General features: G+C 55.9%; 104 protein-coding genes, 2 tRNA genes and 3 rRNA genes (2 of these 109 cut by a window edge). 60 read left to right on the top strand and 49 right to left on the bottom strand.

Annotated features, from left to right (window positions below):
- The 5 genes from ubiB to tatD form a co-directional block, all read left to right on the top strand.
- Positions 1-394, top strand: the 3' portion of a protein-coding gene (gene ubiB, locus ACMGG3_RS17365) for a ubiquinone biosynthesis regulatory protein kinase UbiB (RefSeq protein WP_014172113.1). 1,247 nt of this gene lie to the left of the window's left edge; 394 of the gene's 1,641 nt are visible here — the last part of the coding sequence; its start codon lies off the left edge, out of view; the stop codon is at positions 392-394.
- Positions 395-470: 76 nt separating this feature from the next.
- On the top strand, positions 471-725 hold the full coding sequence (tatA, locus tag ACMGG3_RS17360; RefSeq protein ID WP_020882874.1) for a Sec-independent protein translocase subunit TatA: 255 nt from the start codon (positions 471-473) through the stop codon (positions 723-725).
- 3 nt (positions 726-728) lie between these two features.
- Positions 729-1,271 carry a Sec-independent protein translocase protein TatB gene (gene tatB / locus ACMGG3_RS17355; protein ID WP_020882873.1) on the top strand — a complete coding sequence of 181 codons (543 nt, stop codon included), beginning with the start codon at positions 729-731 and terminating at the stop codon, positions 1,269-1,271.
- A 2-nt stretch (positions 1,272-1,273) separates the two neighbouring features.
- Complete coding sequence (gene tatC / locus ACMGG3_RS17350) at positions 1,274-2,044, top strand: Sec-independent protein translocase subunit TatC (protein ID WP_014172110.1); 771 nt, start codon at positions 1,274-1,276, stop codon at positions 2,042-2,044.
- A 41-nt stretch (positions 2,045-2,085) separates the two neighbouring features.
- Positions 2,086-2,868 (top strand): 3'-5' ssDNA/RNA exonuclease TatD, encoded by a 783-nt coding sequence (tatD, locus tag ACMGG3_RS17345; protein WP_041162905.1) that lies wholly within the window; start codon positions 2,086-2,088, stop codon positions 2,866-2,868.
- Here tatD and rfaH read toward each other — a convergent pair.
- Positions 2,865-3,356, bottom strand: a complete 492-nt coding sequence (gene rfaH, locus ACMGG3_RS17340) for a transcription/translation regulatory transformer protein RfaH (protein WP_020882871.1) — start codon at positions 3,354-3,356, stop codon at positions 2,865-2,867. The genes tatD and rfaH overlap by 4 nt on opposite strands.
- Before the next feature lie 170 nt (positions 3,357-3,526).
- Here rfaH and ubiD point away from each other — a divergent pair, with 170 nt between their 5' ends.
- The gene (gene ubiD, locus ACMGG3_RS17335) at positions 3,527-5,032 is read left to right on the top strand and encodes a 4-hydroxy-3-polyprenylbenzoate decarboxylase (RefSeq protein ID WP_414149335.1); all 1,506 of its coding nucleotides are present in this window, start codon (positions 3,527-3,529) and stop codon (positions 5,030-5,032) included.
- Between the two features lie 30 nt (positions 5,033-5,062).
- Positions 5,063-5,764 (top strand): NAD(P)H-flavin reductase, encoded by a 702-nt coding sequence (gene fre, locus ACMGG3_RS17330; RefSeq protein ID WP_014172106.1) that lies wholly within the window; start codon positions 5,063-5,065, stop codon positions 5,762-5,764.
- 182 nt (positions 5,765-5,946) lie between these two features.
- Here the strand turns inward: fre and fadA are convergent, their stop codons facing one another.
- Positions 5,947-7,110: an acetyl-CoA C-acyltransferase FadA gene (gene fadA, locus ACMGG3_RS17325; RefSeq protein ID WP_014172105.1), complete on the bottom strand. Its 1,164-nt coding sequence runs from the start codon at positions 7,108-7,110 to the stop codon at positions 5,947-5,949.
- 9 nt (positions 7,111-7,119) lie between these two features.
- The gene (gene fadB / locus ACMGG3_RS17320) at positions 7,120-9,309 is read right to left on the bottom strand and encodes a fatty acid oxidation complex subunit alpha FadB (protein ID WP_040019225.1); all 2,190 of its coding nucleotides are present in this window, start codon (positions 9,307-9,309) and stop codon (positions 7,120-7,122) included.
- A 190-nt stretch (positions 9,310-9,499) separates the two neighbouring features.
- Here fadB and pepQ point away from each other — a divergent pair, with 190 nt between their 5' ends.
- From pepQ to ACMGG3_RS17260, 12 genes are all read left to right on the top strand, one after another.
- Complete coding sequence (pepQ, locus tag ACMGG3_RS17315) at positions 9,500-10,831, top strand: Xaa-Pro dipeptidase (protein ID WP_020882869.1); 1,332 nt, start codon at positions 9,500-9,502, stop codon at positions 10,829-10,831.
- Positions 10,831-11,445, top strand: coding sequence for an IMPACT family protein (locus tag ACMGG3_RS17310; RefSeq protein WP_182268688.1), 615 nt, complete (start codon positions 10,831-10,833; stop codon positions 11,443-11,445). Before pepQ ends, ACMGG3_RS17310 begins: the two co-directional genes overlap by 1 nt.
- Positions 11,446-11,486: 41 nt before the next feature.
- Positions 11,487-12,938, top strand: coding sequence for a Trk system potassium transporter TrkH (trkH, locus tag ACMGG3_RS17305; RefSeq protein ID WP_025202793.1), 1,452 nt, complete (start codon positions 11,487-11,489; stop codon positions 12,936-12,938).
- A gap of 10 nt (positions 12,939-12,948) precedes the next feature.
- The gene (gene hemG, locus ACMGG3_RS17300) at positions 12,949-13,494 is read left to right on the top strand and encodes a menaquinone-dependent protoporphyrinogen IX dehydrogenase (RefSeq protein ID WP_020882866.1); all 546 of its coding nucleotides are present in this window, start codon (positions 12,949-12,951) and stop codon (positions 13,492-13,494) included.
- A gap of 353 nt (positions 13,495-13,847) precedes the next feature.
- Positions 13,848-15,387, top strand: a 16S ribosomal RNA gene (locus tag ACMGG3_RS17295).
- A gap of 70 nt (positions 15,388-15,457) precedes the next feature.
- Positions 15,458-15,534, top strand: a tRNA-Ile gene (locus ACMGG3_RS17290).
- Between the two features lie 38 nt (positions 15,535-15,572).
- Positions 15,573-15,648 (top strand) — tRNA-Ala (locus ACMGG3_RS17285).
- Between the two features lie 180 nt (positions 15,649-15,828).
- Positions 15,829-18,735, top strand: a 23S ribosomal RNA gene (locus ACMGG3_RS17280).
- Between the two features lie 63 nt (positions 18,736-18,798).
- Positions 18,799-18,914: ribosomal RNA gene (gene rrf / locus ACMGG3_RS17275) — 5S ribosomal RNA — on the top strand.
- The 16S, 23S and 5S rRNA genes sit together here with 2 tRNA genes alongside, the layout of an rRNA operon.
- 134 nt (positions 18,915-19,048) lie before the next feature.
- Positions 19,049-20,077, top strand: coding sequence for a UDP-N-acetylmuramate dehydrogenase (gene murB, locus ACMGG3_RS17270; RefSeq protein ID WP_059306907.1), 1,029 nt, complete (start codon positions 19,049-19,051; stop codon positions 20,075-20,077).
- Positions 20,074-21,036, top strand: a complete 963-nt coding sequence (gene birA, locus ACMGG3_RS17265; protein ID WP_032680102.1) for a bifunctional biotin--[acetyl-CoA-carboxylase] ligase/biotin operon repressor BirA — start codon at positions 20,074-20,076, stop codon at positions 21,034-21,036. The genes murB and birA overlap by 4 nt, the downstream gene beginning before the upstream one ends.
- A 6-nt stretch (positions 21,037-21,042) precedes the next feature.
- The gene (locus tag ACMGG3_RS17260; RefSeq protein ID WP_148576914.1) at positions 21,043-22,038 is read left to right on the top strand and encodes a glycosyl hydrolase family 8; all 996 of its coding nucleotides are present in this window, start codon (positions 21,043-21,045) and stop codon (positions 22,036-22,038) included.
- Positions 22,039-22,083: 45 nt separating this feature from the next.
- Here ACMGG3_RS17260 and bcsG read toward each other — a convergent pair whose 3' ends face one another.
- Genes bcsG through bcsE form a run of 3 tightly spaced genes read right to left on the bottom strand, consistent with a single transcriptional unit; the run spans position 22,084 to position 25,509 of the window.
- Positions 22,084-23,763: a cellulose biosynthesis protein BcsG gene (bcsG, locus tag ACMGG3_RS17255; RefSeq protein WP_020884479.1), complete on the bottom strand. Its 1,680-nt coding sequence runs from the start codon at positions 23,761-23,763 to the stop codon at positions 22,084-22,086.
- A complete protein-coding gene (gene bcsF / locus ACMGG3_RS17250; RefSeq protein ID WP_025202797.1) occupies positions 23,756-23,953 on the bottom strand; it encodes a cellulose biosynthesis protein BcsF in 198 nt (65 codons plus the stop codon). The genes bcsG and bcsF overlap by 8 nt, the downstream gene beginning before the upstream one ends.
- On the bottom strand, positions 23,947-25,509 hold the full coding sequence (bcsE, locus tag ACMGG3_RS17245) for a cellulose biosynthesis c-di-GMP-binding protein BcsE (protein WP_020884480.1): 1,563 nt from the start codon (positions 25,507-25,509) through the stop codon (positions 23,947-23,949). Before bcsE ends, bcsF begins: the two co-directional genes overlap by 7 nt.
- Positions 25,510-25,682: 173 nt before the next feature.
- On the opposite strand from bcsE, the gene bcsR reads away from it, so the two are divergent.
- From bcsR to ACMGG3_RS17200, 9 genes are all read left to right on the top strand, one after another.
- Positions 25,683-25,871 carry a cellulose biosynthesis protein BcsR gene (bcsR, locus tag ACMGG3_RS17240; RefSeq protein ID WP_020884481.1) on the top strand — a complete coding sequence of 63 codons (189 nt, stop codon included), beginning with the start codon at positions 25,683-25,685 and terminating at the stop codon, positions 25,869-25,871.
- 11 nt (positions 25,872-25,882) lie between these two features.
- Positions 25,883-26,635 carry a cellulose biosynthesis protein BcsQ gene (gene bcsQ / locus ACMGG3_RS17235; RefSeq protein ID WP_025202798.1) on the top strand — a complete coding sequence of 251 codons (753 nt, stop codon included), beginning with the start codon at positions 25,883-25,885 and terminating at the stop codon, positions 26,633-26,635.
- Entirely contained in the window at positions 26,632-29,247 is a 2,616-nt protein-coding gene (gene bcsA, locus ACMGG3_RS17230) for a UDP-forming cellulose synthase catalytic subunit (RefSeq protein ID WP_025202799.1), read from the top strand. Before bcsQ ends, bcsA begins: the two co-directional genes overlap by 4 nt.
- A gap of 10 nt (positions 29,248-29,257) precedes the next feature.
- Complete coding sequence (bcsB, locus tag ACMGG3_RS17225) at positions 29,258-31,678, top strand: cellulose biosynthesis cyclic di-GMP-binding regulatory protein BcsB (RefSeq protein WP_041162902.1); 2,421 nt, start codon at positions 29,258-29,260, stop codon at positions 31,676-31,678.
- Between the two features lie 6 nt (positions 31,679-31,684).
- Complete coding sequence (bcsZ, locus tag ACMGG3_RS17220) at positions 31,685-32,791, top strand: cellulose synthase complex periplasmic endoglucanase BcsZ (RefSeq protein ID WP_394246716.1); 1,107 nt, start codon at positions 31,685-31,687, stop codon at positions 32,789-32,791.
- Positions 32,773-36,255 carry a cellulose synthase complex outer membrane protein BcsC gene (bcsC, locus tag ACMGG3_RS17215; RefSeq protein WP_270293048.1) on the top strand — a complete coding sequence of 1,161 codons (3,483 nt, stop codon included), beginning with the start codon at positions 32,773-32,775 and terminating at the stop codon, positions 36,253-36,255. Before bcsZ ends, bcsC begins: the two co-directional genes overlap by 19 nt.
- A gap of 119 nt (positions 36,256-36,374) precedes the next feature.
- Positions 36,375-38,381: a biofilm formation regulator HmsP gene (gene hmsP, locus ACMGG3_RS17210; RefSeq protein WP_414149334.1), complete on the top strand. Its 2,007-nt coding sequence runs from the start codon at positions 36,375-36,377 to the stop codon at positions 38,379-38,381.
- 159 nt (positions 38,382-38,540) lie between these two features.
- Entirely contained in the window at positions 38,541-39,827 is a 1,287-nt protein-coding gene (locus ACMGG3_RS17205; RefSeq protein WP_014172087.1) for a dicarboxylate/amino acid:cation symporter, read from the top strand.
- A 226-nt stretch (positions 39,828-40,053) separates the two neighbouring features.
- A complete protein-coding gene (locus ACMGG3_RS17200; RefSeq protein ID WP_014172086.1) occupies positions 40,054-41,547 on the top strand; it encodes a M16 family metallopeptidase in 1,494 nt (497 codons plus the stop codon).
- 43 nt (positions 41,548-41,590) lie between these two features.
- Here the strand turns inward: ACMGG3_RS17200 and ACMGG3_RS17195 are convergent, their stop codons facing one another.
- Positions 41,591-42,520: a sugar kinase gene (locus ACMGG3_RS17195; RefSeq protein ID WP_020884489.1), complete on the bottom strand. Its 930-nt coding sequence runs from the start codon at positions 42,518-42,520 to the stop codon at positions 41,591-41,593.
- 228 nt (positions 42,521-42,748) lie between these two features.
- Between ACMGG3_RS17195 and pdeH the strand changes: the two genes are divergently transcribed.
- Both pdeH and ACMGG3_RS17185 read left to right on the top strand, forming a co-directional pair.
- Positions 42,749-43,522, top strand: coding sequence for a cyclic-guanylate-specific phosphodiesterase (gene pdeH, locus ACMGG3_RS17190; RefSeq protein ID WP_020884490.1), 774 nt, complete (start codon positions 42,749-42,751; stop codon positions 43,520-43,522).
- 65 nt (positions 43,523-43,587) lie between these two features.
- Positions 43,588-45,630: an AsmA family protein gene (locus tag ACMGG3_RS17185; RefSeq protein ID WP_414149333.1), complete on the top strand. Its 2,043-nt coding sequence runs from the start codon at positions 43,588-43,590 to the stop codon at positions 45,628-45,630.
- Between the two features lie 59 nt (positions 45,631-45,689).
- On the opposite strand, the gene ACMGG3_RS17180 is transcribed toward ACMGG3_RS17185, so the two are convergent.
- From ACMGG3_RS17180 to ACMGG3_RS17170, 3 genes are all read right to left on the bottom strand, one after another.
- On the bottom strand, positions 45,690-47,012 hold the full coding sequence (locus ACMGG3_RS17180; RefSeq protein ID WP_014172082.1) for an MFS transporter: 1,323 nt from the start codon (positions 47,010-47,012) through the stop codon (positions 45,690-45,692).
- Between the two features lie 261 nt (positions 47,013-47,273).
- Positions 47,274-48,299: an inner membrane protein YhjD gene (gene yhjD, locus ACMGG3_RS17175; RefSeq protein WP_020884492.1), complete on the bottom strand. Its 1,026-nt coding sequence runs from the start codon at positions 48,297-48,299 to the stop codon at positions 47,274-47,276.
- Positions 48,300-48,349: 50 nt separating this feature from the next.
- Positions 48,350-49,249, bottom strand: coding sequence for a LysR family transcriptional regulator (locus ACMGG3_RS17170; protein ID WP_414149332.1), 900 nt, complete (start codon positions 49,247-49,249; stop codon positions 48,350-48,352).
- Positions 49,250-49,368: 119 nt separating this feature from the next.
- Here ACMGG3_RS17170 and ACMGG3_RS17165 point away from each other — a divergent pair, with 119 nt between their 5' ends.
- Both ACMGG3_RS17165 and ACMGG3_RS17160 read left to right on the top strand, forming a co-directional pair.
- Positions 49,369-50,127 carry an SDR family NAD(P)-dependent oxidoreductase gene (locus ACMGG3_RS17165; RefSeq protein WP_121340489.1) on the top strand — a complete coding sequence of 253 codons (759 nt, stop codon included), beginning with the start codon at positions 49,369-49,371 and terminating at the stop codon, positions 50,125-50,127.
- A 173-nt stretch (positions 50,128-50,300) separates the two neighbouring features.
- A complete protein-coding gene (locus tag ACMGG3_RS17160) occupies positions 50,301-50,903 on the top strand; it encodes a response regulator transcription factor (RefSeq protein ID WP_079231591.1) in 603 nt (200 codons plus the stop codon).
- On the opposite strand, the gene ACMGG3_RS17155 is transcribed toward ACMGG3_RS17160, so the two are convergent.
- Positions 50,882-51,220, bottom strand: a complete 339-nt coding sequence (locus ACMGG3_RS17155) for a lysozyme (RefSeq protein WP_014172077.1) — start codon at positions 51,218-51,220, stop codon at positions 50,882-50,884. The two genes, ACMGG3_RS17160 and ACMGG3_RS17155, sit on opposite strands and share 22 nt — an antisense overlap.
- Positions 51,221-51,291: 71 nt before the next feature.
- On the bottom strand, positions 51,292-51,831 hold the full coding sequence (locus ACMGG3_RS17150; RefSeq protein WP_414149331.1) for a GNAT family N-acetyltransferase: 540 nt from the start codon (positions 51,829-51,831) through the stop codon (positions 51,292-51,294).
- Positions 51,832-51,979: 148 nt separating this feature from the next.
- On the opposite strand from ACMGG3_RS17150, the gene ACMGG3_RS17145 reads away from it, so the two are divergent.
- The gene (locus ACMGG3_RS17145; protein ID WP_032679187.1) at positions 51,980-53,569 is read left to right on the top strand and encodes an STY4199 family HEPN domain-containing protein; all 1,590 of its coding nucleotides are present in this window, start codon (positions 51,980-51,982) and stop codon (positions 53,567-53,569) included.
- 60 nt (positions 53,570-53,629) lie between these two features.
- Here the strand turns inward: ACMGG3_RS17145 and ACMGG3_RS17140 are convergent, their stop codons facing one another.
- The 3 genes from ACMGG3_RS17140 to ACMGG3_RS17130 form a co-directional block, all read right to left on the bottom strand.
- Positions 53,630-55,279 carry an alpha,alpha-trehalase gene (locus ACMGG3_RS17140; protein WP_414149330.1) on the bottom strand — a complete coding sequence of 550 codons (1,650 nt, stop codon included), beginning with the start codon at positions 55,277-55,279 and terminating at the stop codon, positions 53,630-53,632.
- 271 nt (positions 55,280-55,550) lie between these two features.
- Positions 55,551-56,903: a glutathione-disulfide reductase gene (gene gorA / locus ACMGG3_RS17135; RefSeq protein ID WP_014172073.1), complete on the bottom strand. Its 1,353-nt coding sequence runs from the start codon at positions 56,901-56,903 to the stop codon at positions 55,551-55,553.
- A gap of 71 nt (positions 56,904-56,974) precedes the next feature.
- Positions 56,975-57,817, bottom strand: coding sequence for a 23S rRNA (adenine(2030)-N(6))-methyltransferase RlmJ (locus ACMGG3_RS17130; RefSeq protein WP_020884500.1), 843 nt, complete (start codon positions 57,815-57,817; stop codon positions 56,975-56,977).
- A gap of 214 nt (positions 57,818-58,031) precedes the next feature.
- Here ACMGG3_RS17130 and prlC point away from each other — a divergent pair, with 214 nt between their 5' ends.
- Positions 58,032-60,074, top strand: coding sequence for an oligopeptidase A (gene prlC, locus ACMGG3_RS17125; RefSeq protein WP_032680115.1), 2,043 nt, complete (start codon positions 58,032-58,034; stop codon positions 60,072-60,074).
- Between the two features lie 7 nt (positions 60,075-60,081).
- Positions 60,082-60,843, top strand: a complete 762-nt coding sequence (gene rsmJ / locus ACMGG3_RS17120; RefSeq protein WP_040018266.1) for a 16S rRNA (guanine(1516)-N(2))-methyltransferase RsmJ — start codon at positions 60,082-60,084, stop codon at positions 60,841-60,843.
- An 86-nt stretch (positions 60,844-60,929) separates the two neighbouring features.
- On the opposite strand, the gene uspA is transcribed toward rsmJ, so the two are convergent.
- Complete coding sequence (gene uspA, locus ACMGG3_RS17115) at positions 60,930-61,367, bottom strand: universal stress protein UspA (protein WP_003861223.1); 438 nt, start codon at positions 61,365-61,367, stop codon at positions 60,930-60,932.
- 283 nt (positions 61,368-61,650) lie between these two features.
- On the opposite strand from uspA, the gene uspB reads away from it, so the two are divergent.
- A complete protein-coding gene (uspB, locus tag ACMGG3_RS17110) occupies positions 61,651-61,986 on the top strand; it encodes a universal stress protein UspB (RefSeq protein ID WP_003861224.1) in 336 nt (111 codons plus the stop codon).
- A 54-nt stretch (positions 61,987-62,040) separates the two neighbouring features.
- Here uspB and pitA read toward each other — a convergent pair whose 3' ends face one another.
- Complete coding sequence (gene pitA, locus ACMGG3_RS17105; RefSeq protein ID WP_014172068.1) at positions 62,041-63,540, bottom strand: inorganic phosphate transporter PitA; 1,500 nt, start codon at positions 63,538-63,540, stop codon at positions 62,041-62,043.
- 229 nt (positions 63,541-63,769) lie between these two features.
- Between pitA and ACMGG3_RS17100 the strand changes: the two genes are divergently transcribed.
- Positions 63,770-64,966, top strand: coding sequence for an NAD(P)/FAD-dependent oxidoreductase (locus tag ACMGG3_RS17100; protein WP_079232025.1), 1,197 nt, complete (start codon positions 63,770-63,772; stop codon positions 64,964-64,966).
- Positions 64,967-64,998: 32 nt separating this feature from the next.
- Here ACMGG3_RS17100 and ACMGG3_RS17095 read toward each other — a convergent pair whose 3' ends face one another.
- Positions 64,999-65,937 carry an NAD(P)-dependent oxidoreductase gene (locus ACMGG3_RS17095; RefSeq protein WP_020884505.1) on the bottom strand — a complete coding sequence of 313 codons (939 nt, stop codon included), beginning with the start codon at positions 65,935-65,937 and terminating at the stop codon, positions 64,999-65,001.
- Positions 65,937-66,629, bottom strand: a complete 693-nt coding sequence (locus tag ACMGG3_RS17090; protein WP_025202818.1) for an RraA family protein — start codon at positions 66,627-66,629, stop codon at positions 65,937-65,939. The genes ACMGG3_RS17095 and ACMGG3_RS17090 overlap by 1 nt, the downstream gene beginning before the upstream one ends.
- Positions 66,630-66,798: 169 nt before the next feature.
- Here ACMGG3_RS17090 and ACMGG3_RS17085 point away from each other — a divergent pair, with 169 nt between their 5' ends.
- The gene (locus tag ACMGG3_RS17085; protein ID WP_044858534.1) at positions 66,799-67,536 is read left to right on the top strand and encodes an IclR family transcriptional regulator; all 738 of its coding nucleotides are present in this window, start codon (positions 66,799-66,801) and stop codon (positions 67,534-67,536) included.
- A gap of 37 nt (positions 67,537-67,573) precedes the next feature.
- On the opposite strand, the gene ACMGG3_RS17080 is transcribed toward ACMGG3_RS17085, so the two are convergent.
- Complete coding sequence (locus ACMGG3_RS17080) at positions 67,574-68,908, bottom strand: MFS transporter (RefSeq protein ID WP_414149329.1); 1,335 nt, start codon at positions 68,906-68,908, stop codon at positions 67,574-67,576.
- 334 nt (positions 68,909-69,242) lie between these two features.
- On the opposite strand from ACMGG3_RS17080, the gene ACMGG3_RS17075 reads away from it, so the two are divergent.
- On the top strand, positions 69,243-69,641 hold the full coding sequence (locus ACMGG3_RS17075; protein WP_020884509.1) for a potassium channel family protein: 399 nt from the start codon (positions 69,243-69,245) through the stop codon (positions 69,639-69,641).
- A 165-nt stretch (positions 69,642-69,806) separates the two neighbouring features.
- Complete coding sequence (locus ACMGG3_RS17070; protein WP_020884510.1) at positions 69,807-70,835, top strand: TerC/Alx family metal homeostasis membrane protein; 1,029 nt, start codon at positions 69,807-69,809, stop codon at positions 70,833-70,835.
- A 45-nt stretch (positions 70,836-70,880) separates the two neighbouring features.
- Here the strand turns inward: ACMGG3_RS17070 and ACMGG3_RS17065 are convergent, their stop codons facing one another.
- Complete coding sequence (locus ACMGG3_RS17065) at positions 70,881-71,543, bottom strand: HAD family hydrolase (RefSeq protein WP_014172059.1); 663 nt, start codon at positions 71,541-71,543, stop codon at positions 70,881-70,883.
- A gap of 240 nt (positions 71,544-71,783) precedes the next feature.
- Between ACMGG3_RS17065 and ACMGG3_RS17060 the strand changes: the two genes are divergently transcribed.
- A complete protein-coding gene (locus ACMGG3_RS17060) occupies positions 71,784-72,311 on the top strand; it encodes an NlpC/P60 family protein (RefSeq protein ID WP_307374167.1) in 528 nt (175 codons plus the stop codon).
- A 4-nt stretch (positions 72,312-72,315) separates the two neighbouring features.
- Here ACMGG3_RS17060 and ACMGG3_RS17055 read toward each other — a convergent pair whose 3' ends face one another.
- Both ACMGG3_RS17055 and ACMGG3_RS17050 read right to left on the bottom strand, forming a co-directional pair.
- Complete coding sequence (locus ACMGG3_RS17055; RefSeq protein ID WP_025202822.1) at positions 72,316-73,110, bottom strand: SDR family NAD(P)-dependent oxidoreductase; 795 nt, start codon at positions 73,108-73,110, stop codon at positions 72,316-72,318.
- 33 nt (positions 73,111-73,143) lie between these two features.
- Positions 73,144-74,025 (bottom strand): LysR family transcriptional regulator, encoded by an 882-nt coding sequence (locus tag ACMGG3_RS17050; RefSeq protein ID WP_020884513.1) that lies wholly within the window; start codon positions 74,023-74,025, stop codon positions 73,144-73,146.
- Positions 74,026-74,124: 99 nt separating this feature from the next.
- Between ACMGG3_RS17050 and ACMGG3_RS17045 the strand changes: the two genes are divergently transcribed.
- The 8 genes from ACMGG3_RS17045 to arnF all read left to right on the top strand — a co-directional run bounded on the left by ACMGG3_RS17045 (position 74,125) and on the right by arnF (position 82,449).
- On the top strand, positions 74,125-74,631 hold the full coding sequence (locus tag ACMGG3_RS17045; protein WP_059305859.1) for a phenolic acid decarboxylase: 507 nt from the start codon (positions 74,125-74,127) through the stop codon (positions 74,629-74,631).
- 427 nt (positions 74,632-75,058) lie between these two features.
- Positions 75,059-76,198 carry a UDP-4-amino-4-deoxy-L-arabinose aminotransferase gene (gene arnB, locus ACMGG3_RS17040; protein WP_041162895.1) on the top strand — a complete coding sequence of 380 codons (1,140 nt, stop codon included), beginning with the start codon at positions 75,059-75,061 and terminating at the stop codon, positions 76,196-76,198.
- Position 76,199: 1 nt separating this feature from the next.
- Positions 76,200-77,183, top strand: a complete 984-nt coding sequence (gene arnC / locus ACMGG3_RS17035) for an undecaprenyl-phosphate 4-deoxy-4-formamido-L-arabinose transferase (RefSeq protein WP_020884516.1) — start codon at positions 76,200-76,202, stop codon at positions 77,181-77,183.
- Positions 77,180-79,162, top strand: a complete 1,983-nt coding sequence (gene arnA, locus ACMGG3_RS17030; RefSeq protein WP_414149328.1) for a bifunctional UDP-4-amino-4-deoxy-L-arabinose formyltransferase/UDP-glucuronic acid oxidase ArnA — start codon at positions 77,180-77,182, stop codon at positions 79,160-79,162. Before arnC ends, arnA begins: the two co-directional genes overlap by 4 nt.
- Positions 79,159-80,061 carry a 4-deoxy-4-formamido-L-arabinose-phosphoundecaprenol deformylase gene (gene arnD / locus ACMGG3_RS17025; RefSeq protein WP_020884517.1) on the top strand — a complete coding sequence of 301 codons (903 nt, stop codon included), beginning with the start codon at positions 79,159-79,161 and terminating at the stop codon, positions 80,059-80,061. The genes arnA and arnD overlap by 4 nt, the downstream gene beginning before the upstream one ends.
- Positions 80,058-81,713 carry a lipid IV(A) 4-amino-4-deoxy-L-arabinosyltransferase gene (arnT, locus tag ACMGG3_RS17020; RefSeq protein ID WP_063435118.1) on the top strand — a complete coding sequence of 552 codons (1,656 nt, stop codon included), beginning with the start codon at positions 80,058-80,060 and terminating at the stop codon, positions 81,711-81,713. Before arnD ends, arnT begins: the two co-directional genes overlap by 4 nt.
- The gene (gene arnE, locus ACMGG3_RS17015; protein WP_014172049.1) at positions 81,710-82,048 is read left to right on the top strand and encodes a 4-amino-4-deoxy-L-arabinose-phosphoundecaprenol flippase subunit ArnE; all 339 of its coding nucleotides are present in this window, start codon (positions 81,710-81,712) and stop codon (positions 82,046-82,048) included. The genes arnT and arnE overlap by 4 nt, the downstream gene beginning before the upstream one ends.
- Complete coding sequence (gene arnF / locus ACMGG3_RS17010) at positions 82,045-82,449, top strand: 4-amino-4-deoxy-L-arabinose-phosphoundecaprenol flippase subunit ArnF (RefSeq protein WP_049021795.1); 405 nt, start codon at positions 82,045-82,047, stop codon at positions 82,447-82,449. Before arnE ends, arnF begins: the two co-directional genes overlap by 4 nt.
- On the opposite strand, the gene acpT is transcribed toward arnF, so the two are convergent.
- The 20 genes from acpT to ACMGG3_RS16910 all read right to left on the bottom strand — a co-directional run bounded on the left by acpT (position 82,406) and on the right by ACMGG3_RS16910 (position 99,459).
- Positions 82,406-82,999, bottom strand: coding sequence for a 4'-phosphopantetheinyl transferase AcpT (acpT, locus tag ACMGG3_RS17005; RefSeq protein WP_014172047.1), 594 nt, complete (start codon positions 82,997-82,999; stop codon positions 82,406-82,408). The genes arnF and acpT overlap by 44 nt on opposite strands.
- Before the next feature lie 2 nt (positions 83,000-83,001).
- A complete protein-coding gene (locus ACMGG3_RS17000) occupies positions 83,002-84,231 on the bottom strand; it encodes a beta-ketoacyl-ACP synthase (protein WP_014172046.1) in 1,230 nt (409 codons plus the stop codon).
- Positions 84,228-84,959: a 3-ketoacyl-ACP reductase FabG2 gene (locus ACMGG3_RS16995; RefSeq protein WP_020884521.1), complete on the bottom strand. Its 732-nt coding sequence runs from the start codon at positions 84,957-84,959 to the stop codon at positions 84,228-84,230. The genes ACMGG3_RS17000 and ACMGG3_RS16995 overlap by 4 nt, the downstream gene beginning before the upstream one ends.
- On the bottom strand, positions 84,956-85,429 hold the full coding sequence (locus ACMGG3_RS16990; protein ID WP_025202828.1) for a 3-hydroxy-fatty acyl-ACP dehydratase: 474 nt from the start codon (positions 85,427-85,429) through the stop codon (positions 84,956-84,958). The genes ACMGG3_RS16995 and ACMGG3_RS16990 overlap by 4 nt, the downstream gene beginning before the upstream one ends.
- Entirely contained in the window at positions 85,426-86,595 is a 1,170-nt protein-coding gene (locus ACMGG3_RS16985; protein WP_414149327.1) for a beta-ketoacyl-[acyl-carrier-protein] synthase family protein, read from the bottom strand. The genes ACMGG3_RS16990 and ACMGG3_RS16985 overlap by 4 nt, the downstream gene beginning before the upstream one ends.
- Position 86,596: 1 nt before the next feature.
- Positions 86,597-87,175, bottom strand: a complete 579-nt coding sequence (locus tag ACMGG3_RS16980; protein WP_106503550.1) for a DUF3261 domain-containing protein — start codon at positions 87,173-87,175, stop codon at positions 86,597-86,599.
- Positions 87,172-89,496 (bottom strand): MMPL family transporter, encoded by a 2,325-nt coding sequence (locus ACMGG3_RS16975; RefSeq protein WP_284962957.1) that lies wholly within the window; start codon positions 89,494-89,496, stop codon positions 87,172-87,174. Before ACMGG3_RS16975 ends, ACMGG3_RS16980 begins: the two co-directional genes overlap by 4 nt.
- Entirely contained in the window at positions 89,465-90,070 is a 606-nt protein-coding gene (locus ACMGG3_RS16970; RefSeq protein WP_032679154.1) for an outer membrane lipoprotein carrier protein LolA, read from the bottom strand. Before ACMGG3_RS16970 ends, ACMGG3_RS16975 begins: the two co-directional genes overlap by 32 nt.
- Positions 90,067-90,489: an acyl-CoA thioesterase gene (locus ACMGG3_RS16965; protein WP_014172038.1), complete on the bottom strand. Its 423-nt coding sequence runs from the start codon at positions 90,487-90,489 to the stop codon at positions 90,067-90,069. Before ACMGG3_RS16965 ends, ACMGG3_RS16970 begins: the two co-directional genes overlap by 4 nt.
- Before the next feature lie 3 nt (positions 90,490-90,492).
- The gene (locus ACMGG3_RS16960) at positions 90,493-92,184 is read right to left on the bottom strand and encodes a glycosyltransferase family 2 protein (protein ID WP_086532986.1); all 1,692 of its coding nucleotides are present in this window, start codon (positions 92,182-92,184) and stop codon (positions 90,493-90,495) included.
- Positions 92,175-92,528 (bottom strand): beta-hydroxyacyl-ACP dehydratase, encoded by a 354-nt coding sequence (locus ACMGG3_RS16955; RefSeq protein WP_020884527.1) that lies wholly within the window; start codon positions 92,526-92,528, stop codon positions 92,175-92,177. The genes ACMGG3_RS16960 and ACMGG3_RS16955 overlap by 10 nt, the downstream gene beginning before the upstream one ends.
- Positions 92,515-93,876 carry an AMP-dependent synthetase gene (locus ACMGG3_RS16950; protein ID WP_414149326.1) on the bottom strand — a complete coding sequence of 454 codons (1,362 nt, stop codon included), beginning with the start codon at positions 93,874-93,876 and terminating at the stop codon, positions 92,515-92,517. The genes ACMGG3_RS16955 and ACMGG3_RS16950 overlap by 14 nt, the downstream gene beginning before the upstream one ends.
- Positions 93,869-94,456 (bottom strand): hypothetical protein, encoded by a 588-nt coding sequence (locus ACMGG3_RS16945; protein ID WP_014172034.1) that lies wholly within the window; start codon positions 94,454-94,456, stop codon positions 93,869-93,871. Before ACMGG3_RS16945 ends, ACMGG3_RS16950 begins: the two co-directional genes overlap by 8 nt.
- Positions 94,457-94,462: 6 nt before the next feature.
- Positions 94,463-94,714 carry an acyl carrier protein gene (locus ACMGG3_RS16940; RefSeq protein WP_014172033.1) on the bottom strand — a complete coding sequence of 84 codons (252 nt, stop codon included), beginning with the start codon at positions 94,712-94,714 and terminating at the stop codon, positions 94,463-94,465.
- 13 nt (positions 94,715-94,727) lie between these two features.
- Entirely contained in the window at positions 94,728-94,985 is a 258-nt protein-coding gene (locus tag ACMGG3_RS16935) for a phosphopantetheine-binding protein (RefSeq protein WP_150343846.1), read from the bottom strand.
- Entirely contained in the window at positions 94,966-95,781 is an 816-nt protein-coding gene (locus ACMGG3_RS16930; RefSeq protein WP_414149325.1) for a lysophospholipid acyltransferase family protein, read from the bottom strand. Before ACMGG3_RS16930 ends, ACMGG3_RS16935 begins: the two co-directional genes overlap by 20 nt.
- A complete protein-coding gene (locus tag ACMGG3_RS16925; protein WP_040018231.1) occupies positions 95,778-96,500 on the bottom strand; it encodes a beta-ketoacyl synthase chain length factor in 723 nt (240 codons plus the stop codon). Before ACMGG3_RS16925 ends, ACMGG3_RS16930 begins: the two co-directional genes overlap by 4 nt.
- A 64-nt stretch (positions 96,501-96,564) precedes the next feature.
- Positions 96,565-97,629 carry a methyltransferase gene (locus ACMGG3_RS16920; protein ID WP_414149324.1) on the bottom strand — a complete coding sequence of 355 codons (1,065 nt, stop codon included), beginning with the start codon at positions 97,627-97,629 and terminating at the stop codon, positions 96,565-96,567.
- 67 nt (positions 97,630-97,696) lie between these two features.
- On the bottom strand, positions 97,697-98,086 hold the full coding sequence (locus ACMGG3_RS16915; RefSeq protein WP_020884534.1) for a hypothetical protein: 390 nt from the start codon (positions 98,084-98,086) through the stop codon (positions 97,697-97,699).
- 323 nt (positions 98,087-98,409) lie between these two features.
- The gene (locus ACMGG3_RS16910; RefSeq protein WP_014172027.1) at positions 98,410-99,459 is read right to left on the bottom strand and encodes an AI-2E family transporter; all 1,050 of its coding nucleotides are present in this window, start codon (positions 99,457-99,459) and stop codon (positions 98,410-98,412) included.
- A gap of 144 nt (positions 99,460-99,603) precedes the next feature.
- Here ACMGG3_RS16910 and ACMGG3_RS16905 point away from each other — a divergent pair, with 144 nt between their 5' ends.
- Positions 99,604-100,821 (top strand): MFS transporter, encoded by a 1,218-nt coding sequence (locus ACMGG3_RS16905; RefSeq protein ID WP_020884535.1) that lies wholly within the window; start codon positions 99,604-99,606, stop codon positions 100,819-100,821.
- Positions 100,822-100,825: 4 nt separating this feature from the next.
- On the opposite strand, the gene ACMGG3_RS16900 is transcribed toward ACMGG3_RS16905, so the two are convergent.
- A complete protein-coding gene (locus ACMGG3_RS16900; protein ID WP_014172025.1) occupies positions 100,826-101,383 on the bottom strand; it encodes a DcrB family lipoprotein in 558 nt (185 codons plus the stop codon).
- Positions 101,384-101,455: 72 nt separating this feature from the next.
- Positions 101,456-102,121 carry a 7-cyano-7-deazaguanine/7-aminomethyl-7-deazaguanine transporter gene (locus ACMGG3_RS16895; RefSeq protein ID WP_020884536.1) on the bottom strand — a complete coding sequence of 222 codons (666 nt, stop codon included), beginning with the start codon at positions 102,119-102,121 and terminating at the stop codon, positions 101,456-101,458.
- A 166-nt stretch (positions 102,122-102,287) separates the two neighbouring features.
- Here ACMGG3_RS16895 and tusA point away from each other — a divergent pair, with 166 nt between their 5' ends.
- The 4 genes from tusA (at position 102,288) to ACMGG3_RS16875 (ending at position 105,511) form a co-directional block, all read left to right on the top strand.
- Positions 102,288-102,530 carry a sulfurtransferase TusA gene (gene tusA, locus ACMGG3_RS16890; protein ID WP_020884537.1) on the top strand — a complete coding sequence of 81 codons (243 nt, stop codon included), beginning with the start codon at positions 102,288-102,290 and terminating at the stop codon, positions 102,528-102,530.
- A gap of 191 nt (positions 102,531-102,721) precedes the next feature.
- Positions 102,722-103,693: a TRAP transporter substrate-binding protein gene (locus tag ACMGG3_RS16885; RefSeq protein WP_014172022.1), complete on the top strand. Its 972-nt coding sequence runs from the start codon at positions 102,722-102,724 to the stop codon at positions 103,691-103,693.
- Positions 103,694-103,704: 11 nt separating this feature from the next.
- The gene (locus ACMGG3_RS16880; protein ID WP_014172021.1) at positions 103,705-104,214 is read left to right on the top strand and encodes a TRAP transporter small permease; all 510 of its coding nucleotides are present in this window, start codon (positions 103,705-103,707) and stop codon (positions 104,212-104,214) included.
- A 10-nt stretch (positions 104,215-104,224) separates the two neighbouring features.
- Positions 104,225-105,511: a TRAP transporter large permease gene (locus tag ACMGG3_RS16875; RefSeq protein ID WP_014172020.1), complete on the top strand. Its 1,287-nt coding sequence runs from the start codon at positions 104,225-104,227 to the stop codon at positions 105,509-105,511.
- Positions 105,512-105,553: 42 nt separating this feature from the next.
- On the opposite strand, the gene zntA is transcribed toward ACMGG3_RS16875, so the two are convergent.
- Together zntA and ACMGG3_RS16865 are read right to left on the bottom strand one after the other, a co-directional pair.
- Complete coding sequence (gene zntA / locus ACMGG3_RS16870) at positions 105,554-107,740, bottom strand: Zn(II)/Cd(II)/Pb(II) translocating P-type ATPase ZntA (protein ID WP_414149323.1); 2,187 nt, start codon at positions 107,738-107,740, stop codon at positions 105,554-105,556.
- Positions 107,741-107,816: 76 nt separating this feature from the next.
- Complete coding sequence (locus tag ACMGG3_RS16865; RefSeq protein WP_014172018.1) at positions 107,817-108,443, bottom strand: lysoplasmalogenase; 627 nt, start codon at positions 108,441-108,443, stop codon at positions 107,817-107,819.
- Between the two features lie 129 nt (positions 108,444-108,572).
- On the opposite strand from ACMGG3_RS16865, the gene ACMGG3_RS16860 reads away from it, so the two are divergent.
- Positions 108,573-108,932 carry a DUF2500 domain-containing protein gene (locus tag ACMGG3_RS16860; protein WP_014172017.1) on the top strand — a complete coding sequence of 120 codons (360 nt, stop codon included), beginning with the start codon at positions 108,573-108,575 and terminating at the stop codon, positions 108,930-108,932.
- A 47-nt stretch (positions 108,933-108,979) separates the two neighbouring features.
- On the opposite strand, the gene ACMGG3_RS16855 is transcribed toward ACMGG3_RS16860, so the two are convergent.
- Positions 108,980-109,261, bottom strand: a complete 282-nt coding sequence (locus ACMGG3_RS16855; RefSeq protein ID WP_014172016.1) for a DUF1145 family protein — start codon at positions 109,259-109,261, stop codon at positions 108,980-108,982.
- On the bottom strand, positions 109,245-109,847 hold the full coding sequence (gene rsmD / locus ACMGG3_RS16850; protein WP_414149322.1) for a 16S rRNA (guanine(966)-N(2))-methyltransferase: 603 nt from the start codon (positions 109,845-109,847) through the stop codon (positions 109,245-109,247). The genes ACMGG3_RS16855 and rsmD overlap by 17 nt, the downstream gene beginning before the upstream one ends.
- Before the next feature lie 127 nt (positions 109,848-109,974).
- Between rsmD and ftsY the strand changes: the two genes are divergently transcribed.
- The 5 genes from ftsY to ACMGG3_RS16825 all read left to right on the top strand — a co-directional run.
- Complete coding sequence (gene ftsY, locus ACMGG3_RS16845; protein ID WP_410396855.1) at positions 109,975-111,441, top strand: signal recognition particle-docking protein FtsY; 1,467 nt, start codon at positions 109,975-109,977, stop codon at positions 111,439-111,441.
- A 2-nt stretch (positions 111,442-111,443) separates the two neighbouring features.
- Positions 111,444-112,109: a cell division ATP-binding protein FtsE gene (gene ftsE / locus ACMGG3_RS16840; protein WP_014172013.1), complete on the top strand. Its 666-nt coding sequence runs from the start codon at positions 111,444-111,446 to the stop codon at positions 112,107-112,109.
- The gene (gene ftsX, locus ACMGG3_RS16835) at positions 112,102-113,157 is read left to right on the top strand and encodes a permease-like cell division protein FtsX (RefSeq protein ID WP_014172012.1); all 1,056 of its coding nucleotides are present in this window, start codon (positions 112,102-112,104) and stop codon (positions 113,155-113,157) included. Before ftsE ends, ftsX begins: the two co-directional genes overlap by 8 nt.
- 251 nt (positions 113,158-113,408) lie before the next feature.
- On the top strand, positions 113,409-114,266 hold the full coding sequence (gene rpoH / locus ACMGG3_RS16830; protein WP_014172011.1) for an RNA polymerase sigma factor RpoH: 858 nt from the start codon (positions 113,409-113,411) through the stop codon (positions 114,264-114,266).
- 135 nt (positions 114,267-114,401) lie between these two features.
- Positions 114,402-114,428 carry the 5' end (the start) of a 4-aminobutyrate--2-oxoglutarate transaminase gene (locus ACMGG3_RS16825; RefSeq protein ID WP_150343830.1) on the top strand. It continues 1,239 nt past the right edge of the window, so 27 of the gene's 1,266 nt are visible here — the first part of the coding sequence; it begins with the start codon at positions 114,402-114,404; its stop codon lies off the right edge, out of view.

Here is a 114,428-nt window from a genome sequence, read left to right as displayed (position 1 = left end):
TCGACAGCTCTATCCTCAGTTAGACTTATGGAAGACTGCGAAACCTTTCCTTGAATCCTGGATTAAGGATCAGGTGGGCATTCCGGCGCTGGTGCGCTCTATTAAAGAGAAAGGCCCGTTCTGGATAGAAAAAATGCCTGATATTCCGGAACTGATTTACGACAGTTTGCGTCAGAGCAAGAACCTTCAGCACAGCATGGATAAAATCGCCCGCGAGCTGCAGTCCAGCCGTGTTCGACAGGGGCAGTCGCGCTATCTCTTTGGCATTGGAGCAACGCTGCTGCTGAGTGGTACGCTGTTGCTGATTACTCGCCCTGACTGGCAGATGATGCCCGCCTGGCTGATGGCTGGCGGTGTTGTGGTCTGGCTCGCCGGCTGGAGAAAAACGCGCTGATTTTGCGTCGCTATCGACGGGTCGCCTACGTATAATGCGACCTGACTCATTAATCATCTATCCCTGAGGTACATGTATGGGTGGTATCAGTATCTGGCAATTGTTGATCATTGCCGTCATCGTCGTGCTGCTGTTTGGCACGAAAAAGCTCGGTTCTATCGGCTCCGATCTGGGCGCGTCTATCAAAGGCTTCAAGAAAGCGATGAGCGATGATGAGAGCAAGCAGGATAAAACCAGCCAGGATGCTGACTTTACTGCTAAATCCATCTCCGACAAGCAGGAAGAGGCGAAAAAAGAAGACGCTAAACGCCACGATAAAGAGCAGGTGTAATTCGTGTTCGACATTGGTTTTAGTGAGCTGCTGCTGGTCTTTGTGATTGGCCTGATAGTGTTAGGACCCCAGCGTCTGCCGGTGGCGGTGAAAACCGTTGTGGGCTGGGTACGCGCGCTGAGATCGCTGGCTTCGACCGTACAAAATGAGCTGGCGCAGGAACTTAAGCTGCAGGAGTTTCAGGAAAGCCTGAAAAAGGTGGAAAAGGCGAGCATGGATAACCTGACGCCTGAACTGAAAGCCTCAATGGATGAACTGCGTGAAGCGGCAGAATCCATGAAGCGCTCCTACAGCGTCAACGATCCTGAAAAGGCGAGCGATGAAGCCAACACCATCCACAACCCGGTGGTGAAGGACAGCGAAGCGCAGCGCGAGGGCGTTACGCCTGCCAGCGCGGAGCATCAGGCTACCGCGCCTGAACAAACGCCGCAGGAATCTGAACCGAAAAAACAGGCGCAGCCGGAAGCACCGGTAGTAAAAGCGGCTGACGTTAAGCCTGCCGCGCCTGTTTCCGAATCATCCCCCTCGTCGAGTGATAAAGCGTAAACATGGCAGTAGATGATACCCAACCGCTGATTACGCACCTCATAGAGCTGCGTAAGCGCCTGTTAAACTGCATTATCGCGGTTTTCCTCATTTTCTTATGCCTGGTCTATTTCGCCAACGATATCTACCAGGTTGTCTCTGCGCCGCTGATCAAGCAGATGCCGCTGGGGGCAACGATGATCGCAACCGACGTTGCATCACCGTTCTTTACCCCTATTAAGCTCACCTTCTGGGTATCGCTGATTGCCTCTGCGCCGGTCATTCTTTATCAGGTGTGGGCGTTTGTGGCGCCAGCGCTGTACAAGCATGAACGCAAGCTGGTGATCCCGCTGCTGGTATCCAGCTCGCTGCTGTTCTATATCGGCATGGCGTTCGCCTACTTTGTTGTCTTCCCGCTGGCCTTTGGCTTCCTGACGCATACCGCGCCGGAAGGGGTTCAGGTGTCGACGGATATCGCCAGCTACCTCAGCTTTGTGATGGCGCTGTTTATGGCGTTCGGCGTGGCATTCGAAGTGCCGGTAGCCATTGTGCTGCTTTGCTGGGTAGGGGTGACTACCCCTGATGACCTGCGTAAGAAGCGCCCGTATATCCTGGTTGGCGCGTTTGTGGTTGGCATGCTGCTCACACCACCTGACGTCTTCTCACAAACACTGCTGGCAATACCGATGTATTGTCTGTTTGAAGTCGGCGTATTCTTCTCGCGTTTCTACGTGGGAAAAGGGCGTCGGTCGGATGACGAAGACGATACGTCGGAAAAGACCACTGAAGAGTAAAACCAGCCGCCCGTCAGGGCGGTTGTGCTATGGGGAATCGCATGTTTGATATCGGACTCAACCTGACCAGCTCGCAGTTTGCGAAAGACTGCGATGAGGTCGTCGCGCGTGCTTTTGCCGCCGGGGTGAAAGGGCTGCTCCTGACGGGAACCAACCTGCATGAAAGCGAGCAGGCGCAGCAGCTTGCTCAACGCTATGATCGCTGCTGGTCAACCGCTGGCGTGCATCCTCATGACAGCAGCCAGTGGACGCCGCAGAGCGCTGAAATCATACACAGGCTGGCGAAAACCCCTGAAGTCGTGGCCATTGGCGAATGTGGTCTCGATTTCAACCGTAACTTTTCCACACCAGCCGAACAGGAAAACGCCTTCACCGCCCAGCTCGCCCTGGCAGCGGAGCTTGGAATGCCTGTGTTTATGCACTGCCGTGACGCGCATGAGCGCTTCCTCGCCTTACTGGAACCCTGGCTCGATAAACTGCCCGGTGCGGTACTGCACTGCTTTACCGGTTCACGGCAGGAAGCGCTGGATTGTCTGGAACGCGGGTTATATCTGGGCATTACCGGCTGGGTTTGCGATGAACGTCGTGGGCTTGAGCTTCGCGAGCTGTTGCCGGTGATCCCGGCGGACCGCTTGCTTGTTGAAACCGACGCACCTTATCTGCTGCCGCGAGATATGCAACCCAAACCGGCTTCTCGACGTAACGAACCGGCCTATCTGGGGCATATTCTTGAGAGCGTAGCGCGCTGGCGCGGAGAAGACCCGCACTGGCTGTGCGCACAGACGGATGACAACGTGCGTCGCCTGTTCGGGATAGACGTTTAAACTTTGCGGAAGTCGGTGTTTTTCACGCTCTGCAATACTTGCTTATTCAGCAGGTTGAGCAACAGCATGGAGCGTGCTTCACCGTCAGGCTCGGCGAAAATCGCCTGTAAGCCCTCGAAAGCCCCTTCAGTGATGACGACGCTGTCGCCTGCGTAGGGGGTTTCCGGATCGGTGATGCCTTCAGGTTGCTGGTACACCGAAAGCTGATGAATCACCGTTGACGGGACCGTGGCCGGGTGAGCGCCAAAACGCACAAAGTGGCTGACACCGCGTGTGGCGCTGATGGTCGTGGTGTGAATCACTTCCGGGTCGAACTCAACGAACAGATAGTTCGGGAATAATGGCTCACTGACGGTCGTGCGCTTCCCGCGCTGCATTTTTTCAAGCGTGATCACGGGTGTCAGGCAATTCACAGACTGACGTTCAAGATGTTCCTGCGCGCGCTGAAGTTGCCCGCGTTTGCAATACAGTAAATACCAGGCCTGCATAATCACTCTTTCCCTTAGTTCGGGGCGCAAGCATATCAAAACCCTGGCGGGATCGCTAAGTTGATTATAATGGGGGAAAAGGGAACAGAATGCATAAGTTCACGCTAATTTAACAAAATTACAGCATCAAGCAGGCTTACGCCGTATAATGAAGCGCTTACAGAGAGGCCATGACTAACTGCATGAAATACCACGATCTCCGCGACTTCCTGACGCTGCTGGAAAAGCAGGGCGAACTCAAACGCATTACACTTCCTGTTGATCCTTATCTGGAAATGACAGAAATTGCTGACCGCACCCTGCGTGCCGGTGGCCCCGCTTTACTGTTTGAAAACCCAAAAGGGTATTCGATGCCGGTGCTGTGCAACCTGTTTGGCACACCGCGCCGTGTGGCGTTGGGGATGGGACAGGAGGACGTCACGGCGCTGCGCGAAGTGGGTAAACTGCTGGCGTTTCTGAAAGAGCCAGAGCCACCGAAAGGTTTCCGCGATCTGTTCGATAAACTGCCGCAGTTTAAGCATGTGCTTAACATGCCAACCAAACGTCTGCGCGGCGCACCGTGTCAGCAGAAAGTGCTGGAAGGCGATGCGGTGGATCTGACAAAAATTCCTGTCATGCAATGCTGGCCTGAAGATGCTGCGCCGCTTATCACCTGGGGGCTCACCGTCACGCGTGGTCCGCACAAAGAGCGACAAAATCTGGGTATTTACCGCCAGCAGCTGATTGGCAAGAATAAGCTCATCATGCGCTGGTTGTCACATCGTGGCGGCGCCCTGGATTTCCAGGAGTGGTGTGCTGAACACCCGGGCGAGCGTTTCCCGGTTTCCGTTGCGTTAGGCGCCGATCCGGCCACGATTCTGGGGGCGGTAACGCCAGTGCCGGATACGCTGTCCGAATATGCCTTTGCAGGCCTGCTGCGCGGAACCAAAACCGAAGTCGTGAAGTGTATTTCTAATGACCTTGAAGTTCCTGCCAGCGCGGAGATCGTTCTGGAAGGTTACCTTGAGCAGGGCGAAATGGCACCGGAAGGGCCATACGGTGACCACACCGGCTATTACAACGAAGTTGATAACTTCCCGGTGTTTACCGTCACGCACATCACCCAGCGTGAAGATGCGATTTACCACTCCACCTATACCGGACGTCCTCCGGATGAACCGGCGGTACTGGGAGTGGCGCTGAACGAAGTGTTTGTGCCGATCCTGCAAAAGCAGTTCCCGGAAATTGTTGATTTTTACCTGCCGCCGGAAGGGTGTTCGTATCGCCTTGCGGTGGTGACGATGAAGAAGCAATATCCTGGTCACGCTAAACGCGTGATGATGGGCGTATGGTCTTTCCTGCGCCAGTTTATGTATACCAAATTTGTTATTGTCTGCGATGATGATGTTAACGCCCGCGACTGGAATGACGTTATCTGGGCCATTACTACGCGAATGGATCCGGCGCGGGATACGGTGTTAGTCGAAAACACGCCGATAGATTATCTGGATTTTGCCTCGCCGGTCTCCGGCCTTGGCTCAAAAATGGGACTGGATGCCACAAACAAATGGCCCGGCGAAACCGAGCGTGAATGGGGTCGACCGATCAAAAAAGATCCTGCCGTGACCGCGCGCATTGACGCGATCTGGGATGAACTGGCCATAATGAATAACGGTAAACCTGAAACAGGCCGTTAAGCCCTATAGACTTCACGACAGAGAGAGCGAATGACAACCTTAAGCTGTAAAGTGACCTCGGTAGATGCTATCACCGACACCGTATATCGCGTCCGTTTAGTACCTGAAGCGGCATTCTCTTTCCGCGCCGGTCAGTACTTGATGGTCGTGATGGATGAGCGTGATAAGCGTCCCTTCTCTATGGCTTCTACGCCAGCAGAGCAGGAATTTATTGAGCTTCATATTGGTGCGTCTGAGCTTAACCTGTATGCGATGGCCGTCATGGACCGCATTCTAAAAGAACGTGAAATCGTGGTGGATATTCCTCACGGTGATGCCTGGCTGCGTGAAGATGAAGACCGTCCGCTGATCCTGATTGCGGGGGGAACGGGTTTCTCTTACGTGCGCTCTATCCTGCTGACGGCCCTGGCGCGTAACCCGGATCGCGATATCACCATCTACTGGGGCGGCCGCGAAGAGAAACATCTCTACGACCTGTCTGAACTGGAAGCATTAAGCGTCAATCATCCACACCTGCGCATTGAGCCGGTGGTGGAGCAGCCTGAAGAGGGCTGGCGTGGGCGCAGCGGTACGGTGCTGACGGCGGTGCTGCAGGATCACGGCACGCTGGCGGGACATGATATCTATATTGCTGGCCGTTTTGAGATGGCGAAAATTGCCCGTGACCTGTTCTGCAACGAACGTGACGCGCGTGAAGACCGTCTCTTCGGCGATGCGTTCGCGTTCATTTAAATAAAAAACCCGCCCCTGACAGGCGGGAAGAACGGCAACTAAACTTTATCTCTTCGCCACTGGCGCCATAACTGCGATGGCTGCGCGTGCTCACCCGAATCCCTTACTTCCGTAAGCGCATCGGGCGCCGCTCGCGTGCCGCCGTGTTCTGGCGACACTGGCTGTAAGAACCCCTCGAAGAGTTACACTCGCTCAAATACCGTCGCGATACCCTGACCCAGCCCGATACACATCGTCGCCAGACCAAACTGAGCGTCTTTGCGTTCCATCAGGTTAATCAGCGTGGTGCTGATGCGTGCCCCGGAACAACCCAGCGGGTGACCGAGGGCGATCGCGCCGCCATTGAGGTTAATCTTGTCGTCTATCTGATCCATCAGGCCCAGATCTTTGATGCACGGCAGGATCTGCGCGGCAAAGGCTTCGTTCATCTCAAACAAATCGATATCACTGGTGGTTAAGCCTGCTTTTTTCAGCGCCAGCTTCGAGGCCGGCACCGGACCGTAACCCATAATGGACGGATCGCAACCCACCACCGCCATCGAACGCACCCGGGCGCGAGGCGTCAGGCCTAACTCGCGGGCACGACTTTCACTCATCACCAGCATCGCGGCGGCCCCGTCAGATAGGGCAGACGAGGTGCCTGCCGTTACCGTACCGGTGACCGGGTCAAACGCCGGGCGCAGCGTAGAAAGGGTTTCTACAGTGGTTTCCGGGCGAATCACTTCATCGTAGCTGAACTGCTTCAAAACGCCGTCAGCATCGTGACCACCGGTTGGGATGATCTCATGCTTAAATGCGCCGGATTGCGTTGCGGCCCAGGCGCGTGCGTGGGAGCGCGCAGCAAAGGTATCCTGCATTTCGCGGCTGATGCCGTGGAGGCGGGAAAGCATCTCAGCGGTCAGGCCCATCATTCCCGCCGCTTTCGCCACGTTACGGCTCATACCCGGGTGGAAATCAACCCCGTGGCTCATCGGCACGTGGCCCATGTGCTCCACGCCGCCGACCAGACAGGCCTGTGCATCACCGGTCATGATCATGCGAGCCGCGTCGTGCAGCGCCTGCATTGACGAACCACACAGACGGTTAACGGTCACCGCCGGAACTGAATGCGGGATCTCCGCCAGCAGCGAAGCGTTACGAGCGATGTTAAAGCCCTGTTCGAGGGTTTGCTGTACACAGCCCCAGTAAATATCGTCGAGCGCAGCGGGATCCAGTGCCGGGTTACGCGCCAGTAGGCTACGCATCAGGTGCGCGGAGAGGTCTTCCGCGCGCACATTACGGAATGCACCGCCTTTTGAACGGCCCATCGGGGTGCGAATCGCATCAACAATGACAACCTTTTCCATTGTGACTCCTTAAGCCGTTTTCAGCTCGCCAACCGGACGGGCTGGCTCAACTGCTGGGTAATAGGGTTCGTTATGGCGCGCTTTGTTACGCAGACCTTCCGGCACGTCATACAGCGGGCCGAGGTGCTGGTACTGCTGAGCCATATCGAGATAACGGGCGCTGCCGAGCGTATCCAGCCAGCGGAACGCGCCGCCGTGGAACGGAGGGAAGCCGAGGCCGTACACCAGTGCCATATCCGCTTCTGCCGGGCTGGCGATAATGCCTTCTTCCAGACAACGCACCACTTCGTTGATCATTGGAATCATCATTCGGGCGATGATTTCATCGTCGGTGAAGTCACGTTTCGGCTGGCTGACGTCGGCCAGCAGGCCATCCACCGCCGCGTCTTCTTCTTTCTTCGGTTTACCTTTGCTGTCTTCTTTATAGCGCCAGAAGCCCAGGCCGTTTTTCTGACCAAAGCGGCTGGCGTCAAACAGGGCGTCAATCGCGTCGCGGTAATCTTTCTGCATGCGCTGCGGGAAGCCTGCCGCCATCACCGCCTGGGCGTGGTGTGCGGTGTCAATGCCGACCACATCCAGCAGATACGCCGGACCCATCGGCCAGCCGAACTGTTTTTCCATCACTTTGTCGACTTTGCGGAAATCCGCACCGTCGCGCAGGAGCTGGCTGAAACCGGCGAAGTACGGGAACAGCACGCGGTTGACGAAGAAGCCCGGACAATCGTTGACCACGATCGGGGTTTTGCCCATTTTGCTGGCCCATGCCACGACTTTGGCGATCGTTTCGTCAGAGGTTTTTTCCCCACGGATCACTTCGACAAGCGGCATACGGTGCACCGGGTTAAAGAAGTGCATACCGCAGAAGTTTTCCGGGCGCTTCAGAACGCCTGCCAGTTCGCTAATCGGGATGGTGGAGGTGTTTGAGGCCAGTACGGTATCAGGACGAACCTTCTCTTCGGTTTCCGCCAGCACCGCTTTTTTGACTTTCGGGTTCTCAACGACCGCTTCAACGACCACATCCACACGGTCGAAACCGCTATAGTCCAGGGTCGGGTGGATTGTCGAGATCACCCCTGAGAGTTTCAGACCGTCAATTTTGCCGCGTTCCAGCTGTTTATTCAGCAGCTTGGCCGCTTCGGTCATGCCCAGCGTCAGGGATTTCTCGCTGATGTCTTTCATCACCACAGGCACGCCTTTCCAGGCCGACTGATAAGCGATGCCGCCGCCCATAATGCCTGCACCGAGTACCGCCGCATGTTTTGGCGTCTCAACATTTTTGGTCAGCTGTTTCGCCTTACCTTTCACGAATTGATCGTTCAGGAAGATGCCCACCAGTGCGCGAGCTTCATTAGTGTGCGCCAGCGGAACAAAGCTTTGGTTTTCCAGTTTCAGCGCTTCATCACGGCCAAAGCGGGCTGCGGCTTCAATCGTTTTAACGGCGGTAATGGGCGCGGGGTAGTGTTTGCCTGCCGTCTGCATCACCATCCCTTTGGCGATGGTGAAGCTCATGGCGGCTTCAATTTTGCTGAGTTTCAACGGTTCCAGCTTCGGCTGACGTTTGGCTTTCCAGTCGAGGTCGCCATTAATGGCCTGATGCAGAATGGCGAGGGAGCCTTCAATCAGTTTTTCTGGTTTAACAACACCGTCCACCAGGCCTATTTTCTGCGCCTGTTCCGCCCCGACATCTTTACCGGCGGCGATGATCTCCAGGGCGCTATCGGCACCCAGCATGCGTGGCATACGTACGGAACCGCCAAAGCCTGGCATGATGCCCAGTTTTGTTTCCGGCAGGCCGATGCGCAGGTCTGGCGTGGCCAGACGATAGTCGGTTGCCAGCACGCACTCGCAGCCGCCGCCCAGCGCGTAGCCGTTAACGGCGGAGACTGTCGGAACAGGCAGATCTTCCAGACGATTAAAGACGCTGTTGGCAAAGTGCAGCCACTGGCTCAGCTGTTCTTCCGGGACCTGGAACAGTGAAAGGAATTCGGTGATATCTGCACCGACAATAAAAGCCGCTTTGTTTGAGCGCAGCAGCAGTCCTTTTAATTCAGATTGTTTTTCAAGCACATCCAGCGCCTGGCCAAGACTGGCCACCGTCGCGGTATCAAGCTTGTTGACTGAGCCGGGGGCATCGAACACCAGTTCGGCAATGCCATCTTCCAGCCAGTTGAGGTACAGGGTGTCGCCTTTGTAGAGCATGTCAGTCTCCTGAATCCAGCAAGTGGATCTGGTCATACCAGATGAGACGGAGTGTGGGATTTATGTTAATAAAATGCAAATTTCTCATTAAGAAATTGCTGCATTGATCACGGTCGGTGGAAATCACGCAGTCGGAGTCAGGTGTGCTAAGATGCGATGACTTGAGCTCAGAAAAATGAAAGGAAGAAAGATGGACTCACTGGCTTCGCTTTATAAAAATCATATCGTTACCCTACAGGAACGTACCCGTGATGTACTGGCGCGCTTTAAGCTGGATGCGCTGTTAATCCACTCCGGAGAGCTGATTAACACCTTCCTGGATGACCATGCGTATCCGTTTAAGGTCAACCCGCAGTTCAAAGCCTGGGTGCCGGTCACGCAGGTCCCAAATTGCTGGTTGCTGGTGGACGGGGTGAACAAGCCGAAACTGTGGTTCTATCTGCCTGTCGATTACTGGCACAACGTTGAGCCGCTGCCGACCAGCTTCTGGACGGAAGAAGTGGACGTTATCGCTTTACCAAAAGCCGATGGCATTGGCAGCCTCCTGCCAGCCGGGCGCGGCAATATTGCTTATATTGGCCCGGTTCCTGAGCGTGCGCTCGGTCTGGATATTCCGGCGGATAAACTCAATCCGAAAGGGGTTCTGGATTATCTGCACTACTATCGCGCTTATAAGACCGACTACGAACTTTACTGCATGCGTGAAGCGCAAAAAACGGCGGTAAATGGTCACCGTGCTGCGCATGAAGCGTTCCAGTCTGGCATGAGCGAGTTCGATATTAACCAGGCGTATCTGACCGCCACCGGCCACCGTGACACTGATGTCCCTTACAGCAACATCGTCGCGCTGAATGAGCATGCGTCCGTTCTGCACTACACCAGGCTCGATCACCAGGTGCCATCCGAGATGCGCAGCTTCCTGTTGGACGCCGGGGCAGAGTACAACGGCTATGCGGCCGACCTGACCCGCACCTGGGCGGCAAATGCGGATACCGATTTTGCACAACTGATTAAAGACGTTAACGATGAGCAACTGGCGCTTATTGGCACCATGAAAGCGGGAACCAGCTATGTGGATTACCACATCCAGTTCCATCAGCGCATCGCTAAACTGCTGCGTAAGCACCAGATCGTGAAAGACATGAGCGAAGAGGCGATGGTGGAAAACGATCTGACCGGCCCGTTCATGCCGCACGGTATTGGTCACCCGCTGGGCCTGCAGGTTCATGATGTTGCCGGTTTTATGCAGGACGATACCGGTACGCACCTGGCCGCGCCGTCTAAATATCCTTACCTGCGCTGCACGCGTATTCTTGAGCCGCGTATGGTGCTGACCATCGAGCCGGGTATCTACTTTATCGAATCGCTGTTAGCGCCATGGCGTGAAGGCCCGTTCAGCAAGCACTTCAACTGGGACAAAATTGAAGCGCTGAAACCGTTTGGCGGTATTCGTATCGAAGATAACGTGGTGATCCACGAAAACGGTATTGAGAATATGACGCGAGACCTGAAGCTGGCCTGATGGATAGCTGGCTGATACCGGCTGAACCGGTCACCTTTGTTGAGGAAATTAAGAAGAGTCGATTCATTACGCTGCTGGCACATACCGACGGCGTTGAGGCGGCAAAAGCGTTTGTTGAGTCCGTTCGCGCGCAGCACCCTGACGCACGTCACCATTGCGTGGCATGGGTGGCAGGGCCGCCGAACGATTCACAACAGCTGGGGTTTTCCGATGACGGTGAACCGGCAGGCACAGCCGGTAAACCCATGCTCTCCCAGTTGATGGGCAGCGGCGTGGGTGAAATCACCGCCGTGGTCGTTCGCTACTATGGCGGTATCTTATTAGGCACGGGTGGACTGGTTAAAGCGTATGGCGGTGGGGTTCAGCAGGCACTGAATATGCTGATTACCACCCGCAAAACGCCGCTCACCGAATATACTTTATTGTGCGATTACGGCCAGTTATCCGGCATTGAGGCATTGCTAAAGCAGTTTAACGGCGTCATCGCGCACCGTGACTATCAGGCAATGGTGCAACTGCGCGTGGCGCTTCCGCAGGCGGAACTGGCTGCTTTTTCAGCAAAGCTGGCGGATTTTAGTCGCGGTTCGTTGCAATTGCTGCCGATTGAAGAATAATCCCCACCTCACTTTTTTGAATACCAAAGGAAGCGGCAGAGATGCATTTTCGTGCCATTACCCGAATCGTTGGACTGCTGGTCATACTTTTTTCCGGGACGATGATTCTCCCAGGACTGGTAGCGCTTATCTACCGGGACGGCGCGGGGCGGGCATTTACCCAGACCTTCTTTGTCGCGCTGGCGATTGGCTCACTGCTTTGGTGGCCAAACCGTCGTCAAAAGGGTGAGCTGAAATCTCGCGAAGGGTTTTTGATTGTTGTTCTGTTCTGGACAGTGCTGGGAAGCGTGGGTGCGCTACCCTTTATCTTCTCTGAGCAGCCTAATCTGACCGTCACGGATGCGTTTTTTGAATCGTTCTCGGGTTTAACGACGACCGGGGCGACCACGCTGGTCGGGCTGGATTCCTTACCTCATGCCATTCTCTTTTATCGCCAGATGCTGCAATGGTTCGGGGGGATGGGGATCATCGTCCTGGCCGTGGCCATCCTGCCTATTCTCGGCGTCGGGGGGATGCAGCTTTACCGTGCGGAAATGCCGGGCCCACTGAAAGATAACAAGATGCGCCCGCGCATAGCCGAGACGGCGAAAACCCTGTGGCTTATCTATGTCTTACTGACGGTCGCCTGTGCGTTAGCGTTATGGTTTGCCGGGATGCCTGCATTCGACGCTATCGGGCACAGCTTTGCGACGATCGCCATCGGCGGGTTCTCGACCCACGATGCCAGCGTGGGTTACTTCGACAGCCCCACCATTAACACGATCATTGCCATCTTCCTGCTGATTTCCGGCTGTAACTACGGTCTGCACTTCTCCTTACTCAGCGGGCGTAGCCTGAAGGTATACTGGCGTGACCCGGAGTTTCGCATGTTCATTGGTGTCCAGCTTACGCTGGTCATCATCTGTACCGTGGTGTTGTGGTTCCACGATGTCTATAACTCCGCGTTGACCACGTTAAATCAGGCGTTCTTCCAGGTGGTGTCGATGGCAACCACCGCCGGTTTTACAACGGACAGTATTGCACGCTGGCCGCTGTTCCTGCCGGTACTGCTGCTGTGTTCTGCGTTCATCGGGGGTTGTGCGGGGTCGACGGGCGGTGGCCTGAAGGTGATTCGTATTCTGCTGTTGTTTAAGCAGGGGAACCGTGAACTTAAACGTCTGGTCCACCCGAACGCGGTTTACAGCATCAAACTGGGTAACCGTGCCCTGCCGGAACGTATTCTTGAAGCGGTTTGGGGGTTCTTCTCGGCCTATGCGCTGGTCTTCATCGTCAGTATGCTGGCGATTATCGCGACGGGGGTGGATGATTTCTCTGCCTTTGCTTCCGTCGTAGCAACGTTGAATAACCTCGGGCCTGGCCTGGGAGTAGTGGCGGATAACTTTGCCAGTATGAACCCGGTCGCGAAATGGATCCTCATCGCCAACATGCTGTTTGGTCGTCTGGAGGTCTTTACGCTGCTGGTGCTGTTCACCCCAACATTCTGGCGCGAGTAAGGAGTCGTCGGTGAAAACACTTATTCTTTTCTCTACGCGGGATGGGCAAACGCGTGAGATTGCCTCATATCTGGCTTCAGAATTAAAAGAGCTGGGGATTTACTCTGATGTGGTGAACCTGAATCGCACGGAGCAGATAGCCTGGCAGGATTACGACCGTGTGGTTATTGGCGCGTCTATTCGTTACGGGCATTTCCATCCGGCGCTGGATCGTTTTGTGAAAAAGCATACGGCAGTGCTCAATAAACTGCCCGGGGCTTTTTACTCGGTCAATCTGGTGGCGCGTAAACCTGAGAAACGTACGCCGCAGACCAACAGCTATACGCGCAAGTTTCTGTTGAGCTCTCCGTGGCAGCCGGACATCAGCGCCGTCTTTGCCGGCGCGCTGCGTTATCCGCGCTATCGCTGGTATGACCGCTTTATGATTCGCCTCATTATGAAGATGACCGGTGGCGAAACCGATACGCGCAAAGAGGTGGTGTATACCGACTGGTCGCAGGTCGCCAGTTTTGCGCGGGAGATCGCACATTTATCAGGCGATTCGCGGCTTAAATAGGCGTGAAGTTTGAAAAGTGAGCGAACGAAAAGTTTTTTGTATTTTGTGCTTGTCACTTCAGAATAACTCCCTATAATGCGCCTCCACTGACACGGAACAACGGCACACACGCCGCCGGGTCAGCAGAGATAAGCGAAAATAAATGCTTGACTCTGAAGCGGGAAAGCGTAATATGCACACCCCGCGCCGCAGCGAAAACGAAGCGGCACTGCTCTTTAACAATTTATCAGACAATCTGTGTGGGCACTCAAAGTGACATGGATTCTTAATGTCTTCGGACAAAAAATGAATACCAAGTCTCTGAGTGAACATACGTAATTCATTACGAAGTTTAATTCACGAGCATCAAACTTAAATTGAAGAGTTTGATCATGGCTCAGATTGAACGCTGGCGGCAGGCCTAACACATGCAAGTCGAACGGTAGCACAGAGAGCTTGCTCTCGGGTGACGAGTGGCGGACGGGTGAGTAATGTCTGGGAAACTGCCTGATGGAGGGGGATAACTACTGGAAACGGTAGCTAATACCGCATAACGTCGCAAGACCAAAGAGGGGGACCTTCGGGCCTCTTGCCATCAGATGTGCCCAGATGGGATTAGCTAGTAGGTGGGGTAACGGCTCACCTAGGCGACGATCCCTAGCTGGTCTGAGAGGATGACCAGCCACACTGGAACTGAGACACGGTCCAGACTCCTACGGGAGGCAGCAGTGGGGAATATTGCACAATGGGCGCAAGCCTGATGCAGCCATGCCGCGTGTATGAAGAAGGCCTTCGGGTTGTAAAGTACTTTCAGCGGGGAGGAAGGTGTTGTGGTTAATAACCACAGCAATTGACGTTACCCGCAGAAGAAGCACCGGCTAACTCCGTGCCAGCAGCCGCGGTAATACGGAGGGTGCAAGCGTTAATCGGAATTACTGGGCGTAAAGCGCACGCAGGCGGTCTGTCAAGTCGGATGTGAAATCCCCGGGCTCAACCTGGGAACTGCATTCGAAACTGGCAGGCTAGAGTCTTGTAGAGGGGGGTAGAATTCCAGGTGTAGCGGTGAAATGCGTAGAGATCTGGAGGAATACCGGTGGCGAAGGCGGCCCCCTGGACAAAGACTGACGCTCAGGTGCGAAAGCGTGGGGAGCAAACAGGATTAGATACCCTGGTAGTCCACGCCGTAAACGATGTCGACTTGGAGGTTGTGCCCTTGAGGCGTGGCTTCCGGAGCTAACGCGTTAAGTCGACCGCCTGGGGAGTACGGCCGCAAGGTTAAAACTCAAATGAATTGACGGGGGCCCGCACAAGCGGTGGAGCATGTGGTTTAATTCGATGCAACGCGAAGAACCTTACCTACTCTTGACATCCAGAGAACTTAGCAGAGATGCTTTGGTGCCTTCGGGAACTCTGAGACAGGTGCTGCATGGCTGTCGTCAGCTCGTGTTGTGAAATGTTGGGTTAAGTCCCGCAACGAGCGCAACCCTTATCCTTTGTTGCCAGCGGTCCGGCCGGGAACTCAAAGGAGACTGCCAGTGATAAACTGGAGGAAGGTGGGGATGACGTCAAGTCATCATGGCCCTTACGAGTAGGGCTACACACGTGCTACAATGGCGCATACAAAGAGAAGCAAACTCGCGAGAGCAAGCGGACCTCATAAAGTGCGTCGTAGTCCGGATTGGAGTCTGCAACTCGACTCCATGAAGTCGGAATCGCTAGTAATCGTAGATCAGAATGCTACGGTGAATACGTTCCCGGGCCTTGTACACACCGCCCGTCACACCATGGGAGTGGGTTGCAAAAGAAGTAGGTAGCTTAACCTTCGGGAGGGCGCTTACCACTTTGTGATTCATGACTGGGGTGAAGTCGTAACAAGGTAACCGTAGGGGAACCTGCGGTTGGATCACCTCCTTACCTTAAAGAACCTGCCTTTGTAGTGTCCACACAGATTGTCTGATGAAAAACAGCAGTAAAAAACCTCTACAGGCTTGTAGCTCAGGTGGTTAGAGCGCACCCCTGATAAGGGTGAGGTCGGTGGTTCAAGTCCACTCAGGCCTACCAAATCTGTCATGCAGATTTGAAGAGGTTGGTCATACGATGGGGCTATAGCTCAGCTGGGAGAGCGCCTGCTTTGCACGCAGGAGGTCTGCGGTTCGATCCCGCATAGCTCCACCATCTTTTACTGCGAAAACAAGAAAACTTCAGAGTGAACCTGAAAAGGTGCACTGCGAAGTTTTGCTCTTTAAAAATCTGGATCAAGCTGAAAATTGAAACGACACACATGTTATGTGTGTTCGAGTCTCTCAAATTTTCGCAAGCCGGTGATGAATCGAAAGAAACATCTTCGGGTTGTGAGGTTAAGCGACTAAGCGTACACGGTGGATGCCCTGGCAGTCAGAGGCGATGAAGGACGTGCTAATCTGCGAAAAGCGCCGGCGAGGTGATATGAACCTTTGACCCGGCGATGTCCGAATGGGGAAACCCAGTGTGATCCGTCACACTATCGTTAACTGAATACATAGGTTAACGAGGCGAACCGGGGGAACTGAAACATCTAAGTACCCCGAGGAAAAGAAATCAACCGAGATTCCCCCAGTAGCGGCGAGCGAACGGGGAGCAGCCCAGAGTCTGAATCAGCTTGTGTGTTAGTGGAAGCGTCTGGAAAGTCGCACGGTACAGGGTGAAAGTCCCGTACACGAAAGCACACAGGTTGTGAACTCGAAGAGTAGGGCGGGACACGTGGTATCCTGTCTGAATATGGGGGGACCATCCTCCAAGGCTAAATACTCCTGACTGACCGATAGTGAACCAGTACCGTGAGGGAAAGGCGAAAAGAACCCCGGCGAGGGGAGTGAAAAAGAACCTGAAACCGTGTACGTACAAGCAGTGGGAGCCTCTTTTATGGGGTGACTGCGTACCTTTTGTATAATGGGTCAGCGACTTATATTCTGTAGCAAGGTTAACCGTATAGGGGAGCCGAAGGGAAACCGAGTCTTAACTGGGCGTTAAGTTGCAGGGTATAGACCCGAAACCCGGTGATCTAGCCATGGGCAGGTTGAAGGTTGGGTAACACTAACTGGAGGACCGAACCGACTAATGTTGAAAAATTAGCGGATGACTTGTGGCTGGGGGTGAAAGGCCAATCAAACCGGGAGATAGCTGGTTCTCCCCGAAAGCTATTTAGGTAGCGCCTCGTGAACTCATCTTCGGGGGTAGAGCACTGTTTCGGCTAGGGGGCCATCCCGGCTTACCAACCCGATGCAAACTACGAATACCGAAGAATGTTATCACGGGAGACACACGGCGGGTGCTAACGTCCGTCGTGAAGAGGGAAACAACCCAGACCGCCAGCTAAGGTCCCAAAGTCATGGTTAAGTGGGAAACGATGTGGGAAGGCACAGACAGCCAGGATGTTGGCTTAGAAGCAGCCATCATTTAAAGAAAGCGTAATAGCTCACTGGTCGAGTCGGCCTGCGCGGAAGATGTAACGGGGCTAAACCATGCACCGAAGCTGCGGCAGCGACGCTTATGCGTTGTTGGGTAGGGGAGCGTTCTGTAAGCCGTTGAAGGTGTCCTGTGAGGGGTGCTGGAGGTATCAGAAGTGCGAATGCTGACATAAGTAACGATAAAGCGGGTGAAAAGCCCGCTCGCCGGAAGACCAAGGGTTCCTGTCCAACGTTAATCGGGGCAGGGTGAGTCGACCCCTAAGGCGAGGCCGAAAGGCGTAGTCGATGGGAAACAGGTTAATATTCCTGTACTTGGTGTTACTGCGAAGGGGGGACGGAGAAGGCTATGTTAGCCGGGCGACGGTTGTCCCGGTTTAAGCATGTAGGCGGAACGATTAGGTAAATCCGGTCGTTTATTAACGCTGAGGTGTGATGACGAGGCACTACGGTGCTGAAGTAACAAATGCCCTGCTTCCAGGAAAAGCCTCTAAGCATCAGGTAACATCAAATCGTACCCCAAACCGACACAGGTGGTCAGGTAGAGAATACCAAGGCGCTTGAGAGAACTCGGGTGAAGGAACTAGGCAAAATGGTGCCGTAACTTCGGGAGAAGGCACGCTGATATGTAGGTGAAGCCCCTGCGGGTGGAGCTGAAATCAGTCGAAGATACCAGCTGGCTGCAACTGTTTATTAAAAACACAGCACTGTGCAAACACGAAAGTGGACGTATACGGTGTGACGCCTGCCCGGTGCCGGAAGGTTAATTGATGGGGTTAGCGGTAACGCGAAGCTCTTGATCGAAGCCCCGGTAAACGGCGGCCGTAACTATAACGGTCCTAAGGTAGCGAAATTCCTTGTCGGGTAAGTTCCGACCTGCACGAATGGCGTAATGATGGCCAGGCTGTCTCCACCCGAGACTCAGTGAAATTGAACTCGCTGTGAAGATGCAGTGTACCCGCGGCAAGACGGAAAGACCCCGTGAACCTTTACTATAGCTTGACACTGAACACTGGTCCTTGATGTGTAGGATAGGTGGGAGGCTTTGAAGCGTGGACGCCAGTCTGCGTGGAGCCAACCTTGAAATACCACCCTTTAATGGCTGGTGTTCTAACGTAGACCCGTAATCCGGGTTGCGGACAGTGTCTGGTGGGTAGTTTGACTGGGGCGGTCTCCTCCCAAAGAGTAACGGAGGAGCACGAAGGTTAGCTAATCCTGGTCGGACATCAGGAGGTTAGTGCAATGGCATAAGCTAGCTTGACTGCGAGAGTGACGGCTCGAGCAGGTGCGAAAGCAGGTCATAGTGATCCGGTGGTTCTGAATGGAAGGGCCATCGCTCAACGGATAAAAGGTACTCCGGGGATAACAGGCTGATACCGCCCAAGAGTTCATATCGACGGCGGTGTTTGGCACCTCGATGTCGGCTCATCACATCCTGGGGCTGAAGTAGGTCCCAAGGGTATGGCTGTTCGCCATTTAAAGTGGTACGCGAGCTGGGTTTAGAACGTCGTGAGACAGTTCGGTCCCTATCTGCCGTGGGCGCTGGAGAATTGAGGGGGGCTGCTCCTAGTACGAGAGGACCGGAGTGGACGCATCACTGGTGTTCGGGTTGTCATGCCAATGGCACTGCCCGGTAGCTAAATGCGGAAGAGATAAGTGCTGAAAGCATCTAAGCACGAAACTTGCCCCGAGATGAGTTCTCCCTGAGACTTTAAGTCTCCTGAAGGAACGTTGAAGACTACGACGTTGATAGGTCGGGTGTGTAAGCGCAGCGATGCGTTGAGCTAACCGATACTAATGAACCGTGAGGCTTAACCTTACAACGCCGAAGGTGTTTTGGCGATGAGAGACGATTTTCAGCTGATACAGATTACAGAATTTGCCTGGCGGCTTTAGCGCGGTGGTCCCACCTGACCCCATGCCGAACTCAGAAGTGAAACGCCGTAGCGCCGATGGTAGTGTGGGGTCTCCCCATGTGAGAGTAGGGAACTGCCAGGCATCAAATAAGTGAAGAGGCCATCCGAAAGGATGGCCTTTTTGCGTTTTTATCCCTTCCTCGTTTCTCTAAACTAATCACCTATCCCCCCGTATATACGGTAAACTATCCCGGTTTTTGTCTCAGGATAGCGTCTATGAATCACTCCCTTAAGCCCTGGAATACCTTTGGCATTCAACGTAATGCTAATAAAATTGTACGTGCCGATACTGCACAGCAACTGCTGGATGCCTGGCAAAGCGCAACAGAACAAGACGAACCTGTACTGATTCTGGGCGAAGGAAGTAATGTCCTGTTTCTCGATGATTTTGCGGGAACGGTGATCGTTAACCGCATCATGGGAATTGATGTGGAAGAGCGCGCCGATAGCTGGCATCTGCACGTTGGCGCCGGTGAAAACTGGCATCATCTGGTGCAATACACCCTGGACAAAGGGATGCCTGGACTGGAAAACCTTGCCCTTATCCCTGGCTGCGCCGGATCATCCCCCATTCAAAATATCGGTGCCTATGGCATCGAACTGAAACACGTTTGTGAATACGTAGATTGTATTGAGCTGGCGACCGGCGCGGCTCAGCGTTTAACCGCTGAACAGTGCCGTTTTGGCTACCGTGACAGTATTTTCAAGCATGAATATCAGGATCGCTACGTGATTGTCGCCGTAGGCCTGCGTCTGTCAAAAAACTGGCAGCCGGTGCTGACCTACGGTGATTTAACGCGTCTCGATCCCGAAACGGCGACTGCCCGTGATGTTTTTGACTCGGTGTGCCATATGCGCACGACCAAACTTCCTGATCCTAAAGTGAATGGAAATGCGGGAAGTTTCTTCAAAAACCCGGTTATCAGCAGCGAAAACGCCCAAGCGTTACTTGCAGGTTGGCCTGCCGCACCCCATTACCCACAGGCGGATGGTAGCGTGAAGCTGGCCGCGGGCTGGCTTATCGATCAATGCCAGTTAAAAGGCGCCTCCGTGGGCGGTGCGGCCGTTCATCGCCAGCAGGCCCTGGTGCTGATTAATCAAAACGATGCGACCAGCGAGGATGTTGTCCGGTTGGCCCATCACGTCCGTCAGCAAGTGGGCGAAAAATTTAACGTCTGGCTGGAGCCAGAGGTCCGCTTCATTGGCCGTACGGGCGAAGTGAATGCCGTGGAGGTTATCGCGTGAAGGACAATACTATCCCTTTAACCCTGATAAGCATTCTTGCCGACGGTGAATTCCATTCCGGCGAGCAGCTGGGTGAACACCTGGGCATGAGCCGTGCCGCCATTAATAAGCATATCCAGACCCTCCGCGACTGGGGTGTCGATGTCTTTACGGTACCCGGAAAAGGCTACAGCCTGCCGGAGCCGATTCAGCTGCTGAATGAAGAGCTGATCCGCAGCCAGGTAGAGCATGGCAATGTTGCGGTCTTGCCGGTGATCGATTCGACCAACCAGTACCTTATGGATCGACTCAGCGAATTATCCTCCGGGGATGCCTGTGTAGCCGAGTACCAGCAGGCCGGGCGTGGCCGTCGAGGCCGCAAGTGGTTTTCGCCATTTGGTGCCAACCTCTATCTCTCCATGTACTGGCGTCTGGAGCAGGGTCCCGCTGCTGCTGTTGGCCTGAGTCTGGTCATCGGGATTGTGATGGCGGAAGTGCTGCACGATCTGGGTGCTGATAAGGTGCGGGTGAAATGGCCAAACGATCTTTATCTGAACGATCGTAAACTTGCCGGTATTCTCGTTGAATTAACGGGTAAAACAGGCGACGCGGCGCAAATTGTCATTGGTGCAGGCCTCAATATGGTGATGCGCAATGTACAAAATGACGTGGTGAATCAGGCGTGGACCAACCTGCAGGAAGCGGGGATCACCATTGATCGCAACACCCTTGCCGTGCGTATGATTAAAGAATTACGCAGTTCGCTTTCGCTCTTTGAACAAGAGGGGCTGGCATCCTTCCTGTCCCGTTGGGAAAAGCTGGATAACTTTATTAACCGTCCGGTGAAATTGCTGATTGGTGATAAAGAGATCTACGGTATTTCCCGCGGCATCGACGCACAGGGCGCGTTGCTCCTGGAGCAGGATGGCGTGATCAAACCCTGGGTGGGCGGTGAGATTTCACTGCGCAGCGCGGAATAACCCATTATGCGAAAACCCGCATGCGCCGCTCTGGCCGTCATGATGAGTTTACTGTTCTCCCCCCTCTCTCAGGCGGGTCAGGCCTGGGAGAGTTACAAAGCACGCTTCTTTACGCCGGAAGGGCGGATTGTCGATACCGGCAACGGCAATGTTTCGCATACTGAAGGCCAGGGCTTCGCCATGCTGATGGCGGTGGCTAACGACGATAAAGCAACGTTTGATAAGCTGTGGAAATGGACTGACAGTACGCTAAAGAACAAAGAAAATGGTCTGTTTTACTGGCGTTATAATCCTGCCGAGTCCAACCCGATTGCTGACAAAAATAACGCCGCCGATGGCGATGTCCTGATTGCCTGGGCGCTGTTGAAAGCGGATACGCGCTGGCATGACAAACAGTACAGCGCCGCATCGGATGCGATAACGAAAGCACTCATTAGCCACACCGTGACCCGTTATGCGGGTTACCGCGTGATGCTGCCCGGCGTCCAGGGGTTTACCCTCGACGGTGAGATCGTGCTTAACCCCTCTTATTTCGTCTTCCCGGCCTGGCAGGCCTTTGCCAGCCGCAGCCATTCGCCGGTCTGGGGCAAGTTGATTCAGGATGGCCATCGCTTGCTGGCAAAAATGGGATCGGGTAAAGCCAGACTTCCCACGGACTGGGTCTCACTGGGCTCTACGGGCACGCTGTCCCCGGCCAAAGCCTGGCCGCCACGGATGAGCTACGACGCGATCCGCATTCCACTTTACCTGGCCTGGTCTGATAAGAAGAGCCCGCTGTTAACGCCGTGGCGAGCCTGGTTCGGTCAGTTCCCCCGCGAACAAACTCCCGCATGGGTAAACGTGACGACCAATGAATATGCGCCTTACATGATGGAAGGGGGGCTGCTGGCGGTACGTGATTTAACGATGGGACAGCCATCCGGAGAACCCGAGATCACTGCAAAGGATGATTACTACTCCGCAAGCCTGAAAATGCTTGTATGGCTTGCTGAGCAGCCATAACGGAACGGGTGAGCCCTCTCCCCTGGGGGGAGAGGGAAATGCGGTTTACTGCGGATAAGGTACCCAGTCTCCACCGTTCAGGCGAACGTACGGTTTGTTCTGATACTGAATCACAACCGCGTTCGCGTTCTCAGAGACTTCGGCAGTTTGCGGCAGGTTACTGGTGAGCTGATCCCAGTTCACGCTGTCTTCCACAAACAGTTTGCCGTCAACCGCGCGGGCAACCAGTTCTGAAATGGCCAGATAGCTGGTTGGCTGAGCGATCTCAATCGGTGCGCCCTGATGAGGTGCCTTCATACCAAAGAATTTAATGCCTGCCGGTACGTTGGTAATAGACGGGCTAGGGATATCACGCAGACCTGACACCTGCATTCTGTCGCCTTTCAGCGCGGCGCCGTGTTCAGGTACCACAACCACCATCACTTTACGGCCCGATTTATCCAGCTCCGTAAAGAATGCGTCCAGTTCATCAAAGAATTTCTGCGCACGAACTTTATAATCGGCCGTTTTGCTCACGCCAGGGAAGTGGTTACCATCGTGAAGCGGCAGCGTGTTGTAGAACGTTGCACTGCGCGGATTACTGTCTTTTTCGATGGTCTTCAGCCAGCGTTGCAGCACGGCGGTATCGTCATAAACAGGTGAACCGTCAAAGCCCAGCAGAGTGACCGGCAGTCCGGTTTGATCCATCAGCTGTGCCTGCATACCACCCTGTTCGCGCACCTCTTTCAGGAAGTTACCGAACTGGCCGTTATGTCCCAGCATCAGATGCTGCGTGAAGCCCAGTTTTGAGAGGTTATCGAACAGATAACACTGGTTGCCGGCGGGTTGATACAGGTTCTTATGCGATGTCTGACCGCAGCTTGCACGAAGCAGGCGAATTGCCGCCGGGCCGCTGTACGAGGTGGCAGAGTTAAAGTCTTTAAACTGGATATCGAAATGGGACCACAGCGGGTGAGACATCAAACCCGCGGCATCGACGTCAGCCCAGGAGAGTGAACAGATGTTGATCACCAGCAGCTCAAACGGCTGAGCATCCGCCGGCAGGGCTTCCGGGAATTTGGTCTGACGTTTATCTTCCGCGGTATAGAAGCTGGAGAGCCAGGCGTTCAGGTTAGTGGACGTCGGCGGTGCGGTCTGCGTCGGGATATCGCCGACCACAGGCGTATCACCTGCCGTCGTGACGGTTGCCGCTGCACTTCCCCCGGTAGTGGTCACCGTGGTCGTGGGTTGACCCGCGGGCCACAGGGAGAAGTCTGGACCTGCAAGCGTCAGCACGTTCAGCCAGATCATAATGGCGACGACAAATACCGTGACGCGGATCCATTGTGACAGGAACAGCCAGGCTACCAGCAGCACAAAGACGGCACCTATCATTTGCCAGTTAATAAAGCGCTCGGTCAGGTCAAGGACATAGCTGGCGCTAAACCCTGCCACCTGCGAACCCTGACTCATAATGCTGTCCGGTCCCGGCAGCCAGGTGTCATGCCAGAACAGAGCAAAGCCGACAGGGATAGCAATCCAGTGACGCAAGCGATGCAGCCTGATATTGGGCAAAGGCATCAGCAGGAAAGCCATAAACACCAGGTTGAGCAGGGGATGGAAATTCAGATAGCCTGCCCACAGCAGACCAAACTTCACCAGAAAGTAGAAGTTCCAGCCGGAAAGGCCGCGCCAGTATTGCCAGAGCGGCGATGGTGACGAAGCGGTATAGGTAGAATTAGTCATGTTTTCGGTCTGCCTTGACGTGTGATGCCCGTGTCAGTGTTCCGGCTGGTTTTACATAGCGAGGTTTTACAAACAGCACTCTGGCCGTATCGCGGATACGGCGTATGGAATGGCGTGCATAGTAGCCAAGCGGGAAAAAGATCAGCGCACAGAATACGACCAGTTGAATGATATCGCTGATATTCATGATGGTGCGTTCTCCCCATTCTCAGTTAACAGGCGAAGGGGTTCCGGTATTCGCCGCCAGACGTGTCCGTCATGTCGGGCGTTGAGAATCGGTTTGGCATCGCTCTTCACGGTGAGCGGTTTCGCCCATTGTTCAGGCTCGAGGGCGCGCATCTGCACCAGCTCTGCACTGATAGAATTATCTTCGAACCAGATCATACGGTTCGAGAAAATATCCCCGGTTGGCAGCGGGAAGATATGGTTAAGGGCGGTATCAAGATCGTTTATCCGGCAGAAGGACAAGAACAGCACCAGGCGGTTGTCGCCGATGGTCATGATGTCTCCTGTGCGGTTCGGACGGCATAACGTGAGCGCCTGTTCAACGCGGATACCCGGTACCGGGCGCAGGGCAACCATCACCCCTTTCCCGTCTGCAGGAAGCAGCGTGTTGCTCATCATGTTGCCGACGGCGTCGCAGAAGGTATCCCATTTCTGGTATCCGCGCAGCTTCATCGGCTGCGTCATGGAGAGCAGGGTGGAGATATCTTCCGGTACGTGACGGTTGAACTGCTGACCCTGAACGCTTTCGAGAAGCGTCAGGCAGCGTGATAACGGCGCATTCCACGGAATCACCATATTGGCACCGCAGCCCAGAAGCAGGCGCTCATCCGTGGCGCGAAGGCTGGTGTTATTTTCGCGCACCACTATTTTTAAGGCGCTTCCGCGCTGGCGACGTAAGGTGTGGATCTGTCGCGCCAGCGTTTCAATCTGGTTATTTTGCATGAGCGAAAAAACAATGGTTGCTGCCTGGGTTGTGCGAGCTTCATTAAAAAGCGCTTCGTTAGAATCAAACAACGACCAATTTTCCGAGAGCGCAGGCGCCCCCTCTAAAACGGCAATATGGCTCAGGATTCGTTTTTCATCGCTGCGCGGTTGCACCACGGTTTCTTCCTGCTGCGCCAGGTGCCATTCGCCCTCAATATGTTTAAGGGTGAGCTGTTGTCTGGCGCTTACGCCTTTTTCATTACACCAGAACGCAATATCGTAGAGATAGCTGTCTGCCTGGTTCCGAAGACTCGCCAGACCAAACAGGGAGCGATATTCGCCCATTAAAAGGGAAAACAGTTTGTCGTTATTACTGCCAGGATTGACTATCAATAGCGTGCAATTTTGAAATTTTGCCCATTTATTGATTTTTTCCAGCCAGGGCAGTAGTTTTTCAGCAGGGATATTTTGCAGGGCGTTATTTGAGCATTTCAGAATCACCAGATAGTGATCGGGATCAATAGAGCACTGAATGTCGCGGGACAAAAAGTATAGACTATCGGCCTCCGCAGGCATGGAAAATAATCGCACCGTCTGCGGACCGCGATCGTTTTCAAGGGTGATAATTTTCTTTGGCTCTTCGCCCATGCTCACGACGGCCACGCGGGAATCCTTGCCCTGAGCGGCAATTGTCTTGTTTACCAGACTGATAGCATCTTCATTACGATCCGTATTAATCCACCAGACTCCTCCGACTGGCATGTGGCTCAATTCGTCCCATAATGACTGGATGCCAATAGAAAATATGGAGTCCACGGTGTCCCTCTTTTCGTTTAATTTCTCTGTATCTCAGTTTACTAGCGAAAGCGTAGAAATAAACCTAACATTGAAATTAAAGAACATCAGATTTAGCATGTAAATGAAATTTGATAGGGCAGGAAGCCTCGCTACTTCTGATTGTGCGATTTTACTCAAAGGGATGGAATAGAATGGATAATAACGAACCCGGCACCCCAGTCGACTCAACCCTGGGTTACACATTCCAGAACGACTTTCTGGCGCTGACGCAGGCGTTTTCATTACCTGAAATAGATTACACCGACATTTCCCAGCGGGAACAGTTGGCCGCGGCTATTAAACGTTGGCCGCTATTAGCTGAATTTGCCCAACAACAATAAGGGAGCCATTGATGGCCATACTAGGATTACAGGGCGTCCGTGGTGGAGTAGGTACAACATCCGTTACCGCGGCGCTGGCGTGGTCATTACAGCTTTTAGGTGAATCGGTATTGGTGATTGACGCCTGTGCCGATAATTTGCTGCGCATGTCGTTTAATGTCGACTTTACGCGTACAGAGGGTTGGGCTCGCGCGCTGCTTGATGATAAAGACTGGCGCGATGCGGGTATGCGTTATACCTCGCAGCTTGATGTACTGCCCTTTGGCCAATTGACCACTACCGAGCGTGAAAATGAAGCTGCCTATCAGCGTCTGTTTTCCCAGTTCACCGTCGCGCTGCAGGAGCTGAAAGAAAAAGGCCATTATAAGTGGATCCTTCTGGATCTGCCGCACGGCGCCGGCACGCTGACCCGACAGCTTATGGCGCAGTGCGATCGCGTGCTGTCGATTGTGAACGTCGACGCGAATTGCCATATCCGTCTGCATCAGCAAGGGTTGCCTGAAAATGGTCATATCCTGATTAACGATTTACGCATTGGCAGCCAGATCCAGGACGATCTGTATCAGGTTTGGCTGCAAAGCCAGCGCCGTCTGCTGCCGATTGTTATCCATCGTGATGAAGGCATGGCGGAATGCCTTGCCTCCAAACAGCCACTCGGTGAATACCGCAGCGATTCCCTGGCGGCAGAAGAGATCCTGACGCTGGCGAACTGGTGTCTGCTGCACTTTGCCAAAGGGGCAGAGCCTGCAGGGAGTTCTGTATGAGCCGTCTCGCCAGCTGGTTACTCATCCCGCCGGTCAGTTCGCGTCTGAGCGAACATTACCGGCATTTTCGCCGGCACGGAGCTTCGGCATTCAGCGCCGCGCTCGGCTGCTTCTGGATGATTCTGGCCTGGACGTTCATTCCCCTCGAACACCCGCGCTGGCAGCGCATTCGTGCGCAGCACAGTGAGTTATATCCGCATATTCATCCCGACCGCCCGCGACCGTTGGATCCGGCGCGTTATATCATTCAGGCTGTCTGGCTGGTGGCCACGTCGTCCCGCTCAGAAAACAAAGCGCCGCGCTGGCGCAGCTTCTCCCGCGTGCAACATTTACGTGAGCGCTATCACCAGTGGCTGGACAGTTTGCCTGACCGTGTGGGTGACAAGACCAGCCATCTGGATAACCATAAAGAGCTCGGGCATCTGCACCCGGGCTTGCGGCGTTTTATACTCGGCGTAATCGTCGTTTTCTCGCTCATTCTGGCCCTGGTCTGTATTACGCAGCCCTTTAACCCTCTGGCGCAGTTCACCTTCCTGATCCTGCTGTGGGGCGTGGCATTGCTGGTGCGCCGTATCCCGGGACGCTTCTCCGCCCTGATGCTGATTGTGCTGTCACTGACCGTCTCCTGTCGCTACATCTGGTGGCGTTACACCTCAACGCTCAACTGGGATGACCCGGTCAGCCTGGTGTGCGGTCTGGTTCTGCTGTTTGCGGAAACGTACGCCTGGGTTGTACTGGTGCTGGGGTATTTCCAGGTCATCTGGCCGCTCAACCGTCAGCCGGTTCCGCTGCCAAAAGACACGTCACAATGGCCGTCTGTCGATCTCTTCGTGCCGACCTACAACGAAGACCTGAGCGTGGTAAAAAACACGATTTACGCCGCGCTGGGTATCGACTGGCCGAAAGATAAACTCAAAATCTGGGTCCTGGATGACGGCGGCCGCCCGGCGTTCCGCCAGTTCGCGGAAGAGGTGGGTGTCGAGTACATCGCCCGTACCACGCATGAACACGCAAAGGCCGGGAACATCAACAACGCCCTCAAGTATGCCAAAGGTGAGTTTGTCTCAATCTTTGACTGCGACCACGTGCCGACGCGCTCGTTCCTGCAGATGACGATGGGCTGGTTCCTGAAGGAGAAAGAGCTGGCGATGATGCAGACGCCGCACCACTTCTTCTCGCCAGATCCATTTGAACGTAACCTTGGCCGTTTCCGTAAAACCCCTAACGAAGGCACGCTGTTCTATGGCCTGGTGCAGGACGGGAACGACATGTGGGATGCGACCTTCTTCTGCGGTTCCTGTGCGGTTATTCGTCGTAAACCGCTGGATGAGATCGGTGGCATTGCCGTCGAAACGGTCACCGAAGATGCGCATACCTCGCTGCGCCTGCACCGTCGGGGCTACACCTCCGCGTATATGCGTATTCCGCAGGCCGCGGGTCTGGCAACGGAATCTCTCTCGGCGCACATCGGCCAGCGTATTCGCTGGGCGCGCGGCATGGTGCAGATTTTCCGTCTCGATAACCCCCTGATTGGGAAAGGGCTGAAACTCGCGCAGCGTCTGTGCTACGTCAACGCCATGTTCCACTTCCTGTCCGGTATCCCGCGCCTCATCTTCCTGACCGCGCCGCTGGCATTCCTGCTTCTTCACGCCTATATCATCTACGCGCCTGCGCTGATGATTGCGCTGTTTGTTCTGCCGCACATGATCCACGCGAGCCTGACGAACTCGAAGATTCAGGGTAAATACCGCCATTCGTTCTGGAGTGAAATCTACGAAACGGTGCTGGCCTGGTACATTGCGCCGCCGACGATGGTGGCACTGATCAACCCGCACAAAGGTAAATTCAACGTCACCGCGAAGGGCGGTCTGGTGGAAGAGGAGTATGTCGACTGGGTCATCTCCCGGCCGTACATCTTCCTGGTGTTGCTGAATATCGTGGGCGTGATTGCCGGTATCTGGCGCTACTTCTACGGCCCGGAAAACGAGATCCTGACCGTGTTCGTGAGTATGGCATGGGTGTTCTACAACCTGATTATCCTCGGCGGCGCGGTTGCGGTGTCGGTGGAGAGCAAACAGGTCCGCCGTGCGCATCGCGTGGAAATCTGCATGCCTGCGGCAATCGCCCGTGAAGATGGTCACCTCTTCTCCTGTACCGTGCACGACTTCTCAGACGGTGGTCTGGGGATAAAAATCAACGGTCAGGCGAAGGTGCTGGAAGGGCAGAAGGTTAACCTGCTGCTGAAGCGCGGCCAGCAGGAGTACGTCTTCCCGACGCAGGTGGTGCGTGTAGCCGGTAATGAAGTCGGTCTGCAGCTGATGCCGCTGACGAAAAAACAACATATTGATTTTGTGCAGTGTACGTTTGCCCGCGCGGACACGTGGGCTCTCTGGCAGGACAGCTTCCCGGAAGATAAACCTCTGGAAAGCCTGCTGGATATTCTGAAGCTGGGGTTCCGTGGCTATCGTCACCTTGCAGAATTTGCCCCGTCGTCGGTGAAATTAATTTTCCGGTCCCTTACTTCGCTGGTTTCCTGGATCGTATCGTTCGTTCCTCGTCGTCCCGAGCGGGATGAGGCGAAGCAGGCGGACCCGGTTATGGCTCAACAATGATGATAACGCGATGAAAACTAAACTTTCCTGGTTATGTGCAGTGGCAATGGGGGTAAGTGCGCTCCCCACAACGATGGCTAACGCAGCACCCGATAACGCAGCGGCAACGCCTGCTCCGACGGTACCTGTGGTCGCCCAGGCGACCGATCCGGTTATCACCGCGGCACCCGGTCAAACGGAAAACGTCATTCCGAACCAGCCTACGGACGGCAACACCCTGCCGGCAGACAGCAATGTCGTCGGTCAGGTGATGCCGGGCGTACAGGGAGCAAACGCGCCTATTGTCGCGGAAGATGCCCCGTCACGGGACGTGAAGCTGAGCTTTGCGCAGATTGCGCCGCCGCCGGGCAGCATGGTGCTGCGCGGTATTAACCCTAACGGCGGCATTGAGTTCGGTATGCGCAGCGATGAGGTTGTCTCTCACGCCATGCTGAACCTTGAATACACGCCATCACCGTCGCTGTTGCCGGTACAGTCTCAGTTGAAGGTTTACCTGAATGATGAGCTGATGGACGTCCTGCCGGTCACAAAAGAGCAACTGGGTAAGAAAACACAGGCCCAGGTGCCGATTAACCCTCTTTTCATCACCGACTTTAACCGCATACGTCTGGAGTTTGTCGGTCACTACCGTGACGTCTGCGAGAACCCTGCCAGCAATACGCTGTGGGTAGACGTAGGACGCAACTCTTCGCTGCAGATGACCTACCAGTCGCTGGCGCTGAAAAACGACCTCTCGTCGTTCCCGGTTCCGTTCTTTGATCCGCGTGATAATCGTCAGTTAGTGCTGCCAATGGTGTTTGCGGCGTCTCCGGACGTCACTGAGCAGCTGGCGGCCACCATTGTGGCATCGTGGTTTGGTTCACGTTCCGGCTGGCGCGGGCAGAACTTCCCGGTGATGTACGACAAAATGCCGGACAGAAACGCGATCGTGTTTGCGACCAACGCGAAACGTCCTGCCTTCCTGCGCGATCACCCGGACGTAAAAGCGCCGACCATTGAGATGATGAGCCACCCGGATAACCCGTACGTGAAGCTGCTGGTGGTCTTCGGGCGTGATGATAAAGACCTCGTGCAGGCGGCCAAGGGCATTGCCCAGGGTAACGTTCTGTTCCGTGGAAACAGCGTGGTGGTGGATGAGGTTAAACCGCTGCTGCCGCGTAAACCTTATGATGCACCAAACTGGGTGCGTACTGACCGTGCCGTCACGTTTGGCGAACTGAAAACGTATGAAGAACAGCTTCAGGCGACGGGGCTTGAGCCAGCCCCGATTAGTCTGTCACTGAATCTGCCGCCAGACCTGTACCTGCTGCGCACCAACGGTATTGATATCAATCTGAGCTACCGTTACACCGCGCCGGCAACCAAAGACAGTTCACGCATGGATATCAGCCTGAACAACCAGTTCCTGCAATCTTTCAGTCTGACAAGCACGCAGGATACTAACCGACTGATGCTCCGTCTGCCGGTGTTGCAGGGGCTGCTGGACGGGAAAACGGACGTCTCTATTCCGGCGCTGAAGCTTGGGGCGATCAACCAGCTGCGCTTTGATTTCCAGTACATGAACCCGATGCCCGGCGGCTCGGTGGATAACTGCATCACCTTCCAGCAAGTACAGAACCACGTTGTGATTGGTGATGAGTCAACCATCGACTTCTCGAAGTATTACCACTTCCTTGCCATGCCGGACCTGCGTGCATTTGCTAATGCCAGCTTCCCGTTCAGCCGTATGGCCGATCTCTCTGAATCCATTGTCGTCATGCCAAAAGCGCCAAATGAGGGCCAGGTGACGACCCTGCTGGACACCATGGCGTCCGTGGGTGCGCAGACCGGATTACCGGCAATTAACGTCACGTTGACTGACGATGGTAGCCAGATCCAGAACAAAGACGCGGACATCATGGTGATCGGTAACATCCCGGATAAGCTGAAGGATGACAAGCGTATCGATCTGCTGGTCAAAGCAGCCCAGTCCTGGGTTAACACGCCACTGCGTCAGACCGAGTTCCCGAGCATTATGCCGGATATCAACGATCGTCAGGCCAGCGTGCAGACAACCGTTACGTCTCAGGGACCAATGGCCGCGGTGGTTGGCTTCCAGTCACCTTACAACGAGCAGCGTAGCGTAGTGGCGCTCCTGGCGGACAGCCCGCGTGGGTATGCGTTACTCAACAGCGCGATGAACGACAGCGGCAAACGTGCCGCGATGTTTGGTTCGGTGGCGGTGATCCGCGAGTCTGGGGTCAATAGCCTGCGCGTGGGCGATGTGTACTACGTGGGCCATCTGCCGTGGTTCGAGCGTCTGTGGTATGCGCTGGCTAACCATCCGGTTCTGCTGGCTATCCTGGCCGCCGTCAGCGTGGTGTTGCTGGCGTGGGTGCTGTGGCGTCTGCTGCGTATCATCAGCCGTCGTCGCCTTAACCCGGATGAGTAACAGGTGATGAAAGCGTTTCGCTGGTGTGTTTTAGCAGCGTTGATGCTGGTGGCGATCCCTCTTCGCGCCGCCTGCACCTGGCCTGCCTGGGAGCAGTTTAAAAAGGATTACATCAGTGAGAGCGGGCGTGTCATTGATCCCAGCGACACGCGCAAAATCACCACGTCGGAAGGGCAAAGCTATGCGTTGTTCTTTGCCCTGGCCGCGAACGATCGCAAAGCCTTTGATCAATTGCTGACGTGGACGCGCGACAACCTGGCCGGGGGCAATCTGAACGATAATTTGCCCGCCTGGCTATGGGGTCAGAAAGACCACGACAACTGGGCGATAATCGATACCAACTCCGCCTCGGATGCCGATGTCTGGATTGCCTGGTCACTGCTTGAGGCGGGCCGGCTGTGGAAACATCCGGACTATACCCGCACGGGTAAGGCGCTCCTTAAACGCATTGCCCATGAGGAAGTGGTGAAAGTACCGGGACTCGGCTCCATGCTGCTGCCCGGGAAGGTCGGTTTTGCCGAGGAGAAAGCCTGGCGCTTTAACCCCAGCTATCTTCCTCCGCAGATAGCGAGCTATTTCACGCGCTTTGGTGCCCCGTGGACGACCCTTCGTGAAACCAATCTGCGCTTGTTGCTGGAAACGGCGCCAAAGGGGTTTTCGCCGGACTGGGTGCAGTATCAGAAAAACAGAGGCTGGCATTTGCAGCAGGATAAATCGCTGGTGGGCGGCTACGACGCCATCCGCGTCTACCTCTGGGTCGGAATGATGAGTGACAAAGACGCCCAGAAAGCCCGGTTGCTTACGCGCTTCCGGCCGATGGCGACAATGACAACGAAACACGGTGTACCGCCGGAAAAAGTGGATGTGGCGAGCGGGAAGCCTGCGGGCAAGGGGCCGGTCGGCTTTTCCGCTGCGATGCTGCCTTTTTTACAGCAGCGTGATGCGCAGGCGGTACAGCGCCAGCGCGTTGCAGATAATTTTCCCGATAATAATGCCTATTACAGCTACGTACTGACTCTCTTCGGGCAAGGATGGGATCAGCATCGTTTTCGCTTCACCGCTCAAGGTGAATTAATACCGGACTGGGGCCAGGAATGCGCAACTTCACAGTAAATCTTCTCAGTTTATCGCTTAGCCTGGCACTGATGCCGCTGGCTCAGGCCGCTAACTCCCCGCAGCAGCAACAGCTGCTGCAACAGGTGCGGCTGGGTGAATCGACGCAGCGTGAGGATTTGGTTCGTCAGTCGCTCTACCGCCTTGAGCTGATTGACCCGAACAACCCTGACGTCATTGCGGCGCGCTTTCGTTACCTGCTTCGTCAGGGTGATAACGCCGGTGCGCAAAAAGAGCTGGATCGTCTGAAAGGGATCGCGCCGGGCTCCAGTGCGTATCAGTCCTCGCGCAATACGATGCTGCTTTCTACGCCTGAAGGCCGTCAGCAGTTACAGCAGGCCCGGTTACTGGCTACAACGGGTCATACTCAGGAGGCCATTGCGGCCTATGACAAGCTTTTTGACGGTAATCCGCCGGGCGGTGACGTGGCGACGGAATACTGGAATGTTGTGGCGAAAGATCCTGCCCGCCGTAGCGTCGCCATTAACCAGCTGAAGAAAATTAACGCCAGCAGCCCGGGCAATACGCAGCTGCAGGGCACGCTGGCCCAGCTGCTGTTCCAGACCGGTCGTCGTGATGAAGGCTTTGCGGTGTTGCAGGAGATGGCCAAATCCAGCAATGGCCGCAGCCAGGCATCTGATATGTGGTATGAGCAGATCAAAGATCAGCCTGTCAGCAACGCCAGCGTCAGCGCGCTGCAAAAATACCTGAGCGTCTTCAGCGACGGCGACAGCGTAGCGGCGGCACGTACCCAACTTGATACGCAGCAAAAACAGCTCGCCGATCCAACCTTCCGTGCGAAAGCACAAGGGCTGGCGGCGGTGGATGCCGGGCAGGGCGATAAGGCGGTGGCGGATCTGCAAAAAGCGGTCAGCGCAAATCATGCCGACAGCGAAGCCGTGGGCGCGCTTGGACAGGCCTACTCTCAGAAAGGCGATCGCGCCCGTGCGGTGGCGCAGTTTGAAAAGGCGATCGCCCTCGATCCGCAGAGCGATAACCGCGGTAAATGGGACAGTTTGCTGAAAGTTAACCGCTACTGGCTGCTGATCCAGCAGGGTGATACCGCCCTGAAAGCGAACAATACGGCGCAGGCGGAACGTTATTACCAGCAGGCGCGTACCCTCGACAATACCGACAGTTATGCGGTGCTGGGGCTGGGAGATGCCGCAGCGGCGCGTAAAGACACGGCTGCGGCGGAACGTTATTACCGTCAGGCGCTGCGTATGGACAGCGGTAACAGCAATGCCGTTCGTGGCCTTGCCAATGTTTATCGTGCGCAGTCACCGGAAAAGGCCTCGCAGTTTATCCAGTCGCTCTCTGCCAGCCAGCGCCGAAGCATTGATGACATTGAACGCAGCCTGACCAACGAGCAGCTGTCAGCCCAGGCGGAACAGCTGGAAAACCAGGGCCAATACGCTCAGGCGGCGGAAATTCAGCGTCGTCGTCTGGCACTCTCTCCGGGCGACGTCTGGATAACCTACCGTCTGTCGCGCGATCTCTATAGCGCGGGCCAGCGCAGTCAGGCGGATAACCTGATGCGCCAGCTTGCCAGCCAAAAACCGTCCGATCCGGAACAGGTGTATGCCAGTGGGCTGTATCTCTCCGGAAACGATCAGGACCGGGCCGCGCTCACGCATCTGGAGACGCTTCCGCGCAGCCAGTGGAACGCTAATATTAAGGAGCTTGCCGACCGCCTGCAGAGTAACCAGACGCTGGAAACGGCAAACCGACTGCGCGACAGCGGCAAAGAGCAGGAGGCGGAAAACCTCCTTCGCCAGCAGCCGTCCTCTACCCGTATCGACTTAACCCTTGCGGACTGGGCGCAGCAGCGTGGCGATCTGGAGGCCGCGAAAACGGCTTATAACACCGTGCTGGAGCGTGAACCGCAGAACGAAGATGCGATCCTCGGTCTGACCGAAGTGTATAGCGCCCAGGGCAACAAAGAGGCAGCCCGTGCCGCGCTGGCAAAACTGCCTGCTGCGCAAAACGGAGAGCCGCTGTCGCTCAATATGCAGCGCCGGATCGCGATGGCGCAGGCAGGCCTTGGGGATTCCGCCGCCGCAGAGCAGACGTTCAGCAAGATTATTCCTCAGGCGAAATCACAGCCTGCATCTATGGAAAACGCGCTGGTATTACGTGATGCCGCCCGTTTCCAGACGCAAAATGGTCAGCCTCAGCAGGCACTGGAAACGTATAAAGATGCGATGGTGTCGTCAGGTGTTACGACGACACGTCCGGCTGACAATGACAGCTTTACCCGCCTGACGCGTAACGACGAAAAAGACGACTGGCTGAAACGCGGCGTGCGTAGCGACGCCGGTGATTTGTACCGTCAGCAGGATGTTAACGTCACGCTGCAGCATGATTACTGGGGCTCCAGCGGCACCGGCGGCTATTCCGATCTTAAAGCGCATACCACCATGTTACAGGCGGATGCACCACTGGCGGATGGCCGTATGTTCCTGCGTAGCGATTTGGTCAATATGGATGCCGGGTCCTTTTCCACCGATAACGGTACCTACGATCCGAAATGGGGCACTTGTGCCGAAACGCCGTGTAGTGGCAACACGCATCAGTCAGCAAATGGCGCGAGTATTGCCGTGGGCTGGCAGAATAAAACCTGGGCGTGGGATATTGGGACCACGCCGATGGGCTTTGACGTTGTCGACGTGGTCGGCGGTGTAAGCTACAGCAGCGACCTGGGGCCAATCGGTTACACCGTTAACGCCCATCGTCGCCCGATCTCCAGCTCTCTGCTCGCCTTTGCCGGGCAAAAAGATACCAACACCGGCACCACCTGGGGCGGCGTGCGCGCAACCGGCGGTGGCGCGAGCATCAGTTATGACAAAGGTGAGGCGCACGGCGTCTGGTCGAGCCTGAATGCGGAAACGCTGACGGGTAAAAATGTTGAAGATAACTGGCGCGTCCGCTGGATGACCGGTTACTACTACAAGCTCATCAATAAAAACAATGAGCGTCTGACCGTCGGCGTGAGCAACATGCTCTGGCACTACGATAAAGATCTGAGCGGTTATACCCTGGGTCAGGGCGGTTATTACAGCCCGCAGGAGTATGTCTCCTTCGCGTTGCCTGTCACCTGGCGTAAACGTACCGAGAACTGGTCCTGGGAGCTGGGCGGATCGGTGTCATGGTCTCATTCTAAAACTAACGACGTGATGCGCTATCCCATTCAGGGACTGATTCCGACCGATGAGCCCGGTCGCTACACCGACAGAGGCGAAATGGAAACCGGCAGCAGCTCCTCAGGCACGGGTTATACCGCACGGGCCATTATCGAGCGCCGGGTCACGTCCAACTGGTTTGTGGGCCTCGGTGTGGATATTCAGGAAGCAAAAGATTATACCCCAAGCCACGCACTGCTTTATGTACGCTACTCTGCTGCAGGCTGGCAGGGCGATATGGACTTACCGCCGCAGCCGCTTATCCCTTACGCGGACTGGTAATCGGATTTAACTTAATCCATTTGTAAGTCTCTCTTAAAAGTACAGCAATCGGGTATACTCAGGCGCACCAGGTTTACACCCTGGTGCGCCCTGCGCTTCGAGTTTTGTGGAGAGTCATTTTGCGTGTCAGCCGTTCCTTAACTATCAAACAGATGGCGATGGTTTCTGCCGTCACAATGCTGTTTGTACTCCTTTTTTGCGTAATTTTGCTGTTTCATTCCGTACAGCAGAATCGCTATAACACGGCTTCGCAATTAGAAAGTATTGCCCGCTCGGTGCGTGACCCGCTCTCTGCCTCTATTTTGAAAGGGGATATTCCCGAAGCGGAAACCATTTTAAAACGCATTCAGCCTGCCGGTGTCGTGAGCCGCGCAGACGTGGTGTTACCCAATCAGTTTCAGGCGCTGCGGATGAGTTTTATCCCCGAGCGCCCGGTCCCCATGATGGTGATGCGGCTGTTTGAACTGCCGGTGCAGATTTCGCTGCCGGTCTATTCGCTTGAGCGTCCCGCGAATCCGCAGCCGTTGGCCTACCTTGTTCTGCAGGCGGACTCGTACCGCATGTACAAGTTCGTCATGAGCTGGGTTGTCACGTTAGTGACCACTTGCTTACTTATGACGCTTATTCTGAGCGTGGCGCTGACCTGGTGTATTAACCGTCTGATTGTGCATCCGCTACGCCGGATTGCCCGGGAGTTGAACACGCTTTCACCGCAGGACCAGGTGGGGCATCAGCTTCCGCTGCCGCGTCTTCATCATGATGACGAGATTGGTATGCTGGTACGCAGCTATAACCTCAACCAGCAGCGGATGCAGCGCCAGCAGGATGAGCTGAACAGCAGCGCCACGCGCTTCCCGGTGTCGGAGCTGCCCAATAAAGCCTTCCTGATGGCGATGCTGGAACAGACTGTTGCCCGCCAGCAAACTACCGCGCTGATGGTGATCGCCTGTGAAACCCTGCAGGACACCGCCGGCGTGCTCAAAGAGAACCAGCGTGAAATGCTGCTCCTGACGCTGGTGGAGAAAGTGAAGTCCGTGCTGGCCCCGCGCATGGTGCTGACCCAGGTCAGCGGGTATGACCTGGTGGTGATTGCCAACGGCGTGAAAGAGCCGTGGCATGCGATCACATTAGGTCAGCAAGTACTCACTGTCATTAATGAGCGGCTGCCCATTCAGGGCATCCAGCTTCGTCCAAGCGCCAGTATCGGTATTGCGATGTACTACGGTGACTTAACGGCGGAACAGCTTTACCGTCGTGCTTTCTCGGCGGCGTTTACCGCCCGGCGCAAAGGGAAAAATCAGATCCAGTTCTTCGACCCGGAACAGATGGAAAGGGCGCAGCAGCGCCTGACGGAAGAGAGCGACATTTTGACCGCGCTGGATAACCGTCAGTTTGCCCTCTGGCTCCAGCCGCAGGTGAATTTGCTGACGGGCGAGGTGATCAGCGCGGAAGCGCTGCTGCGCGTGCAGCAGCCGGATGGTTCATGGGAATTGCCGGAAGGGCTCATTGAGCGCATCGAATCCTGTGGCCTGATGGTCACCGTCGGTTACTGGGTGCTGGAGGAGTCGTGCCGACAGCTTGCTGCCTGGCAGGAACGAGGCGTGACGCTCCCGCTGTCGGTCAACTTGTCCGCCCTGCAGCTGATGCATCCGACCATGGTGTCTGAGATGCTGGAGCTGATCCATCGTTACCGGATCAAGCCTGATACGCTGACGCTGGAAGTCACGGAAAGCCGGCGTATTGACGATCCTAATGAGGCGGTCGCGATTCTGAAACCGCTGCGTAATGCCGGTATACGCATCGCGCTGGACGATTTCGGTATGGGTTATGCCGGGCTGCGTCAGCTCCAGCATATGAAAACCCTGCCGGTGGATGTGCTGAAAATCGACAAAGCCTTTGTTGAAGGGTTGCCGGAAGACAGCAGCATGGTCCAGGCCATTATCCAGCTGGCCCGCAGCCTGAAACTGCAGCTGATTGCCGAAGGGATTGAGACAGACGCGCAGCGCACCTGGCTGGCTGAAGCGGGCGTGGAGGGTGGACAGGGCTTCCTGTTTGCACCGGCTGTTCCGTCGGATGTCTTTGAACAACGCTACCTTTCCGGTGGGGACAATAGCGCAAACGTGTAATTTTGTTGCTGGCTTGTGCGAGCCAGCTCAAAGTTCTTAACATTTGTGTTTCAAATTTGAACTGGGTTTATTTCTGTCCTGTTATACGGGTGTTATTTTAAAGCCGCAGGTTAACCATAACCTTACAAAGCCTGTGGTTTTTCTTCCCAAGGACACCCTATGAAAACCTCACTCTTCAAAAGTCTCTATTTTCAGGTCCTGACAGCCATCGCAATCGGTATTTTGCTTGGTCACTATTACCCTGAACTTGGCGCACAAATGAAACCGCTTGGCGACGCATTCGTTAAGCTCATCAAAATGGTCATCGCCCCGGTGATCTTCTGTACCGTCGTGACGGGCATCGCTGGCATGGAAAGCATGAAGGCGGTAGGCCGTACCGGTGCAGTGGCGCTTCTCTATTTCGAAGTGGTCAGTACCCTTGCGCTGATTATTGGTCTTATCATCGTGAACGTGGTGCAGCCCGGCGCGGGGATGAACGTTGACCCGTCGACGCTGGATGCCAAAGCGGTCGCGGTGTATGCCGATCAGGCGAAAGACCAGGGGGTAGTGGCCTTCCTGCTGGACGTTATCCCAGGCAGCGTCATCGGTGCATTTGCCAGCGGCAACATTCTGCAGGTGCTGCTGTTTGCCGTCATGTTTGGCTTTGCCCTGCACCGTCTGGGCAACAAAGGCCAGCTGATCTTTAACGTCATCGAAAGCTTCTCGCAGGTCATCTTCGGCATCATCAATATGATCATGCGCCTGGCGCCTATTGGGGCCTTCGGTGCGATGGCATTCACCATCGGTAAGTACGGCGTGGGTACCCTGGTGCAGCTGGGCCAGCTCATCATCTGCTTCTATATCACCTGTATTCTGTTCGTGGTGGTGGTGCTGGGCTCAATCGCCCGCGCGGCAGGGTTCAGCATTTTCAAATTTATCCGTTATATCCGCGAAGAGCTGCTGATTGTTCTGGGGACCTCTTCATCAGAATCGGCCCTGCCGCGCATGCTCGATAAGATGGAAAAGCTGGGCTGCCGTAAATCGGTGGTGGGGCTGGTCATCCCGACGGGCTACTCCTTCAACCTTGATGGCACCTCGATATACCTGACAATGGCGGCCGTGTTTATCGCTCAGGCGACCAACAGCCATATGGACATTTTCCATCAGGTTACCCTGCTGGTGGTGCTCCTGCTCTCGTCTAAAGGGGCCGCAGGTGTTACTGGCAGTGGCTTTATCGTGCTGGCGGCCACCATTTCCGCGGTCGGACACCTGCCGGTGGCGGGTCTGGCGCTGATTCTCGGTATTGACCGCTTTATGTCTGAAGCCCGTGCCTTAACCAACCTCGTGGGTAACGGTGTGGCAACGGTAGTCGTGGCAAAATGGGTGAAAGAGCTGGATCACAAAAAGCTCGACGATACGTTAAATAATCGCCAGTCAGACAGCAAAACTCCTGGTTTATCCTCTTAATATTGTCACAAATGCCCGCATTCCCTTGTCGGGATGCGGGCTCCTGCGCATAATAACTGTTCGTACCTGTCATAATTCGACAAGATTTTTTTTGGGTATATTTCACTTCTGACCGTGACGTTTTGTAGAACACGCGGTCTAATCGACGTGTTTTCATCGTCATCTTTTAGAGTGAAACGCGTCGCGAGACACTCTCTTTAACCAGGAATGTTGATCAGGGGTTCACATGCAGGGCACAAAAATTCGACTCTTAACCGGCGGTTTGCTGATGATGGCAGCAGCCAGTTATGTGCAGGCAGATGCGCTCCAGCCAGACCCGGCCTGGCAACAAGGGACACTAGCGAACGGTTTTCAGTGGCAGGTTTTAGCCACCCCACAACGTCCGAGTGACCGTGTTGAAATCCGTCTGTCTGTTAATACCGGCTCCCTCACGGAAAGCACTCAGCAAACCGGTTTTAGCCATTTTATTCCCCGACTGGCGCTCACGCAGAGCGGCAGTTTGCAAGCAGTTCAGGTGCGTTCGCTCTGGCAACAGGCCATTGATCCGAAACGTCCGCTTCCGCCGGCTGTGGTCTCGTATGACTACACCATGTTCAACCTGAGCCTGCCAAATAACCGTAACGACCTGCTCAAAGAAGCCCTTACGTATCTCGCCGATGCGTCGGGCAATCTGGCGATTACGCCGGAAACCGTTAACTATGCGCTGAGCAACAGTGACATGGTTGCCACCTGGCCTGTGGACACCAAAGAGGGCTGGTGGCGTTACCGCCTGAAGGGTTCAACGCTGCTGGGGCATGACCCGGCCGAGCCGCTGAAACAGCCGGTGGACGCTGAGCAGGTAAAATCGTTCTACCAGAAATGGTACACCCCGGACGCGATGACGCTTATCGTGGTGGGGAATGTGGACAGCCGTGCGGTGGTGGAGCAGATCAACAAAGCGTTTGGCGAACTGAAAGGCAAACGCGAAACACCGGCCCCTGTCCCAACGCTCTCTCCGCTGCGCGCAGAGCCTGTCAGCATTATGACGGATACCGTTCGTCAGGATCGCCTCTCCGTCATGTGGGATAACGCCTGGCAGCCAATCCGTGAGTCAGCGGCGCTGCTGCGCTACTGGCGTGCCGATCTGGCACGTGAAGCGCTGTTCTGGCACGTTCAGCAGACGCTCAGCAAGAATAACGTGAAGAATATCGGTCTCGGCTTTGACTGCCGCGTGCTGTTCCAGCGTGCACAGTGTGCCATTAACGTTGAATCGCCGGGCGATAAGCTGAATGCGAATCTGGGCGTGGTGGCAAAAGAGCTGGCAAAAGTGCGCAAAGAGGGCCTGTCGGAAGAAGAGTTCAATGCGCTGGTCGCGCAGAAAAAACTTGAGCTGCAGAAGCTGTTTGCAACGTATGCCCGCGCCGATACCGACATTCTGATCAGCCAGCGTATTCGCTCACTGCAGAATCAGGTGGTGGATATCGCGCCGGAGCAGTACCAGAAGCTTCGTCAGGACTTCCTGGAGGGGTTGACCGTCGATATGTTGAATCAGGACTTACGTCAGCAGCTGTCGCAGGAAATGGCGTTGATTCTTCTGCAGCCGAAAGGCGAGCCGGAATATGACATGAAGGAACTTCAGTCGACCTGGAATACCATTATGGCCTCCGCGCCGCAGCCATCGCAGGCTGCTACGGCAGATGATTTGCACCAGGACGCAACGGATATCCCGCAGGGGCAGTAATGCCCCTCATCCAGAACCCTCTCCCTGTCGGAGAGGGTTTTTTTTACTGTGGCATTGCCTCACGCGGAATAATTGCCCCGCGATACTGGATCACGGTGCTCGCCGTCAGGTGTCCACGCTGGGCCGCCGCTTCTGGCGTCCCGCCCGTCAGACGCACCGCCAGATAGCCCGCACTGAATGAATCACCCGCCGCCGTCGTATCAATCACTTTCTCTTTCGGCAACGTCACCGCAGGGACGTCGATGACGGCTTCACCTTCGATGGCGACCAGACACGAATCAGCCCCGCGCTTAATCACCACTTCACTTACGCCGGCGGCCTGCGTACGCGCAATCACCTCATCAACGGGTTTCTCACCCCACAGCGCATCTTCATCATCGAGCGTCAGGAAGGCGATATCGGTGCATTGCAGTATCTGCTGATAAACCTGCTGCGTCTCTTCACGGCTGGCCCACAGGCGCGGACGGTAGTTATTATCGAAAATAACCTTGCCGCCATTGGCGCGGCATTCACGCAGTAACGACAGCAGCTTTTCACGGCTGGCTGAGCTTAAAATAGCCAGGCTAATCCCGCTCAGATAAAGATAATCAAAGGTGGCTAACGCTTCGCAGATGGCAGCCGCATCGTCGCTCTCCAGCCAGAATTTGGCCGCGGCTTCGTTACGCCAGTAGTAGAAGGTCCGCTCGCCGGTATCGTCGGTTTCAATGTAGTAAAGCCCCGGCAGGCGGTTTTCCATACGCTGTATCAGCGAGGTGTCCACCTGCTCACTCTGCCAGGCTTCCAGCATTTGCTGGCTGAAACTGTCCGTCCCCAGGGCGGTGACGTAGTTCACGGTAAGGGCCTCAGGGGCAACCTGACGGGCAATATAAACGGAGGTGTTTAACGTATCGCCACCAAAACCGCGGCTGACTTCCGCGCCTTTTTGTGACAGCTCAATCATGCATTCGCCAATCACGGCAATTTTCTTGGTCATAGTCGTGAACCTGAACAGAGTAATTTTCGGTAGTGTGCGCTGAGTGAATTATGCGGTCAACTATATTAAAACGACGTTCCATTATTTTATTTGAGCCAGCGCGTGTTCCTGTTAATTTCTGCCCGCTTAATTTCATTTTCCGGGTGAATTGAACATAAAGTTCTCAATTGCCGGGCCGATAACCCTTTGACGAGTCCAGAAAGGCCATCCAACAACAGGACATCTGAAATGAAGTCAGAGCAGGTTATCCAGCGGCTGAGCACTACGCCTGAGGCAAGTATTGAGAACTTGCAGGAGCATCGCTACTGGCTGCAATGTGAGCGTGCGTACACCTATCAGCCGATCTACCGAACGGACGGTCGACTGATGGCTATTGAAATTTTGACCGTCGTGACGCACCCGTCAAACCCCTCACAGCGTATCGCACCGGACCGCTATTTTGCCGAAGTTGCCGTGCGCCAGCGCCTGGATGTGCTGGAAGAACAGCTCCGTATGCTGGCAACCAAACAGGCCTTTTTCGAACAGCACGCCATCCTCGCCTCGGTCAACGTCGATGGACCCACCCTGCTGGCGCTGCGCCAGAACGCGAAATTACAGGAGCTGATCGCCTCCTTACCGTGGATGCGCTTTGAGCTGGTGGAGCATGTTCGTCTGCCACAGGACTCATCATTTGCCTCAATGTGCGAATTCGGCCCGCTGTGGCTGGATGACTTTGGCACCGGGATGGCGAACTTCTCTGCCCTCAGCGAAGTGCGTTACGACTACATTAAAGTGGCCCGCGACCTGTTCATTATGCTGCGCCAGACCCCGGAAGGGCGGAATCTGTTTACGCTGTTATTACAGCTGATGAACCGCTACTGCCAGGGCGTGATAGTGGAAGGCGTGGAAACGCTGGAAGAGTGGCGTGATGTGCAAAATTCTCCCGCGGCGGCGGCACAAGGCTATTTCCTCTCTCGTCCGGTCCCAATGGATACCCTCGATTCCGTGATAACGATCCTCTGATCTGCCCGCTTCCCTTTGTCTGAACTATAGTTTTACAGGTAAGGTCATCAGGAAAGGGGATAACAATGACAAAAACAACCAGGGTAATCTCCTGGACAGCAGGGATTTTATTGTTGTTGATCGTGGTCGCCGTCGTCATTATCGCGACGTTTGACTGGAACCGCCTTAAGCCGACCATCAACCAGAAAGTCTCCACCGAACTCAATCGCCCCTTCGCCATACGCGGCGATCTCGGGGTGGTGTGGGAACGTCAGAAAGAGGAGACCGGCTGGCGAAGCTGGATCCCCTGGCCGCATGTCCACGCCGACGACATCATTCTCGGCAACCCGCCGGATATTCCTGACGTGACAATGGTGCATCTGCCCCGCGTAGAAGCCACGCTGGCCCCGTTAGCGCTACTGACCAAAACGGTTTACCTGCCGTGGATCAAGCTTCAGCAGCCCGATGCGCGTCTGATCCGCCTTTCCGAAAAGAACAACAACTGGACGTTTGATCTCGCCAGCAGCGACGAAAAAGATCCCAATGCGCAACCCTCATCATGGTCATTCCGTCTCGACAATATTCTCTTCGATCGCGGGCGGATCGCCATCGACGACAAGGTCAGCAAAGCTGATATCGAGATCCTGGTCGATCCGTTGGGCAAACCGCTGCCGTTTAGCGAAGTGACCGGCGCAAAAGCGAAGGGCGATAATGCCAAAGCCGGGGATTATGTTTTCGGCCTGAAGGCCGAAGGGCGCTACAAAGGGCAGCCCCTGACCGGCACCGGAAAAATTGGCGGCATGCTGGCGCTTCGAAGCGACTCGACGCCATTTCCTGTGCAGGCGGATTTCCGCTCCGGGAACACGCGGGTGGCCTTCACCGGGACCGTCAACGACCCTATGAACATGGGGGGCGTTGATCTGCGGCTGAAATTTGCCGGTGATTCGTTGGGTGAACTGTATGAACTCACTGGCGTCCTGCTGCCAGATACGCCACCGTTTGAGACGGACGGGCATCTGGTGGCAAAAATCGACACGGAAAAATCGTCGGTATTTGATTATCGCGATTTCAATGGCCGTATTGGCGACAGCGATATCCATGGCTCGTTGACCTACACCACCGGAAAACCGCGTCCGAAACTGGAAGGTGATGTGGAGTCTCGCCAGCTGCGGCTGGCCGATTTGGGGCCGCTGATCGGGATTGATTCCGGTAAAGGCACGAAATCAAAAGAGGTGAAGAAAGATCGCCAGCCGGCGGGGAAAGTCCTGCCTTACGATCGCTTTGAAACCGATAAGTGGGACGTAATGGATGCGGATGTTCGCTTTAAAGGGGGCAAAATCGAACATGGCAGTACGCTGCCGATCAGCAATCTTTCGACCCATATCCTGCTTAAAAATGCCGATTTACGCCTGCAGCCGCTGAAGTTTGGTATGGCGGGTGGAACCCTCTCATCGAACATTCGCCTCGAAGGCGATAAAAAGCCGATGCAGGGGCGTGCCGATATCAAGGCCCGCCGGCTCAAACTGAAAGAGCTGATGCCGAACGTGGAATTGATGCAGAAAACCCTGGGTGAAATGAACGGCGATGCCGATATCCGCGGCGTGGGGAATTCTGTGGCTGCACTGCTCGGGAGCAGTAACGGTAACCTGAAGCTTCTGATGAACGACGGGCTGGTGAGCCGCAACCTGATGGAGATCCTGGGGCTGAACGTCGGGAACTACGTCATCGGGCAAATCTTCGGTGATGATGAGGTGCGGGTGAACTGTGCGGCGGCCAACCTGGATCTGGTCAACGGCGTGGCGCGCCCGCAAATTTTTGCCTTCGATACGGAGAACGCGGTCATCAACGTGACCGGCACCGCCAGTATGGCCTCCGAGCAGCTTGATTTAACCATCGATCCGGAAAGTAAGGGGATTCGTATCATCACCCTGCGTTCGCCGCTCTACGTGCGTGGGACCTTTAAAAATCCGCAGGCGGGTGTGAAACCCGGTCCGCTGATTGCGCGCGGCGCGGTGGCGGCAGCACTCGCGACGCTGGTTACGCCAGCGGCGGCGCTGTTGGCGTTAATTTCGCCGTCAGAAGGGGATGCGAATCAGTGCCGGAACATTTTGTCGCAGATGAAAAAATAACGTGCGGCTTTCGGGACCTTACCCTCTCCCTGGGGGAGAGGGTATCAGGCCGCGGTGAATTACAGAGACTGGTGCTTCGTCTCGTGGGTCAGCAGCAGGGCAATCAGCGTCAACGCTGCCATGGCGGCCAGGTAAACGCCCACGTAGAACAGGCCATAATTTGCCTGCAGCCAGGTGGCGATATAAGGCGCAACGGACGCACCCAGAATAGAGGCAACGTTATAGGAGAACGACGCGCCGGTATAACGCACTTCCGTCGGGAACAGCTCTGGCAGCAGCGCGCCCATCGGGCCGAAGGTCAGGCCCATCAGGCTCAGACCAATGAGCAGGTACGCCATGACCAGCGCAGGGCTACCTGAACCCAGCAGCGGCGGGAAGACGAACAGGGCAAACAGAATGATCAGCGTGGTGATAACAATCATGCTTGAGCGACGACCAAACTTATCCGCCAGCAGGCCGGCAATCGGCACCATGACGCCAAACCCAATGACCGCCATCATCAACATCCACAGCACTTCGTTACGCGGCAGGCCGAGCCCAACCGGCGCGGCGGCGGTGCTGAACGTCATTGAATAGACCGTCATGATATAGAACAGCGTGTAGGTCGCGAGCATGATAAACGTGCCCAGTACCGTCACGCGGACGTGTTTAGTCAGCAGCGTACCCAGCGGCACTTTTACCTGTTTTTTCGCGGCGGCAACTTTAGCGAAAACCGGCGTTTCGTGAAGTGACACGCGGACATACAGGCCAATCAGCACCAGCACGGCGGAGAAGACGAACGGAATACGCCAGCCCCAGCTCATGAACTGTTCGTCCGTCAGCAGCCAGGAGAGCAGCAGGAAAGTCCCGTTCGCAAAGAAGAAGCCAATCGGTGCGCCAAGCTGCGGGAATGAACCGTACAGCGCGCGTTTGCGTGCCGGTGCGTTCTCCGTGGCCAGCAGCGCCGCACCACCCCATTCACCGCCCAGCCCCAGACCCTGACCAAAACGCGCCAGCGCCAGCAGCATCGGGGCCAGAATACCAATGGTTTCGTAGGTAGGCAGCAAGCCGATAGCGACGGTGGAGATCCCCATCGTCAGCAGCGAGGCCACCAGCGTGACCTTACGGCCGATGCGATCGCCAAAGTGTCCAAACAGGGCAGAGCCAATCGGACGCGCAACAAACGCGATCGCAAAGGTAGCCAGAGACTGCAGCGTGGCTGCCGTCGGGTCACCCTGCGGGAAGAAAATATGCGGGAAGACAATGACCGCTGCGGTGGCATAAATGTAAAAGTCGAAGAACTCAATGGCGGTGCCAATCAGCGAGGCGACGACAACTTTGTTTCGCGAGTTAACCGGCGCGGTTTCCGCACCGGAGTCGAGTGTTGTGGCTGTTGCTTGCATAATATTTTCTTATTTTTAGTCGGACGAAAGGCCATATTACGCACAGCAAAAGCGACATTTCAATCTGTAACAAAGCCGCGCGCTGGTGATAAAAGCAACAAAAAGCGGATAATGTTCAGGCCAGACAAAACACTTCTATGAAATGCTTCACAGTTTTCAGATATCAGCTGATAAAACTGGTTTTTGGTTAAATAAAAGTTACGGACTGGATTTATATGCTGAAATGATGAATCGGGCTGAAGTTTCAGCCCGGGAGAGACGTTATCGGTGTGTTTTACCCGGCATTCGCGGGTCGTCTTTGTACTCGGCGGTGGCAATCCATGCCGCGCAGAACAAGGTCAGGCGGGCGAAGAAGTAGAAGAACGCCATCAGCCCCAGCACCGAGCCAAACGCCGCGCCAGAAGGGGATTTCACCAGCGATGGCAGAGTGTAAGTCATCACAATTTTGATCACTTCAAAGCCTATCGCCGCAATCAATGTGCCGCGGATCAGCGCCTTTTTACGCGGACGATGGCGGGGCAAGCGCCAGAAGATCCAGAAGAACAGCAGATAGTTGGCGAAGATGGAAATAGCCAGTCCAATGCCGCGCCACGCGGGCTTCAGCCACTCGATGTAATCCAGATAGAGCGCAGAGATAATCATCTGCTGCGCCGAACCGGCGACAGAGGTGATGGAGAGCGTCACAATCAGCGCGACGAGCAGGCCAATCAGCGAAACAAAGTCGCGAAGATACTTAACCCAGATTTTCTCCTGGTCCTGAGGCTTACGCTCCCACACCTCACGCGACTGGGCACGAATGGCCTCGCGGAGGTTGCCCATCCAGTTAATCCCGGAGTAAAGGGCAATCAATAGACCGACGATACCGACCGTCGTACGTTGCTGTACGGCGGTATTAATGGTGTTTTTGAGCGTGGTGGCGAGGGTCGGATCACTGACGTTATTCAGGATTTTATTGAAGATATCCTGCAGCAGCGTTGGGTGTGACGCGAGCACAAAACCGGCTGCGGCAAAAGACACCATCAGGATCGGGATCATCGATAAAAAAGAGAAATAGGTGATGGCAGCCCCAAACTGGTTACCCATGCGGTCATTAAACCGCTCTGTCGCGCGTATCAGGTGCGCAATCATGGGGAACTGCTGTATCCGCTCTGCCAGGCTGGTGACAGTCCCCAGCGCTTTGCTGGCGGTGCCTGGCATTTTTACTTCTTCGGGCCCGGTTTCCATCTTCTGGATGGGTTCGTAATCTAAATGTTGGGTAGGTCGTTGCGGGTTGTTTTCCGGCGTCACGCGACTTTTCCTTTTCGTTTGGCTGGATGTTATTGAATTATAGCTTGCGACTAATCCACGTAAGCTTTTGTGAGTGCAGTCAGCCACTCCATAAACAGATGTACCCGACGGGAGAGGTTGCGCCGGTGGGGATAAATCAGCGATACCGGCATCGGTTCCGCCCGGTACTGCGGGAGAACTTCAATCAACTTCCTGGTGCGCAGAGCGTCACGCACGCCAACGCGCGGCACCTGGATAATACCCAGTCCGGCGATGCACGCCGCCTGATACGTTTCTGTGCTGTTGACGGTTAAGACCCCGCCCGTCTTCACCCACTGCGTCGACGTGCCGTTATAAAATTCAAAGCCCTGGGGACGTGTTCCCAGCGTGGCGGCATAGTGAATGACGGCGTGTGAACCCAAATCTTCCAGCGTTTCCGGATAGCCAAAACGCGTGACATAATCCGGGCTGGCGCAGTTAATCACCGACAGCTTGCCCAGCGGGCGGGCGATAAGTCCCGAGTCTTTGAGCGCGCCGACGCGTACCACACAATCAAACCCTTCACGAATAACATCCACCAGGCGATCGCTGCTGCTAAGTTCCAGCTCGATGCCCGGATATTGCTGCAGAAAAGCAGGCAGTTTGGGGATGACTAAATTTCGAGCAACGCTGACGGGCATATCCACGCGTAACCGACCGCTGATGGTGGAGGGGTCATGCTGGAACATACCGTCCAGTTCATCCAGGTTTGTCAGAAGATCTTTTGCCCGCTCGTAATACACCATGCCGTCCTGCGTCAGGCTTACGCGACGCGTGGTTCGGTGCAATAGCTGGGTTCCCAGTCGGTTTTCCAGCGCCTGAATTTGCCGCGAAACACTGCCTTTCGGCAGCGTCAGTGACTCCGCCGCCCGGGAAAAATTCTCCAGTTCCGCGACACGAACAAACAGCTGCATTGCGTGAATTTTATCCATAGACGAAGCTCATTGTTGTTGCAATTGAAACAGTGAAGCGCTCTGCGACATCTTTATTGATTTTCTATCACCTAATAAGCTCTTTCTCAATCTCCACAACAGTCAAAACGAGGTTTCTTATGTCTGAACGTATTGCATTAGTCACAGGTGGTAGCCGTGGTCTGGGTAAAAACGCGGCGTTGAAGCTCGCAGCAGACGGAACGGGAATTATCCTGACCTATAACCGAAGCCAACAGGACGCGCTGGATGTTGTGCGCGAAATTCAGCAAAAAGGCGTTAACGCGGCAGCATTGCAGCTCAACGTCGGAGATGTTGCAAGTTTCGACCTTTTTGCCGCTCAGCTTCAGGAAATCCTTAATACCGTATGGCAGCGTGAAACCTTTGATTATTTATTAAACAACGCCGGGACGGGCTTGTACGCGCCCTATGCTGAGACAACGGAAGCCCAGTTTGATGAGGCACTGAATATCCATTTCAAAGGGCCTTTTTTCCTGACGCAGCGTTTGCTTCCCTTGCTGAACGACGGTGGGCGGATCCTGAACGTCTCCAGCGGGCTGGCCCGTTTTACGCAACCCGGTTCCGGCACCTATGCGGCAATGAAAGGGGCGATGGAAGTGCTGACCCGCTACCAGGCGAAAGAGCTGGGTGCGCGCGGTATCTCCGTCAATATCATTGCTCCCGGTGCGATAGAAACCGACTTTGGCGGCGGACGCGTGCGTGACAACGCGCAGCTTAACCAGATGCTGGCATCGCAGACGGCGCTCGGGCGCGTAGGGCTGCCGGATGATATCGGTGATGCCATTGCGGCGCTGCTCAGCGATAAACTGGGCTGGATGAATGCGCAGCGTATTGAAGTATCAGGCGGTATGTTCCTGTGATGCCTTCGCTTAAGGGGATGGAACCTCTTAAGGAAATCCTCAAATTGAATGTGTCCAGATACTGGGAGATATAAATAACACTGGTGGATTTGTAACGTCTCCGTTCATTGAGTTTTTTCTTAAATAATGCCTCTGTAGAATCTCCCTTCGCGACTCTCAGAGGGAGAAAAACGATGCGGGTAATTATGTTTGACAGGCAGTCCCTGTTTATTCACGGAGCGATACACAGTCTTCAGAAATTAATTCCGGAAATAAATATTACGGGAAGCTGTCAGGCAGAAGATTTACGGGCGCAAATTTCAGCGTCACCCACGGCTATCGTCATGATTGACGGGAATTTAATTGAGGATGAGGGGATCGCCTGGCTGGAAGCGATCATGCAGCGTTTTCCGACGATACGCGTGGTAATGGTTCTGGCTAAAAAAGAGGCCCGCTGGGTTGAGCAATTGCTGCAGCGAAACGTGATGGCCATTGTTCCCCGCAATGCGCACCCGGAGCGCTTTTCCGCAGTGCTGGATTCGGTCTCCCGAGGAATGGTGTGCTTCCCCGGTGAGTGGGTGAGGCAACCGTCGGCGCCGCAGGCGTTATTATCCTTAAGCGAACGCCAGCGCGAAGTCCTGAAGTTACTGGCGGCGGGGGAGTCCAACAAAGAGATCGGGCGCAATCTCAACATCAGCGCCGCCACGGTGAAAGCGCACCTGGAAGCGCTTTTCCGCCGCCTGGAGGTGAAAAACAGAACCCAGGCCGCGATGTACTATACCCGGGCGACGGCCTGAAGAATTGCGGTCGGGAGTGAGGTCGTCTCACCGAAACTGAGCATCATCAACACCAGCGCGTCGTGCTGCTGTTGGGTTAACGGGCGTTTAAATTTTTCCCGCAGCAGCGTTTCGCACAGCTGAATATCATCGTGAAGTAAATATTCAGCCTGTAGCGGCGTGATAAGACGCTGAAAACATTCGCCCTGGCGAATAACATGGCCATAGCCAATAACCCATAAACCGTTTTCATCACGATATTTCTCCAGAGAAAGCCCCTGGTGTTTTTTTATTAACGCAATGGCGGCAGAAGATATCTTCAGCGCATGACCTTTCATATTCGTTTCCTCTTAATGGCAATATTGTAGAGGAAACGACGCACGCGAAATATCCGCCAAATGGCTATAGATCAGGAATGATTGCTGAGATATTCCTGCTTCAATAAACCGAACAGCCAGTCATTATGCCATTGTCCGCCAAGGTAATAACTCTCGCGTAACTCGCCTTCCAGACGAAAGCCCGTTTTTTCTAGCAGGCGTCTGGAGGCGATATTCCCCGCCGTGACGGTGGCGGTGAGGCGGCGGATGCCGCCCTGATGAAAGGCGTAACCGCACAGCGCCTGCAGCGATTCGAAGCCGTAACCTTTCCCCTGGGCCGCAGGTGCAAAAAGAAAACCCACTTCCGCGCAATCGTCATCGCGATGAATATAACCGGTGACGCCGAGCGGTACGCCGGAGGTGGCGTCACGCACAACGAGGCAAAGCCAGTGCGTGCTGCCCGGCGTCCAGGGCGTCAGACGAGAGTCGAACGCCTCGCGGATCGCCTCCACGGGGCGATCTTCCGCGACAAAACGCATCACCTCGGGGTCGTGCTGCAACGCCAGGAAAAAGGGCCAGTCATGGTCTTGCAGCGGTGAACAGATAAGACGCGATGTCGTTAAGACAGGCATTCAGATTCTCCTGAAACATTTAAAATGATTTTCGTGGTGTCACTTTATTTCAACAGAAAGTCAGGTATGGTTAACCTCGTATAAATAAAAAGAAAAACGGCCATTACGGGCCCATTCTGGTTGTCTTCGTTGTCGCTTAAGGAAAACAATGACTCTCAGCACAGCACACCCTATCCGCGAACAGTTCGAACACTGTCTGGCGGTTATTCGCCAGGCCTCGGTTGAAATTTTACTTCTCCTGAATGTACATGTTTCTGAGGGAAAAGATCCACGCTGGTTTCTGGAACAACTGGACAGCGCGCGTTTAGGCCTGGGGGGCTGGAATGCGGTTGCGAAGACGCTCAATTTGAATGACGCGGAGATGTCCGAATTCACGCTGCAATTGCGTCTGCTTCAGCAGCGTGTTCCTCAGTACGAAAGCGGTCAGGATGTCAGTGAAAACCAGCTGATTGCCGCGATGCGGTTTGTGACCACGCTGGAGCACCTTCGTTTGCAGCAGCCTCTTCTGACCTACAGCACCGAAGTGGCGCCAGGCAGTGAACTCCAGCAACAACAGGCGCACAAGCAGGTGCGTACGATTGAGTTGATGATAAAAGGGCTGATCCAGCAGGCCTGGCCCGATCAGGTGCGGCTGAATAACCATCTTAAAACCCTGTTTAACGCGGACCGCGTGCGGCGCTGGCTGAAGCTTGGTGACATCAATGATGTGCTGAGCGGCATGATGTTCAGTGAGCTGGCACAGATGCTGGTGGATAAAAAAGAGTTCAGCCGCTACTACGCCTCGCTGTTTAGCGATCCGTCAATGCTCACGCTGATGGTGGAACCGCGGAAAACCCTGCAAACCTTCCTCGATGATATTCGGCAAATCCGCAACAATATTACCGTGCAGAAAGCGTTAAGTTCGGCGCAAATCCAGCTGCTGGATAACTACTACACGCAGATCACCCGACCGGTTCAACGTGCTTTTGAAGAGGGGAGAACCCGTGTCAACCCGGCCGGACTGATGGCGGTGGATGCCAGCGAGCTGCATGCTTTCTGGGAAAAGGCGCAGAAAATGGATCGTGTGACCGGCGGGGATCTCTTTGAGGTTCGTGACACGATTGAAAAACCGACCCAGCGCGCACCGCGCACGCCAGAACAGCGTGAGCAGCTTATTTCCGGCGCGTTATGGGGGGCGGTTGGCGTGATGGTGATTGCCATTGTGGCGGGCGGCTTCTGGCTGGTAACCAGCAGTAAACCCCAGCCTGCAGCCGGGAACGTTGCAGAAACGGCCCAGCCTCAGGAGATGCGCGAAACCCCCTCCTCGCGCGAGACGCTGTCGCGCATGGGCGTGACCTGGGACGAGAATAATTTCCGCTCGGCGATTAACCGCAATGATACCCGGGTGGCACTGCTGTTTTTGCAGGGAGGGATGGACTGGAAGCTCTCCTGGACGGAAGAGGCGATGTCGGCTGACTATGACGACGTTCTGGAGCTGATGTTGCGCTACCGACAGAACATGGTGGAACAGAAGCCGTGCCGGCGCTTTATCAACACGCTCAGCCATGCCATGTCGAATGGCGAGTCCCTGACGTCAATGCGTAAACAGTATCTGAAGGCGTTTTGCACCGTGCCTGCCGTGGTGAAGCGCCAGCAGCATGATCTGGATTTGGCGACGCGTCGGGCACAATCACAGCCGGATGCCACCACAAAAAAATGGCAGTCCATCCAGACCGCCATTTATGAAGTGATTCGTTAATCCTGTCTTCTCCCTCTCCCGGGAGGAGAGGGATGGATACGGGCATCAGACCGCAGAAGGTCACGGCTCCCCATACAACCCAATCAACCGCCGTACCACGCCGTTAGTCCAGCCGAAGCCATCCTGCAGCGGGTACTCACCCCCGCCCCCTTCGCGCGGCGTACTGCTGGCGATGTGATATTTCTCAATCACCTTATGGTGGGCTTTATAGAAATGATTCACCGTCTGCAGCCAGCTCCAGGAAATCTCATCGCCCAGCGAGTCATTGCCGTACTGTTTGAAGCCCTGAATCGCCATCCACTGCAGCGGTGCCCAGCCGTTGGGTTTATCCCACTGCTCGCCGGTCTCGTACTCGGTGGCCAGAATCCCGCCCGGCGTCAGCAGACGTGCTTTTACCGCATCAGACAAGCGTTCAGCCTGCTCGTGGGTCGCCATGCCAACGTACAGCGGCACAATGCTCGCCGCTGAGAACAGCGCCATGACCTCGCGGCGCCAGTCGTAGTCACGGTAACAGCCATTCTCGTCATCCCACAGATACCGGTTCACCGCGGCGCGGCGATCGCTGGCTTTCTGGCGGAACAGTTCCGCGGTCTCTTTATCCCCTTTCGATGCCGAAATATTGGCGATCGCGCTTTCCAGCTTGAACAGGAACGCGTTCAAATCGATAGGGATAAATTGCGTGGTGCGGATGCTGGCAAGTCGGCCAGGCTCCCGCAGCCAGCGCGAGGAGTAATCCCAGCCGGAGGCCGCGCCTGCGCGCAAATCGCGATAAACCTCATTCGGCGGACGGCCAGAGTGACGGGCGGTTTCCACATCCTCAATCCATGATTCATCGCGCGGCGTGTCACGGTCGTCCCAGTAGCGGTTTAACAGCGAGCCATCCGGCATACGCACCGCGCTGCGATAGGCCTGATTAAGCAGCAGCGATTCCGCCCCGTCCATCCAGAAGGCATGCTCCATTTTGAGGTGTTCAAGGTAGCGCTTTGCACCGCGCACACCATCCTCTTCAAACAGCTCTACCATCAGGGCAAATACCGGCGGCTGGGAGCGGCTGAGATAATAGGTACGGTTACCGTTCGGGATATGGCCGTAGCGTTCAATCAACCACGCGAAGTTATCCGCCATACATTTCAGCAGATCGTTACGTCCGCTCTCTGCCAGACCCAGCATAGAGAAGTAGGAATCCCAGTAATAGGTCTCACTAAAACGCCCGCCGGGCACGATATAGGCCTGCGGCAGCGCCAGCAGAGAAGACCAGGGGATGTGGTCCTGCGGCTCGCGCGTCAGCACGGGCCACAGGCTGTCAATGTGCTCTTTTAGCGACAGGCCGGGGTCGGAGACATATTCCGTGGTATAGGTCTCTGGCAGCCAGAAGTGGTTCTCCACGAACCGGCGCAGGTCGAAATCCCGGTGGCGCCTGACCTTGCGATAGCGGATCAGAATATCCAGAGGATCCATCTTCGGGGCACAGTCGGGGAAGGTTTTGCTGTCCGCAAACAGACGTGTCGACTGCACGTGCTCGAACAGTTCCAGATAGCGATCGGCGGGCGTCAGAGCATCAGAGGCGGGTAGCCCCTCAATCATTTCGGGTTCCGGCTCCGCCTCAATCATTTCATCCAGTTTTAACTCGCAGGGATCGGTCTCGTAGCGCAGCTCTTCTGCAATCTCGAACTCGATGTTCTCGGCAGCCTGTAGTTTCTGGTTGAACATGGCGATAAGGACCTCCGGTTGTGTGTTCAAAATAACAGTTTTTTCCGGGCGTCTTATAAGCGTAGACATTCGCTTCGGTGTTGGCTGAGGGAAATGTGCGGTTGATCACGTTTTTAAGCGCGGGGTATTTGCGGAGTTAAAACATCAAGTGCCTGAAAAATAAAGACTAAAATGGATTTTTAGACAGATTTATGGGGCAAATAATTCAGAGCATTCGTTGTGCAACGATTTATGTCTGAAACAAACGCCCCTCCGCAGAGGGGCATTTTGCTTAACGCATGGTGACAAATTCTTCGGCCGCTGTCGGGTGGATCGCAACGGTGTTATCGAAGTCTTTCTTGGTGGCACCCATTTTCAACGCCACGGCGAAGCCCTGCAGGATCTCGTCCATGCCAAAGCCAATGCCGTGGATACCGACAATCTTCTCTTCCGGACCCACGCAGACCAGCTTCATGCGGCATGGCTGACGGTGAGAGGTGACGGCGGTATACATCGCGGTGAACGCGGATTTATACACTTTCACCTGGTCGTCGCCATACTGCTCGCGCGCCTGAGGTTCTGTTAAGCCCACTGTGCCGATTGGCGGGTGGCTGAAGACCACGGTCGGAATGTTACTGTAGTCCAGATGCTCTTCCGGTTTGTTGTTAAACAGACGCTCAGAGAGGCGACGGCCCGCGGCAACCGCAACCGGCGTCAGTTCGACCGCACCGGTGTTATCGCCCACCGCGTAAATGCCCGGAACGCTGGTGTTCTGGAATTTATCGACAACGATATACCCTTTCTCATCGGTTTTAACGCCCGTCGCCGCCAGGTTGAAGTTGTCGTTAGCCGGTTCACGACCAATCGCCCAGATCAGGCAATCCACGGTCTGGCTACGGCCATCTTCCAGCTCAAGCGTCAGGCTACCGTCTGCATTTTTCACGACCGCTTTTGGCACGGCGTGGGTGTGCAGCGTTGGGCCTTCGGTATTCATCACTTCGACCAGCGTATCGACGATCAGCGGGTCAAAGTTGCGCAGCGGCGCGTGTTTACGCACGAACAGGTGCGTTTCTGCGCCCAGGCCATTAATCACACCGGCCAGTTCTACGGCGATGTATCCCGCGCCCACCACGGCAACACGTTCTGGCAGAGCAGGCAGCTCGAAGAAACCGTCGGAGTCGATACCGTATTCCACACCGGGAATATCCGGGTGGCTCGGACGCCCGCCGGTCGCGATCAGGATGTGATCGGCAGTGATCGTCTCACCGTTAACGTCGATCGTCTTCGCATCAACAAAGCGCGCAAAACCATGAATAACATCGACGTTGTTCTTGCCCAGCACATTGTCGTACGAGGTATGAATACGGTCGATATAGGCTGTACGGCTGGCGATCAGCTTGTTCCAGTCAAAGTTATTGATGGTGGTGTCAAAGCCGTAATCCGGGCCATACATATGGATTGCTTCACGGATTTGGGCCGCATGCCACATCACTTTCTTCGGTACACAACCCACGTTGACGCAGGTGCCGCCCAGCGCTTTGGCTTCGATCAGCGCACATTTCTGGCCATACATGGCCGCGCGGTTGATGGAGGCGATGCCGCCGCTGCCGCCGCCGATTGCGATGTAGTCATAATGCTTAGTCATAGCTTTTATCCTTAATCGTGAATTGCCGCGATTGTATACCTGAAATCAATAGTTTCCACCGATGACTGCGATTACTCCGGCACGATCCAACTGACGGTGGCATGGCCCGTTCCGGCCGGCACCAGCGTCTTGTGCAGCCACGGCAGCACGTTGTTCATCTGCGCTTCGAGCTTCCATGGCGGGTTGATCACAATCATGCCGGAAGCGGTCATGCCGCGCTGGTCGCTGTCCGGGCGCACGGCCAGTTCAATTTGCAGAATTTTGCGGATACCGGTCGCTTCCAGGTCTTTGATCATGCGTTTAATTTGCGCACGCAGCACCACCGGATACCACAGGGCATAGGTGCCCGTCGCAAAGCGTTTGTAGCCGTCGTTAATACCGCTCACTACCGCCTGATAATCGGTTTTGATCTCATAAGGCGGGTCGATCAGCACCAGACCGCGACGGGATACCGGCGGCAGTTTGGCCTTCAGCTGCTGGTAGCCATCCGCCTTTTCCACACGGGCGCGGCTGTCTTTCTGGAATTCAGAACGCAGCAGCGGGAAGTCGCTTGGGTGCAGCTCGGTCAGCTGAAGGCTGTCCTGCTCGCGCAGCAGCTGGCGGGCAATCAACGGCGAGCCAGGGTAGTAGCGCAGCTGGCCGTTGCGGTTAAAATGATTCACCACACCAATGTAGGGCTCCAGCTCTGCCGGCAGGTCGTCCTGCTGCCAGATGCGGGCGATCCCTTCCAGGTATTCTCCGGTGCGCTCGGCATGTTCGCCGCTCAGCTGATAACGTCCCGCGCCCGCGTGGGTGTCCAGATAGAGAAACGGTTTATCTTTCTCTTTAAGTGATTCAATGATCAGGCTCTGAACGGTGTGTTTAAGGACGTCGGCGTGGTTGCCTGCGTGAAAGCTGTGGCGATAACTGAGCATGAATGATTGTGTTCCAGGTAGTAAACGTAGGCCTGATAAGCGTAGCGCCATCGGGCAAAAATAGAGCGTATCGCCACAGTATACAGAAAAGTTTATCCTGCCGCGAAAGCGCAACGTCTGGCATTGAAATCCTCTACACTTATCCCCATTCTAGATCGCATATGCACAGCGCCGGATGCGCGCTTCATTCATCTTATTCAACAGGACAGCGTTTATGACCAATCCATTACTGACGCCTTTTTCGTTGCCACCGTTTTCTAAAATCCGCCCTGAGCATGTGGTTCCAGCCGTAACACAGGCGCTGGACAACTGCCGTGCGGCGGTAGAAAGCGTGGTGGCGCAGGGCGCGCCGTACACCTGGGAAAATCTGTGTCAGCCGCTGGCCGAAGTGGATGACGTGCTGGGACGCCTCTTCTCCCCGGTAAGCCATCTGAATTCAGTGAAAAACAGCCCGGAACTCCGTGAAGCGTATGAACAAACCCTGCCGTTGCTCTCTGAGTACAGCACCTGGGTTGGTCAACACGAGGGGCTGTACAAAGCCTATCGCGACCTGCGCGATGGCGACCACTATGCCGAACTCAATACCGCGCAGAAAAAATCGGTCGATAACGCTCTGCGTGATTTCGAACTCTCCGGCATTGGTTTGCCGAAAGAGAAACAGACCCGTTACGGTGAAATTGCGGCCCGTCTGTCTGAGCTGGGTAACCAGTACAGCAACAATGTGCTGGACGCGACCATGGGCTGGACGAAGCTGATTACCGACGAAGCCGAGCTGGCCGGTATGCCGGAAAGCGCGCTGGCGGCGGCGAAAGCGCAGGCCGAAGCGAAAGAGCAGGAAGGCTTCCTCTTAACCCTGGACATCCCGAGCTACCTGCCGGTCATGACCTACTGCGACAATCAGGCGCTGCGCGAAGAGATGTACCGTGCGTACAGCACCCGCGCCTCCGATCAGGGCCCGAATGCCGGTAAGTGGGATAACAGCCCGGTGATGGCTGAAATCCTCGCGCTGCGTCACGAGCTGGCACAGCTGCTGGGCTTTGAGAGCTACGCCTCCAAATCCCTCGCCACCAAAATGGCGGAAAATCCACAGCAGGTCCTCGATTTCCTGACTGACCTGGCGAAACGTGCGCGTCCGCAGGGCGAGAAAGAGCTGGCACAGCTGCGCGCCTTCGCGAAAGCGGAATACGGTGTCGACGAGCTGCAGCCGTGGGATATCGCCTGGTACAGTGAAAAACAGAAACAGCACCTTTACAGCATCAGCGATGAGCAGCTGCGTCCTTACTTCCCGGAAAACAAAGCCGTTAACGGCCTGTTTGAAGTGGTTAAACGCATTTACGGGATCACCGCCAAAGAACGTACCGACATCGACGTCTGGCATCCGGACGTGCGCTTCTTCGAACTGTATGACGAGAAGAACGAGCTGCGCGGGAGCTTCTACCTGGATCTGTACGCTCGCGAGAACAAACGCGGCGGAGCATGGATGGATGATTGCGTCGGGCAGATGCGTAAAGCGGACGGCTCCCTGCAGAAGCCGGTGGCGTACCTGACCTGTAACTTCAACCGTCCGGTGAATGGCAAACCTGCGCTGTTTACCCATGACGAAGTGATTACCCTGTTCCACGAGTTCGGCCACGGCCTGCACCATATGCTGACCCGTATCGAAACCGCAGGCGTTGCCGGTATCAGCGGTGTGCCATGGGATGCGGTCGAACTGCCAAGCCAGTTTATGGAAAACTGGTGCTGGGAGCCGGACGCGCTGGCGTTCATCTCCGGCCATTACGAAACCGGCGAACCGCTGCCGAAAGAACTGCTGGATAAAATGCTGGCGGCGAAAAACTACCAGGCGGCGATGTTTATCCTGCGCCAGCTGGAGTTCGGCCTGTTCGACTTCCGTCTGCACGCCGAGTTTAGTCCGGAGCAGGGGGCGAAAATCCTCGAGACGCTGGCCGAGATCAAAAAGCAGGTCGCCGTTATTCCTGGCCCAACCTGGGGCCGCTTCCCGCACGCGTTCAGCCATATCTTCGCGGGCGGCTATGCGGCAGGCTATTACAGCTACCTGTGGGCCGACGTGCTGGCGGCGGATGCGTTCTCTCGCTTTGAAGAAGAGGGCATTTTCAACCGTGAAACCGGCCAGTCGTTCCTTGATAACATCCTGACGCGCGGCGGTTCTGAAGAGCCAATGGTGCTGTTCAAACGCTTCCGTGGCCGCGAGCCGCAGCTGGATGCGATGCTTGAGCACTACGGAATTAAAGGCTAACCGTTACGTGAAGATTTGTTTAGTCGATGAAACAGGCGCCGGTGACGGCGCCTTATCTGTTCTGGCCGCCCGCTGGGGGCTGGAGCATGATGATGAAAACCTGATGGCGCTGGTGATGACGCCGGCGCATCTGGAATTACGTAAGCGTGACGAACCCAGGCTCGGCGGGATATTTGTCGATTTTGTGGGGGGCGCCATGGCGCACCGGCGCAAGTTCGGCGGCGGTCGCGGTGAAGCGGTTGCCAAAGCGGTTGGCGTCAAAGGAAGCTATCTTCCGGACGTGGTGGATGCCACGGCGGGTTTAGGGCGCGATGCGTTTGTCCTGGCCTCGGTAGGGTGTCACGTGCGGATGCTGGAGCGCAATCCGGTCGTGGCCGCGCTGCTCGACGACGGGCTGACGCGCGGCTATGCCGACCCGGAGATTGGACTGTGGCTGCAGGCGCGCTTGCAGTTGATTCACGCCTCCAGCCTGACGGCGCTGACCGATATCACTCCGCGTCCGCAGGTGGTCTACCTCGACCCGATGTTCCCGCATAAGCAGAAAAGCGCGCTGGTGAAGAAAGAGATGCGGGTGTTCCAGTCGCTGGTCGGGCCGGATTTAGACGCGGATGGTTTGCTGGCGCCTGCTCGTCAGCTAGCCACGAAGCGCGTGGTGGTGAAACGTCCTGACTATGCGCCGCCGCTGGCGGACGTGGCGACGGCCAATGCGGTGGTTACCAAAGGGCACCGGTTTGATATTTATTCGGGGACGCCGGAACAGGAAGGTTAGGGTGTGCGGTTTGATGGCGTCACCCCAACCCGCGCTGGAAAGAGGCTCGAACGGTTCCCTCTCCCTTTGGGAGAGGGAAAGCAGACTTACTCGTCTTCTTCGTCACGCAGTGGAACAATCAGCATATCCACATGAACGGTGTTAATCAGCTGACGCGCTGAAGACATCAGCTTGCTCCAGAAGTCCTGGTGGTGACCACAAACGACCAGGTCCATATCGTATTTCTTAATCGCATCAACCAGCACCTGACCCAGATCGCCGCTGCCGCTTAAGGTTTCGGTGATAGGGTAGCCCGCGTTGGTGGACAGTTCGCTCAGGGCGTGGTGTGTCTCTTCAGAGATGCGTTTCTGCATATCACCGAGATTGACGTCAATCAGACCGGTATAGAGGTCGGAGTAATTCACATCAACGTGGATAAGAGAAACTTTCGCGTTGTAAGGGCGTGCCATGGATACCGCTTTATCAACCAGCACTTTACTCTCCGGAGAGAGGTCTACCGCGATGAGAATGTGTTTGTAAGCCATAGTGTTACTCCTTCCTTAAGTTATCGATGACTAAATGGAAAAGCCGTCGTCTGATGCTTTCATTACGGCCCAGTAAAACATATTTTTCAAGCTTTGGTGTTGATAACGATTAACCTTGTGGCAAAAAAATTAACGGATCTCCTACACTATTTAATGAGCCGTTCGGATATTAAAACGCGAACCGGATCGACTTTTGTTCATTCTTTCACTGAACTGTCTGTCAGGGCACTGGAGTGCGGTAGCTCAGAGGCCTTGCTTCGTGGGCGTACGCCGGGGAGGATGTATGATTAGCACCGTCGCATTGTTTTGGGCGTTATGCGTGGTTTGCATAGTGAATATGGCGCGCTACTTCTCATCGTTACGTGCGCTGTTAGTGGTACTTCGTGGTTGCGATCCGTTGCTTTATCAGTATGTGGACGGTGGAGGGTTCTTCACCTCGCACGGACAGCCCAGCAAGCAGATGCGTCTGGTAGGGTATATCTATTACCAGCGCTATCGCGATCACCACGATGAAGAGTTTATTCGCCGTTGCGAGCGTCTTCGCCGTCAGTTCATTTTAACCAGCGCCCTGTGTGGTCTGGTTGTGGTCAGCATGATTGCCTTGATGATTTGGCACTGAGCATAAAAAAAGCGGGTCAGTTTCCTGACCCGCTTTTTTATCGCGTTCTGCCGATTAGATAAGCTTCAGCGAAATCCAGTACAACCCACCCGACAGCAGGATAGAGGCCGGAAGGGTAAATACCCAGGCCATCAGAATGTTGGTCACGGTTTTGCGTTGCAGACCGCCGCCGTCAACAATCATGGTCCCTGCCACGGAAGAGGAGAGTACGTGGGTGGTCGAAACTGGCATACCGGTATAGCTCGCCAGACCGATTGAAACCGCCGCCGTCATCTGCGCGGACATACCCTGCGCATACGTCATGCCTTTCTTACCGATCTTCTCGCCGATGGTGGTCGCCACACGACGCCAGCCAATCATCGTACCGATACCGAGAGCCAGTGCGACAGCCATGATGATCCAGATTGGCGCGTACTCAATAGTATTGAGCATATCGCCTTTCAGTTTCTTCAGCAGACGCTGGTCGTCAGCATTCACTTCTGGCAGCTTCGCCACTTTATCCGTGACATCAGAGATGCACAGCATAATGCGACGCAGTTGACCACGTTGCTCAACGGACAGTTTGTCGTAGCTTTCGATATTACCCAGCATGCCTTTGGCGCGTTCCAGCGCGTTAATCGCGTTTGCCGGATGGCAGTGGAATTCGCCCGGCGCAGTGGTAGCGCCTGCTTCAGGAGAAGGGATCAACTGGTCAACGCCGGTTGCCTTCTTCAGCAGCTCAGGGTGTTGCTGGAAGTAGATTTCAACGTTGTTCACCGCATCACGGGTACGGGTGATTTCGTAACCGGAGGCGTTCATGTTAACCACGAATCCCGCCGGTGCGACGCCAATCAGTACCAGCATTACCAGACCAATGCCTTTCTGACCGTCGTTCGCGCCGTGAGAGAAGGCAACGCCGATAGCGGAAAGGATCAGGGCAATCCGCGTCCAGAATGGCGGCTTTTTCTTGCCGTCTTTCTTCTCACGCTCTGCAGGCGTCAGGTGAATACGGGAGCGTTTTTTCGTATTGCTCCAGTAACGACGCAGGATGAAAATCAATCCGCCTGCGACCACCAGACCCACGATAGGGGAGACAATCAGTGAGGCGAAAATTCCCAGCACTTTCGGGATGTTTAACGCATCAACAACCGAGGTACCGGTCATGAGGGCATTCGTTAACCCAATACCGATAATCGCGCCGATGAGGGTGTGAGAACTGGATGCAGGCAGGCCGAAATACCAGGTACCGAGGTTCCAGATAATTGCAGCAAGCAGCATTGAGAACACCATAGCGAGGCCATGGCCAGAACTAACGTTGAGAAGCAGATCCGTTGGCAACATATGCACGATCGCATATGCAACGCTCAGTCCACCCAGAAGAACACCAAAAAAGTTAAATACCGCCGCCATAACAACCGCGAGCTGCGATCGCATTGCGCGAGTGTAGATAACCGTTGCTACTGCGTTTGCAGTGTCGTGGAAGCCGTTGATCGCTTCGTAAAACAGTACAAAAACCAGAGCAAGCAATAATAAAAGCCCGGTATGTAAATCCAGGCCAGCAAACAAATGTAGCATAGGACGTTACGCCATTTTGAGGACATGAACGCGGCGCATTATCCAGGACAAATGCGCGGCGGGCAAAGTGAAATATAGCTTTTTTTTGATATAACTTCGGCTTTGTTGGCGTTAGGTAAAGAAATATATTTTATATTTCAAGTATATGACTGATATCTCGGTTAATTGCGCTGGTGTGACCACAGAGGAAACTTTACAATCCGCGGCAGTTAACGAAGAGGATTTTGACGTGGAAAGGTTTGATGCCGTGGTAATTGGCGCCGGTGCGGCGGGTATGTTTTGTGCGGCGATGGCCGGACAGGCGGGTCGTCGCGTGCTGTTGCTGGATAACGGTAAAAAGCCAGGACGTAAAATTCTGATGTCCGGTGGCGGGCGCTGCAACTTTACAAATCTCTATGTCGAACCCGCAGCTTATCTGAGCCAGAACCGTCATTTTTGCAAATCGGCCCTGGCGCGTTACACCCAGTGGGACTTTATCGACCTGGTGGGTAAGCACGGTATCGCATGGCATGAGAAAACGCTGGGCCAGCTGTTCTGTGATGACTCCGCCCAGCAGATTGTCGATATGCTGGTGGCCGAGTGCGAGAAGGGCGGCGTGGTGATGCGCCTGCGCACGGAAGTGCTGGAGGTGTCCCGCGATGAGCAGGGCTACACGCTGCAGTTAAACGGGGAAAGCGTCAGCGCCGATAACCTGGTGATTGCCAGCGGTGGCCTCTCCATGCCGGGGCTCGGTGCTTCACCATTCGGCTACAAGATTGCCGAACAGTTTGGCTTGAACGTGCTGCCCACCCGTGCGGGGCTGGTACCGTTCACCCTGCATAAGCCCCTGCTGGAACAGCTCCAGACGCTTTCTGGCGTCTCGGTGCCGTCGGTCATTACGGCTGAAGACGGTACGGTGTTCCGTGAAAACCTGCTGTTTACCCACCGTGGTCTTTCCGGCCCGGCGGTACTGCAAATTTCCAGCTACTGGCAGCCGGGGGAGTTTGTCACGGTTAACCTGCTACCCGAATGCGACCTGGAGGCTTTCCTCAACGAGCAACGCGCGGCGCACCCGAATCAAAGCCTGAAAAACACGCTGGCCATGCAGTTGCCAAAACGTCTGGTGGAATGTTTGCAGGTGCTGGGGCAGATCCCCGATGTGTCGCTCAAGCAGCTTAACAGCCGCGAACAGGAGGTGCTGGTTGAGACGCTGACAGCCTGGCGGGTGCAGCCCAACGGCACCGAAGGCTACCGCACGGCGGAAGTGACGCTTGGCGGGGTCGACACGAATGAACTCTCGTCCCGCACCATGGAAGCGCGCAACGTGCCGGGGCTCTATTTTATTGGTGAGGTGATGGATGTGACCGGCTGGCTCGGCGGATACAATTTCCAGTGGGCATGGGCAAGTGCCTGGGCGTGCGCTCAGGCGCTGGCAGAAGACAAGTGACATAAGAGCACTGCCACTCGTCACAGATGGCTTTACGGACTGACGGTGGTTACGTCTGTTACAGCAAGAATATTGCTCGCGGCCACTGTCCCCATCTTGATATATGACGCTGCGGTAACGCCGCCAATATGCGGTGAAATAACCACGTTTTCTACGGACTGCCAGAGGTGCGGCGCCGTCAGCGGCTCGTGGGTAAAGCTGTCCAGCGCTGCGCTGTGCAGCGTGCCATCCCTGAGCGCCGCCAGTAACGATTCATCGTCGATCAGTCCGCCGCGTGCCGTATTTACCAGAATTGCGTTCCGCTTGCAGTGTGCGAGCGTCTGGCTATTGATCATCCCCCGATTCTCATCGGTCAGCGGACAGTGCAAAGAGATGACATCGGAACGGGAAAGAAGTCCATTCAGCGTTTCTGCGCGTTCGCACAGGGCAGGCATGGACTTAGCATAGGGATCGTAAGCCAGCACCTTCATGCCGAATGCGTGGCCAATATGTGCCACACGCGAGCCGATAGCACCCAATCCGATGAGCCCTAACGTTAAGCCCTCCAGTTCAATGGATTTATGCGTCGCCTTATCCCAGTGCCCGTCTCGCAGGCGCTTGTCCAGAGGCACCACCGACTTTGCGCAGGCGAGGATCTGCGCCCAGGTATGTTCAGCCACTGCCGCCGCGTTTGCACCTGGCGCAGCGCGGACGGCGATGTTGCGCTCGGCCGCTGCCGTCTGGTCTATCACATCGATCCCGCTTCCGTGCTTGGAAATAACCTGCAGAGCGGGGGCGGCATCCATGACTTTCGCGGTAATCTTGCCGTAACGTACCAGAATCGCCACAGGATTGTGTCGTTCACACAGCGCGATCAGTTCATCTTCTGTGGGCTGGCGGCCCGCAAACACCACCTCAAAGCCCTGCAACATCACCATGGCCTGCTCCGCCAGGTCGCTTCCGGTAACCAGAACTACGTCTTTGCCCCCCATCACAGCGTCTCCCCGTCATCTAACATACCTGCCTTACGAAGCGCGTCATCAAGCCAGTGTGGACGTAAATCGCCTTCACGGATGGCGGCAAGGCGTCGGGTCTCCATCTCCAGCTTTCCTTTTGCCAGCGCGATAACTTCCTGAACCTCATCGCGCGGGATGACTACCACGCCGTCGATATCCGCGACAACCAGATCCCCGGCCTGAACCGTCGCCCCGGCGACTGAAATGGGATGATTAACCCGACCAGAAATTAGCTTTGTCGGGCCGCAGGGGTTCAGACCGGCAGAAAAGACAGGGTAGTGACCTTTGCTCAAGGTATCGGCGTCTCGTACAGCGCCGTCAATAATAATGCCCGCAATGCCGCTCGCCTGAGCCTGAGTGGCCATGATTTCCCCAAGCAGCGCGCAGCTCAGGTCGCCTTTGCCATCGACGATCAGGACATCGCCGGGCTGCGCCACCGCCATCGCGGCATGAATCGCCAGATTATCACCCGGACGGACTTCAACGGTGATGGCCGGACCCGCAACGGACATGTGTGGGGCCAGCGGTTTGATGCGGCCATGAAGCGTACCGCGGCGACCGGCCACGTCGGCCAGAATAGCGGCCTGATACTCGGCAGCCCGACGAACGTCCTCGGCAGAAACGCGATCAAACTGGCGATTAATCGGTTTTTTTTCAGTAACGGACATGAATGCCTCCATATTGTTTTACTAAGTACAATGCAGGTGTACAATGCAAAACAACTATAGCGGTGTTGCTTTCCTTTTAGCCAGACCCGAGATGGCGTTTGTGATGTAAACACGAAGTGACTCACAAAATTTGAGGTACACTCACTGCCGGGCTAACAAGGAGATAATGATGGGGAATGAAGGCGTTGTAGCGGTTGAAAAAGCGCTGGCTTTACTGGATTGCTTCCGTCCTGGAGATGAGAGCCTGACGCTGACCGCGCTGGCACAGCTATCGGGTTATCACAAAACCACGGTTTACCGCTTGATGAATTCTCTTGAACGGATGAATTACGTCGTCAGGCATGAAGACGGCAATTATGCGCTGGGCCCACGTCTGCTTTACCTCGGCAAGCTGTATGAACAATCTTTCCATCTTTCCCGAGTGGTTCAGCCAGAGCTCCAGGCCTTATCCCTGGCGTCTCAGGAGAGTGCCAGCTGGTATGTGCTGGAGGGAGGGCAGCGGCTTTGCCTGTTTCGCGCTGAAGCGTCGCATGGCCTGCGACACAGCAATCTTCCCGGTAGCCAGTTTCCGCTCGATAATTCGGCCATCAGTAAGATATTACGCCATTGGGGGCTCAATGAGAGCCTGCCGGAGGGAGACGCTGAACTCCCTTTCTACACGTCAGGGGCACGCGATCCCCACACCGCTGCGTTTGCGATGCCTGTCTTCGGCGTTCACGACAAGCTGGTTGCGGCGTTAGCCCTGACCGGCCCCATCTCACGGCTGACGGAAGATCGTCGTGAGAAGGAGATAGGTCAGTTGATGAAGGCGGCAGCAAGCCGTCTGTCGCAGAAAATGGGAGCCAGTAAGCTCTTCTGTCAGCAGTTTTTTGGGGAAACGAGCGATACGGCGGAAGAACATCTTTAAATGCAGAAGCGGGACAGTTGTCCCGCTTCTGTCAACGCTAATGCGTGACCTGTTTTTCGTGTAGCTGAGCGTTGCGGGCCTGTCGGCCCATAATGAGCACCGCTATCCCCCCGGCCACGCACAGCGCGGCCAGCGGAAGCATCGCCAGCGTGTAGCTGCCCGTCCGCTCATTGATAATGCCGTACGCGTTTACCATCACCGCCCCGCCTATCAGGTTTGCGATGGCACCAATCGCGGCCAGTCCCGCCGCCGCTGAGGTACTGCTCATCCAACCGGACGCCAGCGCCCAGAAAGGCCCTTTCATTGAATAGGCGCCTATCAGCATAATGCTGAGGATAACGATCGTGGCAGACAGCGAAACGCTCACAAAGGCGGCGAACACGCCGGCGGCAATTATGAATAGCGTGAGTGCGGTATGCCAGCGGCGTTCGTTGGTACGATCGGAATTCCGTCCCCATACAATCATGAGAACAGATGCCAGACCGTAAGGAATGGCGTTAAGCAGACCTGTCTCAAGATTATCGAGATGGAAGGATTTCAGCAGTTGAGGAGACCAGACGCTGATGGTGGTACCCGCGGACGATGCACCCGCGTAAATCAGCGCCATCAGCCAGATTTGGCGATGCTTTAGCAACTGCCAGGTGGTCTGGTGTCCGATATTCTTTTGCTGGTTGCGCTCGGTTTCCAGCGTGGTTTCCAGCCATTGTTTCTGTTCACTGCTAAGCCAGCTCGCCTGATGAGGGCGATCCCGGAGAATAAACCAGGCTGCAATACCCAGCAGCACCGCCGGCAAGCCTTCAATAATGAACAGCAGATGCCAGCCGCGAAGACCCAGCCAGCCATCCAGTGACAGTATCAACCCGGAAAGCGGGGAGCCAATGAAGTTAGCGAGCGGGATGGCGACCATAAAGGACGCAATAATGCGTGCGCGGTAGCGGGACGGGATCCACCAGGTCAGATACAGCACGACGCCCGGGAAGAAGCCCGCTTCTGCAGCACCGAGAAGAAAACGGACGATATAGAGCGACGTGGTGTTCTGCACCAGGGACATACACATGGAGACGATGCCCCAACTGATCATAATGCGCGGGATCCACAGCCGGGCGCCGACTTTCTGCATGGCCAGGTTGCTGGGTACTTCAAACAGAAAATAGGCCACGAAATAAAGACTGCTGGCGAAGCCAAATGCAGCTTTGCTGAGGCCAAGGTCCTCATTCATCTGCAGCGAAGCCATGCCGATATTCCCGCGATCGATAATGGAGACCAGGTAACTGACAATCAGAAACGGGAGAATACGCCAGATCACCTTCCATATCGTCTCTCTTTCTATGTCCTCGGTGGCGGTAGCACCGTTACGTAAATGTTCTGTCATTGTGTCCTCGCAGGGTATGTTCTTTGTTTTATTAGGTACAACTGAGTTTTATTAAACAAAACCACTATAGCGACGGCGCGTTCTTTTTATCCAGTTAATGGAAGGTTTAAATGATGTAAATAAGAGGTGACTCACAGATAGTGCGCTCCAGATATATCGCTCACAGCAGTCGAACCAGCCGCAAAGAGGAGACTCTAAAAGGGTGATAATCACGCAGCGCAATTATTGCACCAACTTTTTTCCTCCGATCCACTAAGCTTCGACCAGGCCAGACAACTCCAGGTGCCCCGCTGCGTTCGCGGGGTCATTTTTCTTCCCGGTCAGAGCACCTTTCATGCAGCTACTCAGCATCATTATTTTGCTTACCCTTACGGTGGTCATCCATTCGCTGTGGATGTTTTGCGTTTTAAAATTCATTAATTTAGAGGTCGACTCTGCGGTGCGCGTGGTTTTGCGTAACGTCGGGATCGTTATTTCCATGATCTTCGCCCATCTTCTTGAAGCCGGTCTCTTCGCCGGGTTTTATTTTGTTATTGATGCATTTAACGACTGGAACACCAGCTTCTACTTTTCGCTGGTCAGTTACGCCACGGTGGGATACGGCGATGTCACGTTGCCTCAGCACTGGCGGCTGATTGGGGGCGTGGAAGGCCTGGTCGGCGCCTTGATGGTGGGCTGGTCAGTGGCGGTTCTGGTGGCCGTACTGCAGCGTTTGCGCGGCATGAGCGCCTAAACGGCAGATGCGCGACCCCATGGAGTGCGGTAAAGTACCTCTCTTTGCCGGGCCTGGAAGGGCGCGGCTTTAAGGGTTAAAGGCTGGTAAACAGCCTGCCCCTTTCCGTTCCTGGTTTACGCCAGTTTGCATGGTGTTGTGTTTTGTCTGCCAAAAGGGTTGTGTATGTCTGCTGCTCATCTCGGTTTCCCGACTGAAACCGTTGTTGTCTTTGTAGTGATGGCCGTCGGGGCGATGTTTATCGACCTCTTTATGCACCGTCACGATAAACCGATCTCGCTGAAAAGCGCTGCCATGTGGTCCCTCTTCTGGGTCATGATGGCCATGGCTTTCGCCGGGTTCCTGTATGTTCACCACGGCGCAGAGATGGCGAGCCTGTTCCTCACCGGTTACGCGCTGGAAGAGGTGCTCTCCGTCGATAACCTGTTTGTGATGATGGCGATTTTTGCCTGGTTCGGCGTGCCGGATAAATATCGTCACCGCGTCCTCTACTGGGGCGTGCTGGGGGCGATTGTTTTCCGCGGTATCTTTGTGGCCATCGGGACCAGCCTGTTGAGTCTGGGGCCTTACGTCGAGGTTATCTTCGCGCTGGTCGTCGGCTGGACGGCGGTGATGATGCTCAGACGTAATGAAGAGAGTGACGAGGTTGAAGATTACTCCGGCCATCTGGCTTACCGTCTGGTGAAACGCTTCTATCCTGTCTGGCCTAAAATCAGCAGCAATGCCTTTATTCTGACCCAGAAAGAGGTGGACGCGGAGCTGGAGAAACCTGAAAACCAGGACGTGATGGTTGGACGCGTGAAGAAGGCGAAACGCTACGCAACGCCGCTGCTGCTTTGCGTGGCGGTCGTGGAACTCTCTGATGTGATGTTCGCGTTTGACTCCGTGCCGGCCATTATTGCCGTCAGCCGTGAGCCGCTTATTATTTACAGCGCAATGATGTTCGCCATCCTCGGCTTGCGTACGCTCTACTTCGTGCTGGAAGCGCTGAAGCAGTATCTGGTGCATCTGGAGAAAGCGGTGGTGCTGCTGCTGTTCTTCGTGGCGTTCAAGCTCGGATTAAATGCCACCGATCACTTCTGGCACCACGGTTACAGCATTGGTGCCACGGCAAGCCTGTTTGTGGTGCTTGGCGTGCTGGCGCTGGGGATTATCACCAGCGTGATGTTCCCGGGTAAGAAAGAAGCCCATTAAAAGCAAAACGGCAACCTTTGGTTGCCGTTTTCGGGTAGACAGTGTCTAACACTTAATCGGTGAATGTCGACGCTTGCGCGGTGGATGGAAGTGCCGCCAGTGTGCATCCTGCGCCGCCGCCAGCAGTTCATGGTCGCCGCGGGTATCGCCCCACGCGCGCAGGTGGTAGCTATTCAGATCGCCATACACTTTTTCCAGCCTCGCCACCTTCTGGGCACAGCGGCAGTTGTTGCCGGTGATACGCCCGGTGAGCTTGCCGTCTTTCACTTCCAGCTGCGTGCCAATCAGCTTAATCCCCAGCTTGTCAGCCCACGGCTGGAGCACCAGCGCCGGAGAGGCGGAACAGATGGTCACTTCCGCACCGGAATTCACCTCTGCGGCGACGGCCAGTACGCCGGCAGGGCGCATCAGCTTGTCCCAGTATTTTTCGCAAAACGCTTCCGCCTGCTGGCGTAGCCAGTGTTCATCCACGCCCGTCAGGAACGTTTTAATCAGCACTTCCTTCAGCTCATCGCGCGTCAGCTTACGACGCACGCAGTGGAGTGTGGGTAAGGCCATACGCACCAGGCGGCCCGCGAAGTAACGTTTACCAAAGGCAAAACGCAGGAAAGGGATAAAGCTGTCGTGGTGCGTCAGTGTTCCATCAAAGTCGAAGACGGAGAGCACGTTGGATTTGGCCACGGCCTCGTCGGCAATCATATTGGTCATAAATACGTCTTAGCTAAAATACACATTCTGTTGATTAGTTTACCTGCTTTACCCTGTCTGTCCTTCTGTCTTGAGCATTTTTTTCGCGATCTTGCGATCGGAAAGTGAGTCCATTTTTGGTCTCAATAATAATTGGTTGAAAAGCGAGCTGTCTATATTATCGCCACATTGCGCGCTATTTCGGGGGAACGTTGGCCCCCACAGGTAAGGAAAATATTCACTCACTGAATCTATTTTGATATGACGTTTAGATCGCTTATTTCAATCCTCTTGTTAAGTCTGGCTTCGTTTTCGGCATTGAGTTTTCAACTGCCGGCGTCAATGCTGTCAATGAACCGTGAGCTCGCCCTTTCTCCGGCAAAATCCGCGCTGCTGCACCAGGAAACAGGACCACTGCGTACCCGGATCCTTGATCAATACCAGAAGTGGAAAGGCACCCACTATCAGTGGGGCGGGACCACGCATCGGGGCGTGGACTGCTCCGCGCTGATGCAGCATCTGTTCAGCGATGCGGCGCACCTTAATCTGCCGCGCACGACGGGCGAACAGATCCATCGCGGCGTGAAGGTGGCGCAATACCGTCTGAAGGCGGGGGATTTAGTCTTCTTTCAGACCGGTCCAGACCGAAGGCACGTGGGCGTGTACATCGGCAATAGCCAGTTTATTCATGCCTCACGCAGCCAGGGCGTAACCGTCTCAACCCTGACTGATGACTACTGGCAGGCGCACTATATTACTGCCCGACGGGTCACAGACCGTTCTGTCTGAGGGATCAGATGATGTCATCCACCACGCCGCCATCGACGCGCAGTGCCGCGCCCGAGGTGGCGGAGGCCTGGGGCGAGCAGACATACACCACCATATTGGCGACTTCTTCCACCGTCGCGGCACGCTGGATAACCGAGCTCGGGCGGTGAGTCATCACAAACTCTTTCGCCAGTTCCTCCAGCGATTTGCCGGTTCTCTCGATCTCGTCTTTCATCATGCCGGCAAAACCGTCTGAAAGGGTGGGACCGGGCAATACGCTGTTCACCGTGACACCGCTTCCCGCCACGAACTTCGCCAGCCCGCGAGCGAGCGACAGCTGCGCCGTTTTGGTCACGCCATAGTGGATCATGTCCGCTGGAATATTGCAGGCCGACTCGGACGAAATAAACACCACGCGTCCCCAGCCTTTCTGCACCATACCCGGCAGCAGCGCACGGGAGATACGCACGCCGGACATCACGTTTGTCTGCCAGTAACGCTCCCAGGTGTCATCGTCGGTGCCATAAAAATCCTGCTGGCCGTAAATGCCGGCATTGTTGACCAGGATGTCGACGTGGGTCGCCACGTTCAGCAGCGATTCCACCCCTTCAGCCGTGCTGAGGTCGGCAATCGCAGCGCGTACCTGCACCCCAGGCACAACCTGTTGTAGCTGCTGGATACCTTTATTCACAGACTCCGTGCTACGGCCATTGATGATCACTTCCGCACCGCTTTCAGCCAGCCCTCGGGCTATGGCGAAGCCGATCCCGCCGGTAGAGGCGGTCACCAGCGCGACTTTCCCCGTAAAATCGATCTTCATCATCTGCTCCTTATCGTGTTTAACGTTCGGACCTTAAAGCGTAGCAGGTGAGGATGGCGGCTCCTGGCTAAAAAGGCGCAGCAGGGTCTCAACCTGTTCATCCAGCGGGCCGAGGGAGCGTTTCACAATCAGGTGCAGCGGCGTAGCCCGGCGTGCGCCATGGCTAAGCGGCAGGCGTTTAAGCACCCCCAGATCAAGCTGGGTCTGAATACGCTCCTCTGGCAGCCAGCCATAGCCGACCTGGGACATCACCGCCTCTATGGCTGCGTCAATGGTGGAAAAGGTCCACGACTCACCGGCCGCACGCGCGGCGGTCTGGCTGTCGGCTATCTGAATGAGCGGCCACGGGCGCAGCATATCGTCGTTAAGCGGCGCGTCGAGGCTAAAGAGGGGATGTTGATGATGCGCCACGGCAACAAAGTCGATATTCATCAGCCATTCGCCAAGACCGGTTATGTCCTGGCGGCGGGTTAACACCATCACGTCGGCTTCATCATTAATGACATCGGTGCGGCTATTTTCCAGTACTTCGGTGAGACGGACCTGCGTTTGCGGATACAGCTGCTGGAACTGACGCAAAATAGCGAACAGGCGTCGGCGCGGGAAAATGCTGTCCACCACCAGATCTAACCGCGTGCGCATTCCGTTACGCAGGCTTGCCGCACGGGTCTCAACATAGGCGAAGGCTTTCAGCAACGGTTTAACCTGGTTGAGCAGGAGTTCGCCGGCCGGGGTCAAGACAGCCCGCCGCCCCTCAGGCACCAGCAGCGCCACGCCCAGCCGCTCCTGCAGCAGCGACAGGTTATAGCTGACCGAGGACTGGCTGCGGTTGGTCTCTTCCGCTGCTTTGGCAAAGCTGCCTGCCTCGACCACTCTTTCCAGTAATGACCATTGTTCAAGCGTCGTCTTATGCATGATTAATCTAAAATTTGGATGAATTTGATTCAAACATAGCGTTATTCATTCATTTTTTGAAGGGGTACGATCGTCTCATCAAAACAAAGGAGACACATTATGAACACCTTCGACAAACATGACTTAAGCGGCTTCGTCGGCAAACACCTTGTATATACCTACGATAATGGCTGGAACTACGAGATTTATGTCAAAAATGAAACCACCCTTGATTACCGTATTCACAGCGGGATTGTGGCGAACCGTTGGGTGAAAGATCAGCAGGCTTATATTGTTCGTGTAGGGGAGAGCATCTATAAAATTTCCTGGACAGAACCAACCGGTACCGACGTGAGCCTGATAGCAAACCTGGGTGACAAACTGTTCCACGGCACCATCTTCTTCCCACGGTGGGTGATCAACAATCCAGAAAAAACCGTCTGCTTCCAGAACGATCATATTCCATTGATGAATGCGTATCGTGATGCAGGCCCGGCATACCCCACTGAAGTCATTGATGAATTTGCGACGATCACCTTTGTTCGCGACTGTGGGGCGAATAATGAAAGCGTTATTGCCTGTGCGGCCAGTGAATTGCCGAATGATTTTCCTGCTAATCTTAAGTAAACGCGACAATTCACATTAAAAGAAAGTTCCCGGCGGTTGACGAAACCGCCGGGGTTTTTATTTTGGTTGAGCGTTCATTTACTTTTCTTATCTTTTTAATGTAAAAGAAATGAAATATTTAAATGCCCGTCGTGAGTTTACTCACAAAAAATAAAAAAAAGAGAATTAAATCCCATCTTGCTGTTGTAAAAGGATTTTTCTTGCACCCTGCTGCTATTTACCCATTCCGCTTTCCTCATCTCTTAATTTTTTCCTAAGAAAACGACGATACTTTTACTTTAGTTGATGGTTTGTTGACATAAATGGAGTGCAGTCTAAATTTTATTTGGACTTTATTTATAAACCATCTTGCATGATTCCATTGAGCTGCCCATAACGACAGCGCAGTAAAAAAGATGACGCCTTTAATACAGCAAGGAAATTAATGATGAGTGATTTTTTGCCTTTTTCCCGGCCGTCCATGGGTAGCGAGGAATTAGCGGCGTTGCAGGAGGTATTAACCTCCGGCTGGATCACCACAGGACCGAAAAATCAGGCGCTTGAAGAGGCATTCTGTCAGCTAACCGGGAATCAACATGCGATTGCCGTCAGCTCAGCGACCGCGGGAATGCATGTCACGCTGATGGCGCTGGGTATTGGTCCAGGCGATGAAGTGATTACCCCCTCCCTGACCTGGGTATCCACACTGAATATGATTGTGCTGCTGGGTGCAACCCCGGTGATGATTGATGTGGACCGGGATACGTTGATGGTCACGCCGGATGCGGTCGACGCCGCCATTACGCCGCGCACAAAAGCGATTGTTCCGGTTCATTATGCCGGCGCGCCGTGTGACATCGACGCCATTCGCGCCATCGGGGAACGTCACGGTATTCCGGTCATTGAAGATGCGGCGCATGCAGCCGGCACGTACTACCACTCGCGTCACGTGGGCTGGCAGGGCACCGCGATTTTCTCATTCCACGCCATTAAAAACATGACCTGCGCCGAAGGCGGGTTAGTGGTCACGGACGATGCGCAACTGGCGCAGCGGATCCGTAGCCTGAAATTCCACGGCCTGGGTGTGGACGCCTACGACCGCCAGACGCACGGTCGTGCGCCGCAGGCAGAAGTTATTACGCCCGGCTTCAAATACAACCTGGCGGATATCAACGCCGCGCTGGCGCTGGTGCAGTTGGGCAAACTGAAAGAGGCCAACGCACGACGTCATGACATTGCTGAACGCTATCTTCGCGAGCTTGCCGATACGCCGTTCCAGCCGCTGCGTATTCCTTCATGGCCGCACGTCCACGCCTGGCATCTGTTCATCATTCGCGTGGATGAAGCCCGCTGCGGGATTTCTCGCGACAACCTGATGGCAGCCCTGAAGGAAAAAGGCATTGGCACCGGCCTGCATTTCCGCGCGGCGCACACGCAAAAATACTACCGCGAGCGTTTTCCTGATGTATCGCTCCCGAATTCTGAATGGAATAGCGCGCGTATTTGTTCTCTCCCCCTTTTCCCGGACATGACTCATGACGACACAACCCGCGTCATTACCGCGCTCCATCAGCTTGCAGGAAATTGATATGTTCAGCGCACCGCCTGTACAAAAAGTTTCTGTGGTAATCCCCGTTTACAACGAACAGGAGAGCCTGCCCGAACTGATCAGCCGTACGACGGCCGCCTGCGACACGCTCGGCAAAGCCTATGAAATACTGCTGGTGGATGATGGCAGTAGCGATAATTCCGCGCTGATGCTGACCGAAGCCGCGCAGGCCGAGGGCAGCCATATTGTTGCCGTGCTGCTTAACCGTAACTACGGCCAGCACTCCGCCATTATGGCCGGGTTCAGCCACGTGACGGGCGATCTGATTATTACGCTTGATGCCGATCTGCAAAACCCGCCGGAAGAGATCCCGCGTCTGGTTGCAAAGGCCGATGAAGGGTACGACGTGGTCGGCACGGTGCGGCAAAACCGTCAGGACAGCCTGTTCCGTAAGCTGGCTTCCCGCACAATCAACCGTTTGATCCAGCGGACCACCGGCAAAGCGATGGGCGATTATGGCTGCATGCTGCGCGCCTACCGCCGCCATATTGTCGACGCCATGCTGCACTGCCATGAACGCAGCACGTTTATTCCCATTCTCGCGAACACCTTTGCCCGTAAGGCGACGGAAATCCCGGTACTGCACGCCGAGCGCGAGCACGGGGAGTCGAAGTACAGCTTTATGCGTCTCATCAACCTGATGTACGACCTTATCACCTGCCTGACCACCACGCCGCTGCGCCTGTTGAGCGTTTTCGGCAGCATCATTGCCGTGTTCGGCTTCGCGCTTTCCGTGCTGCTGGTGTTACTCCGCCTGATCTACGGTCCCCAATGGGCGGCGGAAGGGGTCTTCATGCTCTTTGCCGTGCTGTTTATGTTCATCGGCGCCCAGTTTGTCGGGATGGGCCTGCTCGGGGAATACATTGGCCGTATTTATAACGATGTTCGCGCACGTCCGCGCTACTTTATTCAACGTGTTGTCCGCCAGGAACACAAAGCATCTCAAGAGGAAATTCACCCATGAAAGCTGTTGTCTTTGCCTATCACGATATGGGGTGTGCGGGCACGCTGGCCCTGCTGGAAGCGGGCTATGAAATCGCTGCAATCTTCACGCATCCGGACACGGCCGGAGAGAATAACTTCTTTGGCTCGGTGGCGCGTATCGCCGCAGAGCGCGGTATTCCGGTTTACGCCCCGGACGATGTCAACCATCCGCTGTGGGTGGACCGCATCCGGGCGCTCGCGCCTGATGCCATCTTCTCGTTCTATTATCGCAACCTGATTTGCGATGAGATTTTAAGTCTGGCGGCAAAAGGGGCATTTAATCTTCACGGCTCTTTGCTGCCCGCCTACCGTGGCCGCGCACCGCTGAACTGGGTGCTGGTGAACGGCGAAACGGAAACCGGCGTCACTCTGCACCGTATGGTGCACCGCGCAGATGCCGGTGCCATCATCGCGCAGCAGCGCGTGGCTATCGATGCGGATGAAACTGCGCTGCAGCTTCATCAGAAGCTCTGCACCGTAGCGCAAAGCCTGTTACGTGATGTGTTGCCAGCGATCCTTAACGGCACCTTCAGCGAGACCGCGCAGGATGAGAGCAAGGCGAGCTGTTTTGGCCGTCGCAAGCCAGAAGATGGTCGCCTGGACTGGAACAAGCCGGCTCGTCAGTTGCACAACCTGGTGCGTGCCGTTACCGACCCTTGGCCGGGGGCGTACAGCTTTGCAGGCGTGAGTAAATTTATCGTCTGGAAATCCCGCGTACGCGACGACATTCCTGCCGCCAAACCGGGCACCGTTGTCTCGGCTTCCCCGCTGATTGTCAGCTGCGGCGAGCAGGTGCTGGAGATCGTTACCGGGCAAACCGATAACGGCGTTTATGTTCAGGGCGCGCAGCTGGCTCAGTCTCTGGGGCTGGTCACTGGCGCACTGATCACCAGCGCACCGGTTGTGGCCATCAAACGCCGCACCCGCGTGCTGATCCTCGGCGTCAATGGCTTTATCGGCAACCACCTGACCGAGCGTCTGCTGAAAGACGATAACTACGAAATTTATGGTCTGGATATCGGTGCTGATGCTATCAGTCGTTTCCTCGACAACCCGCGTTTCCACTTTGTGGAAGGGGATATCAGCATTCACTCCGAGTGGATTGAATATCACATTAAAAAATGTGACGTGGTGCTGCCGCTGGTGGCGATTGCCACGCCGATTGAGTACACCCGTAACCCGCTGCGCGTGTTCGAGCTGGACTTCGAAGAGAACCTGAAGATCATCCGCGACTGTGTTAAATACGACAAGCGCATCATCTTCCCGTCCACTTCTGAAGTGTACGGCATGTGTACTGACAAAAACTTCGACGAAGATACCTCTAACTTGGTCGTCGGGCCGATCAACAAACAGCGCTGGATTTATTCCGTCTCCAAGCAGCTGCTCGACCGCGTGATCTGGGCCTACGGCGAGAAAGCGGGTCTGCGCTTTACGCTGTTCCGTCCGTTTAACTGGATGGGACCACGTCTGGATAACCTTAACGCGGCGCGTATCGGCAGCTCACGTGCCATCACCCAGCTGATCCTGAACCTGGTGGAAGGCTCGCCCATCAAGCTTATCGAAGGCGGTAAACAAAAACGCTGCTTTACGGATATCAGCGACGGTATCGAGGCGCTGTTCCGCATCATCGAAAACAAAGAGGGTCGCTGCAACGGAGAGATCATCAACATCGGTAACCCGGATAACGAAGCGAGCATTCGCGAGCTGGCTGAGATGCTGCTGGCAAGCTTTGAACGTCATCCGCTACGCGATCGCTTCCCGCCGTTTGCCGGTTTCCGTGAAGTGGAAAGCAGCAGCTACTACGGTAAAGGTTATCAGGACGTTGAGCACCGTAAACCGAGCATTCGTAATGCGAAACGCTGCCTGAACTGGACACCGACGGTGAAGATGGATCAGACCATTGATGAAACGCTCGATTTCTTCCTGCGCACCGTGGAGCTGTCGGAACAGGTCTCATGAGAAAAGTCGGTTTACGCATTGATGTCGACACCTTCAGGGGGACGCGTGACGGCGTACCCAAACTGCTGGAACTGCTGAGCAAGCACAACGTGCGCTCATCCATTTTCTTCAGCGTGGGGCCTGACAATATGGGACGTCATTTATGGCGTCTGGTTAAACCGGCATTTCTGTTCAAAATGCTGCGCTCACGCGCAGCCTCTCTCTACGGCTGGGATATTTTGCTGGCCGGAACCGCATGGCCCGGCAGGCGCATTGGCGCGGGTAATGAAGCCGTTATCCGCGACGCGGCGCAGCACCATGAGGTTGGACTGCATGCCTGGGATCACCATGCCTGGCAGGCCTGGGCTGGCGTCTGGGATATTCCACGCCTGTCGCGTGAAGTTGAACGCGGCATGCTGGAGCTGGAGGCCATTACCGGCCAGACGATTCGCTGCTCCGCCGTGGCGGGATGGCGTGCCGACCAACGCGTGGTGAAGGCCAAAGAACCCTTCGCGTTTCGCTACAACAGTGATTGCCGCGGCACCGGGCCTTTTTTGCCGCTCATCGGGGAGAATCGCCTGGGGACGGTGCAAATCCCGGTCACGCTTCCCACCTGGGATGAAGTGGTTGGGCGCGAGGTCAGTGCCGGAGGGTTCAATCGCTATATTCTGGACTGCATTCATCGCGACACCGGTACGCCCGTCTATACCATCCACGCGGAAGTGGAGGGGATTGCGTATCAGCATGATTTCGATGCACTGTTAACGATGGCCGCTCAGGAGGGGATTCAGTTTTGTCCATTGAGCGAATTGCTGCCAGAGGATCTTAGCGTCCTGCCCGTGGGCAAAATTGTGCGTAATGAACTGGCTGGCCGGGAAGGCTGGCTTGGCTATCAACAAACCGTGAGTCCGGTATCATGAAAGCAGCCCGTTATGGCTTAGCGCTTCTCGCACTGTTTATCGTTTACTACCTCATTCCGATCGATATCCGCCTGCTGTGGCAGCCTGATGAAACGCGCTATGCGGAAATCAGCCGCGAAATGCTGGCGTCTGGAGACTGGATTGTCCCGCATTTTCTGGGGCTGCGTTACTTTGAAAAGCCGATTGCGGGCTACTGGATCAACAGTATCGGGCAACTGCTGTTTGGGCATACTAACTTTGCCGTGCGCGCCGGCGCCATATTCTCAACCGGGTTGACGGCTCTGCTGGTGATCTGGATGGCGTGGCGCCTGTGGCGGGATAAGCGCGTTGCCATTTTCTCCGGCCTTATCTTCCTGACCCTGTTCCTGGTGTATGGCATTGGTACGTACGCCGTGCTGGATCCCATCATTACCCTGTGGCTGGTGGCCGCTATGTGCAGCTTCTGGCTGGCCTCACAGGCTGAAACCGTGGCCGGAAAAGCGGGTGGCTACGTGCTGCTCGGGCTTGCCTGCGGCATGGGGGTGATGACCAAAGGATTCCTGGCGCTGGCGGTGCCGGTGATAGGTGTGCTGCCGTGGGTGATTGCGCAGAAGCGCTGGAAAGAGGTGCTGATCTTTGGCTGGCTGGCCATCGTGAGCTGTGTGCTGATCGTCCTGCCCTGGGCGCTGGCCATTGCGCATCGAGAGCCTGATTTCTGGCGTTACTTCTTCTGGGTTGAGCATATTCAGCGCTTTGCCCAGAGCGATGCCCAGCACAAAGCGCCGTTCTGGTACTACCTGCCGTTCCTGCTGGCCGGCAGTCTGCCGTGGCTGGCGCTGTTGCCCGGCGCGTTTCGGCTGGGCTGGCGCGAAAGAGACAACACGGGCGGTGGCTTTTATCTGCTTGGATGGGTCGTGATGCCGCTGCTGTTTTTCAGCATTGCCAAAGGCAAACTGCCAACCTACATCCTGCCGTGTTTTGCTCCGCTGGCTATCCTGATGGCGCGCTATGCCTGCATCGCGGCGGACAAAGGGGCCAGAGCGTTACGCATTAACGGCGGGATTAACCTGGCGTTTGGTGTGATTGGCGTGGTGGCGGCGCTGGTGGTCTCGCCGTGGGGGGTTGCTAAGCATCCGGTCTGGACATCCGTTGAGCTGTATAAAGTCTTCTGCGCGGTGCTGGCGTTTCTCGTCTGGGCGGCTGTCGGCTGGTTTACCGTGCGGCAAAGCGCGCAGCGCTGGTGGCTGGCGGCGTTGTGTCCTGCTGGCGTGGCGCTGCTGATTGGGTTTGCCATTCCTAACCTGGTGGTAGATTCCAAACAGCCGCAGTCGCTGGTGGATACCATCCGTGACCCGCTTCAGAGCAGCCGGTTTGTGCTGGCGAACAATGTTGGCGTGGCCTCCGGGCTGGCGTGGGAGCTTAAGCGTAATGACATCATTCTGTTTGGTCAGAGCGGCGAGCTGAGCTACGGGCTAGCGTACCCGGATGTGAAAGACCGGTTTGTCGAGAAAGATAATTTTGCGCAGTGGCTGGCAACGCATCGCCAGCAGGGGGGCGTGTCACTGGTGATCCTGCTGTCAAAACACGACGATATTAAGCGGGCTCATCTGCCAGAACCGGACAGCCTGTATATTCAGGGCCGTCTGGCCTGGCTGCAGTATTTACCGCAATGACGACCTGGCTCTGGTTGATACTGGCAAGCCTGCTGACCTGCGCAGGGCAGCTGTGTCAGAAGCAGGCCACCCGTCCGGCGAAAGCCGGGCGGCGTGGCGCGCATATTATGCTGTGGCTGGGCCTGGCATTGCTGGCACTGGGCAGCGGCATGCTGGTCTGGCTGGTGGTCCTGCAGCGCCTGCCTGTCGGCGTTGCCTACCCTATGCTGAGCCTCAATTTTGTCTGGGTGACCCTGGCGGCGAAAGCATTCTGGCATGAAAAAGTCGCGTTGCATCACTGGCTGGGCGTCGGGTTCATCATCATCGGCATTGTTATCCTCGGAGGAAGCCTGTGAGAGGAACGTTCTGGGCGTTATGCAGCGTAATGCTGGTCAGCGCGGCGCAACTGCTGCTGCGCTATGCCATGCAGGCTCTGCCGCCAGTCAGCGAGCTTTATGCGTTTGTCTCCGCGCTCTGGCACTTCTCATCCGGTACTGGCGCGCTGCTGCTGGGACTTATGGGGTATGTGGCCTCGATGGGCTGCTGGTATCTGGCGTTGCATCGCATGGCGCTCAGCAAAGCGTATGCCTTGCTGAGCCTCAGTTACATTCTGGTGTGGGCCGCGGCCATTTTGTTGCCCGGCTGGAACGAACACTTTTCCTGGCACGGGCTGGCGGGGGTCGGGATGATTATTCTCGGCGTGCTGGTGATTTTTATGCCACGGACATCCCGTGGTGAGCAATCGTCCCGGCGGTAAGGGTATAAGGCGTTGAGGTGCAGACGGCAAGACTGAGCGAGCCGAACTGGAGCTGGCTTACCGAATGCGTCTGCGACGTGCTGTCGATGCTGACAATCTGCCAGGCGCTGCCGCCTCGCTGCTTCACGATGGCCTCTTTACGCGTCCAGATCCCCCAGAAAGCAGAAAGCTTTGTCTCCGGGTCTTCGCGCTCCAGCTCCGCATGTTCCGCCACGCTGAAGACGGCGTTAGCCAGCGCCTGCCAGTTTTCACGTGGGCGGATAACTTCGATATCACACCCCACTTCGCCTTCGTCGCTCAGCAGCAGCGCGATATTATCGCCGCTGTGACTCAGGTTAAACCAGAAGGGCTGCGCATCCACGAAGGTCGGCTTCCCTTGCTCACCATAGACGATCTCGGGTAACGGAGAAGGAGAAAGCGTTTTGGCGAGCAGGGTTCTCCCCGCCAGCCAGGATGCATTTCGTGCACCCGCAGGTGCCATATGTGCAAGCGTCGACGCCAGCGGGTCTGCGCTCAGGGTGGAGATCTTTCCCAGTATAAACTGGTACATAGTTACGCCCAGCGTTTGATGATTATCGACGTGTTGATGCCGCCAAATGCGAAGTTATTGCTTTGCAGATACTCGCAGTCAATCTGACGGGCTTCACCCATAATATAATCTAAAGCACCACATTGCTCATCCGGTTGTCTTAAATTGAGCGTCGGGGCAAACCAGCCCTCACGCATCATCTGCAGACTCATCCAGGCTTCCAGCGCCCCACAGGCGCCTAACGTGTGGCCAAAATAGCTCTTCAGCGACGAAATTGGCACGTTGTCGCCAAAGATAGCGGCGGTGGCCTGGCTTTCAGCAATATCACCGCGATCGGTGGCGGTACCGTGCGCGGAGATGTACCCCATGTCCCGCGCGCTTAACCCTGCTAACGCCAGCGACTGCTCCATACAAATTTGCATGGTTTCACGTTGTGGCTGGGTGATATGGGCTGCATCACAGTTGGTGGCGAAGCCAACGATCTCGCCATAGATAGTTGCACCGCGTGCTCTGGCATGCTCAAGCTCTTCCAGAATCAGGGTGCCTGCGCCTTCCCCAATGACCAGACCATCACGCTGCGTATCAAATGGCGAAGGGGTGGTTTTCGGCGCATCGTTGCGCTGGCTGGTCGCGAATAAGGTGTCAAACACCGCCGCCTCTGACGGACAAAGCTCCTCTGCTCCGCCTGCGACCATCACGGTCTGATAACCGTGACGAATGGCTTCCCAGGCGTAGCCAATGGCCTGACTGCCCGACGTACAGGCACTCGACGTCGGGATAACGCGACCCCGAAGGCCAAAGAACAGGCCGGTATTCACCGCGGTCGTGTGCGGCATCATCTGCACATAGGTCGTACCGGTGATGTTGTGGGTGTGTTTTTCGGTGAGCATGGTGGCGAATTCGCTGACTGGCCCGGTACTGCCTGTGGAGGAGCCATAGGCGATACCGGTTTGGCCATTCGTGAGCACCGCCTCGCCAATCAGCCCCGCCTGCTCCAGCGCCAGCTCGGTGGCGCGGGTCGACATCAACGACACGCGGCCCATGGCGCGAATACGCTTGCGGGTATAGTGTTCCGGCAGGGTGAAATCATCAATCGGCGCGCCCAGCAGGGTGTGCAGGCCATCGTAAACCTGCCACTCCGGCATTTTGCGTACCGCGTTGTCATACGCCAGCAGCCTGCGGGAAACGGATTGCCAGTCCTCGCCGAAGGCGGTAACGCCGCCCATACCGGTAATCACCACGCGACGCGTCATAGCATTCCTCCGTTGATGGAAATGACCTGGCGGGTAACGTAGCCTGCAATATCTGACATCAGATAGCTGGCAAGTCCTGCAACCTCTTCGGCCTGGCCCATCCGTTTCATGGGAATGATGGACATTGCCTCTTTCAGCGCAGCCTCTTCCATTTCAATCATGCCGGTATCAATCAGCCCCGGCGCAATGCAGTTCACGGTGATGTTGCGTTTTGCCAGCTCAATTGCCAGTGCTTTGGTCGCGCCAATAATGCCCGCTTTTGCCGCGCTGTAGTTCACCTGACCGCGGTTGCCCATCATGCCGGACACGGAGGATAAGGTGATAATGCGCCCCCCTTTTCGGGTGGCGATCATCGGCATAATGCAGGGTTGAATAACGTTATAAAAACTGTCGAGATTGGTATGGATGACGCTGTCCCAGTCGTCTTCGCTGAGGGCCGGAAACGCACCGTCGCGGGTGATACCGGCATTACTGACCACGCCATACCATGCGCCGTGGGCCTCGATATTCTGCTCCAGCACGTCACGGCACTGTTCGCGGTTACCTGCATCGAAAGAGAGCAGGCGACCCTGACCGCCCGCCTGTGTGATGGTATCCAGCGTCGCCTGCGCGCCTGCGGCGTCACGGTGGTAATGTACGCCTACGGTAAACCCGTCAGCGGCAAGCTGGCAGGCGATGGCACGACCAATGCCTTTGCTGGCCCCGGTGACCAGTACGGAACGACTCATGCGTGAGATCCCTGATTAAAAAGCGATGTTAATTCTTCTGCGCTCGGCTGGAAGGTATTGACCCGGCCCGTGGCCAGCGTCTCCTCACCTGAGGAGATCGTACATTCAAAACTGCCGAAGCGTTCATCCTGCATCAGCAGTCTGACGGTAATGTCCAGCGTCGCGTCTTTTGCGAAACGTCCACTGGCGCAGACCAACTCGCGCGCACCCAGCACCATGCCCAGCGCAATATGATCTTGCCCTTTCTGCTGGCGATGCCAGCCTGACCAGACGCCAACGGTCTGCGCCATCAGTTCGAGCGCGTACCAGCCAGGCAAATCGCCCTCGGCATTCAAAAAGGGCGCCAGTACGCTTTGGCCGTTGACCGCGACACGGCATACGGCGGAATCGTCGGTGACGCGTTCAACGGATCCCAGCAGCATCATTGGCGCATCGTGCGGCAGATAGTCGACGGGTGATAAGTAGCTCATGACACTCTCCCCAGCAGGATGCTGGCGTTGTTGCCACCAAACGCGAACGAGTTAGATAAAATGACCGGTTTTTTCAGCGCCGTGCTCTGGTGCAGCACGCCGCACGGCGACAGCGTCTCGTCCGGTGCGTAGCGGGCGAAATCCTGCGGGGGTAACGGCAGGTCACGCGTCAGAATAAGCCAGCTCAACGCCGCTTCGGTGATTCCGGCAGCGCCCAGCGTATGGCCGGTAAGGTGTTTGGTAGAACTGCAGGGCACGTTTTCTCCAAAGAGGTCGTGTACCACGTGTGATTCAATCTGGTCGTTGAGCGGTGTGGCGGTGCCGTGCAGGTTGATATAGCCAATATCCTCCGGCTGCAGACCCGCGTCATTGAGCGCCTGGGTAATGGCGCGAATGGCGCCTTCACCCTGCGGATGCGGCGCCGAAATATGGTAAGCATCGCTGGACTCGCCTGTTCCCAGCAGCGCGACCCCGGCGGGTTCACGGGTCAACACCATCAGCGCAGCGGCTTCACCAATGGTGATACCCCGACGGTCGCGGCCAAACGGCTCGCAGAGCGTTGGAGAAAGCGATTCCAGACTGTGAAAGCCATTGACGGGCATCCGGCTCAGGGTATCTGCGCCGCCCACAATGGCAATATCCACCAGCCCGGCGTCAATCAGACGCCGGCCGCTGATGATTGCCCGCGCGCTGGAGGAGCAGGCGGTCGAGAGGGTATATGCCGGGCCCTCGAGCTGTAACCAGTTTGCCAGAAAGCGGGACGGATCGCCCAGCTCCTGTTGCGGATACTGCCACCGGGTGCTGACTTCGCCGTTGAGCGTTAATCGTACGTGCTCATCCCCTTCATCGAGGCCGGAGGTGCTGGTACCCAAAACCACGGCCACGCGGTCGCGGCCGACCCGGGCAATCGCGTCGTCAACGGCGGATTGAATCTGTGCCAGCGCGGCCAGCAGCAGCTGGTTATTGCGGGTGCGGTGCGCGGACAGGGTATCCGGAATGGACGGCAACTCGCCTTCCACGCCACCCAGCACGGCGTCGGGCGCATCCTGCAACCAGCCGGACCGACAATGCATGCCAGGGGCTACGCCTGCCGTCAGGTTAGCGGCAATCTCATCCAGCGAGTTACCCAGCGCGTTGACCATGCCAACAGCAGAAATGTAAATCATCTCAGTCACCCAGATATTGAATGGTGATGTGGTAGTTAAAGACGTGTTGCTCGATGCTGATTGGCACGCGCTTGCCTTTGCGTTGCAGGTAGACAATGTCAGTCACCAGCTTGCCGCTGGCATTGCGTAGCTCGCGCCGATCGCCCTTGTCTTTAAGCGTCCAGCCCTTCGGCAGTTGTGGCTGCCAGGCGCTGAGTGGCCAGTGGCTGAGCATCACATCGGCCAGTACCTGGCTGGCGGGAGGCAGCTGCGGCACAACGATCGACTGTTCGGTGTGGATCCCGGTGTCGTCGTAAGTCGCCAGGAACAGACGGATACCGACGGAAGAGAGCCCGGCAAGCGTCACCTTGTGATCATCCGCGTTGAGCATGACCAGCAGGGACTGCGTTTGTCCGTTGAAGGTTCCGGTCAGCAGCTGCTGCGAACTGACCGCCGGGGTAATACCGGGCGGCGGTAGCGTCACTCGGGTTCCTGGCTGAAGCCAGGCTTGCGGACGTCTCCCTTCAGTATCGGTCGAATGGCTACAGCCTGCCAGCAGCAGCGTCGCGACCAGCGCGGCTGCGCGGTAAAAAGCATTCATTTTCGTTTTCTCTCTTTCTTAACAGGCATCGCCAGCGGCGCCAGCAGGAAGGCGGTAAAAATGCCGCTCACCAGCACAATACCGAAGCTGCTGATGGCCTGCGTGGCGCTGAACACGAGCATGCCTAACGTCAGCAGCGTGGTCATCATCGCCAGCGTGATGGCCAGCATCGACGTCAGCGGCGTACCGCGCGGGTTGCCGAAAAACAGCGTGTAGTTAATGCCAATGCCGAGTACCAGGACCAGCGCCAGCAGTGAAAACAGATTTACCGGATGCCCCGTGACGGCCAGCGCGGCCAGCCCGCAGCTGAGCGACAGCACGGACGGGACCAGACTGATAAGCCCTTTTCGCCAGCCGAGGCGTACCATCGCCCCGCAGGCAATCACCGCCAGCGCGACAAACAAGAGTCCCGTTAACAACGTGCGGTAGAGCGCAAACAGGCTGTCAAAACTGGCCTTGCGATCGACCCAGACGACGCCCGCATGACGGGCGGCTACTTCGCTGAGTGCGGCGCTGTTCCGGGCGTTGTCCACCGGCACTAACACACCGCTTTCGCCGTCAGGCAGGGTCAGCCACAGCAGACGCCAGCCTTCGCTGGCCGGGCTGGCGAGCCACGCCTCCACGCTCACGGGCATGGCATTCAGATTCGGTGTGACGGTGCTCAGCCCCGCGTTTCGCAGCGCGTTCGTTATGGCCGGCGCGGCCTGCTGCAACAGCAGCAGATCGCTTTTCTGGCGCGCCAGCGAATTTAAGGGCAGGGTCCGCCAGCGGGTAATATCCCCCGCTTTTTGGGCCTGGGCTAACGCCGGGGTAAAGGCTTCCAGCCGTTCCAGCGTTTGCTGCGGCGATGCGCCATACACCACAAACCATTTCTGATCGACACCTTGCCCGGTCAGGGCGGTAATGGTTTTCTCCTGCGCCAGAATGTCTTTGGGCAGCGCCTGTAGCTGGGCGATATCGTCGTTGACCTTCAGGGTGGCAAGCCCGGCAGCCGAGACCAGCGCCAGTACCACAGGCAGGCCCACAGAGAGTTTTTTATTGCGTCTCCAGGCGGCCAACCAGCGCAACATCAGGACCATAAACGGAACCGGGCGCACCGGCAAACCACGGCACAGCCAGGGATGCCAGAAAATCACCGTCAGGCAGGAGGCGCTCAGCCCCACCGCGGCAAACACCGCCATCTGGCGGATCCCGGGGAAGGGGGCCAGCATCATAATCAGGTAGGCGGCAACGGTCGTCAGCAGCGCCAGCAGCAGCGCATTACGCACTTTGGCCAGGCTTTGCCACGGGGAATGTTCTGCGCCGTGCACCATGCGTTCGGTGAGGTAATAGAGCGTGTAATCCGCTGAAATTCCGATGATGCTCATGCTCATCACCAGCGTCATCAGATGCAGTTCGCCAAACAGCAGCAGCGTCACCACCGTGCCCGCCAGCGCACCTGTGGCAATGGAAATCAGACACAGCAGCAGGGGTTTCAGGGAACGAAACACTGCCAGGATGAGCAGGATAACTCCAAGGATCGTGACGATGCCCAGCGTGGAGATGTCCCGTTTTGCCTGCTGGCTGGCGTAATCACTGTAAAACACGGTACCGCGTGAGAGCAGCTGCGCCTGCGGAAAGCGCGTTTTCAGCGTCTCCTGCAGGGCGGTAAGGGTGGTTACCAGCTGATGGGTTTGCTGCATATCAAACGATGATCCCGCCAGCTCACCGTGCAGCATATACCAGTAATTTCCACTGGCATCCTGGGTGACCAGCCAGCCGTCCATCAGCCGTAGCTTCTGGCTGTTTTGCGCCAGCGCCAGCTGCGAGCCGCGCATCAGCATCAGGGGATCGTTTTGCAACTCTTTGCCACTCACGCCGGAAAAGGCCGAGTAGAGCTGGGATAAAATCCACTGCGCCTGCGCCTCACCGCCGTTTTGCAGGCGGGCCCGGGTGGCCGAATCAATCAGGCCGTTGCGATGCTGCCAGAAGAACTCGCCCCAGGCCTTTTGCCCGGCGGCGTCCATCGGGCCTTTAACCTCCCTGAGCGAATGGCTGTTTTTCAACAGATCCAGCCACTGCTGCGCCACCCGCGGATCGGGTTCTTTACCGGGACTGACCAGCCAGACAAGCTGGCGGTCAAGACGCTGTATAAACGCGTCGTTGAGTGCCGGCGGGATTGCCCCGAGCGTCTGCTTCGGCAGCATAGCCAGTACGCTGCTGTTCAGGCGCGCGCCGGGCAGCAGCGACAGCAACACGCCCAACAGAATCAGGCATACCGTCGCCCACAGCAGCGCCGGGCGCAGGGATTTACGGTGCGGCAAAGCGTTGGCGTTCGTCATCGGTCAGGCTGGCGGGCGTCAGTGTGTGGCGGGAAAGGACGATATCGGTACGGTCGCCCTGCTTATCGTTGAGGCGAATCGTCTCAAGGTAGGTCGCACCGCCCAGATCGAGGGTGGCGAAAATTTTGTCCAGCGGTGTCGTTGTGGGGGTCAGCACCAGCGACCAGCGGCCTTCGCCGAGATCGCGAAAATCGATGCGGAAGTTCTCTTCCAGCACCTTGCGGTCGGCCTGGAACAGCGCCCGCAGCAGGTGGTTGAACTGGAACATCTGCGGGTTATTGTCGGCGGTAATGGTCTGAGGAGGCTGGCCGTTGATCGTCTGGATCATCCGTTTATCATCCAGCAACAACGTCATGGGGAAAGGCGCTTTTTGATCCCACAGCAGGCCGCTGTCGCGTGCGATCAACATTTCGCCCTGCGAGCGCAGCGGCTGCGGCAGATCCTTAATCGTCCGGACCTGCTCGAAATGCGCGCGCACGACAGGTTGCCCGGTAAACCGCTGCTGCAGCTCATCCAGCGTCACGGCGCTCACCAGCGGGCTGATCATCAGTGCCAGCACAGGCAACCATTTCATGGCGTAACTCCCATTCGTTCAAACAATATAGCCGGGCTGACAAAGCACATTTCACGGCTGGCTTCTTCGACGGCCACCTGGATGGTATAGCCGGTGGTGGTGCGTTTACCGGTTTGCGCGTCGAAAATTTGATAGGCGATGCGCAGACGGTTTTCATACTCTTCGATGTGCGCGCGCACACGGATGCGCTGCTCAAAGGTCACCGCATCGCGGTATTTCACCCGGGTATCGACTACCGGCCAGACATAGCCTGACGCCTTCATCTGGCGATAGCCGTAGTTAAACTGGTTGAGCAGCGCCTCGCGGGCAATCTCAAAGTAGCGGAAATAGTTGCCGTGCCAGACCACGCCCATCATATCGACATCGTGGAACGGAACGGTGATTTCTACTTCGGTCGTAAAGCGGGGATCGGTCAGCACCCTTTACTCCTTCTCTTTGGCATCCGGCAGGTGCCAGAAATCGAAAAAATTAAACCAGTCGAGCGGTGACATTAAGGCGTAATGCTCAAGCCGCTGTGCATAGCGATCGACGGCCTGTTGCAGCGCCTGCTGGCGCTCCCCGCGTGGCAGAAGCAGCGGGTCGGCAAACGGCTCGCAGTGTATCGTGAGCGCACCCTGCTGACGCAGGGCGTAAATCAGCACCACCGGGCAGCGCAGAATGGAGGCGAGGATAAACGGCCCTTGCGGGAACGGGGCGGGCTGTCCCATAAACGAACTCCAGATCACCCGCCAGTCGCCGCCGCGCTGTGGCGTGACCGCTATGCGATCGCCCACAATGGCGACCCATTCACCGCGCTCAAGCTTCTCTTTGATGGCGATAGCGGTATCCGGCCCAATGTCCGTCACGGGCATCAGGTTAACCCCCGCCTGGGGGGCCATCTCGGTCATGATCTGTTTAAAGCGCTGCGCGTTATCGCTAAAGACCAGCGCGTTGATGACTTTGCTGCCTTCCAGCTGAGCCAGTGCCCGGCAGGCTTCCACATCGCCAAGATGCGATGCGAGCAGCAGTTTGCCTTGCGATGCGTCAGCATCCAGCACGTCATACGCACCGGGAGCAAAGACCACGTCACGATGAAACTTCAGTTCGCCGCGCCAGCTGGCGACTTTATCCAGCATGGCGTTACCGAAGCGCATAAAATGGAAAAAGCTGTTAAGGCGTGGCGGAACAGGCATGTTCCGCTGCGTCAGCACCTGCTTCACTCGTGCTGTCCACTGCTGTGAAGCCTGTCGCGCCGGTCGGGCCGTAAGCCAGTACACCCCGATAACCGGCCACAGCAGCACGGTAAAGGCCCGGCGGCCAAACAGCTGCCAGACGCGCAGCATCAGGCGCATTCCCCACAGGCCTTTCACCTCGTCCTGCTGCGCCCAGTGCTGGCGGCGACGACGAAACAGCAGGGCGGGAATGCGGGGCAGCATGCCGAAGAACAGCCGGGTGTGCATCAGCGAGATCCGCACGTTGTCTTTGAGCGCGTCGAAATGGGATAACCCGTCCGGCGGATAGGTAACGCGGGTCGGCAGAAAATAGCTGGTATTGCCCTGCCAGTAGAGACGGACCATCACTTCGGTGTCAAAGTCCATACGTTTGCCAAGCGGCACGCGTGCGGCCAGCTGCAGCGTGGGCGAGACCGGGTAGACCCGAAAACCGCACATGCTGTCTTTAAGTTGCAGGGACAGGGTTTCAATCCATACCCAGACGTGCGTTATCCAGCGACCGTAGAGGCGGGAGCGCGGAATGGAATCATCGTAAATGGGCTGGCCAGATATCAGCGCCTCCGGGTGACGCTCAGCCAGAGCCAGCATTTTGGGGATATCCTCAATAGCATGCTGGCCGTCGGCATCTACCTGTACGGCGTGGGTATAGCCCGCGCGGGCAGACTCTTCCAGCCCCTTAATGACCGCGGCACCTTTACCTGCGTTTTGCGCCAGACGTACCAGCGTAACCTGGGGCTGCCCGGCGGCCAGACGCTCCAGAATGCGGCGCGTCTGCTCGTCACTTCCGTCATCGACCACCAGGCAGGGCAAGCCGAACGGCGCCAGCCGCGACAGTACTTTTGCCATCATCGCGCCATGGTTGTAGCACGGGATCAGCACGCAGGGGCGGAAGGTTACTGACACAGGCGAATCTTCCCGCTGCTGGCAGTATGGCGATCGTCACCGGCATGGCGCTGGTAGCTGAAGGTCAGTATCTGACGTTCGGCATGCCAGTTAAGGACCAGCGTGACCGTGGTATCCGGCAGCAGAGGGGCCTGGAATTTCACATTTTGGATGCTGTGAAAACGGTAACCCGGCGCCAGCAGCGTGGTGGCGTAGTGCATGACCCAGTCAATTTGTGCCACGCCTGGCAGCAACGGCTGTACGGCAAAATGCCCCTGGAACCAGAACAGGGAGGGGTCAAGATGCAAAACGATTTCCAGGTGCTGCGGCTGTGCCTGGTGGCGTTCGATTTCATGAATTTTCATGAAACAACTCCTGTAACTGCGCATAGACACGCTTATTCATACTGTTTACCGGCATCTCATCGATAATGCGCCAGTAGCGGGGGACGGCGACCGGCTCAAGCCAGGGCCGCAGGGCGCGGCGCCAGGCCAGTTCCTGCGTTTTTTTGCCCTGCTGATGCCAGCGCTGACGGGTCTTCTCATCCAGAACCAGCAGGACACCTATACCCTGACGACCTCCGCGGGTAACCGGTAATGCTGCGGCTTCACATATGCCCTCAAGCTCCAGCAGGCGACGTTCAATCTCGTTCAGTGAGATACGCTTTTCTTCGATTTTGACCACCCGACCACGACGTCCGGCAATGCTAAAAAAACCGTTACTGTCGAAGTGCAGGATATCGTCCAGCTCTAACCCTGCGGCTTCGTGAATGAGCGGGGAGGTCACGCGGCAGATTTCCCCTTCACTCTGGAACACCACGCCGGGGAAGGCGAACCAGGGTACGCTGTCCGCCTGACGGTGCCGCCAGGCGAGGATCCCGGTTTCGGTGCTGCCATAGATTTCATCCGGCCAGACGTTAAGCCAGCCATGGGTCTCCGTGACATCGCACCAGGGCAGCATTCCCCCAGCGGAGATCAGCATCACGACGGGAGGGGCATTCAGCTCGGTATCCAGCCGTTTCAGGAACGCCGGACTGCTGATAAAAAGGTACTGCCTGTCGTGAGGGAGTGCCGCCAGCTGCTCAGCGTAATAAAGCATGGCGGCGTGCAGCGGAAGCCCCATCGCCATTGGCAACATGATGCGGAACGTCAGGCCATAGAGATGTTGTGGTACGACCGAGGCCACAATGCTGCAGCCCGCCAGGCGTTCGCCAAAACGGTTCGCCAGCAGGCATGCTTCACGGTCCAGGCTGGTGATGTGCTTAATGACCCGGCGTGGGGTGCCCGTGGAGCCCGAGGTAAAAAGCTCAACAAAGCGCGCGTCGTCAATGACGGGCAACGGTGCCCATTGGCGCGCGGTCTGGGGGGAGGAGGTCACCACAATGACCTTTCCCTGAATATCCAGCGTCTGATCGCTCAGGACACCGCTAAACAGCGACTGCTGTTCGTCGAGCAGAGAGACCCGGCTATGGCCTGGAATGACCGGGGTTTTACCGGCATGCAGTGAGGCCAGCAGCGCAACAATAAACAGGTAGCTGTTTTCAAAGCACAGCGCCCAGCGTTCACCCTCCTGCTGTCGCAATGCTTCTACCAGCAAGGTGACATCGTGGCGCAACTCACCCAGCGTCCAGGTGCGATCGTCAAACCAGGCGATCGGCATGTCGTCAGGGCGTGGAGCATTTAACCACTGGCCCAGCGGGAGGGGTTTATTCATCGAGCTTCTCTTTTTTCATCACCCGTTGACGCACCAGCCATTCTGTCGCCATCAGCGTGCCCATCAGAAAATAAGCCACCATACCGTTCCACACTGTCCAGACATGCATATCGCCGTGTAGCACGGTAAACAGGGCTATCGCACCGTTACCGAGGAAAAACCCGCACCACACCAGCGTCACCTTACGGGTATATCGCACACCCGCCGGAGGCAAATTCGGTTCACGCAGACGTGCCAGCCGTTCAACCAGCGGCATGGTTGTCCACAGTGAGCCGCCAAACACGGCCAGCATCACGAGATTAACCACCACCGGATAGAGCAGCAGCCACTGATGCGCTTTCAGCAGATAGCTCGCCGCGCAGAGCGCCAGGCCTGCCAGCGCAATGCACTGCACCACATACCGCATCGGGCCTGCGTTTCGCCGCGCCTGATGCAGACGCAGCACCAGCACCAGGGCCATCAGCGGCAACAGCCAGTGCAGACCGTTGTGCGTCAGCCCCAATCCAATCAGGAATGGCCACGCCAGCAACACGACTCCCGTCAGGAGTGGGATCGCCGGAAACGCTCGTCCTCCAGGCACGGTGGTTTACTCGTCGCGCAAAAGCTGAGCGACAGCGTCAACCACATCCTGCACGGTACGGACAGATTTGAAGGTTTCCGGTTTGATTTTCGTCCCCGTTTTCTTCTGCAGGTGAACAATCATGTCCACTGCATCGATGCTGTCCAGATCCAGATCTTCGTACAGGCGAGCCTCAGGCGTGATTTCCTGTGGGTCGAGTTCAAACAGCGTAGCCAGGAGTTCGCAGACTTCCTGATAAATGGTTTCTTGTTCAGTCATAACGGATCACATCTCAGGCGCGTTGAGCGTTGATAAAAGAAGCCAGCGTGGAGACGGAAAAGAAGTGCTGACGCATCTCTTCGCTTTCGGCAGACAGCACCACGCCATACTGGTTTTTCACGGCCAGGCCAAGTTCCAGGGCGTCGATAGAGTCGAGACCCAGTCCATCACCAAACAGCGCAGCATCGGTATCGATATCCTCGGCGGTGAGCTCGTCCAGATTCAGCGTGGTGATGATGAGATTTTTAATTTCAAGATGAAGCGCTTGCATCATTAATTCCTGACAAAGATTGAAGGCCTGATGTTAATCGATGCTGCAGATGCCGGTTTAACTGCCTTGCCGCCAGTGCCGGTTCTTGTGTCTTTGCATCGTAAAAAGCGTAGATATTCACGCGATCGCGAACATCTACGGTGAAAACAGGTTTTACGGGCGGTACGTCGTACCAGTGACTTTTTTTATCCAGCAGAGGTTCGCTGCAGTGGATCACCACGATGCGCAGGTCGCTGTGGCAGCGCACGGCAATATTTGCCGCGCCGCGCTGGAGGGAGATTGCCTCTCCCGACCGGGTTCGTGTGCCCTCCGGAAAGATTAACAGCGTGTCGCCCTGGGCCAGACGCTGCTGGCTTGCACTGAGGAGCGTTTCCGCTTCGCTGTTAATCAGGTAATCCGCTGCGCGAATGACGCCGCTGACAAAGGGGTTGCGGAGCAACGCACTTTTCACCAGACAGTCGGTTTCGGGCATGACGGACGCCAGGATCACGTAATCAATCAGCGTCGGGTGATTGGCCACCACCAGACAACCGCGATCCCCGCGAAGGGCGTCAAGATTGTGAATGCGATAGTCCAGTACCCCGGTGCCACGGGCGACATGTAAGAAAAAGCGGAAGCTGGCCGCGATACTGCGACGCGCCAGGCGACGGCGTCTGGCGCGGTCGCGCTGAACCAGCAACAGCAGATTGAACCACACCAGCGACAGCAACAGCCCGCCCGTGCCAAACAGCACGAAGCAGAAGCCGGTCATCATGAGACGCCATAACCAGTTGATACGGGCAGTCAGGCGGCTCATTCGCGTGTCCATTGCCACAGCAGACGTTCGCCTGAAACCACAAACTGTCGTTCATCGCGGAGGTAACGTTGCAGGAACATCAGGCTCTGCGGCAGGGGAGGTTCTTCACCCGTGCTGCCGCTGCGGGTTTCGCACTGCAGTGTGCTCCCGGCTTCAATCACCAGGGCCAGCGCGTAGGGCCAGGTGGGCATCTGCGGCGGTAAACCCGGATGATAAAAATCGGGCAGGGCACCGTCAAAATCGACCAGCAAGACGCGGGAATAGCCCGCCTGAAGCAGGCTCAACACTTCACATAATGCCTGCTGGAAGGTGTCCAGCCCGGCAGAAACAGATGACGAGACGATGGGGTGTCGCGCAGTGATCGTCAGGTTGCCCACCGCCGAATTGTGCACGGACATGGCAAAGTCTGTCGGCGAGACGGCCTGACCGGTCGCCAGGGAGTGCAGGATGCGGAAATTACGCTCCAGTTCGCCATGACGGCTGGAATAGACAACGGCATCAATCGCGTGGCGGCGAAGCAGGGTGAGTCCAAGGTCTACCGCCAGCTTACTGCCCGAGTTGAGGCGGCGCGCGGTCATCATCGGCAGTTCGGTAAGCTTAGGCAGCGGCGCAGCCGGGTCGAGGGTAAGGTGCTGGCGTGACCACGCCTGCCACTCTGCGGCATCGCTCAGGCCTGGTGCTCTTGCCTGCCAGTCAATTATGTTCAGTGAAAATTTCATCTACGCGCGTCCGCGGAAAACCATCATTAAAAGACAGGCAAGCCTGCCGGGCAGTTCAACTGCTCTATTGTTCAATTTTTTGACAAATCAATAGGGTATGACCTACCCCAAGGTTGTCCAGCCGCTGTTCTACGTGGAAACCGGCCCGCTCCAGGTAGTGATAAAATTTCTCTACACTGTAAAACCGGCTGTTGCCGTTCGCCATACAGGTGAAATAAAGCGAGGTAGCATTCAGGCTGAATGAGGCGGCTTCAAATTTTTGGGCATCCCAGAACAGTTCCATGATGCACAGTCGCGCGCCGGGCTTCATAACCTGTGCAACGCGAGTCAACATGGCGACAATCTGGTCCGGAGAGAAACAATCCAGGAACTGGCTCATCCACCAGATATCGGCTTCACCCGGCAATGTCGCATGACTAAGCATATCGACAGCATGGAAGCCAATGCGATGAGATAAACCTGCTTTTTCGATGTTTTCCTGCGCCAGCGTTATCTGCTGTGGCAGGTCAAGGATCGTCACGGCAACATTGTCGTCATAGCGGCAGCAGCGTAACGCCCATTTACCCGTATTTCCGCCCACATCGTACAATTTTGTCGGCGAGCTTGCGAATATATATGGCAGCGCCGCGTCGAAAGCGGCATCAGAATAGTAATGATCAAAAGCGAACCAGCTCTCTTTTGCCTGCTCGGGTAATTGTGATAATGCCGGATAGATAGTTGGCCAGTTGCCAAACACGGATAATCCCGCCGGTTTTTCTTCCTGCAGGGCATCGGCCAGATGGAATAACCCCTGGTAACAAACATCCTGCGTGAAATCCATATTCACGCGGGTCATGGTGTCATGCAATAAGAAATGGCCCACCTTTGCCAGGAAATAGCGCCCTTCTTTACAGGTAACGATCCGCCCGCTTAATCCCATATCCAGCAATACGCTTACGCTATAACTGCTCAGGGTACTGTTTTCGGTTATTTCCTCGAGACTTGCCCCTGCTTTCCCTTTTTTATCCAGCCAGGAAAGCACGCCCGAATTACGCAGACAACGCGCGGTCTGAAACAGCATCGGCGCAAAAGCGATGCGTTGCGCTTCGGTAATGGCGTCCAGCGCGTTGAGGGTGTCCTTTTCGTACATGCGTGCGTAACCTTATGAGGCCGAGAAAAACGTTATCGGGCCATTTCGGCCCGACATGAGGAAAATATTACAGCGCGGCACCTGCAGAGAGGTTCATCTGAATATCGTGGTCGAGGTTATGCACCCAGCGGTTATAGTTCTTGTGGATTTTACCGTCGGCGGCTTTCAGGTTCATACTGCTTTCGTAATTAATTGAATAGCTTGTCGCAGAATAAGGAATACGGATTTCGACCGAGTGGTCGCGTGCCTGCAGACGGCCTTTAATTACGCCCGGGCCCGCTTCGCTCATGATCCAGTCGCGCTTCTGGCCTGCTTTCAGAATGGCGGTTTTCACCTGCTCAGCAGTGTGGCCTGTACTGACAGTAGCGTGAACCTGATCGATTGGGGCGGTACGCGCGCAACCGGCCAGTGCGCCGACGACAGCAACAGCAGCAAACCATTTAATGATCTTTTTCATCAACAACTCCGTATCAATAATAACAATTTAAATCAGTAATTTTAAAAAATTATATTTTGGCGGAGTATTATCGCTAATGAAGATAATTTTTGTCGATATAAACGTGGGTATTTATTTTACGTGAGGGGAGGTGTAATACATTGAAAATAAAGGGTGAGAATTATATGCCGTGTAATTTGCGTTAAATAAATATTTGCATGACGATTCATTTATTAGGGCAAGATAAATAACGCGAAATCCTCCTTAACGAAAATGAAAATTACCGCGCGGTGAGCGTCGCGGTAATTTTCGGTGTGTTGCACAGTTACGCGCTGTGGGACCCGTTATCCCGGCAGGCGGCTTTTCGGTCGCCCGGGACCCAACAGGATCGCCAGTTTGCTGCCACCTTTGGTGGTTTCCATCCAGATCTTACACACGCTGGTCAGCGGGACTGACAGTAACATCCCGACCGGTCCCAGCAGCCATCCCCAGATCAGCAACGACAAGAACACCACCAGCGTCGACATTCCGAGACGGTGGCCCATCATGCGCGGCTCAAGGATATTGCCCAGTACCATATGCACGACCAGGAACAGCGCCCCCACCAGCATGCATTCGTAAAAGCCATTGAACAGAAACGCCTGAATCATCGGCGGCACAGCGGAAAGCACCGCGCCGATGTTGGGTACGTAGTTCAGCAGAAACGCCAGTACGCCCCACATCAGCGCGAACTGCACGCCCATCAGCATCAGTCCCAGCCAGACAATCACCCCGGTCCAGACGCTTAACAGCGTTTTCAGGGCCAGATATTTGGACACGCCCTTCAGGGCGCGGTGTAAACCCGCAATATGAATTTGTGGGTTATTCAGCGCAAAGCGCAGCTTATAAGGAACATGGCGGACCTCGAACAACATAAACACCACCGTCATCACCAGCAGCAGGATGCTGGCCATCGCGCCGGAAAGGCCGGTCATCAGGGTGGTGGCGTAGGTCATGACCTTCTCTGAATCCATGCGGCGTAACATCCGCTCGGGTGAGATATGCAGGTTAAGAAAAGGCATCATCTCCTGAAGCGAAACGATCTTACGCGTCAGCTCTTTGTTGTACTGCGGGAGCATGGTGGAGAACTCACTGAGCGACGCCGCGAGCACGCCGAAAAGCGCCGTCAGGGCAATCATCATCACGATGACCACGATAGTAATGGCCACCGGACGGCTGATGCCCCGGCGCAAAAACCAGGTCACCAGCGGATTAAGCACAATGGCAAAAAAGAGCGCCAGCAGGAGCTGGACAATGATGTCTGCGGCAGCATGGATACCTGCAAGGATAACCACCAGGCAGGCGAGTTTTAATAAGATGTGAAGTCCTGCTTTGTCGGACTGGTTCGGTATCATGCGGGTTCCTTAATGTGATAGCCCGTTAAGTGTAGTGCCCGGTGGCCGCTTCGTCTGGAGCCGATAATCTGAAAGTCAGTGCTGATTTTCTTATCCTGCCGTGGTAATAGTGAAACACTGTTGTAAAAATTCAGGTTAAACCCCATGCCAGAGCATGCCGCCGAACCGGCGCTGAGCGGATTGCGCCTCAATCTGCGCATTGTTTCCGTTGTGATTTTTAACTTCGCCAGTTATCTGACGATTGGCCTGCCGCTGGCGGTGTTGCCGGGCTATGTCCATGACGTCATGGGTTTTAGCGCATTCTGGGCGGGGCTGGTCATCAGCCTGCAGTATTTCGCCACGCTCCTGAGCCGCCCGCATGCCGGGCGCTATGCGGATCTGTTTGGGCCAAAGCGCATCGTCATTGTGGGGCTCTGCGGCTGTTTTCTGAGTGGTCTGGGCTACCTGCTGGCCGCCACCACCAGCCACTGGCCGCTGGTCAGCCTGGCGCTGCTCTGTCTGGGGCGTGTGATTCTGGGTATTGGACAAAGTCTGGCGGGCACCGGTTCGACGCTGTGGGGCGTGGGTGTGGTGGGTGCGTCCCATATTGGCCGGGTGATCTCGTGGAACGGTATCGTCACTTACGGCGCAATGGCGCTGGGCGCACCGCTGGGGGTGATCTGTTATGCCTATGGCGGGCTATCCGGGCTGGCTATCACCATTATGGTCGTCGCGCTGCTCGCGATTCTGTTTGCCCTGCCGCGCCCGAAGGTGAAGGCCAGCAAAGGCAAGCCGCTGCCGTTCAGGGCGGTGTTAGGGCGCGTCTGGCCTTATGGTATGGCGCTGGCGCTGGCAACCACCGGCTTCGGCGTGATCGCCACGTTCATCACTCTCTTCTATGACGCCAAAGGCTGGGACGGCGCAGCCTTTGCCCTGACGCTGTTTAGCTGTGCGTTTGTCGGCGCGCGTTTGCTCTTCCCGAACGGTATCAACCGTCTGGGGGGACTGAATGTGGCGTTGATCTGCTTTGCGGTAGAGATTGTCGGGCTGGTGCTGACCGGGATTGCCACCGCACCGTGGATGGCGAAAATGGGCGTTTTCCTCGCCGGCGCTGGCTTTTCGCTGGTCTTCCCGGCACTCGGCGTGGTCGCGGTAAAAGCCGTGCCGCAGCAGAACCAGGGGTCGGCGCTGGCGACCTACACGGTGTTTATGGACATGTCGCTGGGCATTACCGGGCCGCTGGCGGGGCTGGTGATGGCGTGGGCAGGGGTACCGGTAATCTATCTTGCCGCGGCGGGTCTGGTGGTTATCGCATTGATGCTGACATGGCGGCTAAAAAAATGGCCCCCGGTGCAGGCACCGGAGGCCACGTCATCATCGTGAAGAATTACTGGATCACGATGGTGTTAATGATGTTTTCAGCAGCCGTCTGCGCTTTCTGCTGATTTTCCGCCGGCAGGGTGATCTGCAGGGTCAGCAGTTTATTATCGACCTTACCAAGCACCACGGAAGAGTAAGCGGTCTGGCCTTTTGCTGAAATGATGCTGTCCAGCTGTTGCAGCGTGTGGCCTTTCAGTTCGATAGATTTATTGGTCACGACCTGCAGCTGCGGATCGCGGCTGCGCTGCTGATCTTCCAGACGTTTGGTCATGACGGCCAGGTCTTCGCTGGTGTCGTCGCCCACAATCACAATAACGGCTTTCTGCCCGGTTGCATCGGAGTAAACGTGCATATTGTTCGCCTGGGTACCCAGCTTGCCGCTCTGGTCAGTCATATCTGCTGGCAGAGAGAAACTGAGTTTACCGTCCAGCAGACTCACCGGCTGACCGGTGGCGTTGCTCTCTGCAGACGCGCCCTGAGCAGGCGTTTTCGTGTCGCTGTTATCACAGGCTGCAAGGCCCACAACCAGCAGGCCAATCCCGACATATTTAACCAGATTGCGCATTAACTTCTTCCTTTCGATAAACGGCCATAACGGCTGATTGGCTCATCTTATCACAACTGATAAAGCGAACCCTTAACCAGCCTGCAATGCTGTGATTTCAGATTTATCTGCGAGTCTTTTCAGCAGCATATTCAGCAGGACGCCGTACATCGGCAGGAAGAACACAATGCTGATAAGCACCTTGAAGCAGTAGTCCACAAGGGCGATTTCCATCCAGTGCTGGGCCATAAATGCGTCCGGGCTACGCCAGAATGCGATAAAGAAGAAGGCCAGCGTGTCGCTGACGTTGCCGAACAGCGTGGACGCCGTGGGTGCCATCCACCAGCGATGATTTTGACGCAGGCGGTTAAACACGTGAACGTCGAGGATCTGCCCCAGCGCGTAGGCCATAAAGCTGGCGGAGGCGATACGGGCGACAAACAGGTTGAAGTGCGTTAACGCCTCGAACCCCTGCCAGCTTCCCATATAAAACAGGGAAGAGATCACGTACGAAATGAACAGCGCCGGCAGCATGACCGCAAAAATAATGCGGCGAGCCAGCGGTGCGCCGAAAATACGCACGGTCAAATCAGTGGCGAGAAAAATAAACGGGAAACTGAACGCGCCCCACGTGGTATGAAAACCAAAGATGGAGATCGGGAGTTGCACCAGATAGTTGCTGGAGGTAATCACCAGCAAATGAAAAAGCGAAAGCCAGAACAACGCTTTAACGCGCTGTGAATCAGAAAACTGCATCATGTTGTAACCTTTTTATACGTTGGGGTGAGGGAACCCAATAAAAACCGCAGCATGATACTGCTTTGGCCGGACATTGCAATGGTTAGTTTTTACGCAATCGTTAACCTGGTTGCATTGCCGACGATGGGGCGTAAACTACAGCCGTTTTTACCTGACCGAGAAGAACATGACCGATCTGTTTTCCAGCCCAGACCACACCCTTGATGCTCAGGGCCTTCGCTGCCCGGAGCCGGTAATGATGGTACGTAAAACCGTGCGCAACATGCAGACCGGTGAGACGCTGCTGATCATCGCCGACGACCCCGCCACCACCCGCGACATTCCCGGTTTTTGTACCTTTATGGAACATGAGCTGGTGGCACAGCAGACCGAAACGCTGCCGTACCGGTATGTGATCCGCAAGGGGTAAATGCGGCCTGATGGCCTCACCCCGACCCTCTCCTACCGGGAGAGGGAGAAAACCTTTCTAAACCATCGTTTCAAAATTTCACGCTTTTGTGAGGCGCTTCACCCCCGCTTTTCCGGCCGTAGTCTAGTTTTTAAGCGTACAAAAATAAAACACTGTTTTAACGCTTATCTCACTACCCTGGAGTTGACCCGATGAAAACGACCCTCAAGCCGTTACTGGCCGCCCTGTGCCTCTCCGCTTTTGCCTGCTCTGTCGCTGCGCAAACCATCAAAGCCGCCGATGTGCACCCTGAAGGCTACCCGAACGTGGTGGCGGTTCAGCAAATGGGTGAAAAACTCAAACAACAAACCGACGGCAAGCTGGAGATCAAGGTTTTCCCCGGCGGCGTGCTGGGGGATGAAAAACAGATGATTGAGCAGGCGCAGATGGGGGCGATCGATATGATCCGCGTCTCGATGGCGCCGGTGGCGGCCATCCTGCCCGATATCGAAGTCTTCACGCTGCCCTACGTTTTCCGCGATGAAGACCACATGCACAAAGTGATCGACGGGGATATCGGCAAGCAAATTGGCGATAAGCTAACTGCCAACCCGAAATCACGACTGGTGTTCCTCGGCTGGATGGACTCCGGCACCCGCAACCTGATCACCAAAGATCCGATTGTTAAACCCGACGATCTGAAAGGGAAGAAAATCCGCGTACAGGGCAGTCCGGTGGCGCTGGCGACGCTGAAAGATATGGGCGCTAACGCGGTGGCAATGGGGGTAAGCGAAGTTTACAGCGGAATGCAAACCGGCGTGATTGACGGCGCGGAGAATAATCCACCGACCTATGTCGCGCATAACTATATGCCGGTCGCCAAAAACTACACCCTCAGCGGCCACTTTATCACCCCGGAAATGCTGCTCTACTCAAAAGTGAAGTGGGACAAACTCAGCGCCGACGAGCAGAAAAAGATCCTGACCCTGGCCCGTGAAGCCCAGTTTGAACAACGTAAGTTGTGGGAAGCCTATAACGCCCAGGCGCTGGAAAAAATGAAGGCTGGCGGGGTGCAGTTCCACGAGATCGACAAAACGGTATTTATCAAAGCCACAGAGCCGGTGCGCGCCCAGTATGGCGAAAAGCATCAGGATCTGATGAAAGCCATCGCTGACGTCAAGTAACCGGAGTACGTATGTCCGAACTCTATCTGAAGTGGATGGACCGTCTCTACCTGCTGGCGATGGCCGTGGCGGGCATTTCGCTGCTGGTGATGACGATTGTGATCCCCATCGGCATTTTTTCGCGCTATGTGCTTAACCGCGGTGAATCCTGGCCGGAGCCGGTTGCCATCATCTGCATGGTGACCTTCACCTTTATCGGCGCGGCGGTCAGCTACCGTGCCGGTTCGCACATTGCGGTGAATATGCTCACCGACCGGCTGCCCGGGCCGTTAAAAACCGTCTGCGCACGGGCCGTTGATCTGCTGATGCTGCTGATCGCTGGCCTGATGTTCTGGTACAGCTACTGGCTGTGCGTCGAACTCTGGGAGCAACCGGTCGCCGAATTTCCGGTCCTGACCTCCGGCGAGAGCTATCTGCCGCTGCCGGTGGGCTCTGCCGTTCTGATCCTGTTTGTGATTGAGCGCCTGCTGTTTGGCTCGCAGGAAAACCGTCCCGTCGTGCTGATCGGCAACCACAGTTAAGGGGTGAACAATGGATGCATTCGTTTTGTTATTCACCCTCGCCATTTTGCTGGCGCTGGGGATGCCGGTGGCCTTTGCCGTCGGGCTAAGCGCCGTCGCGGGCGCGTTGTGGATAGATTTACCTCTCGAGGCGCTGATGATTCAGATAACCAGCGGGGTGAATAAATTCACGCTGCTGGCGATCCCCTTCTTTATTCTCGCGGGTGCGATTATGGCGGAAGGGGGGATTGCCCGACGGCTGGTCAATTTCGCCTACGTGTTTGTTGGCTTTATTCGCGGTGGGCTGTCGCTGGTGAATATTGTGGCCTCCACGTTCTTCGGCGCGATTTCCGGCTCGTCGGTGGCGGATACGGCCTCCATTGGCAGCGTAATGATCCCGGAGATGGAGAAGAAGGGCTATCCGCGCGATTATGCGGCGGCGGTGACCGCCAGCGGGTCGGTACAGGCGATTTTGATCCCGCCCAGCCACAACTCGGTAATTTATTCCCTCGCGGCAGGCGGGACGGTCTCTATCGCGACGCTGTTTATCGCGGGGGTGCTGCCAGGGCTGCTGCTCGGCGTAAGCCTGATGGCAATGTGTCTGGGCTTTGCCCGCAAACGTGGCTACCCGAAAGGGGAAAAAATTCCCTTTAAGCAGGCGCTGAAAATCACGCTGGACGCGCTGTGGGGGCTGATGACCGTGGTGATTATTCTCGGCGGGATACTGTCCGGGATATTTACCGCAACGGAATCCGCTGCCGTGGCCTGTCTGTGGGCGTTCTTTGTCACCATGTTTATCTACCGGGACTACAAATGGAACGAGCTGCCGAAGCTGATGTGCAGGACGGTGAAAACCGTCACCATCGTGATGATACTGATTGGCTTTGCGGCGGCGTTTGGCGCGGTGATGACCTACATGCAGCTCCCGAGCCGTATCACCGAGTTCTTCACCTCACTCTCCGATAACAAGTACGTGATCCTGATGTATCTCAACATCATGCTGCTGCTGATCGGCACGTTAATGGACATGGCACCGATCATCCTGATCCTGACGCCAGTGCTGTTGCCGGTGACCAATTCGCTGGGCATCGATCCGGTGCATTTTGGGATGATCATGATGGTGAACCTGGGGATCGGGCTGATTACGCCGCCGGTCGGTTCGGTGCTGTTTGTGGCGAGCGCGGTAAGTAAACAGAAAATCGAGCATGTGGTTCGCGCCATGCTGCCGTTTTACGGCATGCTGCTGGTGGTGCTGGCGATGGTGACGTACATCCCGGCCATCTCGCTGTGGCTGCCGCGCGTGTTAGGGATGCAGTGACGCCGTTTTCCGCCCTCTCCCGGTGGGAGAGGGCATCTTGTGTTATTGTCGACGTAATAAGCGGAGCGCGTTCGCCGTCACCAGTACCGTCGCGCCGGTATCCGCCAGCACCGCCAGCCACAGGCCGGTTATACCGAGCAGCGTGGTGACCAGGAAAATCCCCTTCAGGCCCAGCGCAATCCCGATGTTCTGACGGATATTGGCCCGCGTGGCGCGCGCCAGAGCAATCATCTGCGCCAGCCCGGTCAGGCGGTTATGGGTGAGTGCTGCGTCGGCGGTTTCCAGCGCCACGTCGGTGCCGCTGCCCATTGCAATGCCAATGGTGGCGGCTTTCATCGCCGGGGCATCGTTGATTCCGTCACCCACCATTGCCAGTGGTGCATGGTTGTTCAGTTCCGTTACGGCGCGCACTTTATCCGCAGGCAATAACCCGGCTTTAAACGCCAGCCCCAGCTCACCGGCAATCGCTGCCGCGGCTCGCGGGTTATCCCCGGTGAGGATCACCCCCTGCACGCCCAGTTGATGCAGCGCGGCGACGGCGTCTTTTGCATCGTCACGCAGGGTGTCACGCAGTGCCAGCATCCCTATCGCCACGCCGTTTTGCACCACCATCACCACGGTTTGCCCGGCCTGTTCCAGCGCCTGGACTGGCTGGCTCAGCCCGGCCGCCGGAAACGTATTCGCGGCAACGATCAGGACGTTATTCCCTTCAACGTCGGCTTCAATCCCGGACCCGACCAGCGCCCGCTGTGCGGTGGCGGCAGGGATGTCCAGCCCACGCGACTGCGCTTCGCGGACTATTGCCTGTGCCAGCGGGTGGGTGGAGCCTTGTTCGACGGCAGCGGCCAGGGCGAGCAGCGTATTTTCACTGACCTCCTGAGGATAAATGCCCGTGACCTGCGGTTTACCCACCGTCAGCGTACCGGTTTTATCGAAGGCGATATGTTGCACCTGGCTCAGCTGCTCCAGCGCCGCACCGCCTTTAATCAGCGCTCCACGACGCGCCGCGGCCGCCAGGCCGGAGGTAATGGCCGCCGGCGTGGAGATCACCAGCGCACACGGGCAACCAATCAGCAGCAACGTCAAACCTTTATAAACCCAGCCCTCCCAGGCTGCGCCCAGGAATAACGGTGGAATAATTGTCACCAGCAGGGCGACCAGCATGATGGTGGGGGTGTAGATCCGGCTGAAGCGATCGATAAAGCGCTCAACGGGTGCGCGACGCTCCTCGGCCTCTTCAATCAGCTTCAGGATGCGGTCGATGGCGCTCTCACCCGGTCCGGAGAGGACCGTGAGTTGCACCAGACGATCGACGCTGGTGGCGCCTGCAGGCACTTTCTCGCCCGCTGAGCGTTCAACCGGAATCGACTCGCCGGTGAGGGCACTTTCATCGAAACTCGCCGTGGCGGTAAGCAATTCACCGTCCGCAGGCAGACGCCCGCCGGCGGCGACCTCAATCACATCACCCGGGCGCAGCGTGTTAATTGCCACCGTCTGGCGTTCGCTGTCCGTCACCCGCGTTGCGGTTTCCGGTTTCAGCGCCATCAGCGCGCTGACCCCTTTCCGTGCCCGACTCGCCGCCCAGCCCTCAAGGCGCTCGCCAATTAAGAACAGCAGCAGCACCATGGCCGCTTCCGCCGTCGCGCCAATAAACAACGCGCCGATCGCCGCCACGCTCATCAGCGTTTCGATGGCGAACCAGCTTCCGCTTTTCATCAGCCGCACGGCCTGACGGGCAATCGGGAACAGTCCGACAAGCGTCGTGGCGATGAACGCCAGGTTACCGAACGGGTGGTTAAATTGCTCCAGACCCCAGCTCAGGGCCATCATGATGATAAGGGTGATAATGGGCAGGTTTTCTCGCAGGGCTGACGTCTTTTCGACAGGTGCGGTTTCGCTGCGCAGGCTGTAACCGGCCTTACTGACGGCGGCTTTAACCAGCGTGCTGATGTCATTATCGGCGCTGACCAGCAGCTTCTCGGTGGCGAAGAGCACCTGGACGTGGCTGACGCCGGGGACCTGTTTTACCGCGTTTTCGACTTTACGGGCGCAGGCCGCGCAGTCCATACCGTTGACCACCCAGCTGTAGCGGTTTGCGCTTTCCGGGAGCGGCAGCGTGTTTTGCGTTTCGCATGCGCCGTCGCAGCAGCAGTCGTCCTTCGCGGGAACGGGGCTGAGCTTAAGTGCCGAGAATTGTGGAACTTTTTTAGGTGTTTCTGGAGTCGACATGGCAGTCTCCGGTAATGATAATTTTCTCATTAACCGCAGCATACACTCTGGAGTCGACTCCAGAGTCAAGGCTTATTTAGATATACAGTGAACGCACAATCAGGAAGTGACCGGCAAAGTAGCAGGCGGCGGCAATCGCGTTATCCGCACGGAAGCGGCGACGATAGTGGCTGCCCAGCCAGACGATATTCCCGAGTAACAGCAGCGTGGCACCAAAGAACGCGGACATTGCCGGTGCCGTCGGACGGAAGAACCACAGTTCACCCGCCAGCCATACCATCACCAGCGTCATGGCGATAAACGTGCAGACAGGCAAGCGCATCTCTTCCAGACGCGTCCAGATCACCGCGATCAACAGCGCGCCAATGACCAGCAGCACCAGCGGCAGCGGCCAGAAGAAGGAGAGCGTCATCTGGCTGGCGAAGTAAATGGTATAAAGCAGATGCGACAGGAAAAATGCCCCAACGGCATACAGCAGGCGCTGTCGCGGCAGCAGGGTTAAGGCATCACCAATCAGGGACGCACACAGACCGGCAAGAACCAGATAGCTGACGGCGTTAAACATGGGCGCTTGCCAGGCAAGCAGCAGGAGTAACAACAGCGTGACGGGTTTAAACAACCATCGCTGCCAGGCAGGGCCGCGATAGGATGCATCGACGTAAAGCCATGCGGAAAAACAGACAGCGATAAATGACCAAAGCATATTAACTCCCTGTAACTGTTGAGTCTGAATAATCAGTTTCTTCTTCAGTGTAGTGATGGGGGCAGGCGTTTGGCAATGCCGGGGAAGGCAGGGTATGCTGAATTCCGTATAATCTGATGGGATTTTTGAATGAGCAAGATGCCGCTTTTTTTCGTTATCGTGGTGGCGATTATCGTCATTGCCGCCTCCTTTCGTTTCGTGCAGCAGCGCCGTGAGAAGGCGGACAACGATGCCGCGCCGTTGATGCAAAAACGCGTGGTGGTAAGCAATAAACGCGAGAAAGCCCTCAATGACCGACGCTCGCGCCAGCAGCAGGTTACGCCGGCGGGAGCCACCATGCGCTATGAAGCGAGCTTTAAGCCGGAAACCGGCGGGCTGGAGATGACCTACCGTCTGGAGGCGCAGCAGTACCATCAACTGACGGTGGGAGAAAAAGGGATGCTGAGTTACAAAGGGTCGCGGTTTGAAGGGTTTACGCCAGATCGGTAATGTTCCCTCTCCCGCAGGGAGAGGGGTAGGCTGAGGCTTGAGGCGCCTTACTTCTTCGCCTGGGCCTTAAATTTCTTCATCCACACCAGCAGTTCAAATACGCCAAAAATAAACACGCGCAGCTGCTGCCAGCCGGTCATCTGCGGACCGTCTTTTGGCAGGCCGTTTTTCAGCATCACCATCTGCAGGGCGTGCATGAAGGTGGTAAAGATAAAGGCCACGTTCACAAAGATGTTCATCGGGCGCGGGAACGGGTGCACCAGATTGAGGAGCAGAAATGCCCAGACGCCCAGCATCAACAAACGTCCCACATTAATCAGTACTGGCATTGGATTCTCCTTGTGCCTGACGGTGATACAGACGATAAGCGACCTGACCTGCCACTTTTTCTCGGTGCAGATCCCAGTGAACCGGGACCGGCGGTAAACCATTTTCGACTTCGCTTTCGACGTAGATTAACGCGTCATCCGCCAGCCAGCCGTTGTTTTCCAGCAGGGATAACGTCTCTTCCAGCAGCCCCTTGCGGAACGGCGGGTCGACAAACACCACGTTGTGCGGCGTGCCCTTTTGCGCGAGGAAGCTCAGTGTGTTGGTATTCACTACTTTGGCGTTGGTCGCTTTTAGCGTTGCCAGATTTTGCTGCAACGTCTGCGCAACGCCGCGCTCCATCTCCAGCAGCGTGGCGCTGGCGGCATAGCGCGACAGCGCCTCCAGACCCAGCGCGCCGCTGCCCGCGAAGCAGTCCAGGCAGTGGGCATCCACCATTGAGGGGGCCAGCCAGTTAAACAGCGTTTCGCGTACGCGGTCCGTGGTTGGGCGTAGTCCGGGGCTATCCGGCACCGGTAATTTCCGGCCTCGCCACTGGCCGCCGATAATACGAATTTGACCGGCTGGGGCGCGGTTGAGTTTCTTCATCTCTGGAAAGCTCTGTTAACAATTGGCCTGCGATTGCGGGCGGTGATGTCAATTAAGTAAAGTGTTAGACTATTTCATCATTTTTTTAGCTTCCATGTATATAGCGCCGCGAGGAGTGTAGTCGCAGATGGCAAAACAAAAAAAACGTGGCTTCTTTTCCTGGCTGGGCTTCGGTGAAAAAGAGCAAGAAACAGAGCAGAAAACCGAAGAACAACAAGCCGTTGAAGAGCAGTCTCAGCCTGAAACGCCGGTAGAAACTGCCGCCGTTGTCGACGCGGAAGAGCACGCGCACAGCAAAGAAGAGACCGAAGCCTTTGCTGAAGAGGTGGTGGAAGTTACCGAACAGGTTCAGGAAAGCGAGAAGCCAGAACCCGTTGTGGTAGAAGACGTTATCGATACGCCGCAGGCGATTATCGAGCATGAAACGTTGCCGCTGCCGAAAGAGGTGAAAGCCGAAGAGGTTTCAGCGCAGGAGTGGCAGGCCGAGGCAGAAACCGTCGAAATTGTTGAGGCGGTGGAAGAAGAAGCACAAGACGAGCCAGCGCTTACCGACGAAGAGCTGGAAGCCCAGGCGCTGGCGGCAGACGCGGCGGAAGAAGCGGTTATCGTCGTGCCGGTGGAAGCGCAACCAGAGCAGGGTGAAGAGGTTGCTCAGGAACAGGAAAAACCCACCAAAGAAGGTTTCTTCGCCCGCCTGAAGCGTAGCCTGCTCAAAACCAAAGAAAACTTAGGTTCCGGATTTATCAGTCTGTTCCGCGGCAAGAAGATCGACGACGATCTCTTTGAAGAGCTGGAAGAGCAACTGCTGATCGCCGACGTTGGGGTGGAAACAACCCGTAAGATCATCGCCAGTCTGACCGAAGGGGCGAGCCGCAAGGCGCTGCGTGACGCCGAAGCGCTGTACGGTCTGCTGAAAGACGAGATGGGCGAAATCCTCGCAAAAGTTGACGAACCGCTTAATATTGAAGGCAAAACGCCATTTGTTATTCTGATGGTTGGCGTGAACGGTGTGGGGAAAACCACCACCATCGGCAAGCTGGCGCGACAGTTTGAGCAGCAGGGCAAATCGGTAATGCTGGCGGCAGGTGATACCTTCCGTGCGGCGGCGGTTGAGCAGCTGCAGGTCTGGGGCCAGCGTAACAACATCCCGGTGATTGCGCAGCATACCGGTGCGGATTCCGCCTCCGTTATCTTTGACGCTATTCAAGCGGCGAAGTCGCGTAACGTGGATGTGCTGATTGCCGATACCGCAGGGCGTTTGCAGAACAAAGCGCACCTGATGGAAGAGTTGAAGAAAATCGTCCGCGTCATGAAGAAGCTGGACGAAGAGGCACCGCATGAAATTATGCTGACCATTGATGCCAGCACCGGACAGAACGCCATCAGCCAGGCGAAGCTGTTCCATGAAGCGGTAGGGCTGACCGGGATCACGCTGACCAAACTGGACGGCACCGCGAAAGGCGGGGTGATCTTCTCCGTGGCCGATCAGTTCAATATTCCTATCCGTTACATCGGTGTGGGCGAGCGTATTGAGGATTTACGTCCGTTTAAAGCGGACGACTTTATTGAGGCACTATTTGCCCGAGAGGACTAACAATGATTCGCTTTGAACACGTCAGCAAGGCCTATCTCGGTGGGAGACAAGCGCTGCAGGGGGTGACATTCCACCTGCAGCCAGGCGAGATGGCATTCCTGACCGGCCATTCCGGCGCGGGGAAAAGTACCCTGCTCAAGCTTATCTGTGGGATCGAGCGGCCGAGCGCCGGGAAAATCTGGTTCAGCGGCCATGATATTAGCCGTCTGAAAAACCGTGAGGTGCCGTTCCTGCGTCGTCAGATTGGCATGATTTTCCAGGACCACCACCTGCTGATGGATCGCACCGTTTTCGATAACGTGGCCATTCCGCTGATTATTGCCGGTGCCAGCTATGATGATATCCGTCGTCGCGTCTCTGCGGCGCTGGATAAAGTCGGGCTGCTGGACAAAGCGAAGAACTTCCCGATCCAGTTGTCTGGCGGTGAACAGCAGCGTGTGGGGATTGCCCGTGCGGTGGTGAACAAACCTGCGGTACTGCTGGCGGATGAACCGACCGGTAACCTGGACGACGCCCTGTCAGAAGGGATTTTGCGTCTGTTTGAGGAATTTAACCGCGTTGGGGTGACGGTATTGATGGCAACGCACGACATCGGGCTGATTTCCCGTCGTTCGTACCGCATGCTGACCCTGAGCGACGGTCATTTGCACGGAGGCCTCGGTGAATAAGCGTGATGCAATAAACCAGATTCGGCAGTTCGGAAACCGGTTTGACCGCTTCCGTAAGCCGCAGGGCGGCGGTGACGGCAATCGTAATGCGCCAAAGCGTGCGAAAGCGGCGCCTAAGCCGAACTCCCGCAAAACCAACGTGTTCAACGAGCAGGTGCGTTATGCCTTCCACGGTGCGTTGCAGGACCTGAAAAGCAAACCGCTGGCGACGTTCCTGACGGTGATGGTGATTGCCATCTCCCTGACGCTGCCAAGCGTCTGCTACATGGTCTATAAAAACGTTAACCAGGCGGCGTCGCAGTACTATCCTTCTCCGCAGATCACGGTCTATCTGGATAAGGCGCTCGACGATAACGCAGCGGCGCAGGTTGTGGGGCAAATCCAGGCCGAACAGGGCGTAGAGAAAGTGAATTATCTCTCTCGTGAAGAAGCCCTGGGTGAGTTCCGTAACTGGTCAGGCTTTGGCGGTGCGCTGGACATGCTTGAAGAGAACCCCCTCCCGGCCGTGGCGGTGGTGATCCCGAAACTCGATTTCCAGGGGACCGACTCGCTCAACACCCTGCGTGACCGCATCACCCGTATCAACGGGATTGATGAAGTGCGCATGGATGACAGCTGGTTTGCGCGTCTTGCTGCGCTGACCGGGCTGGTAGGGCGCGTGGCGGCGATGATTGGTGTGCTGATGGTGGCGGCGGTCTTCCTCGTCATCGGTAACAGCGTACGCCTGAGCATTTTCGCGCGTCGCGACACCATCAACGTGCAGAAACTGATTGGTGCGACGGATGGCTTCATCCTGCGTCCGTTCCTGTACGGTGGCGCATTGCTCGGTTTTTCCGGCGCATTTCTTTCACTGATATTGTCAGAAATTTTGGTGATGCGGCTGTCCTCTGCCGTAACCGAGGTGGCGCAGGTTTTCGGAACGAAGTTTGATATCAGTGGCTTAGGGTTCGATGAGTGCCTGTTACTGCTGCTGGTGTGCTCGATGATCGGCTGGGTGGCAGCATGGCTGGCAACCGTGCAACATTTACGTCACTTTACTCCCGACTAATAAAAGCGTGATATAATCTTTCCCTGCACCGAGATGTTCGCTCTGCAGGGAAAGCGTCCCTGTTGTCTCTTCCCCTGTTATCATCTCCATGTCACAATTTGTGCGTAATTTATTCACCGTTGCACCTGGAACTTGTGGATAAAATCACTGTCTGATAAAAGAGTGAATGCTAATCTCGTGGCTCAAACGCTTTGGCATGGTTGTTGCCTGATGGGGACAGCCTGGACCAGAAGAAACATTGAGAGGAATGAATGACCAAAGAAATGCAAACTTTAGCTTTAGCCCCTGTTGGTAACCTGGAATCTTATATCCGGGCTGCGAACACCTGGCCGATGTTAACGGCCGAGGAAGAAAAGGAGCTTGCTGAAAAGCTGCATTACCAGGGCGATCTGGAAGCAGCGAAAAAGCTGATCCTGTCTCACCTGCGCTTTGTTGTTCACATTGCTCGTAATTATGCGGGCTATGGCCTGCCGCAGGCGGACTTGATTCAGGAAGGTAACATCGGTCTGATGAAGGCTGTACGTCGCTTCAACCCGGAAGTGGGTGTGCGACTGGTCTCCTTCGCCGTGCACTGGATCAAAGCAGAAATTCATGAATACGTGCTGCGCAACTGGCGTATCGTGAAAGTCGCCACGACAAAAGCGCAACGTAAACTGTTCTTCAACCTGCGTAAAACCAAGCAGCGTCTGGGCTGGTTCAATCAGGATGAAGTTGAAATGGTGGCGCGCGAGCTGGGCGTATCCAGCAAAGACGTGCGTGAGATGGAATCCCGTATGGCCGCGCAGGACATGACCTTCGATATGTCCTCCGACGACGACGGCTCTGACAGCCAGCCAATGGCACCGGTTCTGTATCTGCAGGATAAAACCTCTAACTTTGCTGACGGCATTGAAGAGGATAACTGGGAAGATCAGGCCGCGAACAAGCTGACTTCAGCAATGGAAGGCCTCGACGAACGTAGCCAGGATATTATCCGCGCCCGCTGGCTGGACGAAGACAACAAGTCCACGCTGCAGGAGCTGGCCGATCGCTACGGCGTCTCCGCTGAACGTGTGCGTCAGCTTGAAAAGAACGCCATGAAAAAACTTCGCGCCGCTATCGAAGCGTAATTTCCGCGATGTCCCCGATAACCCTCGAATGCAAATTCGGGGGTTTTGTTTTTTTATCTCCCGCTCTGGCGAATTCCCTCCCCCTGGCAAACACTTACAGATGCGCTAAGCAGGTGACTTTCTCAGGGGGACAGGGTGAAAAACAGTGAACTGAATGACCGG

Origin of the sequence: Enterobacter sp. BNK-18 (assembly GCF_047456135.1) — a bacterium.
Lineage (GTDB): Bacteria > Pseudomonadota > Gammaproteobacteria > Enterobacterales > Enterobacteriaceae > Enterobacter > Enterobacter ludwigii.
This window is presented reverse-complemented; position numbering and strand designations above follow the sequence as displayed.

What these genes read in the sequence shown, in the direction of transcription:
- tatA (WP_020882874.1), top strand. Translation starts at nt 471, where the DNA reads ATGGGTGGTATCAGTATCTGGCAATTGTTGATCATTGCCGTCATCGTC.
- tatC (WP_014172110.1), top strand. Translation starts at nt 1,274, where the DNA reads ATGGCAGTAGATGATACCCAACCGCTGATTACGCACCTCATAGAGCTG.
- tatD (WP_041162905.1), top strand. Translation starts at nt 2,086, where the DNA reads ATGTTTGATATCGGACTCAACCTGACCAGCTCGCAGTTTGCGAAAGAC.
- rfaH (WP_020882871.1), bottom strand. Translation starts at nt 3,356, where the DNA reads ATGCAGGCCTGGTATTTACTGTATTGCAAACGCGGGCAACTTCAGCGC.
- ubiD (WP_414149335.1), top strand. Translation starts at nt 3,527, where the DNA reads ATGACTAACTGCATGAAATACCACGATCTCCGCGACTTCCTGACGCTG.
- fre (WP_014172106.1), top strand. Translation starts at nt 5,063, where the DNA reads ATGACAACCTTAAGCTGTAAAGTGACCTCGGTAGATGCTATCACCGAC.
- fadA (WP_014172105.1), bottom strand. Translation starts at nt 7,110, where the DNA reads ATGGAAAAGGTTGTCATTGTTGATGCGATTCGCACCCCGATGGGCCGT.
- fadB (WP_040019225.1), bottom strand. Translation starts at nt 9,309, where the DNA reads ATGCTCTACAAAGGCGACACCCTGTACCTCAACTGGCTGGAAGATGGC.
- pepQ (WP_020882869.1), top strand. Translation starts at nt 9,500, where the DNA reads ATGGACTCACTGGCTTCGCTTTATAAAAATCATATCGTTACCCTACAG.
- ACMGG3_RS17310 (WP_182268688.1), top strand. Translation starts at nt 10,831, where the DNA reads ATGGATAGCTGGCTGATACCGGCTGAACCGGTCACCTTTGTTGAGGAA.
- trkH (WP_025202793.1), top strand. Translation starts at nt 11,487, where the DNA reads ATGCATTTTCGTGCCATTACCCGAATCGTTGGACTGCTGGTCATACTT.
- murB (WP_059306907.1), top strand. Translation starts at nt 19,049, where the DNA reads ATGAATCACTCCCTTAAGCCCTGGAATACCTTTGGCATTCAACGTAAT.
- ACMGG3_RS17260 (WP_148576914.1), top strand. Translation starts at nt 21,043, where the DNA reads ATGCGAAAACCCGCATGCGCCGCTCTGGCCGTCATGATGAGTTTACTG.
- bcsG (WP_020884479.1), bottom strand. Translation starts at nt 23,763, where the DNA reads ATGACTAATTCTACCTATACCGCTTCGTCACCATCGCCGCTCTGGCAA.
- bcsR (WP_020884481.1), top strand. Translation starts at nt 25,683, where the DNA reads ATGGATAATAACGAACCCGGCACCCCAGTCGACTCAACCCTGGGTTAC.
- bcsQ (WP_025202798.1), top strand. Translation starts at nt 25,883, where the DNA reads ATGGCCATACTAGGATTACAGGGCGTCCGTGGTGGAGTAGGTACAACA.
- bcsA (WP_025202799.1), top strand. Translation starts at nt 26,632, where the DNA reads ATGAGCCGTCTCGCCAGCTGGTTACTCATCCCGCCGGTCAGTTCGCGT.
- bcsB (WP_041162902.1), top strand. Translation starts at nt 29,258, where the DNA reads ATGAAAACTAAACTTTCCTGGTTATGTGCAGTGGCAATGGGGGTAAGT.
- bcsZ (WP_394246716.1), top strand. Translation starts at nt 31,685, where the DNA reads ATGAAAGCGTTTCGCTGGTGTGTTTTAGCAGCGTTGATGCTGGTGGCG.
- bcsC (WP_270293048.1), top strand. Translation starts at nt 32,773, where the DNA reads ATGCGCAACTTCACAGTAAATCTTCTCAGTTTATCGCTTAGCCTGGCA.
- ACMGG3_RS17205 (WP_014172087.1), top strand. Translation starts at nt 38,541, where the DNA reads ATGAAAACCTCACTCTTCAAAAGTCTCTATTTTCAGGTCCTGACAGCC.
- ACMGG3_RS17200 (WP_014172086.1), top strand. Translation starts at nt 40,054, where the DNA reads ATGCAGGGCACAAAAATTCGACTCTTAACCGGCGGTTTGCTGATGATG.
- ACMGG3_RS17195 (WP_020884489.1), bottom strand. Translation starts at nt 42,520, where the DNA reads ATGACCAAGAAAATTGCCGTGATTGGCGAATGCATGATTGAGCTGTCA.
- pdeH (WP_020884490.1), top strand. Translation starts at nt 42,749, where the DNA reads ATGAAGTCAGAGCAGGTTATCCAGCGGCTGAGCACTACGCCTGAGGCA.
- ACMGG3_RS17185 (WP_414149333.1), top strand. Translation starts at nt 43,588, where the DNA reads ATGACAAAAACAACCAGGGTAATCTCCTGGACAGCAGGGATTTTATTG.
- ACMGG3_RS17180 (WP_014172082.1), bottom strand. Translation starts at nt 47,012, where the DNA reads ATGCAAGCAACAGCCACAACACTCGACTCCGGTGCGGAAACCGCGCCG.
- ACMGG3_RS17170 (WP_414149332.1), bottom strand. Translation starts at nt 49,249, where the DNA reads ATGGATAAAATTCACGCAATGCAGCTGTTTGTTCGTGTCGCGGAACTG.
- ACMGG3_RS17165 (WP_121340489.1), top strand. Translation starts at nt 49,369, where the DNA reads ATGTCTGAACGTATTGCATTAGTCACAGGTGGTAGCCGTGGTCTGGGT.
- ACMGG3_RS17160 (WP_079231591.1), top strand. Translation starts at nt 50,301, where the DNA reads ATGCGGGTAATTATGTTTGACAGGCAGTCCCTGTTTATTCACGGAGCG.
- ACMGG3_RS17155 (WP_014172077.1), bottom strand. Translation starts at nt 51,220, where the DNA reads ATGAAAGGTCATGCGCTGAAGATATCTTCTGCCGCCATTGCGTTAATA.
- ACMGG3_RS17150 (WP_414149331.1), bottom strand. Translation starts at nt 51,831, where the DNA reads ATGCCTGTCTTAACGACATCGCGTCTTATCTGTTCACCGCTGCAAGAC.
- ACMGG3_RS17145 (WP_032679187.1), top strand. Translation starts at nt 51,980, where the DNA reads ATGACTCTCAGCACAGCACACCCTATCCGCGAACAGTTCGAACACTGT.
- ACMGG3_RS17140 (WP_414149330.1), bottom strand. Translation starts at nt 55,279, where the DNA reads ATGTTCAACCAGAAACTACAGGCTGCCGAGAACATCGAGTTCGAGATT.
- gorA (WP_014172073.1), bottom strand. Translation starts at nt 56,903, where the DNA reads ATGACTAAGCATTATGACTACATCGCAATCGGCGGCGGCAGCGGCGGC.
- ACMGG3_RS17130 (WP_020884500.1), bottom strand. Translation starts at nt 57,817, where the DNA reads ATGCTCAGTTATCGCCACAGCTTTCACGCAGGCAACCACGCCGACGTC.
- prlC (WP_032680115.1), top strand. Translation starts at nt 58,032, where the DNA reads ATGACCAATCCATTACTGACGCCTTTTTCGTTGCCACCGTTTTCTAAA.
- uspA (WP_003861223.1), bottom strand. Translation starts at nt 61,367, where the DNA reads ATGGCTTACAAACACATTCTCATCGCGGTAGACCTCTCTCCGGAGAGT.
- uspB (WP_003861224.1), top strand. Translation starts at nt 61,651, where the DNA reads ATGATTAGCACCGTCGCATTGTTTTGGGCGTTATGCGTGGTTTGCATA.
- pitA (WP_014172068.1), bottom strand. Translation starts at nt 63,540, where the DNA reads ATGCTACATTTGTTTGCTGGCCTGGATTTACATACCGGGCTTTTATTA.
- ACMGG3_RS17095 (WP_020884505.1), bottom strand. Translation starts at nt 65,937, where the DNA reads ATGGGGGGCAAAGACGTAGTTCTGGTTACCGGAAGCGACCTGGCGGAG.
- ACMGG3_RS17090 (WP_025202818.1), bottom strand. Translation starts at nt 66,629, where the DNA reads ATGTCCGTTACTGAAAAAAAACCGATTAATCGCCAGTTTGATCGCGTT.
- ACMGG3_RS17085 (WP_044858534.1), top strand. Translation starts at nt 66,799, where the DNA reads ATGGGGAATGAAGGCGTTGTAGCGGTTGAAAAAGCGCTGGCTTTACTG.
- ACMGG3_RS17080 (WP_414149329.1), bottom strand. Translation starts at nt 68,908, where the DNA reads ATGACAGAACATTTACGTAACGGTGCTACCGCCACCGAGGACATAGAA.
- ACMGG3_RS17075 (WP_020884509.1), top strand. Translation starts at nt 69,243, where the DNA reads ATGCAGCTACTCAGCATCATTATTTTGCTTACCCTTACGGTGGTCATC.
- ACMGG3_RS17070 (WP_020884510.1), top strand. Translation starts at nt 69,807, where the DNA reads ATGTCTGCTGCTCATCTCGGTTTCCCGACTGAAACCGTTGTTGTCTTT.
- ACMGG3_RS17065 (WP_014172059.1), bottom strand. Translation starts at nt 71,543, where the DNA reads ATGACCAATATGATTGCCGACGAGGCCGTGGCCAAATCCAACGTGCTC.
- ACMGG3_RS17060 (WP_307374167.1), top strand. Translation starts at nt 71,784, where the DNA reads ATGACGTTTAGATCGCTTATTTCAATCCTCTTGTTAAGTCTGGCTTCG.
- ACMGG3_RS17055 (WP_025202822.1), bottom strand. Translation starts at nt 73,110, where the DNA reads ATGAAGATCGATTTTACGGGGAAAGTCGCGCTGGTGACCGCCTCTACC.
- ACMGG3_RS17050 (WP_020884513.1), bottom strand. Translation starts at nt 74,025, where the DNA reads ATGCATAAGACGACGCTTGAACAATGGTCATTACTGGAAAGAGTGGTC.
- ACMGG3_RS17045 (WP_059305859.1), top strand. Translation starts at nt 74,125, where the DNA reads ATGAACACCTTCGACAAACATGACTTAAGCGGCTTCGTCGGCAAACAC.
- arnB (WP_041162895.1), top strand. Translation starts at nt 75,059, where the DNA reads ATGAGTGATTTTTTGCCTTTTTCCCGGCCGTCCATGGGTAGCGAGGAA.
- arnC (WP_020884516.1), top strand. Translation starts at nt 76,200, where the DNA reads ATGTTCAGCGCACCGCCTGTACAAAAAGTTTCTGTGGTAATCCCCGTT.
- arnA (WP_414149328.1), top strand. Translation starts at nt 77,180, where the DNA reads ATGAAAGCTGTTGTCTTTGCCTATCACGATATGGGGTGTGCGGGCACG.
- arnD (WP_020884517.1), top strand. Translation starts at nt 79,159, where the DNA reads ATGAGAAAAGTCGGTTTACGCATTGATGTCGACACCTTCAGGGGGACG.
- arnT (WP_063435118.1), top strand. Translation starts at nt 80,058, where the DNA reads ATGAAAGCAGCCCGTTATGGCTTAGCGCTTCTCGCACTGTTTATCGTT.
- arnE (WP_014172049.1), top strand. Translation starts at nt 81,710, where the DNA reads ATGACGACCTGGCTCTGGTTGATACTGGCAAGCCTGCTGACCTGCGCA.
- acpT (WP_014172047.1), bottom strand. Translation starts at nt 82,999, where the DNA reads ATGTACCAGTTTATACTGGGAAAGATCTCCACCCTGAGCGCAGACCCG.
- ACMGG3_RS17000 (WP_014172046.1), bottom strand. Translation starts at nt 84,231, where the DNA reads ATGACGCGTCGCGTGGTGATTACCGGTATGGGCGGCGTTACCGCCTTC.
- ACMGG3_RS16995 (WP_020884521.1), bottom strand. Translation starts at nt 84,959, where the DNA reads ATGAGTCGTTCCGTACTGGTCACCGGGGCCAGCAAAGGCATTGGTCGT.
- ACMGG3_RS16990 (WP_025202828.1), bottom strand. Translation starts at nt 85,429, where the DNA reads ATGAGCTACTTATCACCCGTCGACTATCTGCCGCACGATGCGCCAATG.
- ACMGG3_RS16985 (WP_414149327.1), bottom strand. Translation starts at nt 86,595, where the DNA reads ATGATTTACATTTCTGCTGTTGGCATGGTCAACGCGCTGGGTAACTCG.
- ACMGG3_RS16980 (WP_106503550.1), bottom strand. Translation starts at nt 87,175, where the DNA reads ATGAATGCTTTTTACCGCGCAGCCGCGCTGGTCGCGACGCTGCTGCTG.
- ACMGG3_RS16975 (WP_284962957.1), bottom strand. Translation starts at nt 89,496, where the DNA reads ATGACGAACGCCAACGCTTTGCCGCACCGTAAATCCCTGCGCCCGGCG.
- ACMGG3_RS16970 (WP_032679154.1), bottom strand. Translation starts at nt 90,070, where the DNA reads ATGAAATGGTTGCCTGTGCTGGCACTGATGATCAGCCCGCTGGTGAGC.
- ACMGG3_RS16955 (WP_020884527.1), bottom strand. Translation starts at nt 92,528, where the DNA reads ATGAAAATTCATGAAATCGAACGCCACCAGGCACAGCCGCAGCACCTG.
- ACMGG3_RS16950 (WP_414149326.1), bottom strand. Translation starts at nt 93,876, where the DNA reads ATGAATAAACCCCTCCCGCTGGGCCAGTGGTTAAATGCTCCACGCCCT.
- ACMGG3_RS16940 (WP_014172033.1), bottom strand. Translation starts at nt 94,714, where the DNA reads ATGACTGAACAAGAAACCATTTATCAGGAAGTCTGCGAACTCCTGGCT.
- ACMGG3_RS16935 (WP_150343846.1), bottom strand. Translation starts at nt 94,985, where the DNA reads ATGCAAGCGCTTCATCTTGAAATTAAAAATCTCATCATCACCACGCTG.
- ACMGG3_RS16930 (WP_414149325.1), bottom strand. Translation starts at nt 95,781, where the DNA reads ATGAGCCGCCTGACTGCCCGTATCAACTGGTTATGGCGTCTCATGATG.
- ACMGG3_RS16925 (WP_040018231.1), bottom strand. Translation starts at nt 96,500, where the DNA reads ATGAAATTTTCACTGAACATAATTGACTGGCAGGCAAGAGCACCAGGC.
- ACMGG3_RS16920 (WP_414149324.1), bottom strand. Translation starts at nt 97,629, where the DNA reads ATGTACGAAAAGGACACCCTCAACGCGCTGGACGCCATTACCGAAGCG.
- ACMGG3_RS16915 (WP_020884534.1), bottom strand. Translation starts at nt 98,086, where the DNA reads ATGAAAAAGATCATTAAATGGTTTGCTGCTGTTGCTGTCGTCGGCGCA.
- ACMGG3_RS16910 (WP_014172027.1), bottom strand. Translation starts at nt 99,459, where the DNA reads ATGATACCGAACCAGTCCGACAAAGCAGGACTTCACATCTTATTAAAA.
- ACMGG3_RS16905 (WP_020884535.1), top strand. Translation starts at nt 99,604, where the DNA reads ATGCCAGAGCATGCCGCCGAACCGGCGCTGAGCGGATTGCGCCTCAAT.
- ACMGG3_RS16900 (WP_014172025.1), bottom strand. Translation starts at nt 101,383, where the DNA reads ATGCGCAATCTGGTTAAATATGTCGGGATTGGCCTGCTGGTTGTGGGC.
- ACMGG3_RS16895 (WP_020884536.1), bottom strand. Translation starts at nt 102,121, where the DNA reads ATGATGCAGTTTTCTGATTCACAGCGCGTTAAAGCGTTGTTCTGGCTT.
- tusA (WP_020884537.1), top strand. Translation starts at nt 102,288, where the DNA reads ATGACCGATCTGTTTTCCAGCCCAGACCACACCCTTGATGCTCAGGGC.
- ACMGG3_RS16885 (WP_014172022.1), top strand. Translation starts at nt 102,722, where the DNA reads ATGAAAACGACCCTCAAGCCGTTACTGGCCGCCCTGTGCCTCTCCGCT.
- ACMGG3_RS16880 (WP_014172021.1), top strand. Translation starts at nt 103,705, where the DNA reads ATGTCCGAACTCTATCTGAAGTGGATGGACCGTCTCTACCTGCTGGCG.
- ACMGG3_RS16875 (WP_014172020.1), top strand. Translation starts at nt 104,225, where the DNA reads ATGGATGCATTCGTTTTGTTATTCACCCTCGCCATTTTGCTGGCGCTG.
- zntA (WP_414149323.1), bottom strand. Translation starts at nt 107,740, where the DNA reads ATGTCGACTCCAGAAACACCTAAAAAAGTTCCACAATTCTCGGCACTT.
- ACMGG3_RS16865 (WP_014172018.1), bottom strand. Translation starts at nt 108,443, where the DNA reads ATGCTTTGGTCATTTATCGCTGTCTGTTTTTCCGCATGGCTTTACGTC.
- ACMGG3_RS16860 (WP_014172017.1), top strand. Translation starts at nt 108,573, where the DNA reads ATGAGCAAGATGCCGCTTTTTTTCGTTATCGTGGTGGCGATTATCGTC.
- ACMGG3_RS16855 (WP_014172016.1), bottom strand. Translation starts at nt 109,261, where the DNA reads ATGCCAGTACTGATTAATGTGGGACGTTTGTTGATGCTGGGCGTCTGG.
- rsmD (WP_414149322.1), bottom strand. Translation starts at nt 109,847, where the DNA reads ATGAAGAAACTCAACCGCGCCCCAGCCGGTCAAATTCGTATTATCGGC.
- ftsY (WP_410396855.1), top strand. Translation starts at nt 109,975, where the DNA reads ATGGCAAAACAAAAAAAACGTGGCTTCTTTTCCTGGCTGGGCTTCGGT.
- ftsE (WP_014172013.1), top strand. Translation starts at nt 111,444, where the DNA reads ATGATTCGCTTTGAACACGTCAGCAAGGCCTATCTCGGTGGGAGACAA.
- rpoH (WP_014172011.1), top strand. Translation starts at nt 113,409, where the DNA reads ATGACCAAAGAAATGCAAACTTTAGCTTTAGCCCCTGTTGGTAACCTG.